A 115,343-nucleotide genomic window follows, 5' to 3' on the forward strand; every position below is an offset into this window, starting at 1 on the left:
AACCTGCTGGCGGGCAGAACGCGCCGCCCACCTTTCAAAGGGTTGCTTTGCTTCGCTTCACATGATACTAACAATAGAAATTCACCATAAAATCAATGTGTTAAACGCATCACTGGCAGAATAAGTCAGAACATAGCACGTAATGTTCAGGGCATACAGGATAGCACTAAAATGCGACATTCTTAACCAGCATTTTACCTCGTGCTTACGTAACAAGATGGGAAAGAGTATGTTTTTTAATAACATAAAAAATGACGCTCGCCCTGATGCCAAATGCGGCGGCATCGCCTCAGACTGAAAATATATTTCCTGGACGACAGCATTTATTATTGAGAGAAGTAAAGGGGATGAATCGAGTTTCTGCCAATAAAAATGAGAGGCTGTTAACATTTATGTAGAATAATATTTTATGATGACACCAGGGAAATATTTGTTAAACTAGCGGCCAGTGATTCATTATTTTGATTACTCTACTATGCGCATTCCACTTATATTCCCGCTTTGCGTGGTGGCCTTACTCTCTGGCTGCCAACAGAAACCCGCCTCAACGCTCAGTCCGGCCATCAGTAGCCAGGCACAGCTCGAGCAGCTCTCGTCCGTGGCGGCAGGAACGCGCTATCTCAAGAATAAATGTAATCGTAGCGATCTGCCCGCCGATGAAACTATTTATCGGGCGGTGGTGAATGTCGGCAAAGCGCGCGGATGGGGAAATATTGACCCGGCAACGTTAAGTCAAAATAGCGACCGGCTTTACCAACAGCTTTTACAGGACAGCACCCCGGAAGCCACACAGTGCAGTCAATTTAATCGCCAGCTTGCTCCCTTTATTGCCAGCCTACGCGGCGACTAAGCAAAATATCTTCAACGCGCATTGAATTGCGCTTGCTCCTTATTCGCCTTTCGGCTCCTCGTCAATTTTCCCGCCGGGCCAGTCCTCCAGCGCCGCGAGGGTAAAGGTCGTGCCATTGAAGCTAAAGATCGTCACATCCTGCTGGATCTGCTCCACCACCAGATTGGGCAGCGGGGAATCGCCCTCGGTCCACGCTTTGCCGTTTAACACAATGCTGCGCTTTTCCGCTAACGAGGCGTAGACATGGGCGCTGTAGCGCAGAGGCGGCAGCGTATCGCTGTCCACCACCGGCGCGGCGGGCGCGCTGGCTTTTGCCGCCGGTGGCGGCGTCTTTGGCGCGGCCTCTCCGGCAGCGGTTAACGGCAGAAGCGCCGCATGCGCCACCGGCAAGGGCAGCGTTTGCGGCGGTGCCGGGTGACGCCACTGCTCGCCGCCAAACCAGCCGAGCGCGATAAATAATCCGGCGTATAGCGGGATAATCCAGCCAGGGATCTGCACCATCCGGCCGCGGACCACCGGCGCGTCCGCCAGTGTGGTGGGCGACTGATGCGCCACCAGCGGGGGGATCCCTCTTTCACTGTCATCACGAACAATCACAACGGTCTCCTGTTCCCTCATGATAACGAGAAGGCGCCCTTACGGGCGCCCCACGTCACCTTATTTACTGCTCACCGGCAGGCCGGCGCCCTGCGATTCGCCCTGCGGCAATTCGAGGACGGCAACCGACCAGGCCGGCAGCGTGACCGAGCCGTCAGCGGCAACCTGCACGCCGCTGGCCAGCGACCGGTCGCCCGCCGCCTGCTGAATAGCGCTCAGCTGGAGCGATGTGCCGGCGAAATCCTGCAGCGTCCGGCTTTCCGGGGCAGCGTTGATCGCCACCACGATGCCGTCGACGCGGCTGTCCAGGCTGGCGCCAGCCTGGATCCCGTCATCGATGGTCATCACCAGCAGACCAGTCTGCTGATCGGCGCCGGTATTGCGGAAGTCCACGCGCTGCATCACCGTCGCGCCGTCGCCGAGGGTAAACAGCGGCGACGATTTACGCAGCGCGGTCAGCTCCTGATAAAACGCGGTCATCTGCTTGAGCTCGGCTTCGCCCGGGGTGGCCACCCAGTCCTTCACGCGGGCGATGATGTCATAGTTGCTGCCATCATCGCTGCTGCGCGGCATACCGACGTTGTAGTTGTTGTCCTGCAGGGAGTAGTCCACGCGGTTAAACCAGTCGCCGGAATCATACGAGTCGCGGGTAAAGGATTTAGAGCGCAGCAGCTCTGAGCCCTGCTGGTCAAAGGCGATCCCCTGGCCGAGCATCACCGTCGCCAGCGACACCGCCTGCATCCGGACGCGGGTATCGAGATCTGCCTCCTGAGCGGCTTTATAGCTGATCATGTCCCACAGCGTCTGGTTATCGTGTTTTGACACATAGTTCACGACTTCCGTCGGATCAGCCGCGTAGCCGCCTGGCGCGCCGTTATAGTCAATCTCGCTGCCTCTCTTCACCGCGCCGTCTTTGTCGATCAGCACGAAGTCCGCAAGGTTACCGGCCATGCCGAGACGGGTCAGATCGGCGAGGTGACGCGCCTGATCGTCGGTCAGGGTGGTCAGCTCATTCGGCAGGACGCCGGCCCCGCTGCCCACGCCCTGGTTCTGGCGCAATGCATCACCGGAGTCGAACGGCCCGCCGCCGCGCACGGCGTCGCGCAGACGATCGGAGAACGTGCCGATCCCGGTGCCTTTGAGATTGATTTGCGAGGCAATTTCAAAGCGATCGCTCTGGTTGGAATCCCAGCCTTCGCCAAAGAAGTAGATATCCGGGTTCAGCGCTTTAATGCGTTCCCAGGCCGAGAGGATCTGCGCTTTCGGGTGGTAGCCCATCAGGTCGAAGCGGAAGCCATCGATCTTATAATCGGTGGTCCATACCGCCAGTGAATCGGCGATAAGCTTGGCGAACATCCGGTGCTCTGGCGCCGAGTCGGAGCAACAGGTAGCCGATTCCACGCTGCCGGTAGTTTCGTTCAGACGCTGATAGTACCAGGGGACGATCTTATCCAGTACCGAAGTGCGGTCGGTCGGGCCGGCGGCGTTGGTGTGGTTGTACACCACGTCCATAATGACGTTCATTCCCAGATCCTGCTTGATCGCCTGAATCATGGTGCGGAACTCTTTAATGCGCGCCGTGCCTTCCGGATCGGTGGCGTAGGATCCTTCCGGTACCGTGTAGTGGAACGGATCGTAGCCCCAGTTATAGGAGTCGGTCTGCGCCACCAGCGTATTCAACGCCTGCACCTGCGGGTTATCCTTGCTGTCGTTCTGCTTCAGCTGAGTCAGCACCTCTTCAACCGTCGAACCGCTGTCGCAATAGCCCGCGAACTCGCTGCTCTTCACCGCGCTGTTGACCTCGCACAGGCGACTGAACGGCTGCTGAATATCGGCGACTTTGTCGCTGAACTCATTGACCGTCGCCAGATCGAAGACCGGCAGCAGCTCAATATGGGTCACGCCCGAGGCCGACAGCTGTTTCAGATGCTGGACCATATTGCTCTCCTGGGCGGTGAGCGCCAGATACTTGCCGCGCAGCTCCGCAGGAACGGTTTGATCCCAGGCGGAGAGATCGCGAATATGCGATTCGTGGATCGTCATTTTCGCCAGGTCGGCTTTGGTTTTCTGCGCGTGCGGCATCGTCAGCCCGTCCCAGCCTTCCGGCTTCAGCGCGCTGTCGTTCAGATCGACCACCTGGCTGTACTCCGAGTTGGTCGACAAACTATGGGCGTAGGGATCGGTCACTTCGTACTGCTCGACTTTACGCGACTGCGGGTGGTAGACCGTCATCGCGTAGCGGTAGAACGCGCCTTTCAGGTCGCTCCCTCCCTGCCAGGACCAGGCGCCGGAGGCGCTGTCGCGAATCATCGGGTGACTGGCTATCACTTTCTTGTCCGCGCTATAGATCACCAGCTCGACCTGCTGCGCCGTGGGCGCCCAGACGCGGAAGGTCACGCCGCTATCGGTTAGCTGGGCGCCATAGCTCAGCGCCTCGGCGGCGGCGGCATAGGTATCGTCCAGTACGCCGGCGGTCTGCACCTGGGTGGCGGAGCTCAGGATCCCGTCGCTTTCGGCGGATATCGCCACCGTCTCGCCCTGCAGCAATTCATCGACGTTAACGTCATCCGGCAGCTTAAAGGCAGGATAGCTGGCGAGATGCGGGAAGCGCATGCTCACCTGCTGGCTGACGGTGGTGGGGGTCAGCTTGACATATTTATCGGTAAATTCGCCGTTACTGTCGGCAGCCACCTTACTGCTGTGGCTGTAATAGAGGCGCACAATGGGTTTATTTTCCCCGCCCGGCCACAGCAGAGTGGTCTTATCGACCCAGTGCGCATCGGCCAGCGCCACGCCAAAGGCGGCGCGGAAGGCGTCGGCGCGGGAGTCATAGACCGCGCTGTTGCCGGCGATGACCGATACCGTCCGATCGGTGAAATCGCTGAAAGAGACGCGCAGGTCGCTGTCGATAAGCTTATTGGTGCCATCGCGGACGATAACGTTGATACATCCGCTCTCTTTGGTCAACGGGATCACCCAGTAAGGGCCATATTTGTCGCTGCCGGTCGGCGTGGTGCTGACATCATTCCAGTCCGCCACCGGCGCGCTCAGCGCATCGCAGGTTTCGTTATTCCACAGATAGAGGTTTTTGCTGGCATAGTCCGCCGGCGTGCTGCTGGTGATGCCGGCGATATCGACGAGATGAATGACAGCCTGGTTGGCAGAGGCCTGTACCGCTTCGCCAGGGACGGCAACGTCCGGTAAACGGACGACGACATCCTGTGGGTCGGGCGTGCCGGGATTACCTGGGTCGCCAGGTGAGCCAGAGGAAGAGGAGGAAGAGCTGTTATCACAGCCACTCAATAATACTAACGATCCAATAAATAGGGCATGACAGGTATATCTGAGCATTCGATAGTCCCTAATATGCTTATTAAATTATAAAAGGTAAGAAAGGATGAATATCTTTACAGCGCGCTAATTAGATATTTTTGCTTTCCCAGGCGCAATCATCCCCCACAAATGAGAGGGGGGCGTAGGAAGCCGGGGGAGTAAATGAATAAAGGGAATGACGACCGCAAACCGCAAACTGATTATGATTCGCCACGCTTATCGCCACTCTCCGGCAATAATTCATTCAAAAGCCAATAATCACCTACCTGTTTCGGTAGGGTATTACGCCAGCGTGCAGAAAAATAAATTAGCAAAGGAATTAAAATGCCAGTTTCTGTGATGGGGTTAACAAATATAAATAAAGGGATAATTAAATTATTACCCCAAATTGTGACGCTCATCATATTAATAACCGCCATTCCGCAGCTGGCGAAATTAACCTGGCGGGTGGTATTCCCTGTCAGTTCTGAGGATATTTCCGCCCTGCCGTTAACCGCACCTCCGGCAGCGGAACCGGAATTAAAAAACGTGCGGCCCGCATTTACCCTGTTTGGCCTGGCGGCTAAAAACCCCCCCGCGCCAGCGGCGGCCACCAGCCTCAATCAGGTGCCGGTTTCCAGCCTGAAGCTACGTCTGGCCGGGCTGCTCGCCAGCAGCAACCCGGCGCGATCCATCGCGATTATTGAAAAGGGAAATCAGCAGGTTAGCCTTAGCGTCGGCGATACCACCCCGGGGTACGATGCGCAGATCGCTGCCATCCTGCCAGACCGGATCATCGTCAACTATCAGGGGCGCCAGGAGGCCATTTTATTATTTAACGATACCCGCGCGCCGTCGTCATCGCCCGCCGCCGCGCCCCGTCCGCCCCTGATGAAGCGACTCCGCGAGCAGCCGCAAAATATCCTCACGTATTTAACGATTTCGCCGGTACTCAGCGGCGACAAACTGCAGGGCTATCGACTTAACCCTGGCAAAGACCCCTCGCTGTTTCGCCAGGCCGGCCTACAGGAAAATGATTTGGCGATTACCTTAAATGGCATCGATTTACGCGATCAGGAACAAGCGCAACAGGCGCTGCAGAATTTGGCCGACATGACCGAAATAACGCTAACCGTTGAGCGGGAAGGCCAACGACACGATATTGCTTTCGCCCTGGGGGATGAATAATTGCCAACCATGAAACGCCTGCGAAAAATGCTGCCTGCGCTGCTGATATTAACCCCGCTGCTATTTTCCCCGGCCGCCGCGGAGGAATTTTCCGCCAGTTTTAAAGGCACCGATATCCAGGAATTTATCAATACCGTCAGCAAAAACCTGAATAAAACGGTGATTATCGATCCCAGCGTACGCGGCACTATCACCGTGCGCAGTTACGATATGCTCAATGAAGAGCAATATTATCAATTCTTCCTCAGCGTGCTGGATGTATACGGCTTCGCCGTGATTAATATGAATAACGGCGTGCTGAAGGTGGTCCGCGCTAAAGACGCCAAGACCTCGGCCGTTCCGGTCGCCAGCGAGGCCGCGCCGGGCGAAGGCGATGAGGTCGTCACCCGGGTGGTGCCCCTGACCAACGTCGCCGCCCGCGATCTCGCGCCGCTGCTCCGCCAGCTGAACGATAACGCTGGCGCCGGCAGCGTGGTCCATTATGAACCCTCCAACGTCCTGCTGATGACCGGCCGCGCGGCGGTCATCAAACGCCTGCTGACTATTGTCGAACGCGTCGACAACGCCGGGGATCGCAGCGTGGTGACCGTGCCTCTCTCCTGGGCCTCCGCCGCGGAGGTGGTCAAACTGGTTACCGAACTCAATAAAGACACCAGCAAATCGGCGCTGCCGGGATCGATGGTGGCGAACGTGGTGGCCGATGAGCGTACCAACTCGGTGCTGGTGAGCGGCGAGCCAAACTCGCGCCAGCGCATTATCGCCATGATCAAACAGCTCGACCGCCAGCAGGCGGTGCAGGGCAACACCAAAGTGATCTACCTGAAGTACGCCAAAGCCGCCGATCTGGTGGAGGTACTGACCGGGATCAGCAGCTCGTTGCAGAACGATAAGCAAAGCGCCAAACCGGTGGCCGCGATCGATAAAAATATCATTATCAAAGCCCACGGCCAGACCAACGCCCTGATCGTCACCGCCGCGCCGGACGTGATGAACGATCTGGAGCGAGTGATCGCCCAGCTGGATATCCGCCGCCCGCAGGTGCTGGTGGAGGCGATTATCGCCGAAGTGCAGGATGCCGACGGCCTCAATCTCGGTATCCAGTGGGCCAATAAAAACGCCGGCATGACCCAGTTCACCAACAGCGGTTTGCCGATATCCAGCGTCATCGCCGGCGCCAACCAGTACAACAAAGACGGCACCATCAGCAGCTCGCTGGCCAGCGCCCTCGGCTCGTTTAACGGTATCGCCGCCGGTTTCTATCAGGGGAACTGGGCGATGCTGCTGACCGCCCTCTCCAGCAGTACCAAGAACGATATTCTGGCCACCCCCAGCATCGTCACTCTCGACAATATGCAAGCCACCTTCAACGTCGGCCAGGAAGTCCCGGTGTTAACCGGCTCGCAAACCACCTCCGGCGACAACATCTTTAATACCGTCGAGCGCAAAACCGTGGGCATTAAGCTGAAGGTGAAGCCGCAGATTAACGAAGGCGATGCCGTGCTGCTGGAGATTGAGCAGGAAGTATCGAGCGTCGCCGATTCGGCCTCCAGCACCAGCAGCGATCTCGGAGCGACCTTTAATACCCGGACGGTGAATAACGCCGTGCTGGTCGGCAGCGGCGAAACGGTGGTGGTTGGCGGGCTGCTGGATAAAAGCGTCACCGATACCGCCGACAAAGTGCCGCTGCTCGGCGACATCCCGGTGATCGGCGCGCTGTTCCGCTCCGACAGCAAGAAAGTGTCGAAGCGCAACCTGATGCTGTTTATCCGCCCGACCATTATTCGCGACCGCGATGAGTACCGCCAGGCCTCTTCCGGCCAGTACTCCGCCTTCAACGATGCGCAAACCAAACAGCGGGGCAAAGAGAGCAGCGAAGCATCGCTCAGCAACGATCTGTTGCACATCTACCCGCAGCAGGAGACCCAGGCCTTCCGCCAGGTCAGCGCCGCCATTGACGCTTTTAACCTCGGAGGCCGCCTATGACGCCAGCCGCCGAACGCCGTCCGCTGCTGCCCTTCGCCTGGGCCCGCGCGCACCATCTGGTGCTGCTGAGCGACGGCGAACGCTGCGAAGCGCTGTGCCGCGCGGACACCGCCGCCCGGGCGCTGCTGGAAGCGCGCCGCCTGGCGGACGGGCCGATGAGCATCAGCCGTCTGGCGCCGGACGCGTTCGAGAAAGCGCTGGTACTCAGCTATCAGCGCGACTCGGCGGAAGCGCACCGGATGATGGCCGACATCGGCAATGAGCTTGACCTCTATACCCTCGCCGAAGAGCTGCCGGATACCGACGATCTGCTCGACAGCGAGGACGATGCGCCGATTATCCGTCTGATCAACGCCATGCTCACCGAGGCTATCAAAGAGAAAGCCTCCGATATCCATATCGAAACCTATGAGCGCCATCTGCAGATCCGCTTTCGCGTCGACGGCGTGCTGCGGGAAATTCTCCGCCCGCAGCGGCGGCTGGCCGCGCTGTTAATTTCGCGTATCAAGGTGATGGCGAGCCTGGACATTGCGGAAAAACGGGTTCCCCAGGATGGCCGTATGGCGCTGCGCATCGGCGGGCGGGCGATAGACGTGCGCGTCTCCACCCTGCCCTCCAGCCATGGGGAACGCGTGGTGCTGCGCCTGCTGGACAAAAACAGCGTCAACCTGGATCTGCTGACGCTGGGCATGCCCCCCGCCCTGCTCGACCAGGTCGACGCGCTGATCGCCCGGCCACACGGCATCATTCTGGTCACCGGGCCGACCGGATCCGGGAAAAGCACGACGCTCTACGCCGCCCTCAGCCGCCTCGACGCCCGGGAGCGCAACATCATGACCATTGAAGATCCGGTGGAATATGAGCTGGAGGGCATCGGCCAGACCCAGGTCAACGCCAAAGTCGAGATGACCTTCGCCCGCGGCCTGCGCGCCATCCTGCGCCAGGATCCGGACGTGGTGCTGGTGGGCGAAATCCGCGATGGCGAAACCGCCCAGATCGCCGTTCAGGCCTCGCTCACCGGCCACCTGGTGCTGTCGACCCTGCACACCAACAGCGCGCTGGGCGCTATTTCCCGCCTGCAGGATATGGGCGTGGAGCCTTTTTTACTCTCCACGTCGCTGCTGGCGGTGATGTCGCAGCGGCTGGTGCGCCAACTGTGCCCGCACTGTCGTCAGCCCTGGCTGGCGGATGCTGACGCCGCCCGGCAGATGGCGGTCCCGACCGGCACGCCGCTGTGGCGGCCAAAAGGCTGCGCCCGGTGTAATTTCACCGGCTATCGCGGACGCACCGGCATTCACGAGCTGCTGCCGATCGACGACCGCGTCCGCGCCGCCATCCACCGCGGCGAAAATGAGATCACCCTGATCCAGCAGCTGGGGCCGGCCTGGCAGACCCTGCGCCATGCCGGGCGCGATAAAGCGCTGGCGGGGATCACCAGCTGGGAGGAGGTGATGCGGGTCACCGAACAGCAAACGGCGGACAGCGTCTGAGATGGCCCTGTTTCGCTATCAGGCGCTGGACGCGCAGGGCAAAACCCGCCGCGGCGTTCAACAAGCCGACTCCGCCCGCCACGCCCGCCAGCTGCTGCGGGACAAAGGCTGGCTGGCGCTGGAAGTGGCCGCCGCCGACCCGGCGAGCCGGCTTTGGCGCGGCGGGCTCCTTACCCGGCGCACCAGCGCCGGTGATTTAGCCCTGCTCACTCGCCAGCTGGCCACCCTGGTCGCCGCCGGCATTCCGCTGGAGAAAGCGCTCGATGCCGTCGCCCAACAGTGCGAAAAGGCGCCGCTGAGAACGTTAATGGCCGGGGTGCGGAGCAAAGTGCTCGAAGGCCATTCGCTGGCGGAGGCGATGCGCGGCTATCCCGCCTGCTTCGACGGCCTGTTCTGCGCCATGGTGGCGGCTGGCGAAACCTCCGGCCATCTCGACGGCGTGCTGAATCGGCTGGCGGACTATACCGAGCAGCGCCAGCAGCTTCGCGCCCGCCTGCTGCAGGCGATGATCTACCCCATCGTGCTGACGCTGGTCGCCATCAGCGTGATCGCCATTCTGCTCTCCACCGTGGTGCCGAAAGTCGTCGAGCAGTTTGTCCATCTTAAACAGGCTCTGCCCTTCTCTACCCGGCTGCTGATGAGCCTGAGCGACATGGTGCGCAGCGCGGGCCCCTGGCTGGTGCTGCTGTCGTTACTGGCGCTGCTGGGGCTGCGCTATCTGCTGCGCCAGCCTGCCCGGCGGCTCGCCTGGGACCGGGCGCTGCTGCGCCTGCCGGTCATCGGCCGCGTGACGCGCAGCGTCAACAGCGCGCGCTACGCCCGCACCTTAAGCATTCTCAACGCCAGCGCGGTGCCGCTGCTGCTGTCGATGCGCATCAGCGCGGGCGTTCTCAGCAATACCTGGGCGCGCAGCCAGCTGGAGACCGCCAGCGAGTCGGTGCGCGAAGGCGTCAGCCTGCATCGCGCGCTGGAGGCCACGGCGCTGTTTCCGCCGATGATGCGCTACATGATCGCCAGCGGCGAACAGAGCGGTGAGCTGACCGCCATGCTGGAGCGCGCGGCGGAGAACCAGGACCGGGAACTGAGCGCGCAGATCCAGATGTCTCTCAGCCTGTTTGAACCCCTGCTGGTGGTCACCATGGCCGGCATGGTGCTGTTTATCGTGCTGGCCATCCTGCAGCCGATCCTGCAACTGAATACCCTTATGAGTATGTGACTGTATTAATGGAGAAAACTATGCAACGGCAACGCGGCTTCACGTTACTGGAAATTATGGTGGTGATCGTCATTCTCGGCATCCTCGCCAGCCTGGTGGTACCTAACCTGATGGGCAACAAGGAGAAAGCGGACCGCCAGAAGGTGGTCAGCGATCTGGTGGCGCTTGAGGGGGCGCTGGACATGTATAAGCTGGACAACAGCCGCTACCCGAATACCGAACAGGGTCTGCAGGCGCTGGTGACCGCCCCGGCCGTCGAGCCGCATGCCCGCAACTACCCGGAAGGCGGCTATATCCGCCGCCTGCCGCAGGACCCATGGGGAAATGAGTATCAGCTGTTAAGCCCCGGTCAGCATGGCGCCATCGACGTCTTCAGCGTCGGCCCGGACGGGATGCCCGACACCAATGACGACATCGGCAACTGGACCCTCGGGAAGAAATAGTGTCTCAGCGCGGTTTCACCCTCCTGGAAATGATGCTGGTCCTGCTGCTGATCGGCGTCAGCGCCAGCATGGTGCTGCTGGCGTTTCCCTCCGCCCGCACCCAGGAGGCCACGCAGATCCTGGCGCGCTTTCAGGCGCAGCTGGATTTTGTCCGCGAGCGCGGGCAGCAAACCGGCCAGCTCTTCGGGATCGTTATCCACCCTGACCGCTGGCAGTTTATGCGCCTGCAGCCTGCCGACGAAGGCGCCCCGGCGGCGGCTGACGACCGCTGGGGCAACGCGCAGTGGCTGCCGCTGCAGGCCGGGCGCGCCACCACGGCGGAAACCCTCCCGCATGCCAGGCTGACGCTGCGCTTTCCCAACGGCCAGGCGTGGACGCCGGGCGAGCAGCCCGACGTGATCATCTTTCCCGGCGGCGAAGTCACCCCGTTTCAGCTGCGGATTGACGCCGCGACGGGCATCAACATCGACGCCCAGGGCGACAGTCAGCCGCTGGCGGCGCGGGAGCAGCCATGAAACGCGAGAGCGGAATGACGCTTATCGAAGTGATGGTCGCGCTGGTGATTTTCGCCCTCGCCGGCCTGGCGGTGATGCAATCCACCCTGCAGCAGACGCGGCAGCTCGGGCGTATGGAAGAGAAAATCCTCGCCAGCTGGCTGGCGGATAATCAGCTGGTGCAGCTGCGGCTGGAGAAACGCTGGCCTGCCCTCAGCTGGTCTGAAACCACCGTGGAGGCCGCCGGGACGCGCTGGTTCGTCCGCTGGCAGGGGGTGGAAACCGCGCTGCCGCAGCTGCGGGCGCTGGACGTGGAGGTCCGGCGGCAAAAAAACGATCCCGCGCCGCTGGCGACTCTGCGCACCTGGGTGACGCCGCCATGATAACGAAAATGCGCGGTTTCACCCTGATTGAAACGCTGCTGGCGCTGGCTATCCTCGCCGTCCTCAGCGCCGCCGCCGTGATGGTGCTGCAGAACGTCATCCGCGCCGATGGCCTCACCCGCGAGAAGAGCCAGCAGATCGCCGCCCTCCAGCGCGCTTTTCGCCAGATAGCCGACGATGTCACGCACATCATTCCCCGTCGCGCCAGAAACAGCGACACGCTTTTCTTTGCCGGACGTTTTCAGTTGCAGAGCGATGACTGGGGGCTGGCCTTCAGCCGCAGCGGCTGGCCGAATCCGCTGGGGATCCTCCCGCGCTCGGAGATCCAGAACGTCAGCTACCGCCTGCGCCAGCAGCAGCTTGAACGGCTGAGCTTCGATCAGCAGGATCCGCTGACCGGGAGCCAGCCGACGGTCCGGGTGCTGCTGCGCGAGGTGACGGCGTTTCGCCTGCGGTTTTATGCCGACGGGCGCTGGCAGGAGACCTGGGACCGCCCTCAGACGCTGCCGCAGGGGCTGGAGATCACCCTGACCCTGGCGAACAGCGGGGAGATAACCCGCCTGTTTTTACTTACCCCGGGGGGCGGCCAGTGAAAAATCGGCAACGCGGCGTCGCGCTCCTGATGGTGCTGTTCATCCTCGCCCTGATGATGATCCTCGCCAGCGCCATGACCGAACGCACCTCGGTCATGTATCAACACACCGCCGTGACCCTCGATAATCTGCAGGCCAGATGGTACGCCCTGGCGGCGGAAAACATGGCCGCCGCGCTGCTGCAACGCGACGCGCTGGACTCGCCCAGTCAAACGAACCTGGCGCAAACCTGGGCGCAGGAGGGACGCCGCTTTACCCTCGACGATGGCGAAATCCTCGCCACGATCCGCGACGGGCACGCCTGCTTTAACCTCAATGCCATCAACCATCGCGCGGATGAGACCAGCGGCGAAACGCTCTACCCGACCGACGTCTTCGTCCGGCTGCTGGCGCTGCTCGGCGAATCACCGCTGCGCGCCAGCCAGATCGCCGCCGCCCTCGGCGACTGGACGGACAGCGACGGCCAGCCGCGACTGAACGGGGCGGAGGACGAGGTTTATATGGCACAAACCCCGGGCTATCTCGCCGCCAACCAGCCGATGCAGGACGTCAGCGAGCTGCGCCTGCTGGCCGGTATGGACGCCGCGCTCTATCAGCGCCTGCTCCCCTTCGTCTGCGTCCAGCCGGATGACGCGCTGCAGGTCAATGTCAACACCCTGCGGCCCTCACAGGCCGCCCTGCTGGTGGCCCTCTTTCCCGGCGATCTGACGCTGCAGGAGGCGCAACAGCTGTTGCACAACCGCCCGCGAACCGGATGGAGCAGCGTCGCCGCGTTTCTCGCGCAGCCTACGCTGCAGAAAACCGATACCACGCTCGCCCGCCCCTGGCTGACGGTGCGCAGCACACGCTTTATCGCCGCCTTCACCGTGGTGACCGGCAACCTTCGCTTTCAGCTGCACAGCGTCCTGCAACAGGAGGGGCGCGCCTTTACCGTCGTCCAGCGGCGATACGGACTTTCTATGGTGGTTGATGAATAAGTTTAACGCTTCCCCCCAGGCCATGCTGATCGTGCGCTTCGCCCCCGGGCAGGCGCCGCTGCACTGGCAACTCTTCGCCCCCGGCGATCCGCATCACGAAGCCCGCGGCCGGTGGCCGGCTGACGACGCCAGCCCTTTCCCGGCGCTGGCGGCGCATTACCCGGCCTGGGTGCTGATCCCGGCCAGCGACTGCGCGTTTCACCCCCTCAGCCTGCCGGCGGGCCTGCGTAAACCGCCGCTGCAGGTGGCCCCGTTCCTGTTGGAAGAGCAGCTGGCCGACGATGTGGAAGCCACCCATTTTGCCCTGCTCCACCGCCAGCAGGCCCAGTGCGAGATCGTCGCCGTGCAGCGGCAAAAAATGCGCGACTGGCTGGCGCGCTGCGAGTCGCTCTCCCTACGCCCCCTGGCGTTGACGCCCGATGTGCTGGCCCTGCCCTGGCAACCGCCGGCGTGGAGCGCGGTGCAGGTGGACGAGCAGTGGCTGATCCGCCACCAGCCATGGAGCGGCATGGCGGCGGAAAGCTCCTGGCTGGCGGAGCTGCTGCAGGGCGAGGCGGAAGAGCACGTCATCGACAGCTATTCGCCGCCGCCCGCGGCGCCGGGAGCGTGGCGCGCGCAGCCTGCGCAGACGCTGCTCTCCCTCGCCGCAAATCATCCGGCGGCGCAGAAGATCAGCCTGCTGCAGGGAGAGTTTGCCATCCGCCGTCGGCAGCCTGCGCAGGGGAGCTGGCGTCCGGCTCGGTATGCCGCGCTGGCCCTGGCGCTGCTGGCGGCGGTGAATAGCGTTCTGGATCATCGCGATCTGGCGCGCCAGGCCGAGGCGGCCCAGCAGGCCAGCCGGGCCTACTATCATCGCTGGTTTCCTACGGAGAAAAAGGTGATTAACCCGCGACTGCAGATGCAGCAGCATCTGCAAACCCTCGCCCGTCAGGCGCAGCATGCCCCCCTCGTCGACCGCCTCAGCGCGTTGCAGAACATCATCAGCGACACGCCGGGGATCCGCCTGCGGGCGCTGAGCTGGGATGCCGCGGCCAACCGTCTGCAACTGGATATCGCCGCGGCCTCTTCCCGGGCGCTGGAGCAGTTCACCCAGCGGGCGCAGCCGCGGTTTCGCGTCCGGCCAGGCGACATGAGCACGAAACCGGATGGCATTGAAGGACAACTGACGCTGGAGGAAAACGATGGCTAATCTGTTTATCTGGTGGCGGCAGCGCACGCCGTCGGAGCAGCGCCTGCTGCTCGGACTCGCGGGGCTGCTGGTGGTGTGCGCCCTCTGGTACGGGCTGTGGCAGCCCTGGCGAGCCCGCGAGGCGCAGTGGCGGCAAATCCTGGTGAAAGAACAGGCCAGCCTGCGCTGGATGACGCAGCAGGGTCCGCGCCTGCAGCAGCTCAGCCAGCAGCCCGCGCCGGCGGCAAAAGAGGCGCTCACCGCGCTGGTGATGCGCGAGGCGGCGAGCCACGGGCTGGAAGTCGTTCGTCTGCAGCCGCAGGGAAAACGTCTTCAGGTCACCCTTCAGCCCTGCGCCTTTCAGGCGCTGATGGACTGGCTGGACGCCCCGGCGATGCGCGGCGTCAACGCGGTCTCGCTATCCGTAACCGCACAGCCGTCGCGGCCGGGCTGGGTCACGGTCAACCATCTGCTGCTGGAGCGCGACGATGAAAGCTAACGGGTTCGCGGTTGGGCTACTGCTGGCGCTCTATCTGCTGTGGTTGACCGCCACCGCCCCGGCGCGTCTGTTAGTCCCGATGCTGCCGCCCGAGGTACAGGTGGCCAACCTCAGCGGCAGCATCTGGCGCGGCGCGGCGCAGTCAGTCTCCTGGCGCGGCGAACGGCTTGAGCGGCTGACGTGGTCACTCACCCTGGCTGGCTGGCAGATCGCGCTCAGCGATCCCCGCGGCGTGGAGGGTCAGGCCCGGCTGTGGGGCATCCGCGATCTGCGCCTGCAGGAGGGACGGCTCACCGCCCCCGCCAGCCTGCTCGGTCGCTGGCTAACGCCGACCATGCCCGTCAGCGCCGAGGGAGAGGTTACTTTCAGCCTGGCCGAAGCGCACTTCAGCGAGGGGCGCTGTCGGCAAATCACCGCCGGACGCGCGCTGTGGCGTCAGGCCAGGCTGCACTCTCCGGTCGGTAGCCTGGAGTTAGCCCAGGTCAGTGGCACCTTAAGCTGTACGGCGACCGGCGCCGTGGCGCTGGCCATCCGCCAGGATTCTCATCAGCTGAGCCTCAGCGGCGAGGGCACCCTGTCGCCCGATGGCCGCTATCTGTTTCACGGTACGCTACAGCCCAGGCAGGGGATACCGCCCCTGCTGGCGCTGCTGGTCACCCGCCCGATGGCCAAAAACGACCCGGGCCCGACGCCGTGGCAGCTGCAGGGAAAATGGTGATTAAAGGAGCAAAAATGACGACATTAGCCGCATTATCGCTGCATTTCCCCCTTGTCTGGTATGGCTTTCTGCTGCTGTTCGGCCTGGCGCTGGGCAGCTTTTACAACGTGGTGATCTACCGTCTGCCGCGCATGCTGGCCCAGACCGCGGACGACGAGCCGCTAACCCTCAGCACGCCGGGCTCATCCTGTCCGCAGTGTCGCCAGCCGATCGCCTGGCGGGACAATATCCCGCTGCTCAGCTTCCTCTGGCTAGGCCGTCGCGCCCGCTGCTGTCAGGCGCGCATCTCGTGGAGCTATCCGCTGACCGAGCTGACCACCGGCCTGCTGTTTATCCTCGCCGGGGCGCTGCTCGCGCCGGGACTGGCACTGGCGGGCGGCCTGGTGCTGCTCTCCTTTCTGCTGATACTGGCGCGGATTGATGCCCGGACCCAGCTGCTGCCCGATCGCCTGACCCTGCCCCTGCTGTGGGCCGGACTGCTGTTTAATCTTAACGAGGTGTACATTGCGCTGCCGGACGCGGTCGCCGGGGCGATGGCTGGTTATCTGGCACTGTGGTCGGTCTATTGGCTGTTCCGCCTGCTGACCGGCAAAGAGGCTCTGGGCTATGGCGATTTTAAGCTGCTGGCGGCGCTGGGCGCCTGGTGCGGCTGGCAGGCTCTGCCGCAGGTGCTGTTGTTCGCCTCGGCCAGCGGGCTGATGTGGACCCTGCTGCAGCGCCTGTGGACCCGGCAGTCGCTGCAGCAGCCGCTGGCCTTCGGCCCCTGGCTGGCGCTGGCGGGAGGGGGCGTTTTTCTCTGGCAGCAGATGGTCTAGCGTGAGTGGTTCGACTGGCCGGGCAGAATGCCGCCCGGCGCCTGGGGCTACGAATATTTTTTGCTGCGTCGGGTCGGGGCGGCGTTGGCCGGATCGTCCGGCCAGACGTGTTTCGGATAGCGTCCCTTCATCTCTTTCTGTACCTCACGGTAGCTCCCCTGCCAGAAGGCGCTGAGATCGCGCGTGATCTGCAACGGACGCTGAGCGGGCGACAGCAGCTCCAGCACCAGTGGCACTCGCCCCTCGGCGATAACCGGCGTCGTGGCCTCGCCGAACATCTCCTGCATACGCACCGCCAGCGCCGGCGGGTTCTCCGCATGGTAACGGATAGCCAGACGGCTGCCGGTCGGCACGGTATAGTGCGTCGGCAGCTCGCGATCCAGCTTCTGGCGCAGCGGCCACGGCAGCCAGTCCTGGAGCGCCTGCCGCAGATCCAGCGCCTTCAGCGCCCGCAGCGAGTGAACGCCGTTCATCTGCGGCAGCAGCCATGCCTCCAGCGAGGCCAGCAGCGAAGCGTCATCCACCGCGGGCCACGCCTCTTCCGGCAGCCATTGCGCCGCACACTGCAGCCGCAGCCGCAGCTGCTCGGCCTCTGGCGTCCAGTTGAGCACACCGAGGCCTTTCTCACGAATCCCGTTGAGCATCGCCTGATGCAGCTCCGCCTCAGAGGGCTTCGCCAGCGGCTGGGTCTTAATCACCAGCTGGCCCGTCACCGTCCGCCGCCAGGCTTTCAGCGTCCCCTGCGCTTCATCCCACTCCACCGTGTCGGAACGCTGCGCCAGCTCGGGACGGGCGGCGATCAGCTCGCCGATATCCACCGGCAGAGCCAGCAGCATGCGGGCATCCGGTGAGGCGCTGCCCTGCAGCAGCAGCGGAGCGATCAGCCACTCATGGCGGCCCAGCGCGTCGTCGGCGTCCAGCATCGCGCCCATACCGTTCGCCAGCTGATAGCGTCCCTCCTGACCGCGGCGGCGGGCGATGCGGTCGGCGAAGGCCGACGCCAGGAGCGCAGCCATTCGTCCCGCATCGGGCTGGCCGCTGCGGCAGGCCAGACGCTTCATCAGCTGCTGCGCGCGCTGCTGCCAGTTGGCCTGCTGACGGGAAAAGACGGCGCCCAAATCCACCAGCCCGCCGCGCGGCGGCTCCTCAAGGATCGCCGCCAGCCTGGCCGCCGTCGCCACTTCGTCATCGGTCTGCGCAGCGGCCAGCATCGCCGCCAGCCGGGGCTCGTTGCCGAGGGTGGCCATTTTGCGGCCAAACGCCGACAGCCGCTCGCCGTCCAGCGCCGAGAGCGCCTCCAGCAGGCGGCGCGCGGCAGCCAGGTTCACCGCCGGCGGCTGATCCAGCCAGGCCAGCGAGGCCGGATCGTGGCAACCCCACTGCAGCAGCTCCAGCAACAGCGCCGACAGATCGCTGTGCAGGATCTCCGGTTCGCTCTGCGCCGCCGCTCGTTCGGCCTGTTCTTTGCCGAGCAAATGCAGGCAGATCCCCGGGGAGAGACGACCGGCGCGTCCAGCGCGCTGGGTCATCGATGCCTGGCTGATGCGCTGCGTCACCAGCCGGGTCAGGCCGGTGCGCGGGTCAAAGCGGGCAACGCGCTCCTGGGCGGTGTCGACCACCAGGCGGATGCCCTCGATGGTTAAACTGGTCTCAGCAATGTTGGTGGCCAGCACCACTTTGCGCTTCCCGGCCGGCGCCGGGAGGATCGCTTTGCGCTGCTCGCTTAGGGGCAAAGCGCCATACAGCGGGCAGAGGATGACATCCTCCGCCACACGCTCCGTCAGCTGTTCCTGAACGCGCTGGATCTCGCCGACGCCGGGCAGAAACAGCAGCATCGATCCCTGTTCATGCCGCAGGAGCTCCGCCGCCGCTATCGCCACCGCCTCATCAAAACGCTGGTGCGCGGAGAGCGGGCTGAAGCGACGCTCCACCGGATAAGCGCGCCCCTCCGAGACCACCACCGGCGCCTCAGGCAGCAGACGCTGCAGGCGATCGTTATCAAGGGTCGCCGACATGATGAGCAGTTTGAGATCGTCACGTAACCCCTGCTGGACATCAAGCAGCAGGGCCAGCGCCAGATCCGCCTGCAGGCTGCGCTCGTGAAACTCATCGAGGATCACCAGCCCCACGCCCGTCAGCTCGGGATCGCGCTGGATCATGCGCGTCAGGATCCCCTCCGTGACCACCTCCAGGCGGGTCTGTGGCCCGACGCAGGTTTCGGCACGCATGCGGTAACCCACGGTCTCCCCTGGCTTTTCGCCGAGCAGTTCAGCCAGCCGCTGCGCGACATTGCGCGCCGCCAGACGCCTAGGCTCCAGCAGGATAATGCGTCCCGCGATGTTACCCTCAGCGAGGATCTGCAGCGGCAGCCAGGTCGACTTCCCGGCGCCGGTCGGCGCGTTGAGCAAAACCTGCGGCGCATGCTGCAGGGCGGATAACAGTTCTGGGAGGACGGCGGCAACCGGCAATGAGGACACAAAAGGCTCCGGGGGTTAACATTCAGGGGCTCGCATTGTAGCATCCCCCTAATTCATTACCGAGTCTCTATCATGTCTGAGCCGAAAAGGCTGTTTTTTGCGATTGAACTGCCGCCTGCCGTCCGCAAACAGATTGTTCAGTGGCGGGCAACGCACTTCCCTGAGGATGCCGGCAGGCCCGTCGCGGCGGATAACCTTCATCTGACGCTGGCGTTTCTCGGCGAGGTGAGCGCGGAAAAACAGCGGGCGCTGTCTGCCCTCGCCGGCCGCCTCCAGCAGCCGGGCTTTACCCTGACGCTGGACGATGCCGGACAGTGGCTGCGTTCGCGGGTGGTCTGGCTCGGGACCCGTCAGCCACCGCGCGGCCTGCTGCAGCTTGCCAGTATGCTGCGCGCTCAGGCGGCGCGCAGCGGCTGCTATCAGAGTCCGCAGCCGTTTCATCCGCACATTACCCTGTGGCGCGATGCCCGTCAGGCGGTGCCGATCCCGCCGCCCGGCTTTCGCTGGACGTTTCCGGTGAACGAGTTCGTGCTCTATGAATCCAGCTTTAGCCGGGGGCGCACGCGCTACACGGCGCTGGAACATTATCCGTTTGATAAGGAAAGTTGATGCAGTTTGATCCGCCGTTGCAACCCTCCATTTTGCTTAAACGTTACAAACGATTTCTTGCCGACGTGGTGACCCCCGATGGCCGCGAGCTGACGCTCCACTGCCCGAATACCGGGGCGATGACCGGCTGCGCCGCCCCGGGCGACACCGTCTGGTATTCCACCTCTGATAATGTGAAGCGCAAATATGCCCACACCTGGGAATTAACTGAAACGCAGCAGGGCGCCGTTATTTGCGTCAATACGCTGCGCGCGAATACGCTGGCGAAAGAGGCGATTTCCGCCGGAATAATCCCTGAACTTTCAGGCTATAACCAGCTGAAAAGCGAAGTGAAATATGGCGCAGAGAATAGCCGTATCGATATTATGTTACAGGCAGATGATCGCCAAAACTGCTATATTGAAGTGAAATCGGTTACGTTGGCGGAGAAAGAATACGGTTATTTTCCCGATGCGGTGACCACGCGCGGTCAGAAGCACCTGCGGGAGCTGATGGCCGTCGCGGCAAATGGCGACCGCGCGGTGATTTTATTTGCCGTCCTGCATTCGGCAATTGACCGTTTCTCTCCCGCGCATCATATTGATGCCAGATACGCACAGCTGTTAACAGAAGCCCGCGACAAGGGGGTGGAAATTCTCGCCTGGAAAGCGGAACTTTCTACGACGAGGATGACTCTGAATAAGCCGATCGCCGTGGTGTTAAACCCCGGTAAATAAGTGGCTAAATAGTGTTCGGGTCGCAAGCGCGAATACGCTTTTCTTCACAGGGTTGTCAAGTGTAACGTTTAGATAATTGCTATCCGGAAAAGCATCTGCTATTTATAGCGGCCTGATTTTCCCCCACATGGGGATCGATAGTGCGTGTTAAGGAGAAGCAACATGCAAGAAGGGCAAAACCGTAAAACATCGTCCCTGAGTATTCTCGCCATCGCTGGGGTGGAGCCGTACCAAGAGAAACCGGGCGAAGAGTATATGAACGAAGCCCAGCTGGCGCACTTCAAGCGTATTCTTGAAGCATGGCGTAATCAACTCAGGGATGAAGTGGATCGCACCGTATCGCACATGCAGGATGAAGCTGCTAACTTCCCGGACCCGGTAGACCGTGCCGCCCAGGAAGAAGAGTTCAGCCTGGAGCTGCGTAACCGCGACCGCGAACGTAAACTGATCAAAAAGATCGAGAAAACGCTGAAAAAAGTTGAAGACGAAGACTTCGGCTACTGCGAATCCTGCGGCGTGGAGATCGGCATTCGCCGTCTGGAAGCGCGTCCGACAGCGGATCTGTGCATTGACTGCAAAACCCTGGCGGAAATTCGCGAAAAACAGATGGCGGGCTAATCCCCTGCTGCCTCACTCTCTGGCGGGAGTCTCTCCCGCCTGGTTCTGTTGTCCGTACCATGACTGACTCACGCTATATAGGGCGCTTTGCTCCCTCCCCCTCCGGCGAACTCCACTTCGGCTCTCTGATCGCCGCGCTCGGCAGCTACCTGCAGGCCCGCGCGAACCAGGGTATCTGGCGCGTTCGTATTGAAGATATCGACCCGCCGCGCGAAGTCCCCGGGGCCGCCGACACCATCCTGCGCCAGCTCGACCACTATGGTCTGCACTGGGACGGCGAGGTGATCTGGCAGTCGCAACGGCACGAAGCCTACCGCGAGGCGCTGGCCTGGCTGAGCGAGCAAGGGCTGAGCTACTACTGCACCTGCACCCGCGCGCGTATCCACGCCGTAGGCGGGATCTATGATGGTCACTGCCGCGACCTTGGGCTGGGGGCGGAAAACGCCGCGCTGCGTCTGCGCCAGACCCGTCCGGTTCTGCAGTTCACCGACCGCCTGCGCGGCACGCTGGTCGCCAACGAGCCGCTGGCGCGAGAAGATTTTATTATCCACCGTCGCGATGGACTGTTTGCCTACAACCTGGCGGTGGTGGTCGATGACCACTTTCAGGGGATCACCGAGATCGTCCGCGGCGCCGATCTGATTGAGCCGACGGTGCGGCAGATTTCGCTGTATCAGCATTTTGGCTGGCAGGCACCGGACTACCTCCATCTGCCGCTGGCCCTCAATGCCGACGGCAATAAGCTCTCTAAACAAAACCACGCGCCGGCGCTGCCGGAAGGCGATCCGCGCCCCGAAATCGTCCGGGCGCTCCGCTTTCTGAATCAGGAGATCGCCGGGGAGTGGCAGGCCCTGAGCATCGATGATTTACTCGCCCAGGCCGTCGCCAACTGGCAGCCGGCGAAAATCGAGCATTCTCAAATGGCTCCCGCTGAGCTATGATTAGCCGCTATTTTTACACTGTACAGTTGATCTGAAGTCCGTCTGACACTACGAGGTGCACCATTTTTACCCGAGTCGCTAATTTTTGCCGTAAGGTGCTAAGCCGTGAGGAGCGCGAGGCAGAAGCCGCCGTCGAACCAACGCCTATGACGGTGATCCCGCGTGAGCAGCATGCTATTTCCCGCAAAGATATCAGTGAAAACGCCCTCAAGGTCATGTACCGCCTCAACAAGGCGGGCTACGAGTCCTGGCTGGTCGGCGGCGGCGTCCGCGACCTGCTGCTTGGCAAAAAGCCAAAAGATTTTGACGTCACGACCAACGCCACGCCGGATCAGGTGCGCAAGCTGTTCCGCAACTGCCGTCTGGTCGGGCGCCGTTTCCGCCTCGCGCACGTCATGTTCGGGCCGGAAATTATTGAGGTCGCTACCTTCCGTGGCCATCACGAAGGGCACACTACCGATCGCGTCACCTCCCAGCGGGGCCAGAACGGCATGCTGCTGCGTGATAATATCTTCGGCTCGATCGAAGAGGACGCCCAGCGTCGCGACTTCACCATCAACAGCCTCTATTACAGCGTGGCGGACTTTACCGTTCGCGACTACGTCGGCGGCATGAAGGATCTGCAGGACGGCGTGATCCGCCTGATCGGCAATCCGGAAACCCGCTATCGCGAGGATCCGGTACGCATGCTGCGCGCGGTGCGCTTCGCCGCCAAGCTGGATATGACCATCAGTCCGGAAACGGCCGAACCGCTGCCGCGGCTGGCCGCCCTGCTCCACGACGTGCCGCCGGCGCGCCTGTTCGAAGAAGTGCTCAAGCTGCTGCAGGCCGGGCATGGCTATCAGACCTACCTGCTGCTGCGGGAATACAACCTGTTCCAGCCGCTGTTCCCGACCATCACCCGCTACTTTACCGAGCGCGGCGATAGCCCGATGGAGCGGATCATCAACCAGGTGCTGAAGAACACCGATACCCGCATTCGTAACGACATGCGCGTCAATCCGGCCTTCCTGTTCGCAGTGATGTTCTGGTATCCGCTGCTGGAGACGGCGCAGAAAATCGCCCAGGAGAGCGGTCTGGCGTACTATGACGCCTTCGCCCTGGCGATGAACGACGTACTGGACGAAGCCTGCCGTACGCTGGCGATCCCTAAGCGCATCACCACCCTGATCCGCGATATCTGGCAGCTGCAGCTGCGCATGTCCCGTCGCCAGGGCAAACGCGCCTGGAAGCTGATGGAGCATCCGAAATTCCGCGCCGCCTACGATCTGCTGGAGCTACGCGCTGGCGCTGAAAACAACGGCGAACTGCAGCGTCTGACCAAATGGTGGGGCGAATTTCAGGTCGCCGCGCCGCCGGCGCAAAAAGATATGCTCAACGACCTCGGGGACGATCCGGCGCCGCGCCGTCGCCACCGCCGTCCGCGCAAGCGCGCGCCACGCCAGGGTAACGCATGACCCTGGCCTATATCGCCCTCGGCAGTAACCTCGCTTCGCCACTGGCGCAGGTGCAGGCGGCTATCCACGCCTTGGGCGAAATTCCGCACAGCCGCGTGGTGAACGTCTCTTCGTTCTACCGCACGCCGCCGCTGGGCCCGCAGGATCAGCCAGACTATCTCAACGCCGCCGTCGCGCTGGAAACCACGCTGTCCCCTGAGGCGCTGCTCGATCACACCCAGCGCATTGAGCTGCAGCAGGGTCGGGTGCGCAAAGCCGAACGCTGGGGGCCGCGCACCCTCGATCTCGACATTATGCTGTTTGGCGATGCGCTCATTAACAGCGAGCGCCTGACCGTTCCGCACTACGATATGAGAAACCGCGGCTTTATGCTCTGGCCGCTGTTCGAGATCGCCCCGGACCTCCACTTTCCTGACGGCATGGCGCTGCGCGCCGTGCTGGATGATCTCGGCGCGGCAAAGCCCGCTATCTGGTAATTCCCTCTCCTTTTTTAGCATTTGCGGCGATCGTCGTAATCGGTTGCCCAAAATCATTGCCCCTCTGAATGCTGCTGTTAGAATGCCGGTTAATATGACTTTCATCATCAGGAAATGTTATGAAACCGACCACCATTGCCCTGCTGCAGAAATGCAAACAGGAAAAGAAGCGCTTTGCCACCATTACCGCCTACGACCATAGCTTCGCGAAGCTGTTCGCCGATGAAGGCATTAATGTGCTGCTGGTGGGCGACTCGCTGGGAATGACGGTGCAGGGTCACGACTCCACCCTGCCGGTCACCGTAGAAGATATCGCCTATCACACCCGCGCCGTCCGCCGCGGCGCGCCGAACAGCCTGCTGCTCGCCGACCTGCCGTTTATGGCCTACGCCACGCCGGAGCAGGCCTTCGAAAATGCCGCCGTCGTGATGCGCGCTGGCGCCAATATGGTCAAACTCGAAGGCGGCGCCTGGCTGGCCGAGACCGTGAAGATGCTGGCGGAACGCGCGGTGCCGGTTTGCGGCCATCTCGGCCTGACGCCGCAGTCGGTGAACGTCTTCGGTGGCTATAAAGTGCAGGGACGCGGCGATGCGGCGCAGACCCTGTTTGAAGACGCGTTAGCGCTGGAAGCGGCAGGCGCGCAACTGCTGGTGCTGGAGTGTGTCCCGGTCGCCCTGGCGAAACGCATCACCGAAGCCCTGACCATTCCGGTGATCGGTATCGGCGCGGGCAACGTCACCGATGGGCAGATCCTGGTGATGCATGACGCTTTCGGCATTACCGGCGGCCACATTCCGAAATTTGCCAAGAATTTCCTTGCCGAGGCGGGCGACATCCGCGCCGCGGTGCGGCAGTATATTGCCGAAGTCGAATCCGGGGTCTATCCGGGCGAAGAACACAGTTTCCATTAAGGAGTCTTGTTGTGCTGATTATAGAATCCGTGCTGCTGCTGCGTCAGCATATCCGCCGTCTGCGTCAGGAAGGCAAGCGTATCGCGCTGGTCCCGACGATGGGCAACCTGCATGATGGTCATATGAAGCTGGTTGATGAAGCCAAAGCCAGCGCGGACGTGGTGGTGGTCAGTATTTTCGTCAATCCGATGCAGTTTGACCGCGCCGATGACCTGGCGCGCTACCCGCGCACCCTACAGGATGATTGTGAAAAGCTGAACAAGCGTCATGTCGATTTTGTCTTCGCGCCGACGCCGGCGGAAGTCTACCCGCAGGGCACCGAAGGCCAGACCTACGTCGACGTCCCCGGCCTGTCCACCATGCTGGAAGGCGCCAGCCGCCCGGGCCATTTCCGCGGCGTATCGACCATCGTCAGTAAGCTGTTTAACCTGGTTCAGCCTGACGTCGCCTGCTTTGGCGAGAAAGACTTCCAGCAGCTGGCGCTGATCCGCAAGATGGTTGCCGACATGGGCTACGATATCGATATTATCGGCGTGCCGATCGTCCGCGCCAAGGATGGCCTGGCGCTAAGCTCGCGTAACGGCTACCTGACCACCGACCAGCGCAAAATCGCTCCCGGCCTGTATAAAGTGCTGAGCGCGGTGGCGGAAAAACTGGCCGCCGGCGACCGTCAGCTCGACGAGATCATCGCTATCGCCGAACAGGAGCTGAACGAGAAAGGTTTCCGCGCCGACGACATTCAGATCCGCGATGCCGACACCCTGCTTGAACTGACCGACGCCAGCCAGCGCGCGGTGATCCTGATGGCCGCCTGGCTCGGTCAGGCCCGCCTGATCGACAACCAGATCGTCACGCTCGGTCAGTAGACAGCGGGTAAAAATCGGGCAATACTTGCCCGGGCTTTTCTCAGGGCGGACGTCGTGTCCGCTCTGCTACATTAAGGTTGAAGGGTAGAAGTTATGATGCGTAATATGCTGCAGGGCAAGCTCCACCGCGTAAAAGTGACGCAGGCTGACCTGCACTATGAAGGTTCCTGCGCCATTGACCAGGACTTCCTGGATGCGGCCGGTATTCTGGAGAATGAAACCATTCACCTCTGGAACGTCACCAACGGCAACCGTTTCTCCACCTACGCCATTGCCGCCGAGCGGGGCTCCAGAATCATCTCCGTTAACGGCGCCGCCGCGCACTGCGCCAGCGTCGGCGATATCCTGATCATCGCCAGCTTCGTCACCATGTCTGACGAAGAGGCGCGCCGCTGGCAGCCCAACATCGCCTACTTCGAAGGCGACAACGAAATGAAGCGCCAGGCAAAAGCGATTCCGGTGCAGGTCGCCTGATGACCACGGCGCCGCGCTCAGGCGCAGCGCCGAAGTTTACCCCTGCGGCTGGTTACTGATCAGCCGCGACATCGTCTCCAGCGAATCCGTGCGTAAGATATATAACCGCTTTAGCAGAAACGGATTGTCCCCCGGCTTCACCTTCCCACGCACCGTCGTCACCGCCATATGAAACCCGGCGTCATTCGCCGCCTGCACCGCCGTGGCGTTATAGCCGCCGAAGGGATAGGAAAGGTAGAGCACATGTGGATTAAACTGGCTCAGCGCCCGGCGCGAGCGGGCAAAATCAAACAGAATATTATGGTAGTTGCGGCTGAATAAGATCGGCCGCCGGCTGGCGTCCACCCGGTGGAGAAAGTGGGTATGCGACTGAATGTCAAAGACGTCCTGGATCTGCCGGAGCTCAGAAATGCTCATGAACTGCAGCGATTTCGGATCCCATTGCTGCGGATGACGCTTAATACGCGATGAAATAATAAAGGCGGTGGCGTGGAAGCCATACTGTTTCAGCACCGGATAGGCGTAGCGATTTACCGATTTCAAGCCGTCATCGAAGGTGATGGCGACTGCCCGCGCCGGAAGGTTGATTTTATTGCGCACGTAGCCTTCCAGCTGATAGAGGGTCAGCGTGGTATAACCCTGATCCCGCAGCCAGGTCATCTGGTTATTAAAGGCGCGTACCGAGGTGGTGGTCGAGGTATGGCGGAAACGGGTGTTCTCTTCGTCACGCAGAATATGGTGATAGGTCAGCACGGGGATCCCGTTATCCTCCTGCGCATCCAGACTGCTGACCCACGCCAGCCGGTCGCCAATGCGGATCTGAAACCAGGTCTGATTGAGCCGGTCCTTCAGCTTGCTGAGGATCGGATAGCGCAGATTATTGGCCAGCGTGCCGAACGGCGCGCTACTCACAGAGGGAGCGTCATAGAGCGGCGTATCTTTCCAGGTGAGTAAATTCTGGTTACTCAGCGGCTTATTGAGATCCCCAAGACGGTCCTCCACCCGCTGCTTACCCTGCACTGGCTCCAGATGGCCCTTGTCAATAAACCCGGTGCCGAAGCCGAAGCGAAACTCATAGTAATCAGCCGCCGTCGGGACAACCGCGAGGATTTGCCCGGCACGCACATTGCCGACGCTGACCACATGGTTCCCCACCTGCGCCCAGATAACCGCGTCTTCGGTGGTTTGCATATAGCGCACAGGCTCGCCCTGCTGGCTAAGCAGACTGGCGGAGGCGCTGAGTGAGGTCAGTAAAAGAAGCAGAGTAAAAAATCGGGCAAGCATGCGCATCGAACCGGTAAACCATCAACGGCGGTTATTGTAACAAAAGCGGCATCTGTCCCGCTGCTTAATTTCCAAAGGTATCATGACGCAACCGGAACGGGGGGTTCTTCTGCTGCTGATGCCACAGGCTGCTCACCATCGGACCGCCCGCGCTGACGATAGCCTGGCGAAACGCCTCGCTGCTTAACGTATTCCGCAGCAGATACATTCGCTCAAGTAATGAATAGCTGACGCCGGAGATCACTTCGCAGTGGGTATGTTTGTGGCTCATCAGCGCCGCGGCCCGATAAGGCGCCGCGCCGGTTCTGTCGGTAAGGAAAATGACCCCGTCCCCGGAGTCGGTGGCATGCAGCGCATCGCACATCATCCGGCTCAACATATTGCTGCTGAGATTGCGCCAGTAATTGACCGCCCGGCACTGGGCCAGTGGACCAAATTTTTGTTCAAGACGATCCAGCATCTCCTGCGCCAGCTCATCGTGGCAGGTAATGACCCAACCAAGCATGCTTCCCTCCTTAGCCAGCCAACAATGTAGCAAGGGGAAGATGGCGTATCGGTGATGGCGGTCAAAGATAAGCGGTTAGCGCTTCGCGTATTGGCGTCCGGAAGCGCTAACCGTGATGAGTATCAGCTACGCAGGCCGCGGCCGCGCTGGATTAACGACCAGCAGAGGAGATAGAAGGCGACGATGAAGACCACCAGCACCGCAAAGGTGGTCACCAGCGGCACATCGTTGATACCGAGGAAGCCGAAGCGGAAACCGCTGATCATGTAGACGATGGGGTTCAGATGCGACAGCCCCTGCCAGAACGGCGGCAGCAGGGTCAGCGAGTAGAACACCCCGCCGAGATAGGTCAGCGGCGTCAGCACAAAGGTCGGGATCAGGCTGATGTCATCGAAGGTCTTGGCAAACACCGCGTTCAGCAGCCCGGCCAGCGAGAACAGCACCGCGGTAAGGAGCAGCGTCAGGGCGACAAACAGCCAGGAGTGAACCTGGAACGGCACAAAGAACAGCGACACCGCGGTCACCAGGATGCCCACGCACAGCCCGCGCGCCACCCCGCCGCCCACGTAGCCGGCGATAATCACGTGCGTCGGCACCGGTGCCACCAGCAGCTCCTCAATGTTGCGCTGAAACTTGGCGCTGAAGAACGACGAGGCGACGTTGGCGTAAGCGTTGGTGATCACCGCCATCATGATCAGGCCCGGCACGATAAACTGCATATAGGTAAAGCCATGCATCTCGCCGATGCGCGAGCCGATCAGGTTGCCGAAAATCACGAAGTACAGGGTCATGGTGATCACCGGCGGCACCAGCGTCTGCACCCAGATGCGCATAAAACGGTGGATCTCTTTGGTCCAGATGCTTTTCAGCGCGACCCAATAAAGCTGCATCATGCTGACTCTCCTTTTCGCTCATGCACCAGGGTGACAAACAGCTCTTCCAGACGGTTGGCTTTGTTACGCATACTCAGTACCTGCACCCCCTGGGCGCTCAGCTGCGCGAAGACGCTGTTAATCCCCTGCTCGCGCAGGACCTCCACTTCCAGCGTCGAGGTATCGACCAGCTGATACTGGTAGCCCTCGAGCTTCGGTACCGGGCTTTTTGGCGCGAGGTCGAGAATAAAGGTCTCTGACTTCAGCTTCGACAGCAGCGCTTTCATCGAGGTGTTTTCCACCAGGGTACCGTGCTGGATGATGCCGATGTTGCGGCACAACATTTCGGCCTCTTCGAGATAGTGGGTGGTCAGAATAATGGTGGTTCCGCGATCGTTGAGATCCTTGAGGAAGCCCCACATCGAGCGGCGGAGTTCGATATCGACGCCGGCGGTCGGCTCGTCGAGGATCAGCAGCTTCGGCTCATGCATCAACGCGCGAGCGATCATCAGGCGGCGCTTCATCCCGCCGGAGAGCATCCGCGCGCGTTCACTGCGTTTTTCCCATAGATCGAGCTGTTTTAAGTACTTTTCGCTGCGGGCGATGGCTTCTTTACGCTCAACGCCGTAGTAGCCCGCCTGGTTAACGACGATCTGCTGCACGGTCTCGAACGGGTTAAAGTTAAACTCCTGCGGCACCAGGCCAAGCTGGCGCTTGGCGTTGACGACATCTTTCTCCAGATCGTAGCCAAAGACATTGACCTGACCGGAGGTTTTGTTCACCAGCGAGCTGATGATGCCGATCGTCGTGGATTTTCCCGCCCCGTTCGGGCCCAGCAGGGCATAGAAATCCCCCGCTTCAACCTGCAGGTCGATTCCCCGCAGTGCCTGAACCCCGCCGGGGTAGGTTTTTTTGAGCTGTTTTAATTCCAGAGCAATGGTCATTAAATATCTCTTCTCGTGTCATGACACGTCATTAACCCGCCTGACTGACGTTTGCGCTGTACTGTCGCGGACAGCGCATCTGCAGCCGGAAGTATCACGGGTTAAGATGGTTTTAAAAAAGGTGAGCTTACCCTATATTAGCGCAACGCACTTACTTGGTTACAGGCCGATAACGTCCATGAATGATATAGATACACTCATCAGCAACAATGCACTATGGTCAAAAATGCTGGTGGAAGAGGACCCCGGCTTTTTTGAGAAACTGTCGCAAACGCAGAAACCGCGCTTCCTGTGGATTGGCTGTTCTGACAGCCGCGTTCCCGCAGAGCGACTCACCGGCCTGGAGCCAGGCGAACTGTTTGTGCATCGTAACGTGGCGAATCTGGTGATCCACACCGACCTCAACTGCCTGTCGGTGGTGCAGTATGCCGTCGATGTCCTTGAAGTTGAGCACATCATTATCTGCGGCCACTACGGCTGCGGCGGCGTGCAGGCGGCGGTGGAGAACCCGGAGCTGGGGCTCATCGACAACTGGCTGCTGCATATCCGCGATATCTGGTTTAAACACAGCTCGCTGCTGGGGGAAATGCCGGAGGAGCGCCGTCTGGATACCCTTTGTGAACTGAACGTGATGGAGCAGGTATACAACCTGGGACATTCGACGATTATGCAATCCGCGTGGAAGCGCGGACAGAAGGTGACCATCCACGGCTGGGCTTACGGGATTCACGACGGACTGCTGCGCGATCTGGATGTCACCGCCGTGAGCCGGGAAACCCTCGAACAGCGCTATCGCCACGGGATCTCCAACCTCAAGATCAAGCACATCAACCACAAATAGCCTTCAGACTTAGCCACTCAGGCGCGAGCGGCGCGCGCCTGAGTGGAATATCCCCTTACTCGTCCAGCAGGGTGACTTTGCCGATATACGGCAGATGGCGGTAGCGCTGAGCGTAGTCGATACCGTAGCCCACCACGAACTCGTCCGGAATGGCGAAACCGACGAACTCAACCGGGACATTCACTTCACGGCGGCTTGGTTTATCCAGCAGCGTACAAATGGCCAGCGACTTCGGCTCGCGCAGACTGAGGATCTCACGCACTTTAGACAGGGTATTGCCGGAGTCGATAATGTCTTCCACGATCAGTACGTCTTTACCACGGATGTCTTCGTCCAGATCTTTGAGGATTTTCACATCACGGGTGGTGGACATGCCGCTGCCGTAGCTCGAGGCGGTCATAAAATCGACTTCATGCGGCACCTGCACTTCACGGCACAGGTCGGCCATGAACATAAACGAGCCGCGCAGCAGCCCCACCAGCACCATTTCGCTGCCGCTGTCCTGATAATGTTCGTTGATTTGACGACCCAGTTCCGCGATGCGCGCTTTGATCTCGGATTCCGGGATCATCACTTCTACAGTATGTTTCATAAGACTAACCATTTGATTCTAAATATAAATCATCAAAGCCGCTGCTTTCGCCCCGACGATGACCGGCAAGCCATCCAGTATACCAGCAAAAAGAAATCTGCGGTGCAGGGATTAATAAAGCCATATTTGTGATTCCGATCACACTTGTTAAATCCTATAATTAATTGCAGTTAAAAAATTAACAAACACATGAGTAACTTTCTATGGCTGAAACAAAGTCTCAACAATCAAGGCTCCTGGTGACGCTGACTGCGCTATTTGCAGCGTTCTGCGGCCTCTATCTTTTAATCGGCGGAGCATGGCTGGTCGTGCTTGGCGGCTCCTGGTACTACCCCATCGCCGGTCTGGTGATGCTGGGCGTGACCGTGATGCTGCTGCGCGGCAAGCGCGCTGCGCTGTGGCTGTACGCCGCGCTGCTGCTGGCGACCATGATCTGGGGCGTCTGGGAAGTCGGCTTCGACTTCTGGGCGCTGACGCCGCGTAGCGACATCCTCGTCTTCTTTGGTATCTGGCTGATCCTGCCTTTTGTCTGGCGTCGTCTGCCGGTGCCTTCCGCTGGCGCCGTAGGCGCGCTGGTCGTCGCCCTGCTGATCAGCGGCGGCATGCTGACCTGGGCTGGTTTTAACGACCCGCAGGAGATCAACGGCACCCTGAGCGCCGACGCCACCCCGGCCGCGCCGATCTCCAACGTTGCCGACGGCGACTGGCCGGCCTATGGCCGCAACCAGGAAGGTCAGCGCTTCTCCCCGCTGAAGCAGATTAACGCCGACAACGTGAAGAACCTGAAGGAAGCCTGGGTGTTCCGCACCGGCGACCTGAAACAGCCGAACGATCCGGGTGAAATCACTAACGAAGTGACACCGATTAAAGTCGGCGACACGCTCTTCCTGTGTACCGCCCATCAGCGCCTGTTCGCGCTTGACGCCGCCACCGGTAAAGAGAAATGGCATTTTGACCCGCAGCTGAACGCCGACCCGTCATTCCAGCACGTCACCTGCCGCGGTGTCTCGTATCACGAAGCGAAAGCGGATAACGCCCCTGCTGACGTCGTGGCCGACTGTCCGCGCCGCATTATCCTGCCGGTGAACGATGGTCGCCTGTTCGCAGTAAACGCCGACAACGGTAAGCTGTGCGAAACCTTTGCCAACAAAGGTATTCTCAACCTGCAGACCAATATGCCAGTGACCACGCCGGGCATGTATGAACCCACTTCCCCGCCGATTATCACCGATAAGACCATCGTGATTGCCGGCGCAGTCACCGATAACTTCTCTACCCGTGAGCCGTCAGGCGTGATCCGCGGTTTTGATGTGAATACCGGGAAACTGCTGTGGGCCTTCGATCCAGGCGCGAAAGATCCGAACGCCATCCCAAGCGATGAGCATCACTTCACGCTCAACTCACCGAACTCCTGGGCGCCTGCCGCCTACGACGCCAAACTGGATCTGGTCTATCTGCCGATGGGCGTGACCACTCCGGATATCTGGGGCGGCAACCGCACGCCGGAGCAAGAGCGCTATGCCAGCTCGATTGTCGCGCTGAACGCCACCACCGGTAAACTGGCCTGGAGCTACCAGACCGTCCACCACGACCTGTGGGATATGGACATGCCTTCTCAGCCGACGCTGGCTGACATTGAAGTCAATGGCAAAACCGTGCCGGTCATCTATGCTCCGGCGAAAACCGGCAACATCTTCGTGCTGGATCGTCGTAACGGCGAGCTGGTGGTCCCGGCCCCGGAAAAACCGGTCCCGCAGGGCGCCGCCAAAGGCGATTATGTGGCCAAAACCCAGCCCTTCTCCGATCTGAGCTTCCGTCCGAAGAAAGATCTGACCGGCGCGGACATGTGGGGCGCCACCATGTTCGACCAGCTGGTGTGCCGCGTGATTTTCCACCAGATGCGCTATGAAGGTATCTTTACCCCGCCGTCTGAGCAGGGCACCCTCGTCTTCCCGGGTAACCTGGGGATGTTTGAATGGGGCGGCATCTCCGTCGATCCGAACCGTCAGGTGGCTATCGCCAACCCAATGGCGCTGCCGTTCGTCTCTAAACTGATCCCACGCGGCCCGGGTAACCCAATGGAACCGCCGAAAGATGCGAAAGGCTCAGGCACCGAGTCCGGCGTGCAGCCGCAGTACGGTGTCCCTTACGGCGTCACCCTGAACCCGTTCCTGTCGCCGTTCGGCCTGCCGTGCAAACAGCCGGCATGGGGCTATATCTCCGCGCTGGATCTAAAAACCAACGAAGTGGTATGGAAAAAACGTATCGGTACTCCGCAGGATAGCCTGCCGTTCCCGATGCCGGTTAAACTGCCGTTCACCATGGGTATGCCGATGCTGGGTGGGCCAATCTCCACGGCGGGTAACGTCCTGTTCATCGGCGCGACCGCGGATAACTACCTGCGCGCGTACAATATGAGCAATGGTGAGAAACTGTGGGAAGCCCGTCTGCCAGCCGGCGGCCAGGCGACTCCGATGACTTACGAAGTGAATGGCAAACAGTATGTTGTCATCTCTGCCGGCGGTCACGGCTCGTTCGGCACAAAAATGGGCGATTATATCGTCGCCTATGCGCTCCCGGATGAGGCGAAATAAAACGCAAAACGGCAACGAAAGTTGCCGTTTTTTTTGTCTTGATCCCCTATTTCCACGCGCCAGGGCTATACCGCCCTAAACCGTGAACCCCAACATCATCCCGGTGTCTTCATGTTCCAGCAGGTGGCAGTGGGCCATATAGGCAAACTCCTTCGGCGCCGGATGATCAAACTTCACTAATACTTCACTCACGTCCCCTTCCACACGAACGGTGTCTTTCCAGCCGCTACGATGCGCCGCTGGCGGCTTGCCGTTTTCGCTAAGGATGCGGAACTGGGTGCCGTGAATGTGGAACGGATGCAGCATCATGTCGCCCTTGCCGGAGATGACCCAGCGTTCATACTCTCCTCTGGCGGCGGCAAACATCGGCACATTCATGTCGAAGGCTTTGCCGTTGATGCGGTTGGCGTTATGGAAATCAAACCCCTTAGCCGACGACATACCATGATTCATGCCGGACCCGTGGTTCATGTTGCTCATGTCGCCGTGGTGCATACTCCCCATGTCGCCCATCCCGCCGTGCCCCATCATGCCGTGATCCATTCCGGCCATCGCCTGATCGCCATATTTCTCCATCAGCGCCTGCATGCCCATCCTGTCAAGCATCGGATCCATCGACAGCTGGAGCTGACGCTGCGTCAGCCCCGTCAGGGACGGTAGCGCCGGCAGAGCGGCCAGGGTATCCAGCAGCTTGCCGGAGGCAGGAATGACCAGCGGCTGGACGCGCAGTACCGGCTGTGGTTTATCGAAAGGCGCAATGGCCATGCCCATCTGGCTCACCGGCAGGGTCACCAGATCAAAAGGTTTACCGTCGCTGGTGTCCACCAGCACCTCAAAACGCTCCCCCATCAAGACCGGCAGTTCATTGACCTTCACCGGCTCCGCCAGCAGACCGCCGTCGCTGGCCACCACGTACAGCGGGCGCTTATCGCTGGTCGCAAAATTGAGGGAACGGGCATTACAGCCGTTCAGCAAGCGCAGACGTAGCCAGCCGCGCGGGGCGGCATGTTCAGGATAGAGAGCGCCATTGGTCAACAGCGTATCGCCAAACCAGCCGACGGCGGCGCTCATGACATCCAGCTGATAATCAATTTCGCCAGCGGCGGTAAACTTCTTGTCCTGTACGATAACCGGTACATCATCGATTCCCCACTGCTTCGGCAACAGCAGGCGTCCGCTCTCTTCATCCTCGATCAGCACCAGCCCCGCCAGCCCCATCGCCACCTGCCGACCGGTGGTCCCGTGCTGATGGGGGTGAAACCAGCAGGTGGCCGCCCGTTGCGTTGGCGTGAAGCTCACCGTCCGAGTGGAGCCCGGGGCGATAACCCCCTGCGGTCCCCCGTCGACCTCGCCCGGGACCTCCAGACCATGCCAGTGCAGCGTGGTCTCTTCTGCCAGCTGGTTAGTAATGTCCACCGTGATGGTCTTCCCCTGCGTCAGCTGCAGCGCGGGCCCCAGCAGCGAGCCGTTATACCCCCATGTGGTGGCGTTCATCCCGCCAAATTGCGTTTTGCCCGCCTGGATGGTCAGCGCGATACGGTTGCGCGCATCGGCCGTCAACAGCGACGGTACCGGCAGGGCCGGGCGACTGGCTGCAAAGACCGCACGGCTCCAAAGCGGTAACGCGCTGGCCATGCTGACCGCGGCGGTCAGTTTGAGGAAGTCTCGACGTTGCATATTCACATCCTTTTATTCTGCGGGCGAATATTTGAGCTTAAACCCTACCGTAACGGGAAGGTCAAGCAGAAGAGTGAGAATAAAGATCGGCGCTGTGTAAAGAAGTATGCTAATTTGAAGCGTCGGTGATCTAACGGTAGAAAAAATGAAGACGCTTTTCAGAACAATGGTACTCGGCAGCCTGCTTACTCTCTCCGCCAACAGCTACGCGCTCAGCGAATCCGAAGCGGAAGACATGGCTGATTTAACCGCGGTTTTTGTGTTTCTGAAAAATGACTGTGGCTACCAGAACCTGCCCAACACACAGATCCGGCGCGCTCTGGTGTTCTTTGCCCAACAGAACCAGTGGGACCTGAGCAACTACGACAGCTACAACATGAAAGCGCTTGGCGAAGACAGCTATCGCGATCTCAGCGGCATTAACCTTCCGACGGCGAAAAAATGTAAAGCGCTGGCCCGCGATTCACTTAGCCTGCTGGCTTACGTCAAATAATTTCCCGCGCGGGCGGCAACGCGCCGCGCTTTTCCCCTCCTCACCCGCCTCTAATATTTACAATTATTATTTTATATAAAATAAACCTTATATATATCGCAATACATCAATCCAATAAATAAATTAAACCCGTACTAACAGTCTTTCCAGAAAAAAAGCAATAAAATATCCCTAGTGATATATTGCAAAATAAAAATCAGCCTTTTAGAATCCGTTGAAAATATATCTACTTCATGGACTGAAATTGTGAATATCTCGCTGACTCTTCGTATTATTCCACTCGCCGCTATGTTATTAGCCGGCTGTAGCAATACCGCCTCTCGCCAGCAGGTAAAACCGCTCACCACTCCGCTAACGTCACAGCAGCAGGCAGAGCAGGAGCGCGCGGCTAGCGAACAAGCGCGCATTGAATCCTGCCGACAGGCGCTGGACTCGCTAAAAGAGGTTAACCCACAGCAGGCAACCAAACTCAGCAATGACTTCAATGCCTTAGTGCGTGCGGCATCACAATACAACAGCGTGCGCGAGAAAGTGGCGGATCCCACCCGGCTTGGCATTGACTCCATGTATCAGTTTAAATCCATCAAACTATGCGCCGATATCCAGAAAACGCTGATCGATAGCCTGGTACAGCGGGGTGAAAGCAAACAGCCATGAACAGAGCCGCCACGCTGACCCTCAACGCGCCCCTGCTGATGCTCGTCGCGGCGCTGGCGCTTTCAACACCGTTCTTCGCCGGCGCCGCGCCGGCGTTTCTTGACTACGCCCAGCAGCAAACCCAGGCGCATGAAAAAAGCGATGCTGCAACCGCAAAGCAAACGTCAGGCGATCGTCAAAATGCGGATAATAAAAAAAAGACGCCTAATACCGCGCAAATGCAAAAAAGAATCGCCAGCCAGCAGGCGACCATTGAAAAAAAAGATAAAACTATTCAGCAATTAAAAAAACAGCTTGCTAACACTCCGGCCACCGAAACCTCCATCGCAAATGAGCAAGCGGCATTAAATAAAAAAATAAAAGAATTACAGGTCGCCTTAACCGCCGCCACCGCGAAAAATGAGGCGTTAATTAAAAAAGAAAGTACAGCCCAGAATACTATTCTGCAGCAAAATCAGGCCGCCGCGCTGCAGCAGATCCAACAATTAACGTCACAGCTTCAGAAAGCCGAAGCTGAAAATAAACGGCTCAGCGCCAGCCTCACCGCTCTGAATACGGATAAACAGACGCTCGCTACCCGGTTGGCCGCGATGGAAAAAGTGCAGCAGGCCGCTCCTGACCACGCAAAAGCCCTCGCCGCCGACAAGCAGTCGTTAACCACCCGGCTGGCCGTGATGGAAAAAGAGAAGCAGACCGCTCTCGAGCAGCTCAAAGCCCTTAACGCCGATAAGCAGTCGCTGGCTAACCGGCTCGCCGCGGCAGAGAAGACGCAGCAGACCGCCCTCGACCAGGTTAAAGCCCTTAACGCCGATAAGCAGTCGCTGACAAACCGGCTCGCCGCGACAGAGAAGACGCAGCAGACCGCCCTCGACCAGGTCAAAGCCCTTAACGCCGATAAGCAGTCGCTGGTTAACCGGCTCGCCGCGGCAGAAAAGACGCAGCAGACCGCCCTTGATCAGGTCAAAGTCCTTAACGCCGATAAGCAGACGCTGGCTAACCGGCTCGCCGCGGCAGAGAAGACGCAGCAGACCGCCCTCGACCAGGTCAAAGCCCTTAACGCCGATAAGCAGTTGCTGGCTAACCGGCTCGCCGCGGTGGAAAAAGCGCCATCGAGCCGCGCCGATGCCGCCGTGGCGGTAAAAGATGAGCCCTCCGAGACGGCGGCCATAGTGGCGGCCTATCGCCTGCAGGCGGACAAAGATAACGCCCAGCTGCGGATGAAAGAGGATGAAATCCAGCTGCTGCGGACGCAGCTGACGGTCCCGCCGAGAAATACCACCGGCAAAACCGCCGCCAAACTCAGCGCGCCAGGTGAACAGCAGGCTTACGCCATCGGCGCCTCGATGGGTACAGAGGCGCTTAATGTCCTCACGACTCGTCGCACTCAGGGGGTTAACGTCGACGCTGGCCTGGTGCTGCAGGGCATCGAAGATGCTTTCAGCGGCCAGCTTCGCCTCGGCGAACAGGAGCGTAACAAAGCGCTGTTTGACATTTCACAGCAGGTTTTCCAGAACCTGAATAAAATCGAGCAGAAAAACATCAGCGCCGGTCAGAAATACCAGCAGGCGTTTGCGCGCAAAAAAGGTGTGGTCTTCAAAGAGGGCGTCTACAGCCGTATCGATTACCCGGGTAAAGGAAAAATTAGCGGCAACGATCTGGTGACCGTGGTGATCAAAGAGATGCTGACGGACGGAACGGTGATCAATGATATGGAGACGAAAGATCAGGCGCTTACCCAGAAACTGGATGCCTATCCCCCGATATTTCGCGGGCCGCTGAAGCGCCTGCAGAACCACGGCTCCGTGACGCTGGTCGTCCCGCCCGACAAAGCCTATGGCAGTAAAGGGTTGCCACCGAAGATCCCCCCAGGCGCCACCATGGTCTATTCCGTGCGGATAGTGGATAGCCAACCCGCGCCGGCAAAATAGCCCTGTCTCCCCACCGCCCTCTCCGGGCGGTGCTGTTATTCCTGCCGCATTGCTGCAATAACCGCCGTGCATCCTCATCTATAGTTGTCTATGATGTTGCACTCGTTTTACGGGTGTAACAGATGTTAACGAAGGAGGAGCCTCACCGTGGCCGATAATCCACTGTGGCATGAAACGCTGCATGACCATTTTGGTCAGTACTTTAGCGTTGATAACGTGCTGTACCACGAAAAAACCGATCATCAGGATCTGATCATCTTTGACAACCGCGCCTTTGGCCGGGTGATGGCGCTGGATGGCGTCGTGCAAACCACCGAACGCGATGAGTTTATCTATCACGAAATGATGACCCACGTGCCGCTGCTGGCTCACGGCAACGCCAAGCATGTCCTGATCATCGGCGGCGGCGATGGCGCGATGCTGCGCGAAGTCTCTCGTCACCGCAGCATCGAAAGTATCACCATGGTGGAAATCGACGCCGGAGTGGTCTCATTCTGCCGCCAGTACCTGCCCAACCATAGCGCCGGCGCCTATGACGATCCGCGCTTTACGCTGGTGATTGATGATGGCGTCAATTTTGTTAACCAGACGACGCAAACGTTTGACGTGATCATTTCGGACTGTACCGATCCTATCGGCCCGGGGGAAAGCCTCTTCACCTCGGCTTTTTATGAAGGCTGCAAACGCTGCCTGAAGCCGGGAGGAATTTTCGTTGCGCAGAACGGCGTCTGCTTCTTGCAGCAGGACGAAGCGGTGGGCAGTCATCGTAAGCTGAGCCACTATTTTCGCGACGTCAGCTTCTACCAGGCGGCGATTCCGACCTATTACGGCGGGATCATGACCTTTGCCTGGGCGAGCGACAACGAGGCGCTGCGCCATCTTTCCAGCGAAATCATTCAGGCGCGCTTTCACAAAGCCAACCTGACCTGCCGTTACTACAATCCGGCAATCCATACGGCGGCCTTCGCCTTACCACAATATCTGCATGATGCTCTGTCCGCACCGTGAAGCGAAATAAGGGGGTGAACTAAATTGAAAAAATTGAAGCTGCATGGCTTTAACAACCTGACCAAAAGCCTGAGTTTTTGTATCTACGATATCTGTTACGCCAAAACGGCAGAAGAGCGCGACGGCTACATCGCCTATATCGACGAACTCTATAACGCCAATCGCCTGACAGAGATCCTGACCGAAACCTGCTCTATTATTGGCGCTAATATCCTGAATATCGCCCGCCAGGATTATGAACCCCAGGGCGCCAGCGTGACCATTCTGGTTAGCGAAGAGCCCGTCGACCCGCGGCTTATCGACCAGACCGAACACCCCGGCCCGCTGCCTGAAACCGTGGTCGCCCATCTCGATAAAAGCCATATCTGCGTGCATACCTATCCGGAGAGCCACCCGGAAGGCGGTCTGTGCACCTTCCGCGCCGATATCGAAGTCTCTACCTGCGGGGTTATTTCACCGCTCAAAGCGCTGAACTATCTGATCCACCAGCTGGAATCGGACATTGTGACCATTGACTACCGCGTGCGCGGCTTTACCCGCGACATCAATGGGATGAAGCATTTTATCGATCATGAAATCAACTCAATTCAGAACTTTATGTCTGACGATATGAAGTCGCTGTATGACATGGTCGACGTCAACGTTTATCAGGAAAATATCTTCCATACCAAAATGTTGCTTAAGGAGTTCGACCTTAAGCATTACATGTTCCATACCCGACCGGAAGAGTTGACCGCTGAAGAGCGCAAGGTCATTACCGACCTGCTGTGGAAAGAGATGCGCGAGATTTACTACGGCCGCAATATTCCTGCCGTGTAATGCCTCAAATGCCCGGCGGCGATTTTGCGCGCCGGGCCTGGGTTCTGCGCCGGCGGGAAGCGGGGGAAAGGTACTCGTCGCGACCCGGGGATGTGCCCTGCGCACGCGACGCTTAGCCGGGCTACGGTTTTCCGCAGCCCGGCGCAAAACGAGTCATCAACGCTGCTGCATAAACTCACGATAGGCGGCAACCACCTGCAGGAAATCCTCAACACCACACAGAGAGAGGCTTTCTTCGTCGTAGTAGCTCATCCCCTCCTCGATTTCGTCGCCGGAAAATTCCAGCTGATTGGCGCGGATCATCACCTCTTCGCCATCCAGCCACAGCGTATATTCATGTCCGGCACGCTGCCAGGAACGTTCACTGCCTTTCACGGTGCGCGCAGCCTGCTCCACTTCGTCAAGCAGAGCAAGATTGTCTTTCACCTCCTCGTTGAACCAGTGGCCAATCGCCTCGTGATCCATCGACATTCGCACCTTTACCACTCCGGTAATATCGCGCAGAAATTCGTAGTCCATCGTCTTTTCCTCTGCAAGGGCAATGCGTCACCGCTGCACTGTACCCATGGAGTAATTATCGCAGCAGACCGAAAGAAAAAAAGCGTAACAGGCAGGAGGTTTGGAAATAAAAATGCCCGGTGATGCAATGTTCACCGGGCATTGGGGAGTTTGTAGCCAAACGGTCAGCCAGGCTGACCGAATGGTTTTACACCGCGGTCTGGAAGATCACGCCGTCAGCTTTTTCAGTGTACTGATCCAGCTGGTTGAAGTTCAGATAGCGATAGGTATCTTCCGCTGTCTTATCCACCTGCGCAACGAAGGTCTGGTACTCTTCCGGCGTCGGCAGTTTACCAAGCAGAGAAGCCACCGCTGCCAGCTCGGCAGAGGCCAGATAGACGTTAGCGCCGGTACCTAAACGGTTCGGGAAGTTACGGGTAGAGGTGGAAACCACCGTCGCGCCGTCGGCGACGCGCGCCTGGTTACCCATACACAGGGAACAGCCAGGGATTTCGATACGCGCCCCGCTCTTACCAAATACGCTGTAGTAACCTTCTTCGGTCAGCTGCGCGGCGTCCATACGGGTTGGCGGCGCCACCCACAGGCGAGTCGGCAACTGGCCTTTGTGGCTGTCCAGCAGCTTACCGGCGGCACGGAAGTGGCCGATGTTGGTCATGCAGGAGCCGATGAACACTTCGTCGATTTTCTCGCCCTGTACGTCAGACAGCAGGCGGGCATCGTCCGGATCGTTCGGCGCGCACAGAATCGGCTCTTTGATATCCGCCAAATCGATGTCGATCACTGCCGCGTATTCCGCGTCAGCATCGGCTTCCAGCAGCTGCGGATCCGCCAGCCATTTCTCCATGCCCTGGATACGACGCTCCAGGGTACGGCGGTCGCCGTAGCCTTCGGCGATCATCCACTTCAGCAGGACGATGTTGGAGTTCAGATACTCAACGATCGGCTCTTTGTTCAGCTTGATGGTGCAACCTGCAGCAGAACGTTCAGCGGAGGCATCGGTCAGCTCGAACGCCTGCTCCACTTTCAGATCCGGCAGACCTTCAATCTCAAGGATGCGGCCAGAGAAGATGTTTTTCTTACCTTTCTTCTCAACGGTCAGCAGGCCCTGCTTGATGGCGTACAGCGGGATCGCGTGGACCAGGTCGCGCAGCGTAATGCCCGGCTGCATTTTACCTTTGAAACGCACCAGCACCGATTCCGGCATATCCAGCGGCATCACGCCGGTCGCGGCGGCGAAGGCCACCAGACCAGAGCCCGCCGGGAAGGAGATCCCGATGGGGAAACGGGTGTGGGAGTCGCCGCCGGTGCCCACGGTATCCGGCAGCAGCATGCGGTTCAGCCAGGAGTGGATCACGCCATCGCCCGGACGCAGTGAGACGCCGCCGCGGTTCATAATGAAGTCCGGCAGAGTATGGTGCGTGGTGACGTCAACCGGCTTCGGATAGGCTGCGGTGTGGCAGAAGGACTGCATCACCAGGTCAGCGGAGAAGCCCAGGCACGCCAGGTCTTTCAGTTCATCACGGGTCATTGGACCGGTGGTGTCCTGAGAACCGACGGAGGTCATTTTCGGCTCGCAGTAGGCGCCCGGACGGATACCGGCAACGCCGCAGGCGCGGCCAACCATTTTCTGCGCCAGAGAGAAGCCGCGGGTGCTTTCCGCCACGTCTTTCGCCTGACGGAAGACATCGCTGTGCGGCAGACCCAGCGCTTCGCGCGCTTTGGTAGTCAAACCGCGACCAATGATCAGCGGGATACGGCCGCCGGCGCGCACTTCATCGATCAGCACATCGGTTTTCAGCTCGAAGCTGGCCAGCAGTTCGTTGGTTTCGTGGTTACGCACTTCGCCTTTGAACGGGTAAACGTCAATCACGTCGCCCATGTTCAGGTTTGACACATCCACTTCGATAGGCAGCGCGCCTGCATCTTCCATGGTGTTGAAGAAGATTGGCGCGATTTTGCCGCCCAGGCACAGGCCGCCGCCACGCTTGTTCGGCACGTTCGGGATATCGTCGCCCATAAACCACAGCACCGAGTTGGTGGCCGATTTACGTGAAGAGCCGGTCCCGACCACGTCGCCAACGTAGGCCAGCGGGTAGCCTTTCTGCTGCAGGGCTTCGATCTGTTTGATCGGGCCAACCACGCCCGGCTGATCCGGTTCAATGCCTTCGCGGGCGTTTTTCAGCATCGCCAGGGCGTGCAGCGGGATATCCGGACGCGACCAGGCATCCGGCGCCGGAGACAGGTCATCGGTGTTCGTTTCGCCAGTCACCTTGAAAACGGTAACGGTGATTTTTTCTGCCAGCTGCGGGCGGTTCAGGAACCACTCAGCGTCGGCCCAGGATTGCATGACCTGTTTTGCGTGCTCGTTACCTGCTTTCGCTTTCTCTTCCACGTCGTAGAAGTTATCGAACATCAGCAGGGTATGGGACAGCGCTTTCGCGGCGATCGGCGCCAGTTTCGCGTCGTCCAGGGCATCGATCAGCGGGTGGATATTGTAACCGCCCTGCATGGTGCCCAGCAGTTCAACGGCTTTTTCAGGGGTAACCAGGGGGGAGGACGCTTCGCCTTTGGCGATCGCGGCAAGGAATCCAGCTTTAACATAGGCGGCTTCGTCAACGCCCGGCGGTACACGATTAATCAGCAGGTCTAACAGGAATTCTTCTTCGCCCGCAGGCGGGTTTTTCAGCAGTTCTACCAGCGCGGCCATTTGGGTTGCATCTAAGGGTTTGGCAACAATCCCCATGGCGGCACGCTCAGCTACGTGCTTACGGTATTCTTCTAGCACGACGGTTCTCCTCGCTTCTCATTGTCATAATGCGGCCTACACGTCTTCAATCAATCTGCTTCGGTATTGGCAGTTTGCCGCCTTGACGCATCTTGAAGGATTTAGTGGCTGGGCGATTTTCTTCACGCTCCTGTGAGACAGCAGTTTGTAGGGTAAATGCCCGATACCGCGTCGGCAGCATAGCAGGATTTTTGAAAGGTGTTAATCTGTTTACAAAAAAGCAACATTAAAATTTAGCTGAATCGTTAAGGGCAGGATATTGCAGGCTTTCTGTTCAAATCCCGCGACAAAAATTCCTTTCCATGTACAACGCCATGGGCCGATCCCAACAATCATCAATAAAAAGCCATACCGCTTACTTATACTCAGCAAACGCGCCGTTTTCGCCGATACTTTAGCGAGATGGGTTACTTTTTGGGTCAGGAGCTTCTATGTCACTGCCGTTCAAACCCCATATTATCGCCCTGCTCTGTAGCGCTGGTTTACTCGCGGCGGCGGGAACACTCTATGTGCAAAGCCGTACTCCAGAGACGGTCACTGAGCCGACGGCGCAGGCTGCGCCGGCACCCACTCCAGCCACACAGCCAGTCGCCGCGCAGCCGGTAGCCACCACCTACACCCAGGCGCAGATTGATCAGTGGGTTGCCCCCATCGCGCTCTATCCGGACAGTCTGCTGTCGCAGGTGCTGATGGCCTCCACCTACCCGGACAACGTCATGCAGGCGGTGCAGTGGTCCCAGGATAATCCCTCCATGAAAGGGGATGCCGCCGTTCAGGCTGTTGCCAGCCAGCCGTGGGATCCCAGCGTCAAATCGCTTGTCGCTTTCCCGGCCCTGCTGGCGATGATGGGCGAGAATCCGCCCTGGGTGGAAAATCTGGGTAATGCGTTTTTGGCCCAGCCGCATGATGTGATGGACTCGGTGCAGCGTCTGCGTGCCATCGCCCAGCAGACAGGGACGCTGAAATCTACGCCGCAGCAAAAAGTGATTGTCGCCGCAGCGGCGCCTGCGCCGGCCTCCACCTCGAAAAGCAGCACGGTAACAACGTCAACGACCAGCGCGGCGGCGCCCGCACCGACGCAGGTCATAAAAATAGAACCGACCGATCCACAGGTGGTCTATGTTCCCAACTACAACCCCTCCACCGTCTATGGTACCTGGCCGAACAGCGCCTATCCTCCGGTCTATCTGCCGCCGCCTCCCGGGGAGCAGTTTACCGATAGCTTCGTCAAAGGCTTCGGTTACAGCCTGGGCGTGGCGACCACCTGGGCGCTGTTCAGCAGCATCGACTGGGATGATGATGACCACCACCATCACGATGACGACTACCACCGCGGCGATTACTCGCATAACGGCGATAACATCAATATCAATGTGAATAACTTTAACCGCATTACCGGACAAAACCTGCCGGGCGACCGCGTAAACTGGCAGCACAACCCCGCCTATCGCGGTCACGTGCCATACCCCGATAATACCGTCGCCCAGCGCTTTCATCAGACCAACGTATCCGGCGGACTGAGCGCGACCCAGCATGCGCCGGTCGATCGTGAGACGCAGCGCCAGGCGGCGATGGCCCAGCTTCAGCAGCGCAGCGCGCCGACCGCCACGGCGGGCAACCTGGCGGCAAACACCGCCTCGCGCGATGCCCAGCGTCAGGCGGCCTCGGCGCAGTTGAAACAAGCCACCCAGCGCAGCAACTACCGCGGTTACGACAGCGAGCCGACATCGACCCAGCAGCGTCGAGACGCGGCGAAAGCGCAGTTGAAAAAACCGACGCCGCAGCAACAGCAGCGTAGGGAAACCATTAAGAGCCGCGAGCAGAATACTACACCGCAGCAGCAACAGCGCCGGCAGCAGCTCCAGTCCGCCACGCCAGCCCAGCGTCAGCAGACGGTCAGTCATCTGCGCGCCAGCGCCCTTAGCGGCAACGAAAGCCGCGCCCCCTCCTGGCAAGCGCAGCAGGAACGGGGACGGCAGAGTCGTCAGTTTTCCAGCGTAAACCGCGAGCAGCGCGACGGCGCCAGAGAGCGTCTTTCTGAACACCATGAACTACGCCGCCGCTGAGGATGAGCAGAATGAGAAACCCATTACCAATTGCCCTGTTCACGTTAATGCTGTCGCCGCTTGCCGCCTTCGCCCAGCAGCAGTATGCCACCCCCGAGCAGGCCGCAAGCGCGCTGGCCGAGGCGATCGGCCAGCAAAATGATGCGGCGCTGAGTGAAGTGCTTGGCGATAACTGGCAGCATTTTTTACCCCCCGACGGGATCGACCCCACTGCCGTCGACCGCTTCCAGCGCGACTGGCAGGTGAAACATGTGATTGTGCAGCAGGGTGAAAAAGCCTGGCTCGACGTCGGTAGCGAAGCATGGCGGCTGCCAGTCCCCATCGTCAAAGCATCCCAGGGCTGGCGCTTTGATATGGCCGCTGGCGAAGAAGAGATCCTCACCCGCGCTATCGGCCGTAATGAACTGTCGGCGATAGCCGCCATGCATGCCTACGTTGACGCCCAGCAGGATTACTATCAACTGAACCACCGCTGGGCGCAGAAAATCATCAGTAGCGAAGGCAAAAAAGATGGTCTGTACTGGCCCACCTCGCCGGGCGAAGCGCCAAGTCCGCTTGGGCCAGCCTTTAGCCCGACGGTTCCCGGCAGCGGCTACCATGGCTACCGCTTCCGCATTATCACCGGTAGAGATGAGCAGAGCGTCGCCTTGCTGGCGTGGCCGGTGGCGTGGGGGGAAACCGGCGTGATGAGCTTTATGATCGATCAGCACGATACCGTTTATCAGGCCAATCTCGGTGAAGAGAGCGCGGCAAAGGCCCAGGCGATAACGCGCTTTGCCCCCGACGCTGACGCCGGCTGGCAGGTGGTCAACCCATAAAAAACGCCCGGTTACGTACACGCAACCGGGCGTTTTCATTCGCTTAGCCCTGGTGGGGCATCAGCGACGGATCGCCGGCAAAGGCTGGTTTTGTACTGGACAATGCCGATTCGTCAGCGCTGATGCTGCCGGAATTCGCCGCCCATACTCCTTCACTGGTCTTGGTCACTTGCTGATGCTGAGCATTCAGATCCTGGCCCATCGCCGCAATATGGGTCGTTTCCGTACCACCGCTGTTATCCGCCCACGGAATCGTGGCGTCAGCCGCGCAGGCGACACCGGATAAGCACGCTGCTGCGACCAGCGCTGTAGTTAAAAAGCGTTTCATCACACACCTCATTGATATCGTTAACTACCTATAAGTTTACAAAGTGACTATTTACAAAGTATGTATGAGGTGTAGCGGTTTATGAATAGCGACATAGTTCTAAACATCAGGCATAAAAAAAGCGGCTCCGGGAGCCGCTTATGCTTTTTGCCTGAAAGGAAAAGTTACTTTTTCTTCGCTTTGGCATTCGGCAGGTCGGTGATGCTGCCTTCGAAAACTTCTGCCGCCAGGCCAACAGACTCGTGCAGAGTCGGGTGAGCGTGGATAGTCAGCGCGATGTCTTCAGCGTCACAGCCCATCTCGATAGCCAGGCCGATCTCACCCAGCAGCTCGCCGCCGTTGGTGCCGACAATCGCGCCACCGATAACACGGTGGGTCTCTTTGTCGAAGATCAGTTTGGTCATGCCGTCTGCGCAGTCGGAAGCGATAGCACGGCCGGAAGCAGCCCACGGGAAGGTGGCGGTTTCGTAGCTGATGCCTTTCTCTTTCGCTTCTTTCTCGGTCAGACCGACCCATGCCACTTCTGGCTCGGTGTAGGCGATCGATGGGATCACTTTCGGATCGAAGTAGTGCTTCAGGCCGGAGATAACTTCTGCGGCAACGTGACCTTCGTGGACGCCTTTGTGCGCCAGCATCGGCTGACCGACGATATCGCCGATAGCAAAGATGTGCGGCACGTTGGTGCGCATTTGTTTGTCAACGCGGATGAAGCCACGATCGTCAACTTCCACGCCCGCTTTGCCTGCGTCGAGGTTTTTACCGTTCGGTACGCGGCCGATAGCCACCAGCACGGCGTCGTAACGCTGTGCTTCCGCCGGCGCTTTTTTGCCTTCCATGGAAACATAAATACCGTCTTCTTTTGCTTCAACGGCAGTCACTTTGGTTTCCAGCATCAGGTTGAATTTCTTGCTGATGCGTTTGGTGAAGACTTTCACCACATCTTTATCGGCAGCCGGGATGACCTGGTCGAACATTTCAACCACGTCGATCTCTGAACCCAGCGCATGGTATACGGTACCCATTTCCAGACCGATGATACCGCCGCCCATGACCAGCATGCGTTTCGGCACAGATTTCAGCTCCAGGGCGTCGGTGGAGTCCCATACGCGCGGATCTTCATGCGGAATAAATGGCAGTTGAATCGGACGGGAGCCCGCCGCGATGATGGCGTTGTCGAAGTTGATCACGGTTTTGCCGTTTTCGCCTTCCACTTCCAGGGTGTTAGCGCCGGTGAATTTACCCAGACCGTTAACCACCTTCACTTTACGCCCTTTGGCCATGCCAGCCAGACCACCGGTCAGCTGAGTGATGACTTTTTCTTTCCAGGTGCGGATCTTGTCAATGTCAGTTTTCGGTTCGCCGAAAACGATGCCGTGTTCGGCCAGCGCTTTCGCTTCTTCGATAACTTTTGCCACGTGCAGCAGCGCTTTAGAAGGGATACAACCCACGTTCAGGCACACCCCACCGAGGGTGCTGTAACGTTCTACGATGACGGTTTCCAGACCTAAATCAGCGCAACGGAAGGCTGCAGAGTAGCCTGCAGGACCTGCCCCAAGTACCACGACCTGAGTTTTGATTTCAGTACTCATCATGACCTCTGTAATTTATATCCGGCGGGTCTGACGCTATTATTTTTACGCCCAAGTCCACCGGGACGTTCTATCCGCGTGTATTTTACAAAATTGTTAACAATTTTTAAACAACAAACGGCAAACGATTTTGTCCTTTGTTGCTGATAATCCCAAACAGCCTGAGGTTATCAGAAAAAAGCCGGCCGTCAGGCCGGCTTTTTCAATTACATCACCAGGCGGCGAATGTCGCTCAGGGTGTTGTTGATGATGGTAATGAAGCGGGCACCATCAGCACCGTCGATGACGCGGTGGTCGAAGGACAGAGAGATCGGCAGCATCAGACGCGGCACGAACTCTTTACCATTCCATACCGGCTCCATCGCGGACTTAGACACGCCGAGGATGGCCACTTCCGGCGCATTAACAATCGGCGCGAAGTGGGTGGTACCCAGGCCGCCGATGCTGGAGATGGTGAAGCAACCGCCCTGCATTTCGCCCGCCGTCAGTTTGCCATCGCGCGCTTTCTTCGAGATGGTGGTCAGTTCACGAGACAGCTCGGTGATGCTCTTCTTGTTCACGTCTTTAAAGACCGGAACCACCAGACCGTTCGGGGTATCCACCGCCACACCGATGTTGATGTATTTCTTCAGCGTCAGACGCTGACCATCTTCGGAGAGCGAGCTGTTGAAGCGCGGCATCTGCTCAAGCGCAGCGGCCACGGCTTTCATGATGAAGACAACCGGGGTGAATTTCACGTCCAGTTTACGCTTCTCAGCTTCGGCGTTCTGCTGCTTACGGAACGCTTCCAGATCGGTGATATCGGTTTTATCGAAGTGGGTAACGTGCGGGATCATGACCCAGTTACGGCTCAGGTTGGCACCAGAGATTTTCTGGATACGGCCCAGCTCCACTTCTTCGATTTCACCGAACTTGCTGAAGTCAACCTTCGGCCATGGCAGCATGCCCGGGATACCGCCGCCAGCGGCAGCAGCAGGCGCCGCTTCAGCACGCTTAACAGCGTCTTTCACGTAAGCCTGAACGTCTTCGCGCAGGATACGACCTTTACGGCCGGTGCCTTTCACTTTCGCCAGGTTAACGCCGAACTCGCGCGCCAGACGGCGAATCAGCGGAGTGGCGTGGACGTAAGCGTCGTTTTCAGCGAATTCGGTTTTACCTTCCGCTTTCGCAGCCGGTGCCGCGGCAGGCTTAGCGGCCTGAGCCGGAGCTGCAGCCGGTGCCGGCGCAGCCGCCTGAGCCGGTGCGGCGGCAGGCGCAGCGCCTTCCACTTCGAAGACCATGATCAGGGAGCCGGTTTTGACTTTATCGCCGGTGCTGATTTTGATCTCTTTGACGGTGCCCGCGAACGGCGCCGGCACTTCCATAGACGCTTTGTCGCCTTCGACGGTGATCAGGGACTGCTCAGCAGCCACTTTATCGCCGACTTTTACCATCACTTCGGTCACTTCAACTTCGTCGCCGCCGATGTCCGGTACGTTAACGTCTTTCGCACCGCCAGCCGCAGCTGGAGCAGCCGCCGCCGGAGCAGCAGCCTGAGCAGGTGCGGCAGCAGGCGCAGCGCCCGCCACTTCGAAGATCATGATCAGGGAGCCGGTGGACACTTTATCGCCGGTGTTGATCTTGATCTCTTTCACGGTACCCGCGAACGGCGCCGGCACTTCCATCGAGGCTTTATCGCCTTCGACGGTGATCAGAGACTGCTCAGCCGCAACGGTATCGCCCACTTTCACCAGAATTTCAGTGACTTCAACTTCGTCACCGCCGATGTCCGGCACGTTCACTTCTTTCGCTGCCGCGGCAGCTGCTGGAGCAGCGGCGGCCGGAGCGGCTTCTTTCTTCTCTTCCTGCGCAGGTGCAGCTGCTGCACCGTCGGCGGAATCGAATATCATGATAAGTGCGCCGGTCTCGGTTTTATCGCCGACGGAGACTTTAATCTCTTTCACGACGCCAGCCTGCGGAGACGGGACTTCCATAGAGGCTTTATCGCCTTCTACGGTGATCAGCGACTGTTCAGCTTCAACTTTGTCGCCCACTTTGACCAGAATCTCGGTGATTTCAACTTCATCAGCCCCGATGTCCGGTACTTTGATTTCGATAGCCATTATTCTTTTACCTCTTACGCCAGACGCGGGTTAACTTTTTCTGCATCGATGTTGAATTTGGTAATTGCGTCCGCAACCACTTTCTTATCGATTTCACCACGTTTAGCCAGTTCGCCCAGCGCTGCAACGACCACATAGGAAGCATCGACTTCGAAGTGGTGACGCAGGTTTTCACGGCTGTCGGAACGACCGAAGCCATCGGTACCCAGTACGCGGTAATCGTCAGCCGGTACGTAGGTACGAACCTGCTCGGCGAACAGTTTCATATAGTCAGTGGATGCCACTGCCGGAGCGTCGTTCATCACCTGAGCGATGTACGGCACGCGCGGGGTTTCCAGCGGGTGCAGCATGTTCCAGCGTTCGCAATCCTGGCCATCACGCGCCAGTTCGGTGAAGGAGGTGACGCTGTACACGTCAGAGCCCACGCCGTAGTCTTTCGCCAGGATCTGCGCTGCTTCACGGACGTGACGCAGGATAGAACCGGAGCCCAGCAGCTGAACTTTACCTTTGCTACCTTCGATGGTTTCGAGTTTGTAGATACCTTTGCGGATACCTTCCTCTGCGCCTTCCGGCATGGCCGGCATGTGGTAGTTTTCGTTCAGGGTAGTGATGTAGTAGTAAACGTTCTCTTGTTTCTCACCGTACATACGCTCCAGGCCGTCATGCATGATGACCGCCACTTCGTAGGCGTAGGACGGATCGTAAGAGATACAGTTCGGGATAGTCAGAGACTGAATATGGCTGTGGCCATCTTCGTGCTGCAGACCTTCGCCGTTCAGCGTCGTACGACCGGAAGTACCACCAATCAGGAAGCCGCGAGCCTGCTGGTCGCCAGCCTGCCAGCACAGGTCACCGATACGCTGGAACCCGAACATCGAGTAGTAGATGTAGAACGGGATCATCGGCAGGTTGTTGGTGCTGTAAGAGGTCGCCGCAGCCAGCCAGGATGCGCCTGCGCCCAGCTCGTTGATCCCTTCCTGCAGGATCTGACCTTTCTCGTCTTCTTTGTAGTATGCAACCTGCTCACGGTCCTGCGGGGTGTACTGCTGGCCGTTCGGGCTGTAGATACCGATCTGACGGAACAGACCTTCCATACCGAAAGTACGCGCTTCGTCGGCGATGATCGGCACGAGGCGGTCTTTGATGGATTTGTTCTTCAGCATCACGTTCAGGGCACGAACGAACGCGATAGTGGTAGAGATCTCTTTATTCTGCTCTTCCAGCAGCGGGCGGAAATCTTCCAGCGTCGGCAGCTCCAGCTTCTCAGTGAAGTTCGGCTGACGGCTCGGCAGATAGCCGTGCAGTTTCTGACGCTGAGCGTGCAGATAGGTGTGCTCTTCGGAACCTTCCGGGAAGGTGACGTACGGCAGTTTTTCCAGATCGGCATCGGCAACCGGCACGTTGAAACGATCGCGGACGTAGCGAACGCCGTCCATGTTCATTTTCTTAACCTGGTGAGCGATGTTCTTACCTTCAGCAGTGTCACCCATGCCGTAACCTTTGATGGTATGGGCGAGGATAACGGTCGCTTTGCCTTTGGTTTCCTGCGCTTTTTTCAGAGCAGCATAAACTTTCTTCGGATCGTGGCCACCGCGGTTCAGGGCCCAAATCTGCTCGTCAGTCCAGTCGGCAACCAGCGCAGCGGTCTCCGGATATTTACCGAAGAAGTGCTCGCGCACATAAGCGCCGTCTTTGGATTTAAAGGTCTGGTAATCGCCGTCAACGGTTTCTTCCATCAGCTGAATCAGCTTACCGCTGGTGTCTTTACGCAGCAGCTCATCCCAACGACCGCCCCAGATAACCTTGATAACGTTCCAGCCAGCGCCCGCGAAGATGCCTTCCAGTTCGTTAATGATTTTGCCGTTACCGGTGACCGGACCGTCAAGACGCTGCAGGTTACAGTTGATAACGAACACCAGGTTGTCGAGCTTCTCACGGGTCGCGATGGTGATCGCGCCTTTAGATTCCGGCTCGTCCATCTCACCGTCGCCCAGGAACGCGTAAACGGTTTGTTTGGAGGTGTCTTTCAGACCACGGTGTTCCAGATATTTCAGGAACTTAGCCTGATAAATCGCCCCGATTGGGCCCAGGCCCATAGAAACGGTCGGGAACTGCCAGAATTCCGGCATCAGTTTCGGGTGCGGATAAGAGGACAGACCTTTACCGTGAACTTCCTGACGGAAGTTGTTCATCTGCTCTTCAGTCAGACGACCTTCCAGGAACGCACGCGCATAAACGCCCGGAGAGATGTGACCCTGGAAGTACACCAGGTCGCCGCCATCCTGCTCATTGCGTGCGCGGAAGAAGTGGTTGAAGCACACTTCGTAGAAGGTTGCGGAAGACTGGAAAGAAGCCATGTGGCCGCCCAGTTCGAGATCTTTTTTCGATGCGCGCAGAACGGTCATGATGGCGTTCCAGCGGATCGCAGAACGGATACGACGTTCCAGATCCAGATTACCCGGATATTCCGGCTCATCTTCAACGGCAATAGTGTTGACGTAACCGCCGGTTGATGCGCCAGCAGCCACTTTCACCCCGCCTTTGCGGGCTTCAGAAAGGAGTTGATCAATAAGATACTGAGCGCGCTCAACACCTTCTTCACGGATGACCGATTCGATCGCCTGTAGCCAGTCGCGAGTTTCGATCGGATCCACGTCATTTGGTAAACGTTCTGACATGGGGGGTATTCCTTATCTATCTAATCGTTGATTAATCTGGAACCTGTCCCATTGAACTCTTCGTTCTTCACCGTTGAACAACCAAAAATTCAATAAGACAGGTTCTGCGTTTAGTTGCCGCGCTCTAAAAATGGCGCTTAAGAACCGGAGTTCTCGTCCTTTCGTTGCTGTAAACGACGCAGCGAGCGTTCTCTACGACTCTGCTCACGGCTACGGTCCAGCAAAATTTCCTCAATGAACGCCAGGTGACGGTGCGACGCCTCACGCGCCTGCTCCGGCTCCCCGGCCATTATCGCCTCGAAAATGCGAGTGCGATGGTTGCTGACCAACGGGAGCATTTCCCGGCGGGCATACAGCAATTCAAAGTTCTGACGCACGTTTTGCGCCAGCATCGGCTCCATACACCTTAGCAGATGGAGCAAAACCACATTGTGTGCCGCCTCGGTGACGGCGATTTGGTACTGGACGACGGCGCCGGACTCAGCGTCCAGATCGCCCGACTGCTGAGCCCGCTCAATAGCCTGATGCAGCTCGCGGATACGGTCGCGATCTTCATCATTGCTGCGCAGCGCCGCGTAATAAGCCGCAATGCCTTCCAGCGCGTGACGGGTCTCAAGCAGATCGAATTGGGATTCAGGGTGATCGGACAGCAGCTCGACCAGCGGATCGCTGAAGCTCTGCCACAGGCGGCTCTGAACAAACGTTCCACCTCCCTGACGACGAAGCAACAGGCCCTTGGCTTCGAGGCGTTGAATCGCCTCACGCAGCGAGGGGCGGGAAACGTCGAACTGTTTAGCCAGTTCGCGTTCAGGCGGGAGTTTTTCACCGGGGCGCAAGGTCCCCTCAAGGATCAGAAACTCCAGCTGCTGCTCTATCACATCGGATAATTTTGGTTGGCGGATTTTGCTGTAGGCCATATTCCCTGTCTCTGCCATTAGCCCGGAGTCAATTGGTCTTACCAATTTAAAGTTCGTAGCGCTAAAGTAACAAAGTATTCACCTTCTGTCCATACAGGTTTTGATTGAAATCAGTAAACGACGGACATTTTAACAACCTTACAGAAATAACATTTCAGAAATGTAACCTTGCACAAATGTTACGTTTACTCATAAAGAGGTAGCATTAACTTAATGGAAACGAAAAATTACGCTATCTGAACCGATTCAACGACCCAATAAATGAATATAAAGACAATATCCTTGAATAAATAATCAGAAAGAAGCAGTGCGTCGGAATAATACAGAATGTGTCTATTGATGTCTTTTTAGACACATGGTCATCATCCCTTCATAAAGCAGGTGCATTCAAACGCGCTTACCACTATTCTCCCTGAGACGAAAGGCTTTTTTCTGAATTACCGCACCGCCTTCCGTAAACAAAACAATACAGAAACGGAAGTCGCTAAATACACAAACACAACAATATGTGCGCGCCATCACTCAGGTAAAAAGTGGGCCACTTCGCCCAAATTTTCGCTGGCTATGCTTTCTGGCAGGGACAGCAGTGAAGCAGCAACCTGACGGATGACGTACACAAAAAATAATCACACACGAGGTTTCATATGGAAGGTCAACAGCACGGCGATCGGCTGAAGCGCGGCCTGAAAAACCGCCACATCCAGCTCATCGCGCTGGGCGGGGCTATCGGCACCGGCCTGTTTCTGGGGAGCGCGTCCGTCATTCAGTCCGCCGGCCCGGGTATCATTCTTGGTTACGCGATTGCCGGTTTTATCGCCTTTCTGATCATGCGTCAGCTGGGCGAAATGGTGGTGGAAGAGCCGGTAGCCGGTTCGTTTAGCCACTTTGCTTATAAATACTGGGGCGGCTTTGCCGGCTTCGCCTCCGGCTGGAACTACTGGGTGCTGTATGTCCTGGTGGCCATGGCGGAACTCACTGCCGTCGGCAAATATATCCAGTTCTGGTGGCCGGAAATCCCAACCTGGGCCTCAGCGGCGGTCTTCTTCATCGCCATCAACGCCATTAACCTGACCAACGTGAAAGTGTTCGGGGAAATGGAGTTCTGGTTTGCCATTATCAAAGTGGTCGCCGTTGTGGCGATGATTTTGTTCGGCGGCTGGCTGCTGTTCAGCGGTAACGGCGGCCCGCAGGCGACAGTACGTAACCTCTGGGATCAAGGCGGGTTCCTGCCGCACGGCTTTACCGGACTGGTAATGATGATGGCGATCATCATGTTCTCCTTCGGCGGTCTGGAGCTGGTGGGTATCACCGCGGCGGAAGCGGATAACCCGGAGCAAAGCATCCCGAAAGCCACTAACCAGGTTATCTACCGTATCCTGATCTTCTATGTTGGCTCGCTGGCGGTACTGCTCTCGCTGCTGCCGTGGACGCGTGTGACTGCGGACACCAGTCCGTTCGTCCTGATTTTCCATGAGCTTGGCGATACGCTGGTGGCAAACGCCCTCAACGTAGTGGTGCTGACGGCGGCCCTGTCGGTGTATAACAGCTGCGTCTACTGCAACAGCCGTATGCTGTTCGGTCTTGCCCAGCAGGGGAACGCACCGAAAGCGCTGCTCAGCGTCGACAAACGCGGCGTGCCAGTGAATACCATTCTCGTCTCCGCCGTGGTCACCGCCCTGTGTGTGCTGATCAACTACCTGGCGCCGGAATCCGCATTTGGCCTGCTGATGGCGCTGGTAGTCTCCGCCCTGGTGATCAACTGGGCGATGATCAGCCTCGCGCATATCAAATTCCGTCGCGCCAAACAGCAGCAGGGGGTCACCACTCGCTTCCCCGCCCTCTTCTACCCGCTGGGTAACTGGGTGTGCCTGCTGTTTATGGCCGCGGTGCTGGTAATTATGCTGATGACCCCGGGGATGGCGATTTCCGTTTGGCTGATCCCGGTATGGATCGCCGTGCTGGGCGTGGGCTATCTGTTTAAACAGAAAGCCGCCGCCACCATAAAAGCACAATAATACATCTCATCAATAATTCTCTTTGCTCTGCGCCCCCTCCCTGAATGACGGGCGCAGAGCATTGTTATCTGCTTCACACTTTCCCCTCCATAGCTTTTTTATCCATATCGTCAACGCGTTCCTGCAACGTAATTCTCTCGATAGCAGCCAATAATTCTCTCCATACTGCAACGGAGAGACCGCACATGGCAGACAATAGACTTTCAATAAAAGAAAAGATTGGTTATGGGATGGGGGATGCCGGATGCAATATCATCTTTGGCGCCATCATGCTGTTTGTTAACTATTTTTATACCGATATTTTCGGTCTGGCGCCGGCGCTGGTGGGCGTACTGCTGCTGTCGGTGCGCGTCATCGATGCGGTGACCGACCCGATCATGGGCGCCCTCGCCGACCGCACCCGCAGTAAATATGGCCGCTTTCGTCCATGGCTGCTGTGGATTGCTTTCCCCTACGCCCTGTTCAGCGTCCTGATGTTCACCACTCCTGAGTGGACCTATAACAGCAAAGTCATCTATGCGTTTGTCACCTACTTTCTGCTGTCGATTACCTATACCGCGATTAACATCCCCTACTGCTCGCTGGGAACGGTGATGACCGCCGATCCGAAAGAGCGCGTTGCCTGCCAGTCTTATCGTTTCGTGATGGTGGGTATCGCCACGCTGTTGCTGTCATTAACGCTGCTGCCAATGGCCGACTGGTTCGGCGGCGCCGATAAAGCGAAGGGCTATCAGATGGCGATGACCGTGCTGGCCTTCATCGGCATGTGTATGTTCCTGTTCTGCTTCGCTACCGTACGCGAACGCATCCACCCGGCGGTACAGACCAATGATGAACTGAAAAAAGATCTCAAAGATGTGTGGAAAAATGACCAGTGGGTACGCATCCTGCTGCTCACGCTGTGCAACGTCTGTCCGGGCTTTATCCGCATGGCCGCCACCATGTACTACGTCACCTGGGTAATGGGGCAAAGCACCCATTTTGCCACTCTGTTTATCAGCCTCGGCGTGGTCGGGATGATGTTTGGCAGCATGCTGGCAAAAGTCCTCACCGACCGCTGGTGCAAACTGCAGGTCTTCTTCTGGACCAATATCGTGCTGGCGATCTTCTCCTGCGCCTTCTATTTCTTTAATCCGCACGCCACCACGCTGATTATGGTGCTCTACTTCCTGCTCAACATCCTGCATCAGATTCCCTCCCCGCTGCACTGGTCGCTGATGTCCGATGTTGACGACTACGGCGAGTGGAAAACCGGCAAGCGCATCACCGGCATTAGCTTCTCCGGCAATCTGTTCTTCCTCAAAGTCGGCCTGGCGGTCGCCGGGGCGATGGTCGGATTCCTGTTGTCATGGTACGGCTACGACGCTGGCGCCAAAGCGCAAAGCGCCTCCGCCCTCAACGGCATCGTGCTGTTGTTCTCGGTTATCCCCGGCGTCGGCTACCTGATCACCGCCGGCGTGGTGCGCCTGCTGAAAGTTGACCGCACCCTGATGCGCCAGATCCAGAGCGATTTAGAGAAGCGCCGCAGCAACTACAGCGAGCTGAATGAATACCAGGAACTGAAAACCAGTGAACACGTAAGGAAAGCCTGATGAATAACTGGCCCAACCCCTTTATTGAACAGCGCGCAGATCCCTTTATTCTGCGCCACCTTAATCACTACTACTTTATTGCCTCGGTGCCGGAATACGACCGGCTGGAGATCCGGCGCGCGGCGACCCTTGAAGGATTACGCGATGCGGAGCCGGTAGTGGTCTGGCGCGCACCGCAAAGCGGGCCGATGAGCCAGCTGATTTGGGCGCCGGAGCTACATGAGATAGACGGTAAGTGGTATATCTATTTTGCCGCCACCCATACCCACGATCTGGATGCGCTGGGCATGTTCCAGCATCGTATGTTCGTTATCGAGTGCGCCGACCACGATCCGCTGACCGGCCGCTGGCAGGAAAAAGGCCAGGTGGTCACGCCTTTCGATACCTTCGCCCTCGATGCCACCACCTTTATCCATCAGGGCAAACGCTGGTACCTGTGGGCGCAAAAATCGCCGCATATCGAGGGCAACTCAAACCTGTATCTCGCTGAAATGGCCAACCCGTGGACGCTAAAAGGCAAGCCGGTCATGCTGAGCAAGCCGGAGTTCGACTGGGAGTGTCGGGGATTTAAGGTCAATGAAGGACCCGCGGTGCTGGTGCATGGCGATAAGCTGTTCATCAGCTATTCCGCCAGCGCCACCGACGAAAACTACTGCATGGGGTTGCTCTGGATTGACCGGCAGGCCGATCCGCTGCAGCCGGCAAACTGGCATAAAGCCCCGCAGCCGGTGTTCCGGACCAGCTATGAAAACCGCCAGTATGGCCCGGGCCATAATAGTTTTACCCAAACGCCGGCGGGGGAAGATGTGCTGGTCTACCACGCGCGGAATTACACCGAGATTGAAGGCGACCCGCTGTATGACCCCAATCGTCATACCCGGCTAAAACTCGTCAGCTGGAGAGAGGACGGCATGCCCGACTTCGGCATCCCGCCGGCGGATACGCTGTAGCGGTTCGGTATGCGGCCCGCTGGCGCGGGTTCTCCAGGCCGGGTCAGGCGAAACCGCCGCCCGGCAACATGCCAGGTACGGCGTCTGATATAGAACCCGGCGCCGCTGTTGCTTGCCGGGCCTGCGCAGTGTGGGTCTCCAGGCCGGATAAGCACAACGCCATCCGGCAAATAACGCCCCAGATGTGAGAGTATCGTGGCAGGTAGAGTACGAGCGCAGGCCGTTACACCAGGGTGCCGTAAATCGTCAGCAGCGCCATGATCACCACCACCACCAGCGAGGTTTTCTTGGCCATCGACACCGCGGCCTTCGGGGTCGCCACTTTATCCACGTGCGGTTCACGAGCCAGGGAATACTGCGCCAGGCGGGTCAATACCTGATACTGCGACGAATGGCGGTCGCCTAACGATGCAAACCACGCCGGGAGCGCTTTCTCTCCATGCCCCACCAGAGCATAGACAACCCCCACCAGACGCACCGGCAGCCAGTCCACAATATGCAGGATACCATCGATTCCGGACTGCAAACGATGATGCGGCGTCTGGTAGCGCGCCAGCCACGTCTGCCAGGCACGCAGGACGCTATAGGCGATAAGCGTCAGCGGCCCCCACGCCCCACCGACCACAAACCAGAAGAGTGGCGCCAGGTAGTAACGATAGTTAATCCATAGCAGCGCATTTTGCAGTTCGCTAAGGTACTCGCGCTCATCACAGCCCGGGGGGACGCCGTGTATCAACGTCAGCTCGCTAGCCATCGCATCGCAGGCGCGGCTGTCATTGCGCGACGCCGCTTTCAGATAGGCATGATAGTGCAGCCGAACCTTACCGGCGCCGATGCACAGCAGGCCTAGCAAAATCCAGAACACCAGCAGCGGTACGTTGAACAGCTGCCCCTGCAGCAAGCGCTGAATAATGTAGACCACCGCGACGGCGACCAGGGTCATCAGCAGCGTTCCCGGCAACGAGAAATGTTTTATCCGGCGGAACGCCACCTCCAGCCGATGATCAAGCTGCCAGTGTTCGCCCAGTTTAAACAGGCGTTCAGCGATAAGCACCAGCAGCGTAGTAAACAGCGTCATGAGGTCTCCTTTTCGGACGGCGCGCTGAGCAGCGCACGAAATTTTTTCCAGTCAAAGGCCGGTCCCGGGTCCGTCTTGCGAACGGGCGCGATATCGCTATGGCCCGTGATGTTTGCGGCGATGGCAGGATAAATCGTGATAAGCAGATCCGTCACCGCCGCCAGCTGCTGGTACTGCGCATCGGTATACGCCAGGGTATCCGTGCCTTCCAGCTCTATACCGATGGAAAAGTCATTGCAGCGTTCACGCCCCTGATAGCTGGAGACACCCGCATGCCATGCACGCTTATCGAAAGGCACATACTGCACGATTTCACCATCACGGCGAATCAGACAATGCGCCGAAACGCGCAGATGAGCGATCTCGGCAAAGAAAGGATGCGCGTGAGGATCCAGGGTGCCGGTGAACAGCGCGTCAATCCATGGACCACCAAATTCACCTGGCGGCAGGCTGATATTATGCACCACCAATAAGGAAGGGGCCTCTTCATCCGGACGGCAGTCATGGTGCGGCGAGGGAACCCGCCGCGCGCCGACCAGCCATCCCTCGTTCAACTGCATGCGGGATCTCCTTTCGCGAACTCATGCTTCCGGGCCACACGCCGGCCCAAAGGATGAAGTGTGTATGGTACTGAAACGTCGTTCAGGTTAGCATGTTTCCCACTTCTGAATCTTATCTATCTGGAGCTTTATCATGTCGCCTCGTCGTTACAACCCCGACCGCCGCCGTGACGTGCTGCTGGAACGTATTAATCTCGATATTACCGATGCTGTCGCACACTCCCTGCGGGAAGATTTGGGCGGCGAAGTCGACGCCAGCAACGATATTAGCGCACAATTATTGCCGCAGGATGCACGCTCCCATGCGGTGGTCATTACCCGCGAAGATGGCGTCTTCTGTGGTAAACGCTGGGTGGAAGAGGTCTTCATTCAGCTCGCCGGTGACGACGTGAATATCACCTGGCACGTCGCCGATGGCGATGCGGTCAAAGCCGATCAACCCCTGTTCGAGCTGGAAGGCCCATCGCGCATTCTGCTCACTGGCGAACGTACGGCGCTGAACTTTGTACAAACCCTCTCCGGCGTCGCCAGCGTTGTCCGCCGCTATGTCGACCTGCTGGCGGGCACCAAAACCCAACTCCTGGATACGCGCAAAACGCTGCCAGGGCTGCGTACCGCTTTGAAATACGCGGTTCTCTGCGGCGGCGGCGCCAACCACCGCCTGGGGCTGTTCGACGCTTTCCTGATTAAAGAAAACCACATCATCGCCTCCGGCTCGATCCGTCAGGCGGTGGAAAAGGCGTTCTGGCTGCATCCTGATGTGCCGGTGGAAGTGGAAGTGGAAACGCTGGATGAGCTGGAGCAGGCGTTAAAAGCCGGGGCCGATATCATTATGCTCGATAACTTCACCACCGACCTGATGCGCGAGGCGGTGAAAATCACCGCTGGCCAGGCGGCGCTCGAGGTCTCCGGCAACGTCACCTTTGACACCATCCGCGAATTTGCCGACACCGGGGTCGACTATATCTCCGTCGGGGCCCTGACCAAACATGTGCAGGCGCTCGACCTGTCGATGCGTTTTCGCTGAAGATTAGGCCTTCACGTTTCCGGCGTGAAGGCCTGAATTTGCGACCCGACTCGCAGCCGCTCTTGCTCACCATGCAATCCCGCTAAAAACCCTGGAACCCGGTTTCCCGGATCGTTTTCGTCTCCTCGCCTGTCCCCCTGAATCCCGTCACAGTGCTTCTGTCACAACAAGGAGCGACTTATGGATAAACAACGAGGTTTTACCCTGATTGAACTGATGGTGGTCATCGGCATCATCGCCATTCTCAGCGCCATCGGCATCCCGGCCTACCAGAACTACCTGCGTAAAGCCGCCCTCACCGATCTGCTGCAGACCTTTGTCCCCTACCGGACGGCAATTGAACTTTGCGCGCTCGATCATGGCGGCCTGACGACATGCGACGGCGGCAGCAATGGCATCCCCTCGCCAACCACCACGCGCTACCTCTCCGCCATGAGCGTGGCAAAAGGGGTCGTTACCCTCACCGGCCAGGAAAGTCTCAACGGACTGGGCGTCACCCTAACCCCGACCTGGGATAACGCCGAGGGCGTCACCGGCTGGCAGCGGGTCTGCACTATCACCGACAACAGCGCGCTTCAGCAGGCCTGCGAAGACGTCTTCCGCGTGAAGTGAGGGCGACAACATGAAAACAGAACAGCTGATCCCTCTCTGTCGTCGCCATCACGCCCTGCTGCTGCACAGCGATGAGCAGACGATATCCATTGCGGTGGTCGATACCCCGCCGACGGAGCTAATGGAGGCGCTACGTTTCGCGACGCAAAAACGGATCGATATTGAATGCTGGAGCCAGGAGCAGATGGATAAGCGCCTGCAAGTCCAGGAAAAGCAGGCGCTGCTGGCGCAAAATGCAGGCCCGAAAAACATCGCCGAACGGGTCAATCAGATCCTCGAGCAGGCCCTGCGTCAGCGGGCCTCCGATATTCATATCGAACCCACGGAAACGCACTTACGGATCCGCCTGCGTGTCGATGGCGTGCTACACGCCCTGCCGCTGCTGGCGCCCGAGCTGGCCGCGCCGGTTATCGCACGACTCAAAGTGATGGCCAGTCTCGATATCGCCGAGCATCGTTTGCCGCAGGATGGTCAGTTCGCGCTGAACCTCGCCGGACGGCCGCTCTCCTTTCGCATCGCCACTCTGCCCTGCCGCTATGGCGAGAAAATTGTCCTGCGCCTTCTGCATCAGGTTGACCAGGCGCTGGATCTGGAGGCGCTCGGCCTCTCATCCTCTCAGCTGGCGGCCTTCCGCCAGGCGCTGAATCAGCCGCAGGGGCTGCTGCTGGTCACTGGCCCAACCGGAAGCGGGAAAACGGTAACCCTCTACAGCGCCCTGCAGGCGCGAAACCGGGAGCAGGTGAACATCTGTAGCGTCGAGGATCCTCTGGAGATCCCTATCGCCGGGATGAACCAGACGCAAATCAATCCGCGCGCCGGGCTGACCTTTCACAGCGTCCTGCGCGCCCTGTTACGCCAGGACCCGGATATTGTGATGGTGGGTGAAATCCGCGATGCCGAAACCGCTGAAATCGCGCTGAAAGCCGCTCAAACGGGCCATCTGGTGCTCTCAACCCTGCACACCAATTCCACCAGCGAAACCCTCACTCGCCTGCAGCAAATGGGCATCGCCCGCTGGATGATCTCTTCTGCGCTCTCGCTGGTTATCGCCCAGCGTCTGGTCCGCAAGCTTTGCCCCCACTGCCGGCGCAATGCCGGCAGCGCCGCCGACCTGCCGCACAGTCTGTGGCCCCGCCCGCTACCGCGCTGGCAGGCAGCAGGCTGCGAACACTGTTATCACGGGTATCATGGCCGTCTGGCGCTGTTCGAGGTCTTGCCTGTCACCCCGGGGCTACGTCAGGGGATAGTCCAGGGACTCAACGCCCTTGAGATCGAATCTCTGGCGCGAGCCGCGGGCATGATGACGCTCTTTGAAAGCGGATGTCAGGCTATCGAACAGGGGTTGACGAGCCTCGAAGAGGTGGTGCGGGTGCTGGGGATCCCCCATGGCGACTAAGCGTCTCTGGCGCTGGCGAGGCGTCGATGCACAAGGCGCTCCTTGTCAGGGGATGCTATGGCAAGCCTGTCGTCCGGAGGTGCTGCATCACCTCCAGCAGCAGCGCATCATGCCGCTGGCTATACGCCGCTGTTCGGTGAAGCAAAGCCTGTGGCACCCGCGCTACAGCAGCGAAACCATCCGCCAGTTGGCAACCCTGCTGCAGGCCGGGCTACCGCTGGCGGAAGGGTTATCGCTGCTGGCGCAGCAGCAACCGCATGGGCAGTGGCAGGCGCTGCTTGAGGCGCTGGGCCGCGAACTGGCCCAGGGCGTAGCCTTCTCTGCCGCACTGGCGCAGTGGCCGCAGGCTTTTCCGCCACTGTATCTGGCGATGATTAGCACCGGCGAACTGACGGGCAAACTCGATATTTGCTGCCAGCAGCTGGCCAACCAGCAGCAGGAGCAGCAGCGGCTTGCCGGCAAGGTCAAAAAGGCGCTGCGCTACCCGCTGATCGTGCTCACTCTGGCGTTGCTGGTGGTGCTTGGAATGCTCTATTTTGTCCTTCCCGAATTCACCGCCATCTACCAGACGTTCAATACGCCGCTGCCGTTGTTGACGCGAATGGTTATTGCGGCAGGCGACATGCTGAGCCGCGGCTGGCCGTTGCTGTTGGCCTTTCTGCTGAGCCCGCTGCTGCTCAACCAGCTGGTCCGGCAGCGCGCCGACTGGCTGCTGCGTCGCCAGCAGCTGCTTAACGCGCTCCCTCTCGTCGGCCCCCTGATCGGCGGCCAACAGCTGAGCCTGATATTCACCGTTCTGGCGTTAACCCAAAGCGCTGGTATCAGCTTTCTGCAGGGGCTGCAAAGCGTTGAAGAGACCCTGTCGTGCCCGCTGTGGCGCCAGCGCCTGGCGCAGGCCCGCGCGCTGATCGTTCAGGGGGATCCGATCTGGCAGGCGTTAAGCCGCTGCGGCGGATTTACACCGCTGTGTCTGCAGCTCATCCGTACGGGGGAAAGCGCGGGGGCGCTGGATCAGATGCTGGAAAACCTGGCGCATCATCATCGTGAGCAGACCCATCAGCGAGCCGACAGTCTGGCTGCGCATCTGGAACCCCTGATGCTGGTGATAACCGGCTCGCTGGTCGGGCTCCTGGTGGTGGCGATGTATTTGCCCGTTTTTCATCTGGGCGATGCCATTGGCGGGGCGGGAGGATAAGCAACGCTGGCACCGCGCAGGCGCCAGTGCAGCCGGTTACAGGCTATTGAATACCCGGTTCTCTTGTTCCTGAACGCGGATAAAGGTGGTGCGTTTGGTCAGCTCTTTCAGTCGCGAGGCGCCAACGTAGGTGCAGGCAGAGCGCAGGCCGCCGAGAATGTCGCGCGCGGTATTGTCCACCGGGCCACGCAGCGGCAGCTTAACGGTTTTCCCTTCCGCCGCGCGGTATTTCGCGACACCGCCCACATGGCGGGTCATCGCCGATTCGGAGCTCATACCGTAAAACAGCATGAATTTTTCACCGTTCTCTTCAACCACAGTACCGCCGCTCTCTTCGTGGCCCGCCAGCATACCGCCGAGCATCACGAAATCAGCGCCGCCGCCGAAGGCTTTCGCCACATCGCCCGGCATGGTGCAACCGCCGTCGCTGATGATCTGGCCGCCAAGGCCATGTGCGGCATCAGCACACTCGATCACGGCGGAGAGCTGCGGGTAGCCGACACCGGTTTTGACGCGGGTGGTGCAGACGGAGCCCGGGCCAATGCCAACTTTGACAATATCGGCGCCGGAGAGGATTAGCTCTTCACACATTTCACCGGTGACCACGTTCCCGGCAATAATGGTTTTTTGCGGCCAGGCTTCGCGCGCCTTCGCCACAAACTGGACGAAGTGTTCAGAGTAGCCATTGGCGACGTCAATGCACACAAAGTTCAATTGTGGGTTCTGAGAGAGGATCTGTTGCGTTTTATCAAAATCCGCATCGGAAGTACCGGTGGAAACCATCACATGCTTGAGAACGTCTGCGGATACGCTCTGGACAAACGCCTGCCATTCTTCCGCGGTGTAGTGCTTGTGTACTGCCGTCAGAATGCCAAAAGTGGCCAGCGCTTTCGCCATGCTGAAGGTGCCGACGGTGTCCATGTTAGCCGCAATAATCGGCACACCGGACCAGGTCAGGCCTGAATGTTTAAAGGTGAATTCACGTTCCAGCTCAACATCAGAACGGCTTTTGAGGGTAGAGCGTTTCGGGCGGATAAGAACGTCTTTGAAACCAAGCTTCAGATCTTCTTCAATACGCATGTGCGAATTCCTGGGGTTAATGGCATTAATGTGAGAGCACAACTCCAGTGACGTTATCATACGCACGAATCAGGCCCGCGCAAGACTGCGATTTTCACTTTTTTTACGCTACAATCGTATAAATTTACCTGGTGAATGGAGAAAAAAGCGCTTATATCTCCACCCGCCAGCGCATTATTTTTAACCATTTGATTTGCTTGATTAAAAGAAACAGAATAGCGGACGGCGCTCCCGGCTGGCACGGTGCCATCACGACAAGATCGCTGTCGCCTCTCCGGCATACTGCCCGTCCTCGCTGTCTGAATACCAAAAATACGAGCAATCCGTTTCAGGGTCAGAAGATATGGGGTACACAGTCGCGTTAACAGGCGGGATTGGCAGCGGTAAAAGTACGGTCGCCGACGCCTTCGCGCAGCTCGGGATTAAGGTTATCGATGCCGATGTTATCGCCCGCCAGGTGGTCGAACCTGGCACCCCGGCGCTCCAGGCCATTGCTGACCACTTCGGGCCACAGATGATTGCCCCCGACGGCACGCTAAACCGCCGTCTGCTGCGGGAAAAAATTTTTGCTCAGGTGGAGGAAAAAGCCTGGCTCAACGCGCTGTTGCATCCGCTGATTCAGCAGGAAACGCGCCGCCAGATGCAGGCCGCCACCTCCCCTTATCTCCTCTGGGTCGTACCTTTGCTGGTCGAAAACCGCCTGTCCAGCCAGGCCGATCGCGTACTGGTCGTCGATGTGCCAAAAGAGACGCAAATCGAACGCACCATGCTGCGCGATAAGGTCAGCCGCGAACATGCTGAACATATTCTTGCCGCCCAGGCCACGCGCGAGCAGCGCCTGGCCATCGCGGACGATGTTATTGAAAACACTGGCACTCCGGATGCAGTGGCATCGGATGTTGCCCGCCTGCACGAAAAGTACTTAACGCTGGCATTGCAGGCCGCCTCACAGGAAAACTCGTAATGCATACCCCCGTTCTGTTTGAACATCCTCTTAATGAGAAAATGCGCACCTGGCTGCGCATCGAATTTCTGATCCAGCAAATGGCTTTCCATCCGATGATTGCCAGCCATGCCGATGCGCTCCATTTTTTCCGTAACGCCGGCGATCTGCTGGATGTCCTGGAGCGCGGCGAGGTGCGTACCGATCTGGTCAAAGAGCTGGAGCGCCAGCAGCGTAAGCTCCAGTCCTGGGCAGAAGTGCCGGGAGTCGATCAGGAGCGCATTAACGCGCTGCGCCAGCAGCTCAAGCAGTCTTCCAGCACCCTGATGGCCGCGCCGCGCATTGGTCAGTTTCTGCGTGAAGATCGCCTGATTGCGCTAGTGCGCCAGCGCCTGAGTATCCCTGGCGGCTGCTGCAGCTTCGATTTACCGACCCTGCATATCTGGCTCCATATGCCGCAGGCGCATCGTGACGAGCAGGTGGCCAGCTGGCTTGCCAGCCTCGATCCATTGGTCCAGTCCCTGAGCCTGATCCTCGATCTGATTCGTAACTCCGGACAGTTTCGCAAACAGACCAGCCTCAATGGCTTTTATCAGGATAACGGCGAAGATGCCGATCTGCTGCGCCTGCGTCTCGATCTGGCCCACCAGCTTTATCCGCAGATCTCTGGCCATAAGAGCCGTTTCGCCATCCGCTTCCTGCCGCTGGACAGTGAGTATGGGATCGTGCCGGAGCGCTTTGATTTTGAACTGGCCTGCTGTTAAGGAGATAACATGTCAGAAGAGACTATCGTCAATTGTCCGACCTGCGGCAAAAACGTGGTATGGGGCGAACAAAGCCCCTATCGTCCATTTTGCAGCAAACGCTGCCAGCTGATCGATTTGGGAGAATGGGCAGCAGAGGAGAAGCGCATCCCCAGCGCGGGCGATCTCTCCGACAGCGATGACTGGAGCGAACAGGAGCCCTGATTTGACGGCACGCTAACCCAACGCCAGTTGGGTTAGCCTCCCAACCTGGGGTTCAGCCCTGGGCGATAAGTTTGCGGATAACCGGTTCATTCGCCGGGGGAAACGCTTCCGGATCCAGCGCCTGCCGCGTCATCCACTGTCCCGGCTGCCCCTCTTTACCCCAGGGCTCGCCTTCCCAGCTTTCCACGAGGAAAAACCACAGCGTAATGTGGCGATCGGGGAACTGATACTCCAGCTTATCAAATAGTGAAAAGGTAGTGGCCGTAATTCCCACCTCTTCCTGCAGCTCGCGGATCAACGCCTGCTCCGGCGTTTCATCAGATTCAATCTTCCCGCCCGGGAACTCCAGCTTATTCGCCATATGGGCATCCGCGGCGCGCTGGGTAATAAAGATGTCGCCTTCTGGATTGCGAATTATCCCTACGGCGATTTGCAGTTTTTTCATTGAATCAGCTCCATAAAAAAGGCGCAGAACTCTGCGCCTTTGTTTTTTTATCAGCCCTTAGCTCAGACGGCCATGGCACTGTTTGTATTTTTTACCGGAACCGCACGGGCAAGGATCGTTACGCCCCACTTTACGTTCGCCGGTTTGTGCCGCCAGATCCTGTGCAGCGGCTTCATCATCGCTCTGATGGCTGAGCTGCTGCATCTGCGCCAGGCGCTCGGCCTCTTCACGACGTTGCTGCTCCATCGCCTCGACTTCTTCCGGCATCCGCACCTGCACTTTGCTCAGGGTGCTGATCACTTCATACTTCAGTGACTCCAGCATCGCGGCAAACATAGAGAACGATTCGCGCTTGTACTCCTGCTTCGGATCTTTCTGCGCATAGCCGCGCAGGTGGATACCCTGGCGCAGGTAGTCCATCGCCGCCAGATGTTCTTTCCACAGTGAATCCAGAGTCTGGAGCATCACGCCTTTCTCGAAGTGGCGCATCATTTCAGCGCCGACCACTTCTTCTTTACGCTGGTAGGTCTCTACCGCGCTCTGCAGAATACGTTCGCGCAGGGTCTCTTCATGCAGCTCCGGCTCTTTATCCAGCCACTCTTTGATTGGCAGGTCGAGGTCGAAGTCGTTTTTCAGACGCTCCTGCAGGCCTTCGATATCCCACATCTCCTCTAGCGACTGCGGCGGAATATGGGCATCGATAGTCGCCTTAAACACGTCTTCGCGGATGCTGTTGATGGTTTCGCTGACGTCAGACACGTCCAGCAGTTCGTTACGCTGGGTGTAAATCGCCCGGCGCTGGTCGTTGGCCACATCATCATATTCCAGCAACTGCTTACGAATATCGAAGTTACGGCTCTCAACTTTACGCTGCGCGTTGGCGATAGCCTTGGTGACCCACGGGTGCTCAATGGCTTCGCCGGGTTTCATCCCCAGTTTACGCATCATGCCGGAAACGCGATCGGAGGCGAAGATACGCATCAGGGCGTCTTCCATCGACAGGTAGAAGCGGGAAGAACCGGCATCCCCCTGACGACCGGCACGGCCGCGCAGCTGGTTATCGATACGGCGTGATTCATGACGCTCGGTACCGATAATGTGCAGGCCGCCTGCGGCCAGTACCGCATCGTGGCGCACCTGCCAGTCGGCTTTGATTTTTTCAATCTGCTCAGGCGTTGGATTTTCCAGCGCCGCGACTTCCGCCTGCCAGCTACCGCCGAGCATAATATCGGTACCACGGCCCGCCATGTTGGTAGCGATGGTCACCGCGGAAGGATAGCCTGCCTGAGCGACGATATCCGCTTCGCTGGCATGGAACTTGGCGTTCAGAACGTTGTGCTTAATGCCGGCTTTGGTCAGCTCACGGGAAACCACTTCCGATTTTTCGATCGAGATTGTCCCCACCAACACCGGCTGACCGGCTGCGGTACGGGTTTTGATATCTTCGATAATCGCCTGAATTTTTTCCGCTTCGGTCATATAGACCAGATCCGCCATGTCTTTACGGATCATCGGACGGTTGGTCGGCACGACCACGGTATCCAGCTTATAGATAGAGCTGAATTCAAAGGCTTCAGTATCAGCGGTACCGGTCATCCCCGCCAGTTTCTCATACAGACGGAAATAGTTCTGGAAGGTGATAGAGGCCAGAGTCTGGTTCTCGTTCTGGATCTCCACGCCCTCTTTGGCCTCAACGGCCTGGTGCAGACCATCGGACCAGCGCCGGCCCTGCATTGTACGACCAGTGTGCTCATCGACGATGATAACTTCGCCATCTTTAACAATGTAGTCAACGTCGCGGGTGAACAGCGCATGGGCGCGCAGCGCGGCGGTGACGTGGTGCATCAGCATAATGTTGGTCGGGGAGTACAGGGACTCACCTTCATCCATAATGCCTTCCTGTACCAGCAGCTCTTCAATCAGCACCAGACCACGTTCGGTCAGGTTAACCTGACGCGCTTTTTCATCCACCGAGAAGTGGCCTTCGCCGGTGAAGGTGTCCGAATCTTCTTTTTCCTGACGGATCAGGTGCGGAATGATCTTGTTGACCTTACGGTACATTTCAGAGCTGTCTTCCGCCGGGCCGGAAATGATCAGCGGCGTACGCGCCTCATCGATCAGGATGGAGTCCACCTCATCCACCAGCGCATAGTGCAGTTTACGCTGAACGCGCTCTTCCGGGCTGAAGGCCATGTTGTCGCGCAGGTAGTCGAAGCCGTATTCGTTGTTGGTGCCATAGGTGATATCGGCAGCGTAGGCTTCACGCTTCGCCGGCGCCGGCAGGCCGGACATGTTGATGCCAACCGTCATGCCCAGGAATTCAAACAGCGGGCGGTTATTTTCGGCGTCACGCTGCGCCAGATAGTCGTTGACGGTCACCACGTGAACGCCTTTGCCGGTCAGCGCATTGAGGTAGGCCGGCAGGGTCGCGGTCAGGGTTTTACCTTCACCGGTACGCATCTCGGCGATGCAGCGATCGTTAAGCACCATACCGCCCAGCAGCTGGACGTCGAAGTGGCGCATGCCGAACACACGCTTACTGGCTTCGCGAACGACGGCGAACGCTTCAGGGATCAGGTTTTCCAGCACTTCGCCTTTTTCCAGGCGCGCGCGGAATTCAGCGGTTTTCGCTTTCAGCTCGTCATCAGAGAGTTTTTCCATCGCCGGTTCCATACCGTTGATGATATTGACGACTTTGCGCATACGACGCAGCGTACGGTCGTTACGGCTGCCGAAAACCTTAGTTAACATTTTAATAAGCATAATAAAATCTCAAACGCCCCGCGGTGCGGAGTCACAAAAAATAGGATGGTCCGTGGTTATTTTCAGCTGAGACGTTGAGGGCCTGCGCGGATCCCCGCTACCTGGCTTATCCAGGCGCTGACGCGGAAGGCAGAATATGAGGAAGGGATATACGCCGCCTGGCGGATCACTACCGGCGGCGTACTGTCCTGCGTCAGCAGCGCGCTGAGCGTGTCGAGCAGCGCCAGATGCTGCGCCTGCAGCGGAGACGCTTCTTCCGCCACCGGCAACGCCTGCGGCGCCATGGCGAAAGAGAGATGACGAATAACGGTGCGAATGGCATGCTGATGCCAGTAGTCGACGGTAAAGTTGGGCCGGCGATTCGTCTCCAGCAGCGCCAGCTGGGAGAAATTAACTTTACTCGGGTTGTGGTTGCTGGCGGTCGCCTTTGCTGGCGTCGCGGTCGCATGGCCGTTGCTTAGCGCAGGCAGGCCGAGGCTGGCCGCGACCATCCCCAACAGGAGATGCGGCCAAAAATACCGTCTGCCAAACTGTCGCCAGCGCGTCAGCAATCCACTCACGTTCATTACCTTTCTTTGGTATACCCGTCGTCGTTCAGGCTGTCTCTTTATTGACGTTTTTCGCAGGACAACCTGATGTCCACGGGGTAAAGCAACCCGGAGAAATAATTTTGCGCTCAAATACTAACATTAATAGCGCGCTGAGGCAGCATGAATGAAGGCCGTTGCCCGGGGAAAACGCTTAATAAAGCAGCGAACGCGCGCTAATTATTACCCAGCGATCGCAGCGAAAAATAACGGGAAGAGGCTATAAAAGAAAAACGACTGGTTCCCTGGTCGGAGAGAGTACCAGGTTACCAGTCGAATTTACTGAATGGTCAGGCTTACGCCAGAACCATCGACGGTGCGCGGAACGCCATTGGCAATTTTGCGTCGTCTTCGAAGGTCACATACTCCCAGGCTTCCTGTTTTGCCAGAACAGCCTGCAGCAGTTTGTTGTTCAACGCGTGACCCGATTTGTACGCCGTGAATGCGCCGATAATGTTGTGACCACACATAAACAGGTCACCGATCGCATCCAGCATTTTGTGGCGAACAAATTCGTCTTCAAAGCGCAGACCGTCTTCGTTCAGTACGCGATAATCGTCAACAACGATGGCACAATCGAAGCTGCCGCCCAGGCACAGGCCACGGGACTGCAGATATTCGATATCGCGCATGAAACCGAAGGTACGCGCACGGCTAATCTGACGCATGAACGCATCGGCCGAGAAGTTCAGCGTATAGCGCTGGGTGCTGGCATCAATCGCCGGATGGTTAAAATCGATGGTGAAGTCCAGCGAAAAACCATTGTACGGTTTGAATTCAGCCCATTTGTCGCCATCTTCGACGCGAACCGTCTCTTTGATACGTACAAATTTCTTGGCGCAGTTCAGTTCATCGATGCCGGCGTCCAGCAACAGATAAACGAACGGAGCCGCACTGCCGTCCATAATCGGGATTTCCGGTGCATCGACTTCAACAATAATGTTGTCGATACCCAGGCCAGCCAATGCGGCGTTCAGGTGTTCAACCGTAGAAATCCGCACGTCATGCTCATTAACCAGGCAAGTACAGAGCATGGTATCACGCACAGATTTGGCATCAGCCGGAAAATCTACCGGTGGATTCAAGTCGGTGCGACGATAGATGACCCCGGTATTTGCCGGCGCAGGGCGTAACGTCAGTGTGACTTTCTTGCCGGTATGCAAACCGACACCAGTCGCCTGAACGATACGTTTAAGAGTCCTTTGTTTGATCATCGTATAATCTCGCCAATTTACCTATCCAACCGAAGTGTACACCACTATCGGGAGGCCAGTTTAGCACAAAGAGCGCAGATGCCCAACTTCCAGTCGATTCTTAATCGGCTTGCTTACGCAGGAAGGCTGGGATATCCAGATAATCCGGCTCTTTCGCGGTTTGCGGCGTATTGTCGTTCACCACTTTTGCCGCCGGCTTCTGCTCTTGCGTCAGCGGGGACATACCGTGCTGCTGGTAGCGATCCATCACCGGCTGTTGAACCTGTTTGTTGGTCACCAGGGTAATTTCCGGACGCTTGTCCATGCCGATACCGGTCGCCACTACGGTGACGCGCAGTTCGTCGTTCATATCCGGGTCCAGAGAGGTACCGATAACCACGGTGGCGTTATCCGAGGCAAATGCGCGGATAGTGTTACCCACGGTTTCGAACTCATCCAGACGCAGGTCGAAGCCCGCGGTGATGTTAACCAGCACGCCGCGCGCACCGGACAGGTCGATATCTTCCAGCAGCGGAGAAGAGATGGCCATTTCAGCCGCTTCTTCCGCACGGTCTTCACCGCTCGCCACGCCGGAGCCCATCATCGCGTAGCCCATTTCAGACATCACGGTACGGACGTCCGCGAAGTCAACATTCATCAGACCCGGACGGGTGATCAGTTCAGCGATACCCTGCACCGCGCCTTTGAGGACGTCGTTTGCCGCGCCGAACGCGTCAAGCAGAGAAATACCGCGGCCAAGTACTTTCAGCAGCTTGTCGTTTGGGATGGTGATCAGTGAGTCAACGTGCTTGGACAGCTCGGTGATCCCCTGCTCAGCAAACGCCATGCGCTTCTTACCTTCAAAATTAAACGGCTTAGTGACCACCGCAACGGTGAGGATCCCCAGATCCTTAGCCACTTCGGCAACAACAGGCGCCGCGCCGGTACCGGTACCGCCGCCCATGCCTGCCGCGATGAACACCATGTCTGCGCCATCAAGGGCCGCACGCAGCGCTTCACGGTCTTCGTCCGCCGCATTACGGCCGACTTCCGGGTTCGCGCCAGCGCCCAGACCTTTGGTAATACCGCTACCGATCTGGATAGTCTGGCCAACAGCCGTTTTACGCAGCGCCTGCGCATCGGTGTTCACCGCGAAGAATTCAACACCCTCAATGCGCTCGCGCACCATGTGTTCAACGGCATTACCGCCGCCGCCACCGACGCCGATGACTTTAATCACCGCGTCGTTGGTCAGTTCCATAGGTTCAAACATAGTTTCTCTCCGTCTTGTGCCTGTCGCCTGAGAACGCTAATTGTCTGCGTTCTCTTAAAAAATTAAAACTCTTTTCGCAGCCAGCTGTTGAGTCGCTTAATCCACGAGCCCACCGACGCCGTCACGCGTTTTTCGACTTCCGCTTCACCACTCAGATGTGACTCTTTTCCGTAGTGCAGCAGCCCCACCGCCGTCGAATAATACGGCTCCTGGGCATAGTCCGTTAAACCGGTGATGTTCAGCGGCGCGCCAATGCGCACCTGGGTATGGAACACGCGCTGCGCACAGGCCGCCAGACCTTCAATTTGCGCCGCGCCGCCGGTTAACACAATCCCCGCCGCCAGATGGTGTTTCACCCCCTGCTGGCGGAGCTGTTCCTGCAGCTGCAGGATCTCTTCATTGACCAGATTAAGCAGTTCGGTATAGCGCGGTTCAATCACCTCAGCCAGTGTCTGACGCTGCAGGCTACGCGGCGGCCGTCCGCCTACGCTCGGTACTTCGACGTTTTCGTCTTTACCGACGATAGAACCCAATGCGCAACCGTGACGAACCTTGATGGCTTCGGCGTCGCTCGGCGGCGTCCCGAAGGCATAGGCGATATCGCTGGTCACCACGTTGCCCGCGTACGGGATCACTTTGGTGTGACGCAGCGCGCCGCCGGTATAGACGGCGATATCCATTGTACCACCGCCAATATCCACCACGCAGACGCCCAGCTCACGTTCGTCTTCTGTTAATACGGAATAACTGGCCGCTAAACCGGCGAAAATAAGTTGGTCAACTTTCAGACCACAACGTTCCACCGCTTTAACAATGTTTTTCGCCATATCGTTATGGCAGGTAATCAGATGCACCTTCGCCTGCATGCGCACGCCGGACAGCCCAACCGGGTTTTTAATCCCTTCCTGGTAGTCAATGGCGTATTCCTGCGGAATCACGTGCAGGACGCGATGCTCATCGCGGACGCGAACCGACTTCGCGGTATGGACCACGTTTTCGACGTCGTCCAGCGTCACTTCTTCTTCCGAAATCGGTACCATCCCGATTTCATTCTGACAGCTTATATGTTTACCCGAAAGAGCCAAATAAACTGATGAAATCTGGCAATCCGCCATCAGTTCGGCCTGGTCGATGGCGCGCTGTACGCATTTCACCACCGACTCGAGGTCGTTCACACCGCCTTTATCCATACCACGCGATGGGCAACTGCCCACGCCGATGATATTAATCATGCCGTCGGGCAGAACTTCCCCTACTAAAGCGGCCACCTTGGCGGTGCCAATCTCCAGTCCAACTACCAGTTTTCTGTCCGTCGCCTTGATCATTGTTGTTCTGCCTGTGCCTGATTCTGTTGTTGATTAGTTTCCTCTGCGGGAGCAGGTACCCAGCCCACTGCCGCACCCGAGTCATAACGCAAATCAACGTAGCTAATCCGTTTGCCGTCGGTCTGCGCCTGCTGCTGAAGAACCGGGTAGAGTTCCATAAAGCGCTGAAGCCGTTTCATGGTGTCGCCACGACCAAGGTTGAGCTTAATGTCATTATTAAGCGTCAACTGCCAGGAGCGACGGGCGGTCATCGCCGCCACTTTCAACGTGAATTTATCCTTTGCCAGCACCTGCCCCATGTCACGATACCCTTGCAGCACTTCGTTCTCGCTGCCTTCCGGGCCGTATAACATCGGTAAATTCTGTTTGCTGGTGCGATCCGCCGGCACGCTGAAGGCATTTCCCTCTGCATCCACCATATGTTGATCATTCCAGCGCGCAATCGGCACATATTCAACCAGATGAATCTTCAATTCATCGGGCCACTGCTTTCGGACGCTCGCCTGCTTAATCCACGGCAGACGTTCAATCTGACTCTGAATGATGTTCACGTCCTGAGTCATAAAGGTGCCCGGCGAACCCAACGCCAGGATCGCCTGGCGGATGTCATCATTGCGCGTATAGTGACGCTCGCCGGTCACCACCATCTTCGACAGCGGTAAACGCTGCGCGTCTTCCATCCAGCCAAGAACCATCCACCCGCTGACCAGCACGGTAAACAGCACCGCCAGCAGGAAAACGATCCCTGCCAGCCGCGTTCCATTACTCCGACGCGAAGAAGAAACGTCCTCTTCATGGTTCCGCGTATTCAGCGCAGCCTGCGACATATCACCCCGCCAGGTCCAGAATTCGTACAACAAGCTGGGAGAAGCTCATTCCTGCCTGACGCGCCGCCATCGGTACGAGGCTATGGCTGGTCATGCCCGGAGAAGTATTCGCTTCCAGCAGATAAAACTGGCCATCGCTGTCCAGCATGACGTCAATACGCCCCCAGCCTTTGCAACCCAGAACATTCCAGGCTTTAAGCACCAGGCTTTGAATGGCTGCCTCACGCGCTGGATCCTCCAATCCTGGGCAGAAATATTGCGTCTCATCAGAGAGATACTTCGCCTCATAATCATAGAAGGTTCCAGCCGTCTGGATACGTATTGACGGTAAAATTTCTTCACCGACGATGGCGACGGTAAATTCCGGCCCACTGAGCCATTTTTCGACTAAAACTTCATCATCATGCTGAAAAGCCAACGCCAGTGCACTCGCTAAATCACAGCTTTCGCTGACTTTCGACATCCCAACGCTGGAGCCTTCGCGGCTGGGCTTGATGATGAGCGGCAGACCCAGCGCCGCAATCTGCTGTTCGACATCAGCAGACAATCCGGCGCTAAACTGGCCGCGGCTCAGCGCCACCCACGGCGCGACCGGTAATCCGGCCCCCTGCCACAGCCATTTGCTGCGCAGTTTATCCATTGAAATCGCCGAAGCCATCACGCCGCTGCCGGTATAAGGCAGCTGGATCAGATCCAGCAGCCCCTGCAGCGTGCCATCTTCCCCGCCGCGGCCGTGGAGGGCAATAAACGCTTTCTTAAAGCCCAGCTTTTTCAACTGGGTAATATCGACATCGCGCGGGTCAACCGGATGGGCATCCACCCCGGCTTCACGCAGCCCGGCCAGCACCGCGGCGCCTGAATTCAGCGACACTTCACGTTCAGCGGAGGTTCCACCGAAAAGCACCGCGATTTTATCAGCCATGGCGCTCCTCCTCCGTTTTTTGCGGGATCAGTTTGATTTCAGCCAGGTGACGGGCGATTTTTCCAATGTTTCCGGCCCCCTGCACCAGCACTAAATCGTTGCCGGTCAGCACCGACGCCAGCATCGCCGCGGCCTGCGTCGGGTCGGACACCAGAATCGGGTCAACTTTACCGCGACCACGGATTGTACGGCACAGCGAGCGGCTGTCGGCACCCGGGATCGGCGCTTCGCCTGCCGGGTAGACATCGAGCATCAGCAGCGCATCGACTTGGGTCAGCACGTTGGCGAAATCATCGTACAGATCGCGAGTACGGGTATAACGGTGCGGCTGGAATACCATGACCAGATTTTTATCCGGCCAGCCGGCACGCGCCGCTTTGATAGTGGCGTCGACTTCCGTCGGGTGGTGGCCATAGTCATCGATCAGCATCGCGCTGCCCGCTTTGCCGTTGACTTCCGTCAGCGGATATTCGCCAAGGAAGTCGAAACGACGGCCGGTACCCTGGAAGCTTTCCAGCGCGCGCAGGATAGCCTGATCGTCAATCCCCTCTTCCGTCGCCACGGCGACCGCCGCCGCCGCGTTCAGCGCGTTATGGCGTCCCGGGGCATTGAGCGTCACCTGCAGCAGTTCTTTATCCTGACGCACCAGGCGGAAATGCCCCTGCGCTCCAACCTGACGGTAGTCTTCTACGCGGACGTCGGCGTCGTCGCTAAAACCGTAGGTGGTGATCTGCCGGCCGACGCGCGGCAGCAGTTCTCGGATCACCGGGTCATCCACACACATCACCGCGCGTCCGTAGAACGGCAGGTTGTGCAGGAAGTTAATAAAGGTCTGCTTCAGATTCTCAAAGTCGCCATGGTAGGTGTCCATGTGGTCGGCTTCGATGTTGGTAACAATGGCCACCATCGGCTGCAGGTGCAGGAACGATGCATCGCTCTCATCCGCTTCCGCAATCAGGTAACGGCTATGGCCGAGGCGCGCATGGACGCCCGCCGCTTTCACCAACCCGCCGTTGACGAAAGTCGGGTCCAGCCCGGCTTCGGCGTAAATACTGGATACCATCGCGGTGGTGGTGGTTTTGCCATGGGTCCCGGCAATGGCGATCCCGTGACGGAAGCGCATCAGCTCCGCCAGCATTTCCGCACGACGGATCACCGGGATACGCGCCTCGTGCGCGGCGACGATTTCCGGGTTATCGGCGGAAATCGCGCTGGAAACTACGACCACGCTGGCATCGCGCACGTTTTCCGGGCGATGGTTGAAATAAATGGTGGCGCCAAGCTGCGACAGCTGCTGGGTCACCGGATTCGGCGCCAGGTCGGAGCCGCTGATCTGATAACCTTCGTTAGCCAACACTTCGGCAATACCGCCCATACCGGCACCGCCGATGCCGACAAAGTGAATGTGCCGGACGCGACGCATCTCGGGCACTATGGAACGCAGTTTTGCCAAATCTTGTGTATTCATTCTTTACGCCATCAACTTCTGTATTCGGGCGGTGAAAATCACCGCAATTAGCGCGCCAAAGCTACGGCGCTGACCTCTTCTGCTACCCGCTCGGTAGCGTCCGGAATCGAAGCGCCACGCGCTCGTTCCGCCATATCCAGCAAGGTTTCCCGATCCCAGCTCGCCAGAGTAGAGGCTACCGCCTCAACCGTGAACGCCGGCTGTTCGAGAATTTTCGCCGCGCCGGCTTTCTCCAGCGGCAGCGCATTCCAGTACTGCTGACGATCTTTGTGCTGGAACGGTACAAACAGCGCCGGTAAGCCCGCAGCCGCGATTTCGCTAACCGTCAGGGCGCCGGAACGGCATACCACAACATCTGCCCAGGCATACGCCGCGGCCATATCATCAATAAATTCCGTCACTTTATGCTGCGGCTGCCCCGCGGCGGCATAGGCCTGCTGTACGGTTTGCTGGCCGCCTTTACCGCTCTGATGCCAGATGGTCACCGTATCGCCGAGCTTCGCCGCCACCTGCGGCATGGTCTGGTTCAGGACGCGCGCGCCCTGAGAGCCACCGACCACCAGCACGCGAATCGGCCCCTGACGGCCTACCAGACGCTGCCCCGGCAGCGGCAGCGCCAGCACATCGGTGCGCACCGGATTCCCGACGACGTCCGCATGCGGAAAGGCGCCGGGAAACGCCTGCATCACTTTCTTCGCAATCTTCGCCAGCCATTTGTTGGTCAGGCCGGCAATGCCGTTTTGTTCGTGGAGGACCACCGGGATCCCCAGCGACCACGCCGCCAGGCCGCCAGGCCCGGACACATAGCCGCCCATGCCCAGCACCACGTCCGGCTGGAAACGCTTCATGATCGCCCGCGCCTGACGCCAGGCGTTGAAGATCCGCACCGGCGCCAGCAGCTGTGCTTTAATCCCTTTGCCACGCAGGCCGGAGATACGGATAAAATCAATCTCGATGCCGTTTTTCGGCACTAAATCCGCTTCCATACGATCGGCGGTACCCAGCCAGCGAACCTGCCAGCCCTGGTCCATTAGATAGTGCGCGACCGCCAGTCCCGGGAACACATGCCCGCCGGTACCGCCCGCCATCACCATCAACCGCTTTTCCTGACCGCTCATCGAACACCCCGTGTAAACGCCTGGGCTTTTTCCAGACGCGTTTCATAATCAATTCGCAACAACAACATGATGGCCGTCGACATAATCAGCAGACTGGAACCACCATAACTGATCAGCGGCAGCGTCAAACCTTTCGTCGGCAGCATCCCCGCCGCCGCCCCGACGTTAACTAACGCCTGGAAGCTAAACCAGATACCAATCGCACAGGCGAGGAAGCCGGAGAAGCGATGATCGATCTCCAGCGCTTTTCGGCCAATCGACATGGCGCGGAAAGCGACGAAGAATACCATTAAAAGCGCCAGTACCACACCGATATAACCGAGTTCTTCGCCGATGATGGCGAAGATAAAGTCAGTGTGCGCTTCCGGCAAATACTCCAGTTTTTGCACCGAGTTGCCGAGTCCCTGCCCCCACATCTCGCCGCGGCCAAAGGCCATCAGCGACTGGGTCAGCTGATAGCCGCTGCCGAACGGGTCTTCCCACGGGTTCCAGAAGGAGGTCACGCGGCGAATACGGTACGGTTCGGCGAGGATCAACAGGACCACCGCCGAGATGCCCATGCCGATAATAGCGATGAACTGCCACAGCTTGGCGCCGGCGAGGAACAGCATCGCCAGCGTGGTGACGAACAGCACCACCACCGTACCGAGGTCAGGCTGCGCCAGCAGCAGGATCGCCAGCACGAAAATCACGCCCATCGGTTTTAAGAAGCCGCGCAGATTGTTGCGCACTTCGTCGGCTTTGCGCACCAGATAGTTGGCGATGTAGCAGAACAGCGACAGCTTGGTGAACTCCGCCGGCTGGATGCGCAGCGGACCGAGGGCGATCCAGCGCGATGCGCCGTTTACCGAGCTACCCACCACCAGCACGATCAGCAGCATGACGATCGAGGCGATCAGCATCGCGGTACTGTGGCGCTGCCAGAAATCCATCGGCAGGCGCAGCGTCACCAGCGCGAGGACAAAGGCCAGCACAATGTACAGGCCGTCACGCTTGGCGAAGAGGAAAGGATCGTTCGCCAGGCGCTGTCCCACCGGCATTGACGCCGAGGTCACCATAATAAAGCCGATCGCCGCCAGGCCGAAGGTCAGCCACAGCAGCATCCGGTCATACATCACCAGACTGTCGTTATCTTTTGGGCGCGAGCCCATCACCCAGCCTTTCAGCGCGGCGAACAGCCAGGCGAAGATAAACATCCCCGGCAGTCGCGGCAGTCTCAACCGAGGCAAGCTCAGCTGCGGCATTCTCAGGCGTGGGAGAGAGAAACGCATCAACCTAACTCCTTCGCCAGGCGGGCAAACATCTCGCCCCGTTGTTCAAAGTTCTTAAACTGATCCAGGCTGGCGCAGGCTGGCGACAGGAGAACCATATCGCCCGCCTTCACCAGGGGCGCTATCTGACGCATCGCCTGCTCCATGGTTTCAGTTTGTACCGCCACCTCAGGACGCAGCTCGGCGAGCTCGGCGCCGTCGCGACCAAAGCAGTACAGACGGATACGATCGCCGCCAAGGTAGCGCTTCAGCGGAGTGAAATCAGCGGACTTGCCGTCGCCGCCCAGCAGCAGATACAGCGTGCCATCAAGCTGCAGGCCGTTCAGCGCCGCCTCGGTACTGCCGACGTTGGTTGCCTTCGAGTCGTTAATCCAGCGCACGCCGTTGTGATCCAACACCAGCTGGAAGCGATGCGCCAGGCCAGTAAAGGTGGTCAGCGCCTTCAGGCTGCTCGCACGCGGCAGACCCGCGGCATCGGCCAGCGCCAGCGCCGCCAGGGCGTTGCTGTAGTTATGCTGACCCGTGATAGACATCTCTTTCACATTGAGGACTTTCTCACCTTTTACGCGCAGCCAGGTCTCGCCCTGCTGACGGTTAAGGTGATAGTCACCGACGTCGATACCAAAGCTGATGCAGCGATCGTCCGCGCCGCGTACCGGCATGGTGAGCGCATCGTCCGCGTTGACCACGCAGGTCTTCGCATTCTCGTAAATCCGCAGCTTCGCCGCGCGATACTGCTGCAGCCCCAGCGGGTAGCGGTCCATATGGTCCTCAGTCACGTTGAGGATGGTTGCCGCCACCGCCTGCAGGCTGGAGGTGGTTTCCAGCTGGAAGCTGGAGAGCTCCAGTACATACAGCTCACGATCGGTATCCAGCAGCATCAGCGCCGGCAGGCCGATATTGCCGCCCACGCCGACGTTAATCCCGGCCGCTTTCGCCATCTCGCCCACCAGGGTGGTGACGGTGCTTTTGCCATTCGAGCCGGTAATGGCGATGATCGGCGCCTGCGCTTCGCGGCAGAACAGTTCGATATCGCCAACGATCTCTACGCCAGCATCTGCCGCCGCACTCAACGAAGGATGGGCCAGCGCGATGCCAGGACTGGCGACAATCAGATCCGCCGCCAGCAGCCAGGTATCATTGAGGCCGCCGACATGGCATTCGACCGATTCAGGCAATTTATCCAGCCCAGGAGGCGCGACGCGGGTGTCCATCACGCGCGGGGTTACGCCGCGCGCCATGAAAAAGTCCACGCATGACAGGCCGGTCATGCCCAGCCCAAAAATGACGACTTTTTTACCCTGATAATCTGCCATGATTAACGTACCTTCAGCGTCGCCAGGCCAATCAGCACCAGCATCAGCGAAATAATCCAGAAGCGCACGATAACGCGCGGCTCCGGCCAGCCTTTCAGTTCATAGTGGTGGTGGATCGGCGCCATGCGGAAGATACGCTGACCGCGCAGCTTAAAGGAGCCAACCTGCAGGATCACCGACAGGGTCTCCACCACGAAAACGCCGCCCATAATCACCAGCAGGAATTCCTGACGCAGCAGCACGGCGATAATACCCAGCGCGCCACCGAGCGCCAGCGAACCGACGTCGCCCATAAAGACCTGCGCCGGGTAGGTGTTAAACCACAGAAAGCCTAGCCCCGCGCCGACGATCGCCGTACAGACGATCACCAGTTCGCCGGCGTGGCGCAGATAAGGAATGTGCAGGTAGTTGGCGAAATTCATGTTACCGGTCGCCCACGCCACCAGCGCAAAACCCGCCGCGACGAAGACGGTGGGCATGATCGCCAGGCCGTCGAGACCGTCGGTCAGGTTAACCGCGTTGCCAGTGCCGACGATCACGAAGTAGGCCAGCAGGATATAGAACAGCCCCAGCTGCGGCATGACGTCTTTAAAGAACGGCACCACCAGCTCGGTCGCCGGGGTGTCTTTCCCCGCCAGATACAGGGCAAAGGCTACCCCAAGGGCAATCACCGACATCCAGAAGTACTTCCAGCGGGCGATCAGACCTTTGGTGTCTTTGCGCACCACTTTACGGTAATCATCAACGAAGCCGATGATGCCGTAGCCGATCAGCACCGTCAGCACGCACCAGACGTACGGGTTGGACGGGTAAGCCCACAGCAGCACCGACACAGTGATCGCGGTGAGGATCATGATCCCCCCCATGGTCGGGGTACCGCGCTTACTGAAATGAGACTCCGGACCGTCGTTACGAACCACCTGGCCGAAGGAGAGTTTTTGCAGACGGGCGATCATGCGCGGGCCCATCCACAGAGAGATGAACAGCGCGGTCAGCAGGCTGACGATGGCGCGAAACGTCAGATACGAAAAGACGTTAAAGCCGGAATAATATTTGACCAAATGTTCGGCCAGCCATACTAACATGTCCCAGTCTCCTGTAATGCGCGTACTACCTCTTCCATGGCGGCACTACGTGAACCCTTCACTAAAATGGTCATTATCTTATGCTCAGCCAGCAGCTCGCGCAGGCGAGCCACCACGGCGGCTTTATCGTTAAAATGTTCGCCCACGCCGCTGGCGCGGCTGATATCCGCGCTCAAGGCGCCGACGCTGAGAACGCGATCCAGCCCTGCCGCTTTCGCCGCTTCGCCGACTTCACGGTGGCAAGCCGCGCTTTCCGCGCCAAGTTCGGCCATATCGCCGACCACCATCGTCTGGAAGCCGGGCATCTCTGACAGGACCTGCACCGCCGCGGTCATCGAACCGACGTTAGCGTTATAGGAGTCATCCAGCAGCAGCTGGCTCTCGGTCAGGCGGATCGGGAACAGACGTCCCGGAACGGCCTGCAGCTGCGCCAGACCGGCTTTCACCGCCGCCAGATCGGCGCCTACCGCCATCGCCAGCGAGGTCGCCGCCAGCGCGTTAGCGATGTTGTGGCGTCCCGGCAGCGGCAGCAGTACATCAACGTTACCGGTTGGAGTCTGCAGCGTAAATTCGGTGCCGTGGCTGGTGATCTGCACGTTAGTCGCAGTGAAATCGCTGTTGGCCGCATTCGGTGAGAAGCGCCACACTTTGCGATCGCCAATCACTGCCTGCCAGTTCAGCCAGTCGTTGTTGTCGGCATTGAGAATGGCGATGCCGTTTTCCGGCAGACCGGTATAGATTTCGCCCTTCGCCTTCGCCACGCCCGCCAGCGAGCCGAAACCTTCAAGGTGCGCGGCGGCAAGGTTGTTGACCAGAGCCGCTTCAGGACGCGTCAGGCTGACGGTCCAGGCGATTTCGCCCTGGTGGTTGGCGCCGAGCTCAATCACCGCGTACTGATGTTCTTTGGTCAGACGCAGCAGAGTCATCGGTACGCCGATATCGTTGTTCAGGTTGCCGGCGGTATACAGCGTGTTGCCGCACTGGCTGAGGATCGCCGCGGTCATCTCTTTGACCGAGGTTTTACCTGACGAGCCGGTTAGGGCGACGACGCGGGTCGGCACCTGCTGACGGACCCAGGCGGCTAACTCGCCGAAAGCCTGCCGGGTATCTTTCACGATCACCTGCGGGAGATCGCAGGCCAGCGGACGGCTCACCAGCAGCGCGCCGGCGCCTGCCGCTTTCGCCTGTTCGGCAAAATCATGGGCGTCGAAACGCTCGCCTTTTAGCGCCACAAACAGGCAGCCCGCTGTGACTTTACGGGTGTCGGTGGTCACCTCGTCGATAGCGATATCGCTACCCTGCCGTTCGCCATGGGCGATCGCGGCGAGCTGGCTTAACGTAAAGCGAATCATGCTACCGCTCCCAGCAGACGCGCAACGGTGACGCGGTCGGAATAATCCAGACGACGGTTACCGACGATCTGGTAATCTTCATGGCCTTTACCCGCCACCAGCACCACGTCGTTCTCCTGCGCCTGCATCACGGCGTTGGTCACCGCTTCCGCACGGCCTTCCATCACTTTTGCATGACCTGCATCGAGCATGCCGGCCAGAATATCGTTGATAATCGCCCGCGGTTCTTCGGTACGCGGGTTGTCGTCAGTGACGACCACGATATCGGCGAACTCTTCTGCAATCGCCCCCATCAGCGGACGCTTGCCTTTGTCACGGTCGCCGCCGCAGCCGAAGACGCACCACAGCTTGCCGCTGCAGTGCAGGCGCGCGGCCTGCAGTGCTTTTTCCAGTGCGTCAGGGGTATGGGCATAATCCACCACCACCGCCGGTTTACCGGGCGCGCTGAACACTTCCATACGGCCGCATACCGGCTGTAAACGCGCCGCAGTTTTCAGCAGATCGGCCAGCGGATAGCCCAGCGCCAGCAGCGTGGCCAGCGCCAACAGGAGGTTGCTAACGTTAAAGGCGCCCATCAGGCGGCTTTCGATTTCACCGTTGCCCCAGCTGGAGTCAAACTGGATGGTGGCGCCGCTGTCGTGATAGTTGACCGCGGTGGCCTTCAGCCAGCGGCCGTGGCAGTTCGGATTGATATGATCTTCCATCGACACCGCCACCGCGTCCGGCAGCTTCGCCAGCCAGCGACGACCGACTTCATCGTCAGCGTTGACGATGGCCTGGCCGCAATGGTGGGTGGAGTACAGCAACCATTTCGCCGCTTCGTAGTGCGCCATGTCGCCATGGTAGTCGAGGTGGTCGCGGCTCAGGTTGGTAAATACCGAGGCGGCAAACTGCAGGGCCGCCACGCGGTGCTGCACCAGCCCGTGGGAAGAGACTTCCATCGCGCCGAAGGTTGCCCCCTGCTCGACCAGGCCGGAAAGCACGTGCTGAACATCGACCGCAGAACCGGTGGTGTTTTCGCTCGGCACCACTTTATCCAGCAGGCCGTTGCCGACGGTCCCCATCACCGCGCTGGTTTCGCCGAGTAGTTTCGCCCATTGCGCCAGAAGCTGGGTGGTGGTGGTTTTGCCGTTGGTACCGGTCACGCCCACCAGACGCAGCTGCTGCGACGGCTGATGATAAAAACGCCCGGCCAGCGCCGATAAGCGTTCGTTAAGCTGGCTCAGGTAGATAACCGGCACGCCGTGCATTTCACGGATCTCACCGTCTTTAGCTTCGCCCTGGGCTTCAGCAATAATGGCAGCCACACCTTGCGCTATCGCCTGCGGGATATAACGACGCCCGTCCGCCTGATGACCCTGTACCGCGATAAAGAGATCGCCGGAAGCAGCCACCCGGCTGTCCAGCGTCATCTCTCGCAGAATGCGCTCCGGTGCGTTTGGCACCCATGGAGCGAGAAGGTCGCGCAAATTACGATCTGCCACCTGTTCCCTCGCCTTGATTAATTACAAATTCACTTTTTTCGCCCGTTGCCAGCGCATCCGGCTCGATGTTCATGGTGCGCAATACGCCGCCCATGATGGCACCGAACACCGGCGCGGAAACGGCGCCACCGTAGTATTTACCTGCCTGCGGGTCGTTGATCACCACCACCAGCGCAAAGCGCGGATGGCTGGCGGGCGCAACGCCTGCGGTGTAAGCAATATATTTGTTGATGTAGCGGCCATCCGGCCCCACTTTTTTCGCCGTACCGGTTTTAATCGCGATGCGATAGCCTTTGATCGCCGCCTTCACGCCGCCGCCGCCAGGCAGCGCCACGCTTTCCATCATATGAACGACGGTACGAACGAGTGATTCCGGGAAGACACGTTCGCCCGGAACCGGTGGATCAACTTTGGTAATCGACAGCGGGCGATAGATGCCGTAGCTGCCAATCGTTGCGTAGACTCGCGCTAACTGTAACGGGGTTACCATTAGCCCGTAGCCGAAAGAAAAGGTGGCCCTCTCTATGTCAGACCACCGTTGTTTTTGAGGATATAAGCCACTGCGTTCTCCGACCAACCCCAAATTGGTCGCCTTTCCAAGCCCAAAACGTGAGTAAGTATCTACTAACGCTGAGGACGGCATCGCTAACGCCAGCTTAGAAACACCGACGTTACTCGACTTCTGTAGTACCCCGGTCAGGGTCAATTCGCTGTAGCGCGCCACGTCTTTAATTTCGTGGCCGTTAATTCGATAAGGCACGGTATTGAGCACGGTATTTTCGTTGACGATACCGCGCTGCAGCGCCGTCATCACCACCATCGGCTTCACCGTCGAACCCGGTTCGAACACGTCGGTGATGGCGCGGTTACGCATGGTGTCTTTCGCCGTGCCGGCAAAGTTGTTTGGGTTGTAGGACGGGCTGTTGGCCATCGCCAGCACTTCGCCGGTGTTCACGTCCACTAACACCGCGCTGCCGGACTCGGCTTTGTTAAAGGCCACGGCGTTGTTCAGCTCACGATAGACGAGCGCCTGCAGACGCTCGTCGATGCTCAGCGCCAGGTTGTGCGCCGCCTGGCTGTCGGTGGAAGAGATGTCTTCAATTACCCGGCCATAGCGGTCTTTACGCACGATACGCTCGCCCGGCTGGCCGGTAAGCCATTTATCAAAGCTCTTTTCGACCCCTTCAATCCCCTGGCTGTCGACGTTGGTAAAGCCGATGAGGTGAGCGGTCACTTCCCCGGAAGGGTAGTAACGACGGGATTCTTCACGTAGATGAATGCCCGGCAGCTTCAGTTTTTTGATGTAGTCGGCCATGTCAGGGTTAACCTGACGCGCCAGATAGATGAAACGCATCCGCGGATTGGTATTGATGCGCGTCGCCAGCTGATCCAGCGGCATATTGAGGGCATCCGCCAGCGCCTTCCAGCGCGTATCCAGGGTTACCCCGCCGGCATCATGAAGTTCTTTTGGATCGGCCCAGATAGCCTTCACCGGCACGCTGACCGCAAGCGGACGACCGGAGCGGTCGGTAATCATCCCGCGCGCGGTGGATACTTCCTGTACGCGCAGAGAACGCATATCGCCCTGGCGCACCAGCATGTCCGGGCTGACTACCTGTAGCCAGGCAACCCGCCCCAGCAGAAAAGCCAGCGCCAGTAGAATACAGCCGCACAGCAACGCAAAACGCCAACTGATAAAGTTGGCCTGTTCTTCCTGACGTTTTGCTTTAGGCGTTTTTGGCGCTGCTTTCATCCGTCGCAATAATCCTTATTTCTGTACAACGATATTTTCTTGGGATGGATCGACGTGCTGCATCTGCAACTTCTCGGTCGCGATCCGCTCAACCCGACTGTGATCGCCGAGCGCGTTCTCTTCGAGGATCAGGTTGCGCCATTCAATGTCCAGGGCGTCGCGTTCCAGAACCAGTTGTTCACGCTGCGCGGTCAGCAGGCGCGTGTGGTGCGCGGTGGTGACCACGGTAATCGCCGTAATAATGATGCAAATGAACAGGCAGAGTGGCAGTTTCCCAAACCGCAGAAGGTCGTCCCCGATCACGCCAGGCAAAGCATGGCGCTCGTTGCTTCCAATCGACCCTTTAACCTTGCTTAAGGCCTCTGTCACTCTGCCGATCATGCGTTCGTCCTCTCTGCAATACGCAGCACTGAACTACGGGCGCGTGGATTCTCTGCCACCTCTTCTTCGCCCGGCATCAACTTGCCTAGTGCTCGTAACTCACGGCCGCCCAGTTTTTTGAGCTGCGATTCGGTCATCGGTATTCCCGCCGGAACCTGCGGACCGCGGCTTTGCTCGCGCATAAAGCGCTTTACAATGCGATCTTCCAGCGAATGAAAACTAATGATCGACAGCCGCCCGCCTGGGGCCAGCACGCTGAGCGAGCTTTTTAGCGCCTGCTCTATCTCCTCCAGTTCACTGTTTACCCAAATGCGCACCGCCTGGAAGGTACGGGTCGCGGGATGTTTGTGCTTATCTTTTACCGGCATAGCCGCGGCGATGACCTCCGCCAGCTCTTTGGTGCGAGTCATCGGTGCAATGCGATTACGTTCGACGATCGCGCGGGCGATCCGTTTGCCGAAACGCTCTTCGCCGAAGGTTTTAATCACCCAGGCGATATCCGCTTCTTCAGCGGTCTGCAACCATTCGGCCGCAGACTGACCGCGCGTCGGATCCATGCGCATATCCAGCGGTCCGTCGCGCATAAAGGAAAAACCGCGTTCCGCATCGTCAAGCTGTGGGGAAGAGACGCCGAGATCGAGCAGAATGCCGTCGATCTTACCGGTAAGATTGCGCTCGCCGACATAATCAGCAAGCTGTGAAAATGGACCATGTACGATGGAAAAGCGGGGATCATCGATGGTTTGCGCGACGGCAATCGCCTGTGGATCGCGATCGATTGCCAGCAAGCGTCCTTCCGCTCCCAGCCGGGAGAGGATCAGGCGCGAGTGACCGCCGCGACCAAAGGTACCATCAATATAGATACCGTCTGGACGAATATTGAGGCCGTTGACGGCTTCATCCAGAAGTACCGTAGTGTGTTTAAAATTTTCCATCATTTTTATAAAGACAAATCCTGCAGGCGCTCCGACAGTTCACCGGTCGCGGACTGCTCAGCGTCGATATCTTCCTTGACCCGTTGATACCAGGTCGTTTCGTCCCACAGTTCAAATTTATTAAACTGCCCGACCAGCATCACTTCTTTTGTCAGCCCGGCATGCTGCCGTAACACCGGCGCAATCAGCAAGCGACCGGCATTATCCATCTGACATTCGCTGGCATGACCCAGAAGCAAACGCTGTACGCGCCGCTCAACGGGATTCATGCTCGATAAACGCGACAATTTCTGCTCGATGACTTCCCATTCAGGCAATGGATAAAGCAGCAGGCACGGGTGATGAATGTCAATGGTGCATACCAATTGACCGGCAGCGTCCTCGATCAGCCCATCGCGATAGCGCGTTGGCACGGCCAGGCGGCCTTTGCTGTCGAGATTGACTAACGTTGCTCCACGGAACATGCCAGCCTCACCCCTTTTCGCCACTTTATCCCACAAATTCCCACCAGAAGGAGTTTACGGAGCGGAGGAAAAGCTTGTCAAGCCAGCACGAATGCCAACGGAGCCCAAAAACCCATTATTTACAGCCGACATTAGCCCTGATGAAAAAATCATCAACAGGCGAGGCAAATTAACGTTATGAATACGTGTAAGAAAATAACCAACAAACTCGTAACAGTTATAAACAACAAAATATCTTCGGCGGGAAAATATAAAGTGTCAGTTTGCGACGCGAGCGGCATTTTAGGCCATTATGCCGGCCGTTAACAGTACCTGTTGCTGCCTGAGGGGTGGACCAGGCGCGGGATAAGGCAGGGGAGAACGGTAGTGGCGAACAAAATGGGTGTTAATTCAGCAATTAACCTGGTGAATGTAACAAAATAATACAATTAAAGCCTGCACCATCATTTTTTGTGTCCTGTTTTGAGTCACAAAACGATTGCCAGGGAATAAAACAAAATAACGCGTAAAGAAGTTTAGGGATTTGTCTGAAATATATTCAGTTTTGCATTCTGGACGTCAGTTGCCTGATTTATCGCCAGCGGCCTGCTCTCTGGCAGGCCTGCCAGGAATAATCCTGGATGCTGACGATATTGCGCCCTTAACGGCGATTCAGGCTGCCGCGGCGATAAAGATTACGACGAATACGGCTGAGGCCTGGTTTCGGCTTGCGCGGTTCATCGAGGCTAGCGAGGACGATCTCGAGCACCCGCTCAGCAACATCGCGATGGCGCTGGGCCACGGCCAGTACCGGACACTGCAGGAAATCGAGCAGCTCATTATCGCCGAAGGTGGCGATCGCCAGCTCGGAAGGCAGTTTACCCTCACGGCGCAGCGTCACATCCATGACGCCCTGCAGCAGCGGGAAAGAGGTGGTAAACAGCGCCTGCGGCATCGGATGAGTTTCAAGCCATTTTTCAAATAGCTGGGCCGCCGCTTCTCGCTCATAGCTGTTGGCATAGAGATAATGCACCTCACGCGGATCGTCCTGCCAGGCTTTACGGAAGCCTTGCTCGCGCAGGAAGCTCACCGACAGTTCCGGCAGCGCGCCAAGATAAAGCACCGTTTCGCCTGGAAAAGTCCGCAGCTCGGCGGCGAGCATCTCGGCGTCATCCTGATCAGCGCCGACGACGCTGGTGAAGTGCTCGCGATCAAGGGCGCGGTCGAGGGCGACAATCGGAAACGGATCGTTAGCCCAGCGCTGGTAGAAAGGGTGCTCCGGCGGCAGCGAGGTGGAAACAATGATGGCGTCCACCTGGCGCTGTAGCAGATGCTCGATACAGCGCATTTCGTTATCGGGCTGATCCTCCGAGCAGGCAATCAGCAGCTGATAGCCGCGCTGGCGCGCCTGCCGCTCCAGATAATTTGCAATGCGGGTATAGCTGGTGTTTTCCAGATCCGGGATCACCAGACCGATAGAGCGTGTGCGTCCTGCACGCAGGCCAGCAGCGACCGCATTCGGATGATAGTTGTGCTCTCGCACGACAGCCATCACCTTTTCGACCGTCTTGTCGCTTACGCGGTACTGCTTCGCTTTGCCATTAATCACATAGCTCGCGGTGGTTCTTGAAACACCGGCCAGCCGGGCGATTTCATCCAGTTTCACAATTGCCCCTTGGGTAAGAAGTGCCAAACATAACCATTATTCAGGTATGGAACCCTTTTTATAACATCTAAACGCAGAATAGTTAGCGCAGCAACCGCTTTCGCTTACAGTTCCTACTGATTTCGCAAAAAAAAAGCCCGACAGTCGCTGCCGGGCTATTTTTGCATCAATTCCCGATCCTCAGCGCATGATTTTATCACCGCGAGACAGGCCGACCACGCCGGAGCGAGCCACTTCCACGATCCGAGCGACATCGCGCAGCGAGGCCAGGAAGGCGTCGAGCTTATCGCTGGTGCCGGCGAGCTGGACGGTATAGATAGAAGGCGTCACGTCGATAATCTGTCCACGAAAGATTTCGGTGTTGCGCTTCACTTCTTCACGGCCGTAACCGCTGGCCTGGACCTTCACCAGCATGATTTCACGTTCGACATGAGCCCCCTGCCCCAGTTCGCTGACCCGCAGGACATCCACCAGCTTGTGCAGTTGCTTTTCAATCTGCTCGATCGCTTTTTCATCGCCCACGGTCTGGATGGTCATCCTGGAGAGGGTCGGATCGTCTGTCGGCGCGACAGTCAGGCTTTCTATATTATAGCCGCGCTGGGAAAAGAGGCCGATAACGCGGGACAATGCGCCCGATTCGTTTTCCAGTAATACCGATAATATCCGGCGCATAATCAGGTCCTCTCCGTTTTGCTCAACCACATTTCATCCATGCCGCCGCCGCGGATCTGCATGGGGTACACATGCTCACTGCCGTCGACGGTGACATCGACAAACACCAGCCGGCGCTGTCGCACCTGCTCCAGGGCTTCAGCAAGCTTCGTCTCCAGTTCCTGTGGCTCACTGATGCGGATGCCAACGTGGCCATAGGCTTCCGCCAGACGCACAAAGTCCGGCAGCGACTCCATATAGGACTGCGAGTGGCGCCCGGAATAGAGCATATCCTGCCACTGCTTCACCATCCCCAGATAGCGGTTGTTGAGGTTAAGCACCAGGACCGGCAGTTCATATTGCAGCGCGGTAGAAAGTTCCTGAATATTCATCTGGATACTGCCGTCACCGGTCACGCAGACGACCATTTCGTCCGGCAGAGCCATTTTGACCCCCAGCGCTGCCGGTAGGCCAAAGCCCATGGTGCCGAGACCACCGGAGTTAATCCAGCGCCGCGGTTTGTCGAAGGGGTAATAAAGGGCGGCGAACATCTGGTGCTGACCCACATCGGAAGTGACATAGGCATCGCCCTGGGTCAGTCGCCAGATCGTTTCAATCACCGCCTGCGGTTTGATCTTATCGCTCTGGTCGTCGTAGCGCAGACAATGGCGGGCGCGCCACTGCTCAATCTGTAGCCACCAGTCGCGAATATCGTCCAGCGGCTGCTGCGCCTCTTCCTGTTCCAGCAGCTCCAGCATCTGTTCCAGCACCAGCCGGGCATCGCCGACGATCGGCACATCTGCCGGCACGGTTTTCGAGATTGAGGTCGGATCGATATCAATATGCAGCACAGTCGCGTTCGGACAGTATTTGGCCAGGTTATTGGTGGTCCGATCGTCAAAGCGAACGCCGACGGCAAAAATCACGTCTGAATGGTGCATGGTCATGTTGGCTTCATAGGTGCCGTGCATGCCCAGCATCCCCAACGCCTGCGAGTGCGTCGCCGGGAAAGCGCCCAGCCCCATCAGGGAGGAGGCCACCGGCAGCTTCAGCTTTTCCACCAGTTCGCGCAGCTGTGGTTCGCATTGCGCATTGATCGCCCCGCCGCCGACGTAGACGACCGGCTTGCTCGCCGCCACCAGGGTCTGCAGGGCGCGTTTAATCTGGCCTTTATGGCCGCTGGTCGTCGGGTTATACGAGCGCATGCTGACCGCGTCTGGCCAGACGTACGGCAGTTTCTTCGCCGGATTGAGTATATCCTTCGGCAGATCGACCACCACCGGCCCGGGGCGACCGCTGGCCGCTAACCAGAAGGCTTTCTTCAGCACGCCGGGAATATCTTCGGTCTGCTTCACCAGGAAACTGTGCTTCACCACCGGTCGGGAAATCCCCACCATGTCGCACTCCTGGAAGGCATCGTAGCCGATAAGCGATGTCGCCACTTGCCCTGAGAGGATCACCAGCGGGATAGAGTCCATATAGGCCGTCGCGATACCGGTGATGGCGTTCGTCGCCCCAGGCCCTGAGGTCACCAGCACCACACCGACCTCCCCGGTCGCTCGCGCCAGACCATCCGCCATATGCACCGCCGCCTGCTCGTGGCGAACCAGCACATGATCGATACCGCCAAGGGTATGTAACGCATCATAGATATCGAGGACTGCGCCTCCGGGATAGCCGAATACTTGCTTGACGCCCTGATCGACAAGCGATTGGACGACCATCTCGGCTCCTGACAACATCTCCATGGTTTGCCTCCAGGCTTATTGTTTTACGACAGCGGAACTCAATTTCCGCGCGCTCGCACGATGCGAAGGGGTACCCCTCCGCACTGAGGTGAATGGACTGCATGCCACTACCATAACTGCTCGCCAGCAGGCAGGCAATTCGCCACGACAGGGGCTTTCTAAGTGGAATAAGAAGAAAAACAAGCGGAGAGAGGAAAATATGGTGGAATGCTTCAGAGATAAGAAAAGAGAATAGTAAATACTCGGAGAAAAGGCGCGATAGCAGGAATTGATCCATTTTTTGTTAACGGGAGGAGAGCAACTGAAAGAGTAAACAGCATAAAATTCTGCATTCTTGTAATTCAATCATATAAAAAAAGGAGCCGAAGCCCCTTTCATGATCATTGCCATCGGCTCAGCGCTGACAAATATCCACCAGCAGCTCTTCCATCCACTGATGGCCTTTATCGCGACCCGCCGCTTCGTGCCAGGAGAGATAGCAGGTCCGGCTATTCACCTTCAGCGGTAGAGGTAATATTTGCAGCGCTAACTTATCGGCAAACTCATTTGCCAACCAGCGCGGCGCAATGGCCACCATCTGTGTTTGTGACACCACGTTTAATACGCTGACCATCGCATTACCTTGATATGCGATGCGCGCTTGTTTATCGGCCGTGTCATACCACGGCAGACTGAATGAGGCATACCGATCGAGAGCCACCGCGGCATGCTCCTCGCGATAAATATCAGCCTCCATCACCGGTCCGGAGATACGCGGATGGTTGCGACTGGCCACCAGAACCATTTCATCTTTGAATAGCGGCACACAGGCAAACTCAGGGCGACGGAACTCTTCATAACCGATCACAAATTCCGTTTCCTGATAACGTAGCTGATGTTCCGTATTTTGATTAAGCGCTGATTTAAAGACTAAATGAATATTGGGCGCGATTTCAGCGACTTTATTAAATATCACCGACGTCAGGATGTTATCCAGCGGGCTACAGACGCACAGATTGAAAACACGCTCACTGCTCAGTGGTTCAAAACCGGAGCCTGGCAATTCGTTTTGCACCAGCTGCAGCGCCTGGCGCACTGAGCCAAAGAGCTGATAGGCCCGCGCCGTCGGCTGAATACCGCGGCCATAGCGCACAAACAGTTCATCATTAAACATCACTTTCAGACGTGAAACCGCGTTGCTCACCGCCGGTTGAGACATGCCGAGCGTATGGGCGGCACGGGTAATATTCTGTTCCTGCATAACCGCATCAAAAACGGTAAGCAGATTGAGATCAACCATCCGTAGTTGAGGTTTTACGACTTCCTGTCCGGGGGCTGATTTATATTCTGGACTTTCAATTAACATATCTAGTTCCGCCGTCACGATGAATTCCCTTTACTAAACCGCTATGATTAGCGGCGAAAATATCATTTATCATGCTAATGACATTTGCAAAATAGCAAAGGTGTATTTTAGGAATATATCAAGGCTATGAGTGGCAGTGTAAATCCGGTCCCGCCGGAATAGGTGAACTGCTCAAACCATACTAGTTACTTAATGATGATGAGTTTAACCATAATTCAGAAAAATAAAAACAACACCAATGATTAACTGTAACTTAAGCAATAATAAAGCATTTTATTTTCCACCCCATAAAATTAACAACCATTTATCATTGAAAAAAGAGCCGCTAAGGGGTGGAGATATTCACACGAAAAATAAATATAATCTTTTCATTTAGATAGCGATTTTTTGCCGCCTCGCTCGCGGCGCATCGTGAGCGAAGCCTTTAATGCAAAGTACATTGTCAAATGAAACATATCCCAGTGCGCTCCCGCAGGGCCAAAAAAGGATCTTCGGCAAAAAAGGGCAAACATCAGCACAATTAGCTAATTCACGCCGTGGGCCAAAAACGCTTTTTCCATGCCAGGGGTTGACTTTGAAACGGCTATCCAGTAACTCTAAAAGCATAACGATTTCATCTGGAGTTTGACGCAATGATTCGCACCACTCGTATCACCAGCCTACTACTACTAAACGCATGCCATTTGCGCGGTAGGCTGTTGGGCGACGTTCAGCGTTAAGTCATCTTCCAGCAAGACTATAAAACCCGCGCCTTGGCGCGGGTTTTTTTATGCTCGTCAACAAGGCGCCAGGACACAGACTAAGGATCCAAACCATGAGCCAGCAAGTCATTATTTTCGATACGACCTTACGTGATGGCGAACAAGCGTTACAGGCAAGCCTGAGTGTCAAAGAGAAGCTGCAGATCGCTCTGGCCCTCGAGCGCATGGGTGTTGACGTGATGGAAGTCGGTTTCCCGGTTTCTTCTCCGGGCGATTTTGAATCCGTGCAGACCATCGCGCGCACCATCAAAAACAGCCGCGTATGCGCTCTGGCGCGTTGCGTTGAGAAAGATATCGACGTGGCGGCGGAATCCTTAAAGGTGGCCGAAGCGTTCCGTATCCACACCTTCATCGCCACCTCGCCGATGCATATCGCCACCAAACTGCGCAGCACCCTGGATGAAGTCATTGAGCGAGCGGTTTATATGGTGAAGCGGGCGCGCAATTACACTAACGATGTCGAATTCTCCTGTGAAGACGCCGGCCGTACGCCAATAGCTGACCTGGCTCGCGTCGTGGAAGCAGCGATTAACGCTGGCGCCACCACCATAAATATTCCGGATACCGTCGGCTACACCATGCCGTTCGAGTACGCCAACATTATCAGCGGCCTGTATGAGCGCGTACCGAATATCGACAAAGCCATTATCTCCGTTCACACCCATGATGACCTGGGCATTGCCGTCGGCAACGCCCTCGCCGCGGTCCACGCCGGAGCTCGCCAGGTAGAAGGCGCGATGAACGGTATCGGCGAGCGCGCCGGCAACTGCGCGCTGGAAGAGGTCATCATGGCGATTAAAGTGCGCAAAGACATCATGAACGTGCACACCAATATCAACCACCATGAAATCTGGCGCACCAGCCAGACCGTCAGCCAGATCTGCAACATGCCGATCCCGGCGAACAAAGCCATCGTCGGCACCGGCGCCTTCGCCCACTCCTCCGGTATCCACCAGGACGGCGTGCTGAAGAACCGCGAAAACTACGAGATCATGACCCCGGAATCCATCGGTCTGAACCAGGTGCAGTTGAACCTGACCTCCCGTTCCGGCCGCGCGGCGGTGAAACACCGGATGGAAGAGATGGGCTACCAGGAGAGCGATTACAACCTGGATCATCTGTATGACGCGTTCCTGAAGCTGGCGGACAAAAAAGGACAGGTCTTCGATTACGATCTGGAAGCGCTGGCCTTTATCAACAAGCAGCAGGAAGAGCCAGAGCATTTCCGCCTGGATTACTTCAACGTTCAGTCCGGCTCCAGCGATATCGCCACCGCCTCGATCAAACTGGTCTGTGGGGATGAGATCAAAACTGAAGCCGCCAACGGCAACGGTCCGGTCGATGCTATCTACCAGGCGATTAACCGCGTCACCAATTACAACATTGAATTAGTGAAATATGGCTTAAGCGCGAAAGGCCACGGCAAAGACGCCCTGGGCCAGGTGGATATCGTCGTTGACTACAACGGCCGCCGTTTCCACGGCGTTGGTCTGGCAACGGATATCGTAGAGTCGTCAGCCAAAGCGATGGTTCATGTGCTGAACAACATCTGGCGCGCCGCCGAAGTCGAAAAAGAATTGCAACGCAAAGCTCAGAATAAAGAGAACAATAAGGAAACCGTGTAATGTCGAAGAATTACCATATTGCCGTTTTGCCGGGTGATGGCATTGGCCCGGAAGTGATGAACCAGGCGATGAAAGTACTGGAAGCCGTGCGCCAACGTTTTGCCATGCACATTACCACCAGCCAGTACGACGTCGGCGGCGCGGCCATCGACCGCCAGGGAACTCCCCTGCCGCAGGCGACGGTCGCCGGATGCGAGCAGGCGGACGCGATCCTGTTCGGCTCCGTCGGCGGCCCGAAGTGGGAACACCTGCCGCCCGCAGAACAGCCAGAGCGCGGCGCCCTGCTGCCGCTGCGTAAACACTTTAAACTGTTCAGCAACCTGCGCCCGGCCAAACTGTATCAGGGGCTGGAAGAGTTCTGCCCGCTGCGCGCCGACATCGCCGCCAACGGCTTCGACATTCTCTGCGTTCGCGAACTGACCGGCGGCATCTACTTCGGCCAGCCGAAAGGCCGCGAAGGCAGCGGTCAGCATGAGAAAGCTTTTGATACCGAGGTGTATCACCGCTTTGAAATCGAACGTATCGCGCGCATCGCTTTTGAATCTGCCCGTAAACGTCGTCACAAAGTGACCTCCATCGATAAAGCCAACGTTCTGCAGTCCTCTATTCTGTGGCGCGAAATCGTCAGTGAGATCGGCAAAGAGTATCCGGACGTTGAGCTGGCGCATATGTATATCGATAACGCCACCATGCAGCTGATTAAAGATCCGTCTCAGTTCGACGTGCTGCTGTGCTCCAACCTGTTCGGCGACATCCTCTCCGACGAGTGCGCAATGATCACCGGCTCGATGGGTATGCTGCCGTCCGCCAGCCTTAACGAACAAGGTTTCGGCCTGTACGAGCCTGCAGGCGGCTCGGCGCCGGATATCGCTGGCAAAAATATCGCTAACCCGATCGCGCAGATCCTCTCCCTGGCGCTGCTGCTGCGCTATAGCCTTGACGCTAACGAGGCGGCGAGCGCAATTGAAAGCGCGATTAACCGCGCTCTGGAGGAAGGGGTTCGTACCGGCGACTTAGCGCGCGGCACGGCGGCGGTCAGCACTGATGAAATGGGCGATATCATTGCCCGCTATGTCGCAGAAGGGGTGTAATCATGGCGAAGACGTTATACGAAAAATTGTTTGATGCGCACGTGGTGTATGAGGCGCAAAACGAAACCCCGCTGTTGTATATCGACCGCCATCTGGTGCATGAAGTTACCTCCCCGCAGGCCTTTGACGGCCTGCGCGCCCACGGCCGCCAGGTGCGCCAGCCGGGTAAAACCTTCGCCACCATGGATCACAACGTCTCGACGCAGACCAAAGACATTAACGCGTCCGGCGAGATGGCCCGCATTCAGATGCAGGAGCTGATTAAGAACTGTAAAGAGTTCGGCGTTGAGCTGTACGACCTGAATCACCCGTACCAGGGCATCGTTCACGTAATGGGCCCGGAACAAGGGGTGACCTTGCCGGGGATGACCATTGTATGCGGCGACTCCCATACCGCCACCCACGGCGCGTTCGGCGCGCTGGCCTTCGGCATCGGCACTTCCGAAGTGGAACATGTGCTGGCGACCCAGACCCTGAAACAGGGTCGTGCGAAAACCATGAAAATCGAAGTGCAAGGCAAAGCGGCGCCGGGCATCACCGCCAAAGATATCGTGTTGGCGATCATTGGTAAAACCGGCAGCGCCGGCGGCACCGGCCACGTGGTGGAATTCTGCGGCGAAGCGATCCGCGATCTGAGCATGGAAGGTCGCATGACCCTGTGCAACATGGCGATCGAGATGGGCGCCAAAGCGGGCCTGGTCGCGCCGGATGAAACCACCTTCAATTACGTACGCGGCCGTCTGCACGCGCCGAAAGGCAAAGATTTTGACGATGCGGTGGCGTACTGGAAAACCCTGAAAACCGACGACGGCGCCACATTTGACACCGTGGTGACGCTGCAGGCGGCTGAGATTGCTCCGCAGGTGACCTGGGGCACCAACCCAGGCCAGGTGATTTCGGTCACCGATAATATCCCCGATCCTGCGTCATTCAGCGACCCGGTGGAACGCGCCAGCGCTGAGAAAGCGCTGGCCTATATGGGACTGAAATCCGGCATCCCGCTGACGGAAGTGGCTATCGATAAAGTGTTCATCGGCTCCTGTACCAACTCGCGTATCGAAGATTTGCGCGCCGCGGCGGAAATCGCCAAAGGGCGTAAAGTGGCGCCGGGCGTCCAGGCGTTGGTGGTACCAGGTTCCGGTCCGGTGAAAGCGCAAGCGGAAGCGGAAGGCCTGGATAAGATCTTTATCGAAGCCGGCTTTGAGTGGCGCTTACCGGGCTGCTCGATGTGTCTGGCGATGAACAACGACCGCCTGAACCCGGGCGAGCGCTGCGCCTCCACCAGCAACCGTAATTTTGAAGGCCGTCAGGGCCGCGGCGGACGCACGCACCTGGTGAGCCCGGCAATGGCCGCGGCGGCGGCTGTGACCGGCCATTTCGCCGATATCCGTAATCTGAAGTAAGGAGACCATCATGGCAGAGAAATTTACCCAACATACCGGCCTGGTGGTTCCGCTGGATGCTGCAAACGTCGATACCGACGCGATTATTCCCAAGCAGTTTCTGCAGAAAGTGACCCGCACCGGCTTTGGCGCGCACCTGTTCAACGACTGGCGCTTCCTCGATGATAAAGGTCAACAGCCGAACCCGGAGTTCGTGCTGAACTTTCCTGAGTACAAAGGCGCCTCTATCCTGCTGGCGCGGGAAAACTTCGGCTGCGGCTCCTCCCGCGAGCATGCGCCGTGGGCGCTGACCGATTACGGTTTTAAAGTCGTTATCGCCCCAAGCTTTGCCGATATTTTCTACGGCAACAGCTTCAACAACCAGCTGCTGCCGGTGACGCTGAGCGATGAGCAGGTCGACGAGCTGTTCAGACTGGTGCAGGCCAACCCGGGCATTACGTTTGAAGTGGACCTGGAAGCGCAGGTGGTGAAAGCGGGGGATAAAACCTACAGCTTTAAGATCGACGATTTCCGTCGCCACTGCATGCTTAATGGCCTGGATAGCATCGGTCTGACGCTGCAACATGAAGCGGCGATTTCCGACTATGAGCACAAGCTGCCGGCGTTTATGAATTAAGCTTCGCGCCCGGTCATTTGACCGGGCTTTTTAATTTATTGCGGCAGAAAATTGAGATCTCACGCACAAAAAACAATATTAATTCTTCGAACGTCAGCCCATGACGTTGGCCTGCCCCACGCGATAAAGACGAATGATTTCGCTTTCTTCCCCCTGACCTGCGCGGTTTATGTATTAACCCTTCACTGCAAGTAAAAATAAGGTATGAGTGTTTAATATAAAAATATAACAATGTGAAAGAAGCGTTAATCTCATAGAGACCCCCTATAGCTCACAGCAAAAAAAAGCATTATTTTTCAATTTTTCCCCTCGCTATCTTTTCCCACAGAGAAATATTAACTAAGGACACGCCCGGGCCCCCGCATAGCGGCCTCCCGGCCTCCTGTGGAGAGAAGAGATGAGCCACTATCCGCACCTTTTCAGTCCGTTGACCATCAACGGCATGACGCTAAAAAACCGCATTATTATGCCCCCGATGGGCACCAATATGGCTACGCTCAATGGCGAGGTCTCGCAGGAACAGCTGGAATACTACGAACTGCGGGCCAAAGGCGGAACCGGTCTTATCACCATCGAAAACATCTGTATTGATTTCCCTTTCGCTTCCAACGGCACCACCCAGCTGCGGATCGATAACGATCAATATATCCCGCGGCTGTTTAAATTAACCGAGACCCTGCATAAACACGGCGCCTGCGTATCCATTCAGTTAAATCACGCTGGCGCTTCCGCTTATGCCTACCGCCTCGAGGGTCAGACACCGCTCTCCTCCTCGACGACGCCCTCGAAAAAGCACGGTAATATTCCGCGGCCAATGACCCATGAGGAAATTTATCACGCGGTGGAAAAATTCGGGGACGCCGCAGAGCGCGTTCGTCGCGCGGGTTTTGACTGCGTCGAAATTCATGCCGGCCACTCCTATTTAATTAGCCAGTTTTTATCGCCGTTATTTAACAAACGCACCGATGAATTTGGCGGCAGCGTCGAAAACCGCACTCGAATATTAGGTCTGATTGTCGATAAAGTTCGCGCCTGCGTCGGGCCACGTTTTCCGGTCAGCCTGCGCATCAGCGCCGACGACTTCCTCAAAGGCGGCAATACCCTCGAAGATTCCTTGCGCATCCTTGAGCTCTGTCAGGAGAAGGTCGATATCATCAACGTCTCGGCGGCGCAGAACGACAACCTGAATCTGCAAATCGACCAGATGTCGCTGGAGGATGGCTGGAAGCGTTACCTCTCCCGCGCGGTGCGCGATAAATTCCATAAGCCCACGGTCATCGCCGGCAATATCCGTACCCCGCAGGTGGCCGAGGATATCCTCGCCAGCGGCGATGCCGATCTCATTGCCATTGGTCGCGGTCTGATTGCCGAGCCGGAGTGGGTGCAGAAGGTGCAAAGCGGTAAAGAGCGCCTGATGCGCAAATGCATCTCCTGCAACATCGGCTGCGCCGACCATCGCATCGCCCGCTCGCGCCCGCTGCGCTGTTCAATTAACCCGGACATCATTCACGGCGATGCCTACAAAACGCGGCGCGTTAATCGCGAAACGAACGTGGTCGTCATCGGCGCCGGCACTGCCGGGATGGAGGCCGCCTGCACGGCGGCGGAAGTCGGTTGCCACACCTGGCTGCTGGAGGCGAAAAATCACGTCGGCGGTCTCGCCAGCGATATCGCCCGTCTGCCGGAGAAAAAACGCATCGCGGATTTCCCGCAGTTTATGAAAAACCGCATCGCCGCGCTGGACAACCTGATGCTGCAGGTCGGCAAACGGGCAGACGTGGCCTCGGTTTCCGCCCTGCGTCCACATCTGATCGTCAATGCCACCGGCTCAACCCCCCTGCTGCCGCCCATTGCTGGACTGCGGGAGAATATTGACGCCGCGGAAGGCAAAGTCTTCTCCATTACCGGCATGATCGACAATCTGGCGAAATTTACCCATGTCGAGGGCAAACGCATCGCCGTTGTCGGCGCGGGCGCCGTTGGCCTCGACGTCATCGAATACTTTACCGCTCGCGGCGCGCAGGCGGTCTTAATCGAAATGCAGGACGCCGCCGGTCGCGATCTCGACATCATTACCAAGAATGCCATGTTGACCATGCTCGACGAGCACCAGGTCGAACAGCACATGAATACGCAACTGATGGCGGTGGCTGCCGACCATTTCCAGGTGAAAAATACACAGCACACCTTCGATATCCCCTTCGACTACGGCTTTGTCTGTCTGGGGATGCGCGCCAACCGGACGGGTCTCGACGAGATCGAACGCTGGGCCAATGCCAATAACGTCAAAATCATGAATATCGGCGACAGCGTGATAGCGCGACGCATTATCGACGGCATCCGCGAAGGCCGCAACGTGCTGGACACCCTCGAAGACATGGGTGCGCTGGGCAGCCGCGAAGCACAACGAATTCCCTTTCTAACTTATTGAGGATTTTTGTCATGGCAGAACGTATTACTGGACACACTGAGCTGATTGGTCTGATCGCCACCCCGATTCGCCACAGCATGTCGCCCACCATGCACAACGAGGCTTTCGCCCATCTCGGGCTGGACTACGTCTACCTGGCTTTTGAAGTCGGTAATCAGGAGCTGAAAGACGTTGTCCAGGGCTTCCGGGCTTTGAAGCTGCGCGGCTTTAATGTCTCTATGCCGAACAAAACCGAGATTTGCCAGTATCTCGATAAGCTGTCGCCGGCGGCGCAGCTGGTCGGGGCGGTGAATACCGTGGTCAATGACGACGGCGTCCTGACCGGGCATATCACCGACGGCACCGGCTATATGCGCGCCCTTAGCGAAGCGGGTATCGATATCATTGGCAAGAAGATGACCGTGCTCGGTGCCGGCGGCGCGGCGACCGCACTCTGCGTCCAGGCGGCACTGGATGGCGTGAAGGCGATCTCCATCTTCAACCGTCGCGATAAATTCTTCGCCAACGCCGAAGAAACGGTCGCCAAGATCCGCAACAACACGCGCTGTGAGATCCATCTGTTCGATCTTGACGATCATGACAAACTGCGTGCCGAAATCGATAGCAGCGTGATCCTGACCAATGCCACCGGGGTCGGCATGAAGCCGTTCGAAGGCCAGATGCTGCTGCCGGACGACAGCTTCCTGCGTCCGGATCTGATCGTCTCCGACGTCGTATACAACCCGCGCAAAACCCACCTGCTGGAAGTGGCTGAGAAAAAAGGCTGCCGCACGCTAAACGGCCTCGGGATGATGCTGTGGCAAGGCGCGCGCGCGTTCGAAATCTGGACGGGTAAACAGATGCCGGTTGATTACATCAAAAGCATCCTGTTCTAAGGGGCAAGCGATGAAAAATAAATACGTCCCTACCGCGGCAGGGCTGTACCTCAACTACCTGATCCACGGCATGGGGGTGCTGTTAATCACCCTCAACATGGCCCATCTTCAGGAACAGTGGGGAACAGATAAAGCCGGCGTATCGATCGTTATCTCCTCGTTAGGTATTGGTAAGTTAGCGACCATCGTGACCGGATTTCTCTCGGATCGCTTCGGTCGCAAGCCCTTTATCTATCTGGGGATCCTGAGCTACCTGATCTTTTTCGTCGGCATTCTGCTGACCAAAAATATCTATCTGGCCTATGTCTTCGGCATTATGGCGGGCCTGGCGAACAGCTTCCTCGACTCCGGCACCTATCCGGCGCTGATGGAATCTTTCCCGCACTCCGCCAGCCGGGCCAACGTGCTGATCAAAGCCTTCGTTTCCGCCGGGCAGTTCCTGCTGCCGTTCATTATCAGCTTCCTGATCTGGGCGAATCTATGGTTCGGCTGGTCGTTCGTGATTGCGGCGGCGCTCTTTGTACTGAGCGGGATTTACCTGCTTAAAATGCCATTCCCTGACAGCCAGGCAGCGAAAAAAGAGGAATCTCCTGAGCCACAGGCGGAAACGTTCGCCCGTCCGCAGGCCAACAAACTGGATATGATGATCTTCACGCTGTACGGCTATATCGGCATGGCGACGTTCTATCTGGTCAGCCAGTGGCTGGCGCAGTACGGCCAGTTCGTGGTCGGGCTGCCCTATGCCTCGGCGATTAAGCTGCTCAGCATCTATACCGTTGGGTCGTTGGTCTGCGTCTTCGTGACTGCTGCCTTCGTCAAAGAGGTGTTCAGCTCTGCCGTCGCCATGATCATCTATACTGGCCTGTCGATGGTCTCGCTGCTGCTGGTGTGCCTGTTCCCGACGCCGATGATGGTTACCGGCTTCGCCTTTGTCATCGGCTTTGCCGCCGCGGGCGGAGTGCTACAGCTGGGAGCGACGATCATGGCGATGAGCTTCCCGAACGGGAAAGGCAAGGCAACCGGGATCTTCTACACCGCCGGCAGTATCGCCAGCTTCACGATCCCGCTGATCACCGCCAAACTTTCGCAGATCAGTATTGCCAGCATTATGTGGTTTGATTTTGCGATCGCCGTGATCGGCTTTGTGATCGCCCTGTACATCGGCTATCGTCAACTGCAGGCTCGGGCGGCGCAAAAAGTATCACCCACCGCAGTCACCGCCTGAGGTTCAACGCGAATAATAATGGATGCCTACATGACAAATGCAGTTACCGTAAAGAACATCACCTTCCAGGAAGGGGAAACCTTAATTTGTGTACCGCTGATCGGCAAAACGCTGGATGAAATACTGGGTAACGCCCACGGCCTGGTCGACGCCGGCGCCGATATCATCGAATGGCGCGTTGATCACTTTACGCAGGTCAGAGAGATGGCCCAGGTGATGGCCGCGCTGGCGGAAATCCGTGGTGCGCTGAAAGCCCTGCCGTTGCTGTTCACCTTCCGCAGCAAGAAAGAAGGCGGCGAGACCGAGCTCAGCGACGATGCCTACTTCGCGCTCAACCGCGAAGCGGCGAGCAGTGGACTGGTTGATGTCATCGATGTCGAGCTGTTCAATGATGAAGCGCAGATCCGCGCGCTGGTTGACGATGCGCATGCCGCGGGCGTCAAAGTGATCATGAGTAACCATGATTTTCATAAAACCCCCGCCCAGGAAGATATCATCTATCGCCTGCGCCGCATGCAGGATCTGGGTGCCGATCTGCCGAAGATCGCGGTGATGCCGCAATCGCCGCAGGACGTTCTGACCCTGCTCGCCGCCACGCTGACCATGAAAGAGAAGTATGCCACCCGCCCGCTGATCACCATGTCGATGGGAAAATCAGGCGGCGTCAGCCGGGTGACCGGGCGTCTTTTTGGCTCAGCCATGACCTTCGGTACCGTGGGTCAAGCTTCCGCGCCGGGACAGATCGCCATCAATAAGCTGCGTGAAGTGATGGATATTCTCTCCTGATAACCCCTTAGCCCGGAGGACCACTCCGGGCTATTCGCTAACAGATCTTCTGGCTGTCGTGGATGACCACATTTTTAAACGACTGCAGCGCCGGGGAAAGTCCCCGGTCTTTCATGGTCGCCAGATAGATATAGCGCGGAGGGAGGGTGTTTTTAATCTTCAGGATATGGACGTTGTAATGGGAGAGCGCCGAGATCCGCGGCATGATCGCGATCCCGTAGTCAATGCTGACCAGCCCGGCCATCGCGGTATCCTCTTCCACGTAGCAGGCAATCTCCGGCACCAGCTTTTGCTGCATAAATACATTATCGATAAACGGACGTAAGCCGCTATTTTCTGAAAAATAGATATAGGGATAATGAATCGTCTCCACGAGGTCGACTTCATGTTCATACAGACGGGCCAGCGGATGATCCCTGGCGGTCACCACCACCAGCTCCTGCTGAATAACCGGAATAAAATCGATATCGGGCTCATCGGCAATATAAGAGCAGATCGCCAGATCGACTTTTCCCGCTTTCAGCTCCTGCAACAGCGTCAGCGAGGTCCCTTGAGTAAAAGAAAAAGTCACATTGTGAAACTCAGGTGAAAGAGAATATTTATTAATTAACTGCGGAACAACATATTCGCCCATCGTGTAAATAAAGGCGATACGAATGTTTTCTTTATTTTCAGCGCCGTTTTTTTGCAAAACTGTGCGGCCATTTTCCAGTGAGGCCAGGGCATCTTCGACATACGGCAGAAAACGCTTGCCGTTTTGCGTAATTTTAACGTTCCGTCCCTGTCTGGCGAACAGCGCGACCCCTAACTCCTTCTCCAGCTCTGATATCGCATGGCTTAGCGAAGGCTGAGTGATGCACAGACTGGAGGCCGCTTCGGTATAATGTTCAGTTTCAGACAGACGTTTAAAATAATAAAGTTGCTTTAGGTTCATTATTTTTGCCCGTATAATATAAGAATAAATCCACTGATGCTAATATACCATGCAAGCCACCAATAATGCGCATGAGCGGGTAAATATCGGCGGTATATCAAATATTATTTTCTGAAGCGTATGAATGTGCCACAAAGCGTTGCCATTCATAGATACTACCTATAGTTCCCGGAGATATTTTTGCATATACAAATATATGCAAAAATATTTTAAACTTTAAAGGATCTCGCTATGAGTATGTCAAACTCTCAGGAAGTCCTCACTTCCTCATCAGGGACGAAAAAAAGAAGCCGCGTTCGGATAGTTATTTTACTGCTGTTGTCCGTCGGAACGATGATCAATTATCTCGACCGCACCATCCTCGGTATCGTTGCCCCACAGTTAACCCAGGAAATTCATATCGATCCGGCGATGATGGGCATCATTTTCTCCGCCTTTGCCTGGACCTATGCCCTGGCGCAGATCCCCGGCGGCATGTTTTTAGACCGCTTCGGCAACAAACTGACCTATGCCCTGTCAATTTTCTTCTGGTCGCTGTTTACCCTGCTGCAAAGTTTCACCCTCGGGCTTAAATCTCTGCTGCTTCTGCGCCTGGGACTTGGCGTCAGTGAAGCGCCCTGCTTCCCGGCCAACAGCCGCATCGTCAGCACCTGGTTCCCGCAGCATGAGCGCGCACGGGCGACGGCAACATATACGGTTGGTGAATATATAGGACTGGCGGCCTTCTCACCGCTGTTATTTTTAATCCTCGAACATCACGGCTGGAGAACGCTTTTTTTCCTCACCGGAGGATTAGGTATTTTATTTACTTTGGTGTGGTGGCGTTTTTATCACGAACCCCATGAATCGCGCACGGCTAATCAAGCGGAGCTGGATTATATCGGCGCAAACGGTATTAACAATAAAATCCAGAACGTTCCATTTAACTGGCGTGACGCCAGGCGCCTGCTGGGCTGTCGCCAGATCCTCGGCGCCAGTCTGGGTCAGTTTGCGGGCAACACCACGTTGGTGTTTTTCCTGACGTGGTTTCCCAGCTATCTGGCCAACGAGCGCCATCTTCCCTGGCTGCACGTTGGCTTCTTCGCCACCTGGCCGTTTCTCGCCGCCGCCATCGGCATCCTCTTCGGCGGCTGGATCTCGGACCGACTGCTGAAGCGAACCGGCTCCGTCAATATCAGTCGGAAGTTACCAATAATTTCCGGATTATTACTCTCCAGCTGTATTATTGCGGCGAACTGGGTGAGCGCCAACAGCACCGTTATTATTATTATGTCAGTGGCATTTTTTGGTCAGGGAATGGTTGGTCTGGGCTGGACGTTAATTTCTGATATTGCCCCGGAAAATATGGCAGGCCTGACCGGCGGGATATTTAATTTCTGCGCTAATATGGCGTCGATTATAGCCCCACTGATAATTGGCGTGATTATCTCCGCAACGGGTAACTTCTTTTACGCACTGATCTACGTCGGCCTGACGGCGCTGATCGGCGTGATTGCCTACATTTTTATCATCGGCGACATCAAGCGAATCGAACTGAAGTAAAGACGGCGGCCCCGGCGAATTGCACGCCGGGGCGAAGAGGACGGTCAGATATCTTTCACCTTGCTGGTTAAAAACAGCGTCACCAGCGAAATCGCGGCGATCGTCCAGTAGACGCTGGCGTGGCCATAGCTCTGCGACAGCGCCCCCTGCATCACGCCGGCGAGGATCACGCCAGTGGAAATACTGTTGGTAAACAGGGTGGTCGCCGCCCCCGCGCGTCCCGGCATTAAATCCTGGAACCACAGCATGCCGATCCCGGCGATTATGCCGATAAAAATGGCGTTGAACAGCTGCAGGGCCAGCAGCGCCGTTCGGCCATGAAACAGGATCAGCCCCAGATAAAACAGCACACCGGCCGCCACCGCCGCTACCATCATTTTACGTTTACCAAAGCGCTTCACGTAGTAGCCGGCGAGGATCATCGCCGGAATTTCCAGGCCGGCGGCGGTGCCCATCAGGATCCCGGCCAGACTGTCGGGAAGCCCGAGATCGCTGCTGATCCACAGCGGCATATCAATGATATACATGGTGTTGCAGGTCCACATCAGGGTGGAGGCGATAAACAGCATCCGCACATTCTTGTCCTGCCAGCCGCCGGCCTGCGCCAGCGCCTCCGCCTCTTCCGAGGGCTGTTCCACGCGCGGAACCGAGGGCAGTTTGACCGCAATCAGCGCCAGGCTGATCGCAAAGATGCCCGCCGCAATAGAGAACATGGTGGTAAAGCCATAGTTGAGCGCCAGCATAAAGGCCAGCGGCGGGCCAATCACCCACGCCAGAGACAGCTGGGCACGCATGACCGAGCTGAACATCACCACTTCCCGCGCCGAGCTGTCGGCATATTCCCGCGCCAGGGCAAAGAGCTGCGGCATGGCGGCGTTAGCGATGGATGCCAGCATCACCCCACAGGTGATCAGCGTCAGATAGTGGCGGTTGAAGGCAAACAGCAGCGCATTGCCTACCGCCATCAGACAGCAGAACATAATTAACCGCCGCCGGTCGCCGCGGCTATCGGAGCGCTTGGCCAGTGCCAGACTCACCAGGATCCCGGCTATCGCATTCACGGTGTAGAACAGGCCCACCCAGAACGGCTGCGCCCCCACTTCGCGGCTGAGAAACAAACTCAACGTCGGCGCCTGCAATGCGCCCGCCACGCCCATCATAAAAGCAACCAGCATAAAGGCGGCATAGACGCCGTTTAGCCGTCGTCCCATCGTCATCAACCACAGCATGAAATGTCCTTAACACACGCGAAGTAAACGAAAAAAGCCAGCAGAGGCTTTCTGCTGGCGGGTGATTCTATACTCTGTGGATTTCACGTTGCAGGACAAACGGTTAACCGTTTTGCGCAGCGCTTACGCTGGCTCCGAAAGGGTGAGTCCCGTAGGGGCGATTCACGCGGCCAGAACATAGGCTCTGGGAGCATCGACAGCGATAGACCCGGGCAAGCGCGCGCACCTGCAGCTTGAAAAACGACGAGTATAACACCAATACTCAGTCACACATGATGTCTGCAAGTCAATGATCAGAGGTCTTTGACGTCACTCCCCACTGCATCAGTTCGCCCAGGATTTCCTGCTGTCGTCCTGCCATCAGGCGGGCCAGCCAGGACGCTTCCTGCGTCGCAGAAAAGTAGCGCTGGTAGAACGATTTTGCGGTAGACCTCATCATATTCACCTCCTCGCTTCATCGGGATTCATTATTGGCTTAATATGGGGAGTAATAAATTGCTGAGTTTTGCGCAGGAGTTCCCCTTTTATGTCTTCCGGCCGTCTGCAACAACAGTTCATCCGTCTATGGCAGTGCTGCGACGGCAAGTCGCAGGAGACCACCCTCAACGAACTGGCGGAAATGCTGAGCTGCTCGCGCCGCCACATGCGCACCTTGCTCAATATGATGGAGTCCCGCGGCTGGCTGACCTGGGAGGCGGAGGCTGGCCGCGGAAAACGCTCGCGGCTGACCTTTCTCTATACCGGCCTCGCCCTGCAGCAGCAGCGTGCCGAAGATCTGCTTGAACAGGATCGCATCGATCAGCTGGTGCAGCTGGTCGGCGATAAAGCCGCCGTCCGTCAGATGCTGGTCTCGCATCTCGGGCGCAGCTTCCGCCAGGGGCGGCACATCCTGCGCGTGCTCTACTACCGGCCGATGAAGAATTTACTGCCCGGCAGCGCGCTGCGACGTTCGGAAACCCATATCGCCCGGCAAATATTCAGCGCGCTGACGCGGGTAAATGAGGAAAATGGGGAACTGGAAGCTGATATTGCCCACCACTGGCAGCAGTTGACGCCCACCCACTGGCGCTTTTTCCTCCGGCCAGGCATCCATTTTCACCACGGCCGTGAGCTGGAGATGAGCGATGTGATCGCTTCTCTGCAGCGCAGCAATGCCCTGCCGCTCTATTCGCATATCGAACGCATCGAGTCGCCCACCGCCTGGACCCTGGATATTCATCTGCGCCAGCCCGACCGCTGGCTGCCCTGGCTGCTGGGCCAGGTGCCAGCGATGGTGCTGCCGCAGGAGTGGCAGACCATGAACCACTTTTCTTCGATGCCGGTCGGCACCGGCCCGTATGCCGTGGTGCGTAACAATCAGAACCAGCTCAAGATCCACGCCTTTGAGGACTATTTTGGCTACCGGGCGCTGATCGATGAGGTGAACGTCTGGGTGCTACCGGAAATTAGCGAAGAGCCCAACGGCGGCCTGACGCTGCAGGGGAATACCGAAAGCGAAAAGGCGGTGGAGAGTCGTCTGGAAGAGGGGTGCTACTATCTGCTGTTCGACTCGCGAAGCCCGCTGGGCGCCAACGACGCGGTGCGTCGCTGGTTAAGCTATCTGTTCCAGCCCGCGAACCTGCTCTACCATGCGGGCGAACACTACCAGGGCAACTGGTTTCCCGCCTACGGCCTGCTGCCGCGCTGGCATCACGCCAGCAACCACGCCAGCGACAAGCCGGCGGGGCTGGAGACGGTCACCCTCACCTATTACCGCGATCACGTCGAACACCGGGTGATCGGCGGGATCATGCGCGACCTGCTGGCCACGCATCAGGTGAAGCTGGAGATCCAGGAGCTGGAGTACGATGCCTGGCATCGCGGCGAGGTAGTCAGCGATATCTGGCTCAACAGCGTTAACTTCACCTTGCCAATCGAATTCTCGCTATTCGCCTATCTGTACGAAGTCCCGCTGATTCAGCGCTGCATCCCCATCGACTGGCAGGAAGACGCCAGCCGCTGGCGCGCGGGAGAGTTTAATCCGGCCACCTGGAGTCAGCGCCTGCTGGCCAGCCAGCATATCGTGCCGCTGATCCATCACTGGCTGATGATTCAGGGCCAGCGCAGTATGCGCGGCGTGCGGATGAACACCCTCGGCTGGTTCGATTTTAAATCCGCATGGTTTGCGCCGCCGGAGCCGTAAGCGCTTTCCGTCATCTGACAAAATCATTACACTAAGGCCGTTCTCAACGGGGTGCTAATAAACATACGCAATATCATTCAAGTTGCATCAAGGCAGCAAGCGGGTGAATCCCCTGGAGCATAGATAACTATGTGACTGGGGTGAACGCGCGAAGCTAACGCAGATGCGGCTTGAAGGATGAAGCGTATGGGCTGAGAAAATACCCGTCGAACCTGATCCGGATAACGCCGGCGAAGGGATTTGAGGCTCACTCAAAATCCTTTGCCACCCCTTTTTTCTGAGGTGCAAAGTGTTGAAAAAATTACTCCCGCTGCTGGCGCTGGTCGCCATGCCCGCTCTGGCTAAGCCTGTCCTCACCGTCTATACCTATGACTCCTTCTCTGCCGACTGGGGCCCCGGCCCGGCGGTCAAAAAAGCGTTTGAAGCGGACTGCGGCTGCGAGCTGAAGTACGTCGCGCTGGAAGATGGCGTTTCGCTGCTCAATCGTCTGCGCATGGAAGGCAAGAACAGCAAGGCTGACGTCGTGCTTGGCCTTGATAACAACCTGCTGGAAGCCGCGGCGCAGAGTAAACTGTTTGCCAAAAGCAACGTACCCGCCAGCGCGGTCAGCGTGCCGGGCGGCTGGGATAACGACATCTTTGTCCCCTACGACTACGGCTATTTCGCCTTCGTCTATGACAAAAACAAACTGGCCAACCCGCCGAAGAGCCTGAAAGAGCTGGTCGAGAGCCCGCAAAAATGGCGGGTCATCTATGAAGATCCGCGCACCAGCACCCCGGGGCTGGGGCTGCTGCTGTGGATGCAAAAGGTCTATGGCGATAAAGCGCCCGAGGCCTGGCAGAAGCTGGCGGCGAAAACCGTTACCGTCACCAAGGGCTGGAGCGAAGCCTACGGTCTGTTCCTGAAAGGGGAAAGCGACCTGGTCTTGAGCTACACCACCTCGCCGGCCTACCACATGATTGAAGAGAAGAAAGACCACTATGCGGCGGCGAACTTCGCCGAAGGCCACTATCTGCAGGTCGAAGTTGCCGCCCGCACCGCCGCCAGCAAGCAGCCGGAACTGGCGGAAAAATTCCTCAAATTCATGGTCTCGCCTGGCTTCCAGAACGCCATCCCCACCGGCAACTGGATGTATCCGGTGACCCAGGTCGCGCTGCCGGCCGGTTTTGCAAGCCTGGTAAAACCGCAGACCACGCTGACGTTTACCCCGCAGCAGGTCGCCAGCGAGCGTCAGACCTGGATTAGCGCATGGCAACGCGCCGTCAGCCGCTAAACCTGAGCGGGCTGCTGCCGGGCCTGTTCGCCGCTACGCTGCTCTGCGCCGTCGCGCTGGCGGCGTTTCTGGCGCTGTGGTTCAGCGCCCCCGGCGCGGGCTGGCGGACGGTCTTCAGCGATAGCTACCTCTGGCATGTGGTGCGCTTCTCCTTCTGGCAGGCGTCGCTGTCAGCGCTGCTCTCGGTGGGGCCGGCTATCTTTCTCGCCCGCGCGCTTTATCGGCGTCGCTTCCCCGGCCGCACGTTGCTGCTGCGTCTGTGCGCGATGACCCTGATCCTGCCGGTGCTGGTGGCGGTGTTCGGCATCCTCAGCGTCTATGGCCGCCAGGGCTGGCTGGCCTCGCTGTTTCACACTTTCGGCTGGCAGTGGGATTTCTCACCTTACGGCCTGCAGGGCATCCTGTTGGCGCACGTCTTTTTCAATATGCCGATGGCCACCCGCCTGCTGCTGCAGGCGCTGGAGAACATTCCCGGCGAGCAGCGGCAAATTGCCGCCCAGCTTGGCATGCGCGGCTATGCCTTCTTCCGCCTCGTCGAATGGCCATGGATGCGCCGGCACATTCCCGCCGTCGCCGCGCTGATTTTTATGCTCTGCTTTGCCAGCTTCGCCACCGTGCTGTCGCTGGGCGGCGGCCCGAAGGCCACCACGATTGAGCTGGCTATCTACCAGGCGCTGAGCTTTGACTACGATCCGGCGCGAGCGGCAATGCTGGCGTTGATTCAGATGCTCTGCTGCCTCGGGCTGGTGCTGCTCAGCCAGCGCCTCAGTAAAGCGGTGGCTATCGGCGTCAGCCATGTCCGCGGCTGGCGTGACCCTGACGATCGCCTGCATAGCCGGCTGAGCGATGGGTTGCTGATCGGCGCCGCCCTGCTGCTGCTGCTGCCGCCGCTGCTGGCGGTCATCGTCGACGGGGTCAACCGCAATATGCTGGACGTGCTGGCGCAGCCCGCCCTCTGGCAGGCATTAACGACTTCCCTGCGCATCGCCATCGCCGCCGGGCTGTTGAGCGTGACCCTGACAATGATGCTGCTATGGAGCAGTCGCGAGCTGCGCGCCCGCCAGCGGCCGCTGGCCGGGCAGGCGATGGAGCTGAGCGGCATGCTGATCCTTGCCATGCCGGGCATCGTGCTGGCTACCGGCTTCTTTCTGCTGCTCAATAACAGCATCGGCCTGCCGGAGTCCGCCGACGGCATCGTCATCTTTACCAACGCTCTGATGGCGATCCCCTACGCGCTTAAAGTGCTGGAAAACCCGATGCGCGACATTGCCGTCCGCTACAATATGCTGTGCCAGTCGCTGGGGATCGAAGGCCTGACGCGACTGCGGGTCATCGAACTTCGCGCGCTCCGGCGCCCCCTAGCCCAGGCGTTAGCCTTCGCCTGCGTGCTGTCGATTGGCGACTTCGGCGTGGTGGCGCTGTTCGGCAACGAGGCGTTCCGCACCCTGCCTTTCTATCTCTACCAGCAGATAGGCGCCTACCGCAGCCAGGACGGCGCCGTCACCGCTCTGCTTCTGCTGCTGCTCTGTTTCTTATTATTTACGCTGATTGAAAAACTTCCGGGGCGTGATGCTAAAACTCAATGATGTGACATGGCTGTACCAGCATCTGCCGATGCGCTTTACTCTCGACGTCGCGCGCGGCGAGCGCATCGCGGTGCTCGGCCCCAGCGGCGCCGGAAAGAGCACCCTGCTGAATCTGATCGCCGGTTTTCTGCCGCCCGCCAGCGGCAGCCTGCAGATTAACGGCGAGACGCATCACGCGACGCCGCCGGCGCAGCGTCCGGTCTCGATGCTGTTCCAGGAGAATAACCTGTTTAACCATCTGACCATTCGGCAGAATATCAGCCTCGGGATCCACCCTGGCCTGAAACTGAGCCGCGAACAGCAGCAGAAAGTCACGGCGATTGCCGTCCAGATGGGAATTGATGCCCTGCTTGACCGCCTGCCGGGAGCGCTCTCCGGCGGTCAACGGCAGCGCGCGGCGCTGGCCCGCTGTCTGGTGCGCCAGCAGCCGGTGCTGCTGCTGGATGAACCCTTCTCGGCGCTCGACCCGGCGCTGCGTCAGGAGATGCTGGCGCTGGTGGCGGATGTCTGTGAACAGCAGCAGCTCACCCTGCTGATGGTTTCGCACAGCGTGGAAGATGCCGCGCGCATCGCGCAGCGCTCGATTGTGGTCGCCGAAGGGCGCATTGTCTGGGATGGCGCTACCGCCGAGCTGTTAAGCGGCCGCAGCAGCGCCTCGCATCTGATGGGGATCAGCGCGCGATAACCTTGTGCAGGATCGCCAGATAGACCGGCATCAGCGGATGGCGGA

104 protein-coding genes and 1 riboswitch (1 of these 105 only partly in view) are annotated in these 115,343 nt (G+C 58.2%); of the genes, 57 read left to right on the forward strand and 47 right to left on the reverse strand.

Annotated features, from left to right (window positions below; genetic code table 11):
• Positions 1 to 475 precede the first annotated feature (475 nt).
• Positions 476 to 850: a type II secretion system pilot lipoprotein GspS gene (gspS, locus tag GT756_RS20865; RefSeq protein ID WP_023319765.1), complete on the forward strand. Its 375-nt coding sequence runs from the start codon at positions 476 to 478 to the stop codon at positions 848 to 850.
• 39 nt (positions 851 to 889) lie between these two features.
• On the opposite strand, the gene gspB is transcribed toward gspS, so the two are convergent.
• Positions 890 to 1,447, reverse strand: a complete 558-nt coding sequence (gene gspB / locus GT756_RS20870) for a type II secretion system assembly factor GspB (RefSeq protein WP_048294191.1) — start codon at positions 1,445 to 1,447, stop codon at positions 890 to 892.
• Positions 1,448 to 1,507: 60 nt separating this feature from the next.
• Positions 1,508 to 4,798, reverse strand: coding sequence for a pullulanase-type alpha-1,6-glucosidase (gene pulA / locus GT756_RS20875; protein WP_048294190.1), 3,291 nt, complete (start codon positions 4,796 to 4,798; stop codon positions 1,508 to 1,510).
• Between the two features lie 184 nt (positions 4,799 to 4,982).
• Between pulA and GT756_RS20880 the strand changes: the two genes are divergently transcribed.
• Genes GT756_RS20880 through GT756_RS20945 form a run of 14 tightly spaced genes read left to right on the forward strand, consistent with a single transcriptional unit; the run spans position 4,983 to position 16,726 of the window.
• Positions 4,983 to 5,120 carry a hypothetical protein gene (locus GT756_RS20880; RefSeq protein ID WP_032426032.1) on the forward strand — a complete coding sequence of 46 codons (138 nt, stop codon included), beginning with the start codon at positions 4,983 to 4,985 and terminating at the stop codon, positions 5,118 to 5,120.
• On the forward strand, positions 5,105 to 5,947 hold the full coding sequence (gene gspC, locus GT756_RS20885) for a type II secretion system protein GspC (RefSeq protein ID WP_109938368.1): 843 nt from the start codon (positions 5,105 to 5,107) through the stop codon (positions 5,945 to 5,947). Before GT756_RS20880 ends, gspC begins: the two co-directional genes overlap by 16 nt.
• Positions 5,948 to 5,956: 9 nt before the next feature.
• A complete protein-coding gene (gene pulD / locus GT756_RS20890; RefSeq protein WP_032455571.1) occupies positions 5,957 to 7,930 on the forward strand; it encodes a GspD family T2SS secretin variant PulD in 1,974 nt (657 codons plus the stop codon).
• Complete coding sequence (gene gspE / locus GT756_RS20895) at positions 7,927 to 9,420, forward strand: type II secretion system ATPase GspE (protein ID WP_053810749.1); 1,494 nt, start codon at positions 7,927 to 7,929, stop codon at positions 9,418 to 9,420. Before pulD ends, gspE (GT756_RS20895) begins: the two co-directional genes overlap by 4 nt.
• Position 9,421: 1 nt before the next feature.
• The gene (gene gspF, locus GT756_RS20900) at positions 9,422 to 10,636 is read left to right on the forward strand and encodes a type II secretion system inner membrane protein GspF (protein ID WP_053810750.1); all 1,215 of its coding nucleotides are present in this window, start codon (positions 9,422 to 9,424) and stop codon (positions 10,634 to 10,636) included.
• Positions 10,637 to 10,656: 20 nt separating this feature from the next.
• Positions 10,657 to 11,079 carry a type II secretion system major pseudopilin GspG gene (gene gspG, locus GT756_RS20905; protein ID WP_004204417.1) on the forward strand — a complete coding sequence of 141 codons (423 nt, stop codon included), beginning with the start codon at positions 10,657 to 10,659 and terminating at the stop codon, positions 11,077 to 11,079.
• Positions 11,079 to 11,594 carry a type II secretion system minor pseudopilin GspH gene (gene gspH / locus GT756_RS20910; RefSeq protein ID WP_053810751.1) on the forward strand — a complete coding sequence of 172 codons (516 nt, stop codon included), beginning with the start codon at positions 11,079 to 11,081 and terminating at the stop codon, positions 11,592 to 11,594. Before gspG ends, gspH begins: the two co-directional genes overlap by 1 nt.
• Entirely contained in the window at positions 11,591 to 11,956 is a 366-nt protein-coding gene (gene gspI, locus GT756_RS20915; RefSeq protein ID WP_053810752.1) for a type II secretion system minor pseudopilin GspI, read from the forward strand. The genes gspH and gspI overlap by 4 nt, the downstream gene beginning before the upstream one ends.
• On the forward strand, positions 11,953 to 12,549 hold the full coding sequence (gspJ, locus tag GT756_RS20920) for a type II secretion system minor pseudopilin GspJ (protein WP_048323018.1): 597 nt from the start codon (positions 11,953 to 11,955) through the stop codon (positions 12,547 to 12,549). The genes gspI and gspJ overlap by 4 nt, the downstream gene beginning before the upstream one ends.
• Positions 12,546 to 13,526, forward strand: coding sequence for a type II secretion system minor pseudopilin GspK (gspK, locus tag GT756_RS20925; protein WP_077268679.1), 981 nt, complete (start codon positions 12,546 to 12,548; stop codon positions 13,524 to 13,526). The genes gspJ and gspK overlap by 4 nt, the downstream gene beginning before the upstream one ends.
• Complete coding sequence (gspL, locus tag GT756_RS20930; protein ID WP_154982293.1) at positions 13,519 to 14,715, forward strand: type II secretion system protein GspL; 1,197 nt, start codon at positions 13,519 to 13,521, stop codon at positions 14,713 to 14,715. Before gspK ends, gspL begins: the two co-directional genes overlap by 8 nt.
• Positions 14,708 to 15,193, forward strand: a complete 486-nt coding sequence (locus GT756_RS20935; protein ID WP_043521988.1) for a type II secretion system protein M — start codon at positions 14,708 to 14,710, stop codon at positions 15,191 to 15,193. The genes gspL and GT756_RS20935 overlap by 8 nt, the downstream gene beginning before the upstream one ends.
• Positions 15,183 to 15,911: a type II secretion system protein N gene (locus GT756_RS20940; RefSeq protein ID WP_064178512.1), complete on the forward strand. Its 729-nt coding sequence runs from the start codon at positions 15,183 to 15,185 to the stop codon at positions 15,909 to 15,911. The genes GT756_RS20935 and GT756_RS20940 overlap by 11 nt, the downstream gene beginning before the upstream one ends.
• 14 nt (positions 15,912 to 15,925) lie before the next feature.
• Complete coding sequence (locus tag GT756_RS20945) at positions 15,926 to 16,726, forward strand: A24 family peptidase (RefSeq protein ID WP_049116597.1); 801 nt, start codon at positions 15,926 to 15,928, stop codon at positions 16,724 to 16,726.
• Positions 16,727 to 16,773: 47 nt separating this feature from the next.
• Here GT756_RS20945 and hrpB read toward each other — a convergent pair whose 3' ends face one another.
• Positions 16,774 to 19,203, reverse strand: a complete 2,430-nt coding sequence (gene hrpB, locus GT756_RS20950; protein WP_032455567.1) for an ATP-dependent helicase HrpB — start codon at positions 19,201 to 19,203, stop codon at positions 16,774 to 16,776.
• Between the two features lie 72 nt (positions 19,204 to 19,275).
• Here hrpB and thpR point away from each other — a divergent pair, with 72 nt between their 5' ends.
• The 9 genes from thpR (at position 19,276) to panD (ending at position 26,271) form a co-directional block, all read left to right on the forward strand.
• Positions 19,276 to 19,812, forward strand: a complete 537-nt coding sequence (gene thpR, locus GT756_RS20955) for an RNA 2',3'-cyclic phosphodiesterase (protein WP_048294182.1) — start codon at positions 19,276 to 19,278, stop codon at positions 19,810 to 19,812.
• Positions 19,812 to 20,528 carry a DNA/RNA nuclease SfsA gene (gene sfsA, locus GT756_RS20960; protein ID WP_160125045.1) on the forward strand — a complete coding sequence of 239 codons (717 nt, stop codon included), beginning with the start codon at positions 19,812 to 19,814 and terminating at the stop codon, positions 20,526 to 20,528. Before thpR ends, sfsA begins: the two co-directional genes overlap by 1 nt.
• A gap of 162 nt (positions 20,529 to 20,690) precedes the next feature.
• The gene (dksA, locus tag GT756_RS20965) at positions 20,691 to 21,146 is read left to right on the forward strand and encodes an RNA polymerase-binding protein DksA (RefSeq protein ID WP_002888845.1); all 456 of its coding nucleotides are present in this window, start codon (positions 20,691 to 20,693) and stop codon (positions 21,144 to 21,146) included.
• 59 nt (positions 21,147 to 21,205) lie between these two features.
• Positions 21,206 to 22,087, forward strand: coding sequence for a tRNA glutamyl-Q(34) synthetase GluQRS (gluQRS, locus tag GT756_RS20970; protein ID WP_043521996.1), 882 nt, complete (start codon positions 21,206 to 21,208; stop codon positions 22,085 to 22,087).
• 62 nt (positions 22,088 to 22,149) lie between these two features.
• A complete protein-coding gene (pcnB, locus tag GT756_RS20975; RefSeq protein ID WP_071592560.1) occupies positions 22,150 to 23,544 on the forward strand; it encodes a polynucleotide adenylyltransferase PcnB in 1,395 nt (464 codons plus the stop codon).
• The gene (gene folK / locus GT756_RS20980) at positions 23,541 to 24,020 is read left to right on the forward strand and encodes a 2-amino-4-hydroxy-6-hydroxymethyldihydropteridine diphosphokinase (RefSeq protein WP_017901161.1); all 480 of its coding nucleotides are present in this window, start codon (positions 23,541 to 23,543) and stop codon (positions 24,018 to 24,020) included. The genes pcnB and folK overlap by 4 nt, the downstream gene beginning before the upstream one ends.
• A 119-nt stretch (positions 24,021 to 24,139) precedes the next feature.
• Positions 24,140 to 24,931 (forward strand): 3-methyl-2-oxobutanoate hydroxymethyltransferase, encoded by a 792-nt coding sequence (panB, locus tag GT756_RS20985; protein ID WP_004204400.1) that lies wholly within the window; start codon positions 24,140 to 24,142, stop codon positions 24,929 to 24,931.
• A gap of 11 nt (positions 24,932 to 24,942) precedes the next feature.
• A complete protein-coding gene (gene panC, locus GT756_RS20990) occupies positions 24,943 to 25,797 on the forward strand; it encodes a pantoate--beta-alanine ligase (protein WP_017901162.1) in 855 nt (284 codons plus the stop codon).
• A gap of 93 nt (positions 25,798 to 25,890) precedes the next feature.
• A complete protein-coding gene (panD, locus tag GT756_RS20995; RefSeq protein ID WP_004204397.1) occupies positions 25,891 to 26,271 on the forward strand; it encodes an aspartate 1-decarboxylase in 381 nt (126 codons plus the stop codon).
• Between the two features lie 36 nt (positions 26,272 to 26,307).
• Here the strand turns inward: panD and GT756_RS21000 are convergent, their stop codons facing one another.
• From GT756_RS21000 to GT756_RS21015, 4 genes are all read right to left on the reverse strand, one after another.
• Positions 26,308 to 27,561, reverse strand: coding sequence for a polysaccharide deacetylase family protein (locus tag GT756_RS21000; protein ID WP_064178513.1), 1,254 nt, complete (start codon positions 27,559 to 27,561; stop codon positions 26,308 to 26,310).
• A 58-nt stretch (positions 27,562 to 27,619) separates the two neighbouring features.
• Positions 27,620 to 28,060 (reverse strand): PTS sugar transporter subunit IIA, encoded by a 441-nt coding sequence (locus GT756_RS21005; RefSeq protein WP_004204391.1) that lies wholly within the window; start codon positions 28,058 to 28,060, stop codon positions 27,620 to 27,622.
• Positions 28,061 to 28,182: 122 nt separating this feature from the next.
• The gene (locus GT756_RS21010; RefSeq protein ID WP_004204389.1) at positions 28,183 to 28,953 is read right to left on the reverse strand and encodes an ABC transporter permease; all 771 of its coding nucleotides are present in this window, start codon (positions 28,951 to 28,953) and stop codon (positions 28,183 to 28,185) included.
• On the reverse strand, positions 28,950 to 29,876 hold the full coding sequence (locus GT756_RS21015) for an ABC transporter ATP-binding protein (protein ID WP_004204387.1): 927 nt from the start codon (positions 29,874 to 29,876) through the stop codon (positions 28,950 to 28,952). The genes GT756_RS21010 and GT756_RS21015 overlap by 4 nt, the downstream gene beginning before the upstream one ends.
• 178 nt (positions 29,877 to 30,054) lie before the next feature.
• Here GT756_RS21015 and can point away from each other — a divergent pair, with 178 nt between their 5' ends.
• Positions 30,055 to 30,717, forward strand: coding sequence for a carbonate dehydratase (gene can, locus GT756_RS21020; protein ID WP_004204385.1), 663 nt, complete (start codon positions 30,055 to 30,057; stop codon positions 30,715 to 30,717).
• Between the two features lie 55 nt (positions 30,718 to 30,772).
• Here the strand turns inward: can and hpt are convergent, their stop codons facing one another.
• Together hpt and GT756_RS25995 are read right to left on the reverse strand one after the other, a co-directional pair.
• Positions 30,773 to 31,309 carry a hypoxanthine phosphoribosyltransferase gene (gene hpt, locus GT756_RS21025; RefSeq protein WP_004204384.1) on the reverse strand — a complete coding sequence of 179 codons (537 nt, stop codon included), beginning with the start codon at positions 31,307 to 31,309 and terminating at the stop codon, positions 30,773 to 30,775.
• A gap of 4 nt (positions 31,310 to 31,313) precedes the next feature.
• The gene (locus GT756_RS25995) at positions 31,314 to 31,433 is read right to left on the reverse strand and encodes a hypothetical protein (protein WP_032426021.1); all 120 of its coding nucleotides are present in this window, start codon (positions 31,431 to 31,433) and stop codon (positions 31,314 to 31,316) included.
• Positions 31,434 to 31,512: 79 nt separating this feature from the next.
• Here GT756_RS25995 and GT756_RS21030 point away from each other — a divergent pair, with 79 nt between their 5' ends.
• Positions 31,513 to 33,903, forward strand: coding sequence for a glucose/quinate/shikimate family membrane-bound PQQ-dependent dehydrogenase (locus GT756_RS21030; protein ID WP_023319745.1), 2,391 nt, complete (start codon positions 31,513 to 31,515; stop codon positions 33,901 to 33,903).
• 75 nt (positions 33,904 to 33,978) lie between these two features.
• On the opposite strand, the gene cueO is transcribed toward GT756_RS21030, so the two are convergent.
• Positions 33,979 to 35,580 (reverse strand): multicopper oxidase CueO, encoded by a 1,602-nt coding sequence (gene cueO / locus GT756_RS21035; protein ID WP_049116607.1) that lies wholly within the window; start codon positions 35,578 to 35,580, stop codon positions 33,979 to 33,981.
• 145 nt (positions 35,581 to 35,725) lie between these two features.
• Between cueO and GT756_RS21040 the strand changes: the two genes are divergently transcribed.
• From GT756_RS21040 to speD, 5 genes are all read left to right on the forward strand, one after another.
• Positions 35,726 to 36,073, forward strand: a complete 348-nt coding sequence (locus GT756_RS21040) for a YacC family pilotin-like protein (protein ID WP_004204381.1) — start codon at positions 35,726 to 35,728, stop codon at positions 36,071 to 36,073.
• 246 nt (positions 36,074 to 36,319) lie between these two features.
• Complete coding sequence (locus GT756_RS21045) at positions 36,320 to 36,730, forward strand: hypothetical protein (RefSeq protein ID WP_004204380.1); 411 nt, start codon at positions 36,320 to 36,322, stop codon at positions 36,728 to 36,730.
• A 674-nt stretch (positions 36,731 to 37,404) separates the two neighbouring features.
• On the forward strand, positions 37,405 to 38,658 hold the full coding sequence (locus GT756_RS26000; RefSeq protein WP_174562451.1) for an FKBP-type peptidyl-prolyl cis-trans isomerase N-terminal domain-containing protein: 1,254 nt from the start codon (positions 37,405 to 37,407) through the stop codon (positions 38,656 to 38,658).
• 147 nt (positions 38,659 to 38,805) lie between these two features.
• Positions 38,806 to 39,666, forward strand: a complete 861-nt coding sequence (gene speE / locus GT756_RS21055) for a polyamine aminopropyltransferase (protein ID WP_032455562.1) — start codon at positions 38,806 to 38,808, stop codon at positions 39,664 to 39,666.
• Positions 39,667 to 39,690: 24 nt separating this feature from the next.
• Positions 39,691 to 40,485, forward strand: coding sequence for an adenosylmethionine decarboxylase (gene speD / locus GT756_RS21060; protein ID WP_023319740.1), 795 nt, complete (start codon positions 39,691 to 39,693; stop codon positions 40,483 to 40,485).
• Positions 40,486 to 40,641: 156 nt separating this feature from the next.
• Here the strand turns inward: speD and yacL are convergent, their stop codons facing one another.
• Positions 40,642 to 41,004: a protein YacL gene (gene yacL / locus GT756_RS21065; protein WP_004204373.1), complete on the reverse strand. Its 363-nt coding sequence runs from the start codon at positions 41,002 to 41,004 to the stop codon at positions 40,642 to 40,644.
• 187 nt (positions 41,005 to 41,191) lie between these two features.
• On the reverse strand, positions 41,192 to 43,789 hold the full coding sequence (acnB, locus tag GT756_RS21070; RefSeq protein WP_017901168.1) for a bifunctional aconitate hydratase 2/2-methylisocitrate dehydratase: 2,598 nt from the start codon (positions 43,787 to 43,789) through the stop codon (positions 41,192 to 41,194).
• A 431-nt stretch (positions 43,790 to 44,220) separates the two neighbouring features.
• Here acnB and GT756_RS21075 point away from each other — a divergent pair, with 431 nt between their 5' ends.
• Together GT756_RS21075 and GT756_RS21080 are read left to right on the forward strand one after the other, a co-directional pair.
• Positions 44,221 to 45,855 (forward strand): DUF3300 domain-containing protein, encoded by a 1,635-nt coding sequence (locus GT756_RS21075; RefSeq protein ID WP_114508562.1) that lies wholly within the window; start codon positions 44,221 to 44,223, stop codon positions 45,853 to 45,855.
• An 11-nt stretch (positions 45,856 to 45,866) separates the two neighbouring features.
• Positions 45,867 to 46,673 (forward strand): DUF2950 family protein, encoded by an 807-nt coding sequence (locus GT756_RS21080; protein ID WP_017901170.1) that lies wholly within the window; start codon positions 45,867 to 45,869, stop codon positions 46,671 to 46,673.
• Positions 46,674 to 46,716: 43 nt separating this feature from the next.
• On the opposite strand, the gene GT756_RS21085 is transcribed toward GT756_RS21080, so the two are convergent.
• The 5 genes from GT756_RS21085 to pdhR form a co-directional block, all read right to left on the reverse strand.
• Entirely contained in the window at positions 46,717 to 47,001 is a 285-nt protein-coding gene (locus GT756_RS21085) for a hypothetical protein (protein ID WP_004204367.1), read from the reverse strand.
• Between the two features lie 164 nt (positions 47,002 to 47,165).
• The gene (gene lpdA, locus GT756_RS21090; protein ID WP_002888731.1) at positions 47,166 to 48,590 is read right to left on the reverse strand and encodes a dihydrolipoyl dehydrogenase; all 1,425 of its coding nucleotides are present in this window, start codon (positions 48,588 to 48,590) and stop codon (positions 47,166 to 47,168) included.
• Between the two features lie 206 nt (positions 48,591 to 48,796).
• Positions 48,797 to 50,692: a pyruvate dehydrogenase complex dihydrolipoyllysine-residue acetyltransferase gene (aceF, locus tag GT756_RS21095; RefSeq protein ID WP_114508561.1), complete on the reverse strand. Its 1,896-nt coding sequence runs from the start codon at positions 50,690 to 50,692 to the stop codon at positions 48,797 to 48,799.
• Between the two features lie 14 nt (positions 50,693 to 50,706).
• Positions 50,707 to 53,370: a pyruvate dehydrogenase (acetyl-transferring), homodimeric type gene (gene aceE, locus GT756_RS21100; protein WP_004204365.1), complete on the reverse strand. Its 2,664-nt coding sequence runs from the start codon at positions 53,368 to 53,370 to the stop codon at positions 50,707 to 50,709.
• Between the two features lie 137 nt (positions 53,371 to 53,507).
• Positions 53,508 to 54,287 carry a pyruvate dehydrogenase complex transcriptional repressor PdhR gene (gene pdhR / locus GT756_RS21105; protein ID WP_002888699.1) on the reverse strand — a complete coding sequence of 260 codons (780 nt, stop codon included), beginning with the start codon at positions 54,285 to 54,287 and terminating at the stop codon, positions 53,508 to 53,510.
• 644 nt (positions 54,288 to 54,931) lie between these two features.
• On the opposite strand from pdhR, the gene aroP reads away from it, so the two are divergent.
• From aroP to GT756_RS21120, 3 genes are all read left to right on the forward strand, one after another.
• Positions 54,932 to 56,302: an aromatic amino acid transporter AroP gene (aroP, locus tag GT756_RS21110; RefSeq protein ID WP_017901172.1), complete on the forward strand. Its 1,371-nt coding sequence runs from the start codon at positions 54,932 to 54,934 to the stop codon at positions 56,300 to 56,302.
• Between the two features lie 185 nt (positions 56,303 to 56,487).
• A complete protein-coding gene (locus GT756_RS21115) occupies positions 56,488 to 57,894 on the forward strand; it encodes a glycoside-pentoside-hexuronide (GPH):cation symporter (RefSeq protein WP_080841719.1) in 1,407 nt (468 codons plus the stop codon).
• A complete protein-coding gene (locus tag GT756_RS21120; RefSeq protein WP_017901174.1) occupies positions 57,894 to 58,844 on the forward strand; it encodes a family 43 glycosylhydrolase in 951 nt (316 codons plus the stop codon). The genes GT756_RS21115 and GT756_RS21120 overlap by 1 nt, the downstream gene beginning before the upstream one ends.
• Before the next feature lie 223 nt (positions 58,845 to 59,067).
• Here GT756_RS21120 and ampE read toward each other — a convergent pair whose 3' ends face one another.
• The gene (ampE, locus tag GT756_RS21125; RefSeq protein WP_004204361.1) at positions 59,068 to 59,922 is read right to left on the reverse strand and encodes a beta-lactamase regulator AmpE; all 855 of its coding nucleotides are present in this window, start codon (positions 59,920 to 59,922) and stop codon (positions 59,068 to 59,070) included.
• The gene (ampD, locus tag GT756_RS21130) at positions 59,919 to 60,482 is read right to left on the reverse strand and encodes a 1,6-anhydro-N-acetylmuramyl-L-alanine amidase AmpD (RefSeq protein ID WP_017901175.1); all 564 of its coding nucleotides are present in this window, start codon (positions 60,480 to 60,482) and stop codon (positions 59,919 to 59,921) included. The genes ampE and ampD overlap by 4 nt, the downstream gene beginning before the upstream one ends.
• Positions 60,483 to 60,615: 133 nt before the next feature.
• Between ampD and nadC the strand changes: the two genes are divergently transcribed.
• The 4 genes from nadC to hofC all read left to right on the forward strand — a co-directional run bounded on the left by nadC (position 60,616) and on the right by hofC (position 64,712).
• Positions 60,616 to 61,509 carry a carboxylating nicotinate-nucleotide diphosphorylase gene (gene nadC, locus GT756_RS21135; protein WP_017901176.1) on the forward strand — a complete coding sequence of 298 codons (894 nt, stop codon included), beginning with the start codon at positions 60,616 to 60,618 and terminating at the stop codon, positions 61,507 to 61,509.
• Positions 61,510 to 61,689: 180 nt separating this feature from the next.
• Positions 61,690 to 62,121: a prepilin peptidase-dependent pilin gene (ppdD, locus tag GT756_RS21140; RefSeq protein WP_004204358.1), complete on the forward strand. Its 432-nt coding sequence runs from the start codon at positions 61,690 to 61,692 to the stop codon at positions 62,119 to 62,121.
• A gap of 10 nt (positions 62,122 to 62,131) precedes the next feature.
• Positions 62,132 to 63,517, forward strand: coding sequence for a type II secretion system protein GspE (gene gspE, locus GT756_RS21145; RefSeq protein ID WP_160125047.1), 1,386 nt, complete (start codon positions 62,132 to 62,134; stop codon positions 63,515 to 63,517).
• Positions 63,507 to 64,712 carry a protein transport protein HofC gene (gene hofC / locus GT756_RS21150; RefSeq protein ID WP_160125048.1) on the forward strand — a complete coding sequence of 402 codons (1,206 nt, stop codon included), beginning with the start codon at positions 63,507 to 63,509 and terminating at the stop codon, positions 64,710 to 64,712. Before gspE (GT756_RS21145) ends, hofC begins: the two co-directional genes overlap by 11 nt.
• A 36-nt stretch (positions 64,713 to 64,748) precedes the next feature.
• Here hofC and GT756_RS21155 read toward each other — a convergent pair whose 3' ends face one another.
• Positions 64,749 to 65,792: a GMP reductase gene (locus tag GT756_RS21155; RefSeq protein ID WP_004204353.1), complete on the reverse strand. Its 1,044-nt coding sequence runs from the start codon at positions 65,790 to 65,792 to the stop codon at positions 64,749 to 64,751.
• Positions 65,793 to 66,135: 343 nt separating this feature from the next.
• On the opposite strand from GT756_RS21155, the gene coaE reads away from it, so the two are divergent.
• From coaE to yacG, 3 genes are read left to right on the forward strand one after another with little or no spacing between them, the layout of a single operon-like run.
• Positions 66,136 to 66,756: a dephospho-CoA kinase gene (coaE, locus tag GT756_RS21160; protein ID WP_023319728.1), complete on the forward strand. Its 621-nt coding sequence runs from the start codon at positions 66,136 to 66,138 to the stop codon at positions 66,754 to 66,756.
• Positions 66,756 to 67,499, forward strand: coding sequence for a cell division protein ZapD (gene zapD, locus GT756_RS21165; protein WP_017901182.1), 744 nt, complete (start codon positions 66,756 to 66,758; stop codon positions 67,497 to 67,499). Before coaE ends, zapD begins: the two co-directional genes overlap by 1 nt.
• 9 nt (positions 67,500 to 67,508) lie before the next feature.
• Positions 67,509 to 67,703 carry a DNA gyrase inhibitor YacG gene (yacG, locus tag GT756_RS21170; protein ID WP_043522217.1) on the forward strand — a complete coding sequence of 65 codons (195 nt, stop codon included), beginning with the start codon at positions 67,509 to 67,511 and terminating at the stop codon, positions 67,701 to 67,703.
• Between the two features lie 52 nt (positions 67,704 to 67,755).
• On the opposite strand, the gene mutT is transcribed toward yacG, so the two are convergent.
• From mutT to leuO, 23 genes are all read right to left on the reverse strand, one after another.
• Positions 67,756 to 68,148, reverse strand: a complete 393-nt coding sequence (gene mutT / locus GT756_RS21175) for an 8-oxo-dGTP diphosphatase MutT (protein ID WP_017901183.1) — start codon at positions 68,146 to 68,148, stop codon at positions 67,756 to 67,758.
• 57 nt (positions 68,149 to 68,205) lie between these two features.
• Positions 68,206 to 70,911 carry a preprotein translocase subunit SecA gene (gene secA, locus GT756_RS21180; protein WP_004204346.1) on the reverse strand — a complete coding sequence of 902 codons (2,706 nt, stop codon included), beginning with the start codon at positions 70,909 to 70,911 and terminating at the stop codon, positions 68,206 to 68,208.
• Positions 70,912 to 70,973: 62 nt separating this feature from the next.
• Positions 70,974 to 71,471, reverse strand: a complete 498-nt coding sequence (gene secM, locus GT756_RS21185; RefSeq protein WP_196611919.1) for a secA translation cis-regulator SecM — start codon at positions 71,469 to 71,471, stop codon at positions 70,974 to 70,976.
• Positions 71,472 to 71,794: 323 nt separating this feature from the next.
• Entirely contained in the window at positions 71,795 to 72,712 is a 918-nt protein-coding gene (gene lpxC / locus GT756_RS21190; RefSeq protein ID WP_002888632.1) for a UDP-3-O-acyl-N-acetylglucosamine deacetylase, read from the reverse strand.
• A gap of 100 nt (positions 72,713 to 72,812) precedes the next feature.
• Positions 72,813 to 73,964, reverse strand: coding sequence for a cell division protein FtsZ (ftsZ, locus tag GT756_RS21195; RefSeq protein ID WP_002888628.1), 1,152 nt, complete (start codon positions 73,962 to 73,964; stop codon positions 72,813 to 72,815).
• Positions 73,965 to 74,026: 62 nt separating this feature from the next.
• Positions 74,027 to 75,289, reverse strand: a complete 1,263-nt coding sequence (gene ftsA / locus GT756_RS21200) for a cell division protein FtsA (RefSeq protein WP_004204343.1) — start codon at positions 75,287 to 75,289, stop codon at positions 74,027 to 74,029.
• Positions 75,286 to 76,116 (reverse strand): cell division protein FtsQ, encoded by an 831-nt coding sequence (gene ftsQ, locus GT756_RS21205; RefSeq protein ID WP_004204342.1) that lies wholly within the window; start codon positions 76,114 to 76,116, stop codon positions 75,286 to 75,288. Before ftsQ ends, ftsA begins: the two co-directional genes overlap by 4 nt.
• Before the next feature lies 1 nt (position 76,117).
• The gene (locus GT756_RS21210; protein ID WP_087833106.1) at positions 76,118 to 77,038 is read right to left on the reverse strand and encodes a D-alanine--D-alanine ligase; all 921 of its coding nucleotides are present in this window, start codon (positions 77,036 to 77,038) and stop codon (positions 76,118 to 76,120) included.
• Positions 77,031 to 78,506, reverse strand: a complete 1,476-nt coding sequence (murC, locus tag GT756_RS21215; protein ID WP_017901185.1) for a UDP-N-acetylmuramate--L-alanine ligase — start codon at positions 78,504 to 78,506, stop codon at positions 77,031 to 77,033. Before murC ends, GT756_RS21210 begins: the two co-directional genes overlap by 8 nt.
• A 47-nt stretch (positions 78,507 to 78,553) precedes the next feature.
• Positions 78,554 to 79,624: an undecaprenyldiphospho-muramoylpentapeptide beta-N-acetylglucosaminyltransferase gene (murG, locus tag GT756_RS21220; protein WP_017901186.1), complete on the reverse strand. Its 1,071-nt coding sequence runs from the start codon at positions 79,622 to 79,624 to the stop codon at positions 78,554 to 78,556.
• A complete protein-coding gene (gene ftsW, locus GT756_RS21225; RefSeq protein WP_004204337.1) occupies positions 79,621 to 80,895 on the reverse strand; it encodes a cell division protein FtsW in 1,275 nt (424 codons plus the stop codon). Before ftsW ends, murG begins: the two co-directional genes overlap by 4 nt.
• Positions 80,895 to 82,211 carry a UDP-N-acetylmuramoyl-L-alanine--D-glutamate ligase gene (gene murD, locus GT756_RS21230; protein WP_160125049.1) on the reverse strand — a complete coding sequence of 439 codons (1,317 nt, stop codon included), beginning with the start codon at positions 82,209 to 82,211 and terminating at the stop codon, positions 80,895 to 80,897. Before murD ends, ftsW begins: the two co-directional genes overlap by 1 nt.
• A gap of 2 nt (positions 82,212 to 82,213) precedes the next feature.
• A complete protein-coding gene (gene mraY, locus GT756_RS21235) occupies positions 82,214 to 83,296 on the reverse strand; it encodes a phospho-N-acetylmuramoyl-pentapeptide-transferase (RefSeq protein ID WP_004204335.1) in 1,083 nt (360 codons plus the stop codon).
• Complete coding sequence (gene murF, locus GT756_RS21240; RefSeq protein ID WP_160125050.1) at positions 83,290 to 84,648, reverse strand: UDP-N-acetylmuramoyl-tripeptide--D-alanyl-D-alanine ligase; 1,359 nt, start codon at positions 84,646 to 84,648, stop codon at positions 83,290 to 83,292. The genes mraY and murF overlap by 7 nt, the downstream gene beginning before the upstream one ends.
• Complete coding sequence (gene murE, locus GT756_RS21245; RefSeq protein ID WP_017901188.1) at positions 84,645 to 86,132, reverse strand: UDP-N-acetylmuramoyl-L-alanyl-D-glutamate--2,6-diaminopimelate ligase; 1,488 nt, start codon at positions 86,130 to 86,132, stop codon at positions 84,645 to 84,647. The genes murF and murE overlap by 4 nt, the downstream gene beginning before the upstream one ends.
• Positions 86,119 to 87,885 carry a peptidoglycan glycosyltransferase FtsI gene (locus GT756_RS21250; RefSeq protein WP_004204330.1) on the reverse strand — a complete coding sequence of 589 codons (1,767 nt, stop codon included), beginning with the start codon at positions 87,883 to 87,885 and terminating at the stop codon, positions 86,119 to 86,121. Before GT756_RS21250 ends, murE begins: the two co-directional genes overlap by 14 nt.
• A 15-nt stretch (positions 87,886 to 87,900) precedes the next feature.
• On the reverse strand, positions 87,901 to 88,266 hold the full coding sequence (gene ftsL, locus GT756_RS21255; protein ID WP_002888550.1) for a cell division protein FtsL: 366 nt from the start codon (positions 88,264 to 88,266) through the stop codon (positions 87,901 to 87,903).
• Positions 88,263 to 89,204, reverse strand: a complete 942-nt coding sequence (gene rsmH / locus GT756_RS21260; protein ID WP_017901189.1) for a 16S rRNA (cytosine(1402)-N(4))-methyltransferase RsmH — start codon at positions 89,202 to 89,204, stop codon at positions 88,263 to 88,265. The genes ftsL and rsmH overlap by 4 nt, the downstream gene beginning before the upstream one ends.
• Positions 89,205 to 89,206: 2 nt before the next feature.
• On the reverse strand, positions 89,207 to 89,665 hold the full coding sequence (mraZ, locus tag GT756_RS21265; protein WP_004204327.1) for a division/cell wall cluster transcriptional repressor MraZ: 459 nt from the start codon (positions 89,663 to 89,665) through the stop codon (positions 89,207 to 89,209).
• A gap of 640 nt (positions 89,666 to 90,305) precedes the next feature.
• Entirely contained in the window at positions 90,306 to 91,310 is a 1,005-nt protein-coding gene (cra, locus tag GT756_RS21270; protein WP_004145952.1) for a catabolite repressor/activator, read from the reverse strand.
• A 180-nt stretch (positions 91,311 to 91,490) separates the two neighbouring features.
• On the reverse strand, positions 91,491 to 91,982 hold the full coding sequence (gene ilvN, locus GT756_RS21275; RefSeq protein ID WP_002888536.1) for an acetolactate synthase small subunit: 492 nt from the start codon (positions 91,980 to 91,982) through the stop codon (positions 91,491 to 91,493).
• Positions 91,983 to 91,984: 2 nt separating this feature from the next.
• Positions 91,985 to 93,709, reverse strand: a complete 1,725-nt coding sequence (gene ilvI / locus GT756_RS21280; protein ID WP_017901190.1) for an acetolactate synthase 3 large subunit — start codon at positions 93,707 to 93,709, stop codon at positions 91,985 to 91,987.
• A gap of 394 nt (positions 93,710 to 94,103) precedes the next feature.
• Entirely contained in the window at positions 94,104 to 95,072 is a 969-nt protein-coding gene (gene leuO, locus GT756_RS21285; RefSeq protein ID WP_072140386.1) for a transcriptional regulator LeuO, read from the reverse strand.
• A gap of 614 nt (positions 95,073 to 95,686) precedes the next feature.
• On the opposite strand from leuO, the gene leuL reads away from it, so the two are divergent.
• The 9 genes from leuL to aroD all read left to right on the forward strand — a co-directional run bounded on the left by leuL (position 95,687) and on the right by aroD (position 105,867).
• A complete protein-coding gene (leuL, locus tag GT756_RS21290) occupies positions 95,687 to 95,773 on the forward strand; it encodes a leu operon leader peptide (protein WP_017901192.1) in 87 nt (28 codons plus the stop codon).
• A gap of 95 nt (positions 95,774 to 95,868) precedes the next feature.
• Entirely contained in the window at positions 95,869 to 97,440 is a 1,572-nt protein-coding gene (leuA, locus tag GT756_RS21295) for a 2-isopropylmalate synthase (RefSeq protein ID WP_004204323.1), read from the forward strand.
• Positions 97,440 to 98,531, forward strand: a complete 1,092-nt coding sequence (gene leuB / locus GT756_RS21300; RefSeq protein ID WP_017901193.1) for a 3-isopropylmalate dehydrogenase — start codon at positions 97,440 to 97,442, stop codon at positions 98,529 to 98,531. The genes leuA and leuB overlap by 1 nt, the downstream gene beginning before the upstream one ends.
• A 2-nt stretch (positions 98,532 to 98,533) precedes the next feature.
• A complete protein-coding gene (gene leuC / locus GT756_RS21305) occupies positions 98,534 to 99,934 on the forward strand; it encodes a 3-isopropylmalate dehydratase large subunit (protein WP_004177417.1) in 1,401 nt (466 codons plus the stop codon).
• A gap of 10 nt (positions 99,935 to 99,944) precedes the next feature.
• Positions 99,945 to 100,550 carry a 3-isopropylmalate dehydratase small subunit gene (leuD, locus tag GT756_RS21310; RefSeq protein WP_004204321.1) on the forward strand — a complete coding sequence of 202 codons (606 nt, stop codon included), beginning with the start codon at positions 99,945 to 99,947 and terminating at the stop codon, positions 100,548 to 100,550.
• Between the two features lie 397 nt (positions 100,551 to 100,947).
• Positions 100,948 to 102,981 carry an FAD-dependent oxidoreductase gene (locus tag GT756_RS21315; protein ID WP_049116629.1) on the forward strand — a complete coding sequence of 678 codons (2,034 nt, stop codon included), beginning with the start codon at positions 100,948 to 100,950 and terminating at the stop codon, positions 102,979 to 102,981.
• Between the two features lie 11 nt (positions 102,982 to 102,992).
• On the forward strand, positions 102,993 to 103,856 hold the full coding sequence (locus GT756_RS21320; RefSeq protein ID WP_017901194.1) for a shikimate dehydrogenase: 864 nt from the start codon (positions 102,993 to 102,995) through the stop codon (positions 103,854 to 103,856).
• Positions 103,857 to 103,866: 10 nt separating this feature from the next.
• Positions 103,867 to 105,081 (forward strand): MFS transporter, encoded by a 1,215-nt coding sequence (locus GT756_RS21325; protein WP_062914367.1) that lies wholly within the window; start codon positions 103,867 to 103,869, stop codon positions 105,079 to 105,081.
• 30 nt (positions 105,082 to 105,111) lie between these two features.
• A complete protein-coding gene (gene aroD / locus GT756_RS21330) occupies positions 105,112 to 105,867 on the forward strand; it encodes a type I 3-dehydroquinate dehydratase (protein ID WP_048294152.1) in 756 nt (251 codons plus the stop codon).
• Between the two features lie 37 nt (positions 105,868 to 105,904).
• On the opposite strand, the gene GT756_RS21335 is transcribed toward aroD, so the two are convergent.
• The gene (locus GT756_RS21335) at positions 105,905 to 106,801 is read right to left on the reverse strand and encodes a LysR family transcriptional regulator (RefSeq protein WP_004204315.1); all 897 of its coding nucleotides are present in this window, start codon (positions 106,799 to 106,801) and stop codon (positions 105,905 to 105,907) included.
• A gap of 231 nt (positions 106,802 to 107,032) precedes the next feature.
• Between GT756_RS21335 and GT756_RS21340 the strand changes: the two genes are divergently transcribed.
• Positions 107,033 to 108,343: an MFS transporter gene (locus tag GT756_RS21340; protein WP_004204313.1), complete on the forward strand. Its 1,311-nt coding sequence runs from the start codon at positions 107,033 to 107,035 to the stop codon at positions 108,341 to 108,343.
• A gap of 44 nt (positions 108,344 to 108,387) precedes the next feature.
• Here the strand turns inward: GT756_RS21340 and GT756_RS21345 are convergent, their stop codons facing one another.
• Together GT756_RS21345 and sgrT are read right to left on the reverse strand one after the other, a co-directional pair.
• Entirely contained in the window at positions 108,388 to 109,572 is a 1,185-nt protein-coding gene (locus GT756_RS21345) for a sugar efflux transporter (RefSeq protein ID WP_023319717.1), read from the reverse strand.
• A gap of 286 nt (positions 109,573 to 109,858) precedes the next feature.
• Positions 109,859 to 110,011: a glucose uptake inhibitor SgrT gene (gene sgrT / locus GT756_RS21350; RefSeq protein WP_004204309.1), complete on the reverse strand. Its 153-nt coding sequence runs from the start codon at positions 110,009 to 110,011 to the stop codon at positions 109,859 to 109,861.
• Positions 110,012 to 110,098: 87 nt separating this feature from the next.
• Between sgrT and sgrR the strand changes: the two genes are divergently transcribed.
• The 4 genes from sgrR to thiQ all read left to right on the forward strand — a co-directional run bounded on the left by sgrR (position 110,099) and on the right by thiQ (position 115,298).
• Entirely contained in the window at positions 110,099 to 111,754 is a 1,656-nt protein-coding gene (gene sgrR / locus GT756_RS21355; protein WP_065799900.1) for an HTH-type transcriptional regulator SgrR, read from the forward strand.
• A 37-nt stretch (positions 111,755 to 111,791) separates the two neighbouring features.
• Positions 111,792 to 112,011, forward strand: a riboswitch (TPP riboswitch).
• Between the two features lie 32 nt (positions 112,012 to 112,043).
• Positions 112,044 to 113,027 carry a thiamine ABC transporter substrate binding subunit gene (gene thiB, locus GT756_RS21360; protein WP_064189476.1) on the forward strand — a complete coding sequence of 328 codons (984 nt, stop codon included), beginning with the start codon at positions 112,044 to 112,046 and terminating at the stop codon, positions 113,025 to 113,027.
• Positions 113,003 to 114,613, forward strand: a complete 1,611-nt coding sequence (gene thiP / locus GT756_RS21365) for a thiamine/thiamine pyrophosphate ABC transporter permease ThiP (protein WP_004204304.1) — start codon at positions 113,003 to 113,005, stop codon at positions 114,611 to 114,613. Before thiB ends, thiP begins: the two co-directional genes overlap by 25 nt.
• Positions 114,597 to 115,298, forward strand: a complete 702-nt coding sequence (thiQ, locus tag GT756_RS21370; protein WP_064189475.1) for a thiamine ABC transporter ATP-binding protein ThiQ — start codon at positions 114,597 to 114,599, stop codon at positions 115,296 to 115,298. Before thiP ends, thiQ begins: the two co-directional genes overlap by 17 nt.
• Here thiQ and GT756_RS21375 read toward each other — a convergent pair.
• Positions 115,285 to 115,343, reverse strand: the 3' portion of a protein-coding gene (locus tag GT756_RS21375; protein ID WP_004204302.1) for a DedA family protein. The gene runs 709 nt beyond the window's last position; the window shows 59 of its 768 coding nt (coding positions 710-768); the start codon falls outside the window, past its right edge — the gene reads right to left on this strand; the stop codon is at positions 115,285 to 115,287. The two genes, thiQ and GT756_RS21375, sit on opposite strands and share 14 nt — an antisense overlap.

The sequence above is a fragment of the Klebsiella sp. Q2 genome (assembly GCF_009900705.1).
GTDB lineage: Bacteria > Pseudomonadota > Gammaproteobacteria > Enterobacterales > Enterobacteriaceae > Klebsiella > Klebsiella quasipneumoniae.

Bases quoted from the DNA above. Each gene is read 5' to 3' on its own strand.
- gspS (WP_023319765.1), top strand. From the start codon at position 476: ATGCGCATTCCACTTATATTCCCGCTTTGCGTGGTGGCCTTACTCTCT.
- pulA (WP_048294190.1), bottom strand. From the start codon at position 4,798: ATGCTCAGATATACCTGTCATGCCCTATTTATTGGATCGTTAGTATTA.
- GT756_RS20880 (WP_032426032.1), top strand. From the start codon at position 4,983: ATGATTCGCCACGCTTATCGCCACTCTCCGGCAATAATTCATTCAAAA.
- gspC (WP_109938368.1), top strand. From the start codon at position 5,105: ATGCCAGTTTCTGTGATGGGGTTAACAAATATAAATAAAGGGATAATT.
- pulD (WP_032455571.1), top strand. From the start codon at position 5,957: ATGAAACGCCTGCGAAAAATGCTGCCTGCGCTGCTGATATTAACCCCG.
- gspE (WP_053810749.1), top strand. From the start codon at position 7,927: ATGACGCCAGCCGCCGAACGCCGTCCGCTGCTGCCCTTCGCCTGGGCC.
- gspF (WP_053810750.1), top strand. From the start codon at position 9,422: ATGGCCCTGTTTCGCTATCAGGCGCTGGACGCGCAGGGCAAAACCCGC.
- gspG (WP_004204417.1), top strand. From the start codon at position 10,657: ATGCAACGGCAACGCGGCTTCACGTTACTGGAAATTATGGTGGTGATC.
- gspI (WP_053810752.1), top strand. From the start codon at position 11,591: ATGAAACGCGAGAGCGGAATGACGCTTATCGAAGTGATGGTCGCGCTG.
- gspJ (WP_048323018.1), top strand. From the start codon at position 11,953: ATGATAACGAAAATGCGCGGTTTCACCCTGATTGAAACGCTGCTGGCG.
- gspL (WP_154982293.1), top strand. From the start codon at position 13,519: ATGAATAAGTTTAACGCTTCCCCCCAGGCCATGCTGATCGTGCGCTTC.
- GT756_RS20935 (WP_043521988.1), top strand. From the start codon at position 14,708: ATGGCTAATCTGTTTATCTGGTGGCGGCAGCGCACGCCGTCGGAGCAG.
- GT756_RS20940 (WP_064178512.1), top strand. From the start codon at position 15,183: ATGAAAGCTAACGGGTTCGCGGTTGGGCTACTGCTGGCGCTCTATCTG.
- GT756_RS20945 (WP_049116597.1), top strand. From the start codon at position 15,926: ATGACGACATTAGCCGCATTATCGCTGCATTTCCCCCTTGTCTGGTAT.
- thpR (WP_048294182.1), top strand. From the start codon at position 19,276: ATGTCTGAGCCGAAAAGGCTGTTTTTTGCGATTGAACTGCCGCCTGCC.
- sfsA (WP_160125045.1), top strand. From the start codon at position 19,812: ATGCAGTTTGATCCGCCGTTGCAACCCTCCATTTTGCTTAAACGTTAC.
- dksA (WP_002888845.1), top strand. From the start codon at position 20,691: ATGCAAGAAGGGCAAAACCGTAAAACATCGTCCCTGAGTATTCTCGCC.
- gluQRS (WP_043521996.1), top strand. From the start codon at position 21,206: ATGACTGACTCACGCTATATAGGGCGCTTTGCTCCCTCCCCCTCCGGC.
- folK (WP_017901161.1), top strand. From the start codon at position 23,541: ATGACCCTGGCCTATATCGCCCTCGGCAGTAACCTCGCTTCGCCACTG.
- panB (WP_004204400.1), top strand. From the start codon at position 24,140: ATGAAACCGACCACCATTGCCCTGCTGCAGAAATGCAAACAGGAAAAG.
- panD (WP_004204397.1), top strand. From the start codon at position 25,891: ATGATGCGTAATATGCTGCAGGGCAAGCTCCACCGCGTAAAAGTGACG.
- GT756_RS21000 (WP_064178513.1), bottom strand. From the start codon at position 27,561: ATGCGCATGCTTGCCCGATTTTTTACTCTGCTTCTTTTACTGACCTCA.
- GT756_RS21005 (WP_004204391.1), bottom strand. From the start codon at position 28,060: ATGCTTGGTTGGGTCATTACCTGCCACGATGAGCTGGCGCAGGAGATG.
- GT756_RS21010 (WP_004204389.1), bottom strand. From the start codon at position 28,953: ATGATGCAGCTTTATTGGGTCGCGCTGAAAAGCATCTGGACCAAAGAG.
- GT756_RS21015 (WP_004204387.1), bottom strand. From the start codon at position 29,876: ATGACCATTGCTCTGGAATTAAAACAGCTCAAAAAAACCTACCCCGGC.
- can (WP_004204385.1), top strand. From the start codon at position 30,055: ATGAATGATATAGATACACTCATCAGCAACAATGCACTATGGTCAAAA.
- hpt (WP_004204384.1), bottom strand. From the start codon at position 31,309: ATGAAACATACTGTAGAAGTGATGATCCCGGAATCCGAGATCAAAGCG.
- GT756_RS25995 (WP_032426021.1), bottom strand. From the start codon at position 31,433: ATGGCTTTATTAATCCCTGCACCGCAGATTTCTTTTTGCTGGTATACT.
- GT756_RS21030 (WP_023319745.1), top strand. From the start codon at position 31,513: ATGGCTGAAACAAAGTCTCAACAATCAAGGCTCCTGGTGACGCTGACT.
- cueO (WP_049116607.1), bottom strand. From the start codon at position 35,580: ATGCAACGTCGAGACTTCCTCAAACTGACCGCCGCGGTCAGCATGGCC.
- GT756_RS21040 (WP_004204381.1), top strand. From the start codon at position 35,726: ATGAAGACGCTTTTCAGAACAATGGTACTCGGCAGCCTGCTTACTCTC.
- GT756_RS26000 (WP_174562451.1), top strand. From the start codon at position 37,405: ATGGAAAAAGAGAAGCAGACCGCTCTCGAGCAGCTCAAAGCCCTTAAC.
- yacL (WP_004204373.1), bottom strand. From the start codon at position 41,004: ATGGACTACGAATTTCTGCGCGATATTACCGGAGTGGTAAAGGTGCGA.
- GT756_RS21075 (WP_114508562.1), top strand. From the start codon at position 44,221: ATGTCACTGCCGTTCAAACCCCATATTATCGCCCTGCTCTGTAGCGCT.
- GT756_RS21080 (WP_017901170.1), top strand. From the start codon at position 45,867: ATGAGAAACCCATTACCAATTGCCCTGTTCACGTTAATGCTGTCGCCG.
- GT756_RS21085 (WP_004204367.1), bottom strand. From the start codon at position 47,001: ATGAAACGCTTTTTAACTACAGCGCTGGTCGCAGCAGCGTGCTTATCC.
- lpdA (WP_002888731.1), bottom strand. From the start codon at position 48,590: ATGAGTACTGAAATCAAAACTCAGGTCGTGGTACTTGGGGCAGGTCCT.
- aceF (WP_114508561.1), bottom strand. From the start codon at position 50,692: ATGGCTATCGAAATCAAAGTACCGGACATCGGGGCTGATGAAGTTGAA.
- aceE (WP_004204365.1), bottom strand. From the start codon at position 53,370: ATGTCAGAACGTTTACCAAATGACGTGGATCCGATCGAAACTCGCGAC.
- pdhR (WP_002888699.1), bottom strand. From the start codon at position 54,287: ATGGCCTACAGCAAAATCCGCCAACCAAAATTATCCGATGTGATAGAG.
- aroP (WP_017901172.1), top strand. From the start codon at position 54,932: ATGGAAGGTCAACAGCACGGCGATCGGCTGAAGCGCGGCCTGAAAAAC.
- GT756_RS21115 (WP_080841719.1), top strand. From the start codon at position 56,488: ATGGCAGACAATAGACTTTCAATAAAAGAAAAGATTGGTTATGGGATG.
- GT756_RS21120 (WP_017901174.1), top strand. From the start codon at position 57,894: ATGAATAACTGGCCCAACCCCTTTATTGAACAGCGCGCAGATCCCTTT.
- ampE (WP_004204361.1), bottom strand. From the start codon at position 59,922: ATGACGCTGTTTACTACGCTGCTGGTGCTTATCGCTGAACGCCTGTTT.
- ampD (WP_017901175.1), bottom strand. From the start codon at position 60,482: ATGCAGTTGAACGAGGGATGGCTGGTCGGCGCGCGGCGGGTTCCCTCG.
- nadC (WP_017901176.1), top strand. From the start codon at position 60,616: ATGTCGCCTCGTCGTTACAACCCCGACCGCCGCCGTGACGTGCTGCTG.
- ppdD (WP_004204358.1), top strand. From the start codon at position 61,690: ATGGATAAACAACGAGGTTTTACCCTGATTGAACTGATGGTGGTCATC.
- gspE (WP_160125047.1), top strand. From the start codon at position 62,132: ATGAAAACAGAACAGCTGATCCCTCTCTGTCGTCGCCATCACGCCCTG.
- hofC (WP_160125048.1), top strand. From the start codon at position 63,507: ATGGCGACTAAGCGTCTCTGGCGCTGGCGAGGCGTCGATGCACAAGGC.
- GT756_RS21155 (WP_004204353.1), bottom strand. From the start codon at position 65,792: ATGCGTATTGAAGAAGATCTGAAGCTTGGTTTCAAAGACGTTCTTATC.
- coaE (WP_023319728.1), top strand. From the start codon at position 66,136: ATGGGGTACACAGTCGCGTTAACAGGCGGGATTGGCAGCGGTAAAAGT.
- zapD (WP_017901182.1), top strand. From the start codon at position 66,756: ATGCATACCCCCGTTCTGTTTGAACATCCTCTTAATGAGAAAATGCGC.
- yacG (WP_043522217.1), top strand. From the start codon at position 67,509: ATGTCAGAAGAGACTATCGTCAATTGTCCGACCTGCGGCAAAAACGTG.
- mutT (WP_017901183.1), bottom strand. From the start codon at position 68,148: ATGAAAAAACTGCAAATCGCCGTAGGGATAATTCGCAATCCAGAAGGC.
- secA (WP_004204346.1), bottom strand. From the start codon at position 70,911: ATGCTTATTAAAATGTTAACTAAGGTTTTCGGCAGCCGTAACGACCGT.
- lpxC (WP_002888632.1), bottom strand. From the start codon at position 72,712: ATGATCAAACAAAGGACTCTTAAACGTATCGTTCAGGCGACTGGTGTC.
- ftsZ (WP_002888628.1), bottom strand. From the start codon at position 73,964: ATGTTTGAACCTATGGAACTGACCAACGACGCGGTGATTAAAGTCATC.
- ftsA (WP_004204343.1), bottom strand. From the start codon at position 75,289: ATGATCAAGGCGACGGACAGAAAACTGGTAGTTGGACTGGAGATTGGC.
- ftsQ (WP_004204342.1), bottom strand. From the start codon at position 76,116: ATGTCGCAGGCTGCGCTGAATACGCGGAACCATGAAGAGGACGTTTCT.
- GT756_RS21210 (WP_087833106.1), bottom strand. From the start codon at position 77,038: ATGGCTGATAAAATCGCGGTGCTTTTCGGTGGAACCTCCGCTGAACGT.
- murC (WP_017901185.1), bottom strand. From the start codon at position 78,506: ATGAATACACAAGATTTGGCAAAACTGCGTTCCATAGTGCCCGAGATG.
- murG (WP_017901186.1), bottom strand. From the start codon at position 79,624: ATGAGCGGTCAGGAAAAGCGGTTGATGGTGATGGCGGGCGGTACCGGC.
- ftsW (WP_004204337.1), bottom strand. From the start codon at position 80,895: ATGCGTTTCTCTCTCCCACGCCTGAGAATGCCGCAGCTGAGCTTGCCT.
- murD (WP_160125049.1), bottom strand. From the start codon at position 82,211: ATGGCAGATTATCAGGGTAAAAAAGTCGTCATTTTTGGGCTGGGCATG.
- mraY (WP_004204335.1), bottom strand. From the start codon at position 83,296: ATGTTAGTATGGCTGGCCGAACATTTGGTCAAATATTATTCCGGCTTT.
- murF (WP_160125050.1), bottom strand. From the start codon at position 84,648: ATGATTCGCTTTACGTTAAGCCAGCTCGCCGCGATCGCCCATGGCGAA.
- GT756_RS21250 (WP_004204330.1), bottom strand. From the start codon at position 87,885: ATGAAAGCAGCGCCAAAAACGCCTAAAGCAAAACGTCAGGAAGAACAG.
- ftsL (WP_002888550.1), bottom strand. From the start codon at position 88,266: ATGATCGGCAGAGTGACAGAGGCCTTAAGCAAGGTTAAAGGGTCGATT.
- rsmH (WP_017901189.1), bottom strand. From the start codon at position 89,204: ATGATGGAAAATTTTAAACACACTACGGTACTTCTGGATGAAGCCGTC.
- mraZ (WP_004204327.1), bottom strand. From the start codon at position 89,665: ATGTTCCGTGGAGCAACGTTAGTCAATCTCGACAGCAAAGGCCGCCTG.
- ilvN (WP_002888536.1), bottom strand. From the start codon at position 91,982: ATGCGCCGGATATTATCGGTATTACTGGAAAACGAATCGGGCGCATTG.
- ilvI (WP_017901190.1), bottom strand. From the start codon at position 93,709: ATGGAGATGTTGTCAGGAGCCGAGATGGTCGTCCAATCGCTTGTCGAT.
- leuL (WP_017901192.1), top strand. From the start codon at position 95,687: ATGATTCGCACCACTCGTATCACCAGCCTACTACTACTAAACGCATGC.
- leuA (WP_004204323.1), top strand. From the start codon at position 95,869: ATGAGCCAGCAAGTCATTATTTTCGATACGACCTTACGTGATGGCGAA.
- leuB (WP_017901193.1), top strand. From the start codon at position 97,440: ATGTCGAAGAATTACCATATTGCCGTTTTGCCGGGTGATGGCATTGGC.
- leuC (WP_004177417.1), top strand. From the start codon at position 98,534: ATGGCGAAGACGTTATACGAAAAATTGTTTGATGCGCACGTGGTGTAT.
- leuD (WP_004204321.1), top strand. From the start codon at position 99,945: ATGGCAGAGAAATTTACCCAACATACCGGCCTGGTGGTTCCGCTGGAT.
- GT756_RS21315 (WP_049116629.1), top strand. From the start codon at position 100,948: ATGAGCCACTATCCGCACCTTTTCAGTCCGTTGACCATCAACGGCATG.
- GT756_RS21320 (WP_017901194.1), top strand. From the start codon at position 102,993: ATGGCAGAACGTATTACTGGACACACTGAGCTGATTGGTCTGATCGCC.
- GT756_RS21325 (WP_062914367.1), top strand. From the start codon at position 103,867: ATGAAAAATAAATACGTCCCTACCGCGGCAGGGCTGTACCTCAACTAC.
- aroD (WP_048294152.1), top strand. From the start codon at position 105,112: ATGACAAATGCAGTTACCGTAAAGAACATCACCTTCCAGGAAGGGGAA.
- GT756_RS21335 (WP_004204315.1), bottom strand. From the start codon at position 106,801: ATGAACCTAAAGCAACTTTATTATTTTAAACGTCTGTCTGAAACTGAA.
- GT756_RS21340 (WP_004204313.1), top strand. From the start codon at position 107,033: ATGAGTATGTCAAACTCTCAGGAAGTCCTCACTTCCTCATCAGGGACG.
- GT756_RS21345 (WP_023319717.1), bottom strand. From the start codon at position 109,572: ATGCTGTGGTTGATGACGATGGGACGACGGCTAAACGGCGTCTATGCC.
- sgrT (WP_004204309.1), bottom strand. From the start codon at position 110,011: ATGATGAGGTCTACCGCAAAATCGTTCTACCAGCGCTACTTTTCTGCG.
- sgrR (WP_065799900.1), top strand. From the start codon at position 110,099: ATGTCTTCCGGCCGTCTGCAACAACAGTTCATCCGTCTATGGCAGTGC.
- thiP (WP_004204304.1), top strand. From the start codon at position 113,003: ATGGCAACGCGCCGTCAGCCGCTAAACCTGAGCGGGCTGCTGCCGGGC.
- thiQ (WP_064189475.1), top strand. From the start codon at position 114,597: ATGCTAAAACTCAATGATGTGACATGGCTGTACCAGCATCTGCCGATG.